The sequence below is a fragment of the Xanthomonas sp. NCPPB 3174 genome, from assembly GCF_056725205.1.
Window position 1 is genome coordinate 3,680,252 of the sequence record NZ_CM161517.1, and the last position, 113,743, is coordinate 3,793,994.

At 70.2% G+C, this 113,743-nt stretch carries 99 protein-coding genes and 1 other RNA gene (2 of these 100 cut by a window edge); 48 read left to right on the forward strand and 52 right to left on the reverse strand.

Annotation, left to right across the window (positions count from 1 at the left end; all coding sequences use genetic code 11):
- Window positions 1-3,051 carry the 3' portion of an MBG domain-containing protein gene (locus AC1PK7_RS15885; protein WP_481098765.1) on the forward strand. The gene continues 2,952 nt to the left of window position 1, outside the view, so the window shows 3,051 of its 6,003 coding nt (coding positions 2,953-6,003); its start codon lies beyond the left edge, outside the window; the stop codon is at window positions 3,049-3,051.
- A gap of 175 nt (window positions 3,052-3,226) precedes the next feature.
- Here AC1PK7_RS15885 and AC1PK7_RS15890 read toward each other — a convergent pair whose 3' ends face one another.
- Window positions 3,227-5,272, reverse strand: coding sequence for a sensor histidine kinase (locus AC1PK7_RS15890; protein ID WP_481098766.1), 2,046 nt, complete (start codon window positions 5,270-5,272; stop codon window positions 3,227-3,229).
- Between the two features lie 94 nt (window positions 5,273-5,366).
- Here AC1PK7_RS15890 and AC1PK7_RS15895 point away from each other — a divergent pair, with 94 nt between their 5' ends.
- Window positions 5,367-6,050, forward strand: a complete 684-nt coding sequence (locus AC1PK7_RS15895; protein WP_420007636.1) for a response regulator transcription factor — start codon at window positions 5,367-5,369, stop codon at window positions 6,048-6,050.
- Window positions 6,051-6,206: 156 nt separating this feature from the next.
- Here the strand turns inward: AC1PK7_RS15895 and AC1PK7_RS15900 are convergent, their stop codons facing one another.
- The 7 genes from AC1PK7_RS15900 to AC1PK7_RS15930 all read right to left on the reverse strand — a co-directional run bounded on the left by AC1PK7_RS15900 (window position 6,207) and on the right by AC1PK7_RS15930 (window position 16,680).
- A complete protein-coding gene (locus tag AC1PK7_RS15900) occupies window positions 6,207-7,211 on the reverse strand; it encodes a class I fructose-bisphosphate aldolase (protein ID WP_010341500.1) in 1,005 nt (334 codons plus the stop codon).
- A gap of 116 nt (window positions 7,212-7,327) precedes the next feature.
- Window positions 7,328-8,737: an HD-GYP domain-containing protein gene (locus AC1PK7_RS15905; RefSeq protein ID WP_481098767.1), complete on the reverse strand. Its 1,410-nt coding sequence runs from the start codon at window positions 8,735-8,737 to the stop codon at window positions 7,328-7,330.
- Between the two features lie 106 nt (window positions 8,738-8,843).
- Window positions 8,844-10,310, reverse strand: a complete 1,467-nt coding sequence (pyk, locus tag AC1PK7_RS15910) for a pyruvate kinase (RefSeq protein ID WP_010341498.1) — start codon at window positions 10,308-10,310, stop codon at window positions 8,844-8,846.
- 245 nt (window positions 10,311-10,555) lie between these two features.
- Window positions 10,556-11,206 carry an HAD-IA family hydrolase gene (locus tag AC1PK7_RS15915; RefSeq protein ID WP_481098768.1) on the reverse strand — a complete coding sequence of 217 codons (651 nt, stop codon included), beginning with the start codon at window positions 11,204-11,206 and terminating at the stop codon, window positions 10,556-10,558.
- Window positions 11,203-12,378, reverse strand: a complete 1,176-nt coding sequence (locus AC1PK7_RS15920; RefSeq protein WP_481098769.1) for a phosphoglycerate kinase — start codon at window positions 12,376-12,378, stop codon at window positions 11,203-11,205. Before AC1PK7_RS15920 ends, AC1PK7_RS15915 begins: the two co-directional genes overlap by 4 nt.
- A gap of 202 nt (window positions 12,379-12,580) precedes the next feature.
- Complete coding sequence (locus tag AC1PK7_RS15925) at window positions 12,581-13,945, reverse strand: DUF3999 domain-containing protein (protein ID WP_481098770.1); 1,365 nt, start codon at window positions 13,943-13,945, stop codon at window positions 12,581-12,583.
- Window positions 13,942-16,680: a DUF2339 domain-containing protein gene (locus tag AC1PK7_RS15930; RefSeq protein WP_481098771.1), complete on the reverse strand. Its 2,739-nt coding sequence runs from the start codon at window positions 16,678-16,680 to the stop codon at window positions 13,942-13,944. Before AC1PK7_RS15930 ends, AC1PK7_RS15925 begins: the two co-directional genes overlap by 4 nt.
- Window positions 16,681-16,936: 256 nt before the next feature.
- Between AC1PK7_RS15930 and AC1PK7_RS15935 the strand changes: the two genes are divergently transcribed.
- On the forward strand, window positions 16,937-18,013 hold the full coding sequence (locus tag AC1PK7_RS15935) for a methyl-accepting chemotaxis protein (protein ID WP_481098772.1): 1,077 nt from the start codon (window positions 16,937-16,939) through the stop codon (window positions 18,011-18,013).
- Window positions 18,014-18,308: 295 nt separating this feature from the next.
- On the forward strand, window positions 18,309-18,764 hold the full coding sequence (locus AC1PK7_RS15940) for a hypothetical protein (RefSeq protein WP_234006595.1): 456 nt from the start codon (window positions 18,309-18,311) through the stop codon (window positions 18,762-18,764).
- Between the two features lie 237 nt (window positions 18,765-19,001).
- Here the strand turns inward: AC1PK7_RS15940 and gap are convergent, their stop codons facing one another.
- Entirely contained in the window at window positions 19,002-20,003 is a 1,002-nt protein-coding gene (gene gap, locus AC1PK7_RS15945) for a type I glyceraldehyde-3-phosphate dehydrogenase (RefSeq protein WP_017911669.1), read from the reverse strand.
- Window positions 20,004-20,162: 159 nt separating this feature from the next.
- Between gap and AC1PK7_RS15950 the strand changes: the two genes are divergently transcribed.
- The 3 genes from AC1PK7_RS15950 to AC1PK7_RS15960 all read left to right on the forward strand — a co-directional run bounded on the left by AC1PK7_RS15950 (window position 20,163) and on the right by AC1PK7_RS15960 (window position 22,614).
- Entirely contained in the window at window positions 20,163-20,792 is a 630-nt protein-coding gene (locus AC1PK7_RS15950) for an OmpW/AlkL family protein (RefSeq protein WP_481098773.1), read from the forward strand.
- Window positions 20,793-21,037: 245 nt separating this feature from the next.
- Entirely contained in the window at window positions 21,038-21,658 is a 621-nt protein-coding gene (locus tag AC1PK7_RS15955) for an OmpW/AlkL family protein (RefSeq protein WP_420007644.1), read from the forward strand.
- 143 nt (window positions 21,659-21,801) lie between these two features.
- On the forward strand, window positions 21,802-22,614 hold the full coding sequence (locus AC1PK7_RS15960) for a S1/P1 nuclease (RefSeq protein ID WP_481098774.1): 813 nt from the start codon (window positions 21,802-21,804) through the stop codon (window positions 22,612-22,614).
- Window positions 22,615-22,705: 91 nt separating this feature from the next.
- On the opposite strand, the gene trxC is transcribed toward AC1PK7_RS15960, so the two are convergent.
- The 4 genes from trxC to AC1PK7_RS15980 form a co-directional block, all read right to left on the reverse strand.
- Complete coding sequence (gene trxC, locus AC1PK7_RS15965) at window positions 22,706-23,149, reverse strand: thioredoxin TrxC (protein ID WP_481098775.1); 444 nt, start codon at window positions 23,147-23,149, stop codon at window positions 22,706-22,708.
- Entirely contained in the window at window positions 23,146-23,625 is a 480-nt protein-coding gene (locus tag AC1PK7_RS15970) for an OsmC family protein (protein WP_481098776.1), read from the reverse strand. Before AC1PK7_RS15970 ends, trxC begins: the two co-directional genes overlap by 4 nt.
- A 78-nt stretch (window positions 23,626-23,703) precedes the next feature.
- Window positions 23,704-26,916, reverse strand: a complete 3,213-nt coding sequence (locus AC1PK7_RS15975) for an efflux RND transporter permease subunit (RefSeq protein WP_481098777.1) — start codon at window positions 26,914-26,916, stop codon at window positions 23,704-23,706.
- A 1-nt stretch (window position 26,917) separates the two neighbouring features.
- Window positions 26,918-28,093, reverse strand: a complete 1,176-nt coding sequence (locus AC1PK7_RS15980) for an efflux RND transporter periplasmic adaptor subunit (RefSeq protein WP_481098778.1) — start codon at window positions 28,091-28,093, stop codon at window positions 26,918-26,920.
- Window positions 28,094-28,253: 160 nt separating this feature from the next.
- Between AC1PK7_RS15980 and AC1PK7_RS15985 the strand changes: the two genes are divergently transcribed.
- From AC1PK7_RS15985 to AC1PK7_RS16015, 7 genes are all read left to right on the forward strand, one after another.
- Window positions 28,254-28,622 carry a rhodanese-like domain-containing protein gene (locus AC1PK7_RS15985; protein ID WP_019800082.1) on the forward strand — a complete coding sequence of 123 codons (369 nt, stop codon included), beginning with the start codon at window positions 28,254-28,256 and terminating at the stop codon, window positions 28,620-28,622.
- A gap of 4 nt (window positions 28,623-28,626) precedes the next feature.
- Window positions 28,627-28,977 carry an ArsR/SmtB family transcription factor gene (locus AC1PK7_RS15990; RefSeq protein WP_017917369.1) on the forward strand — a complete coding sequence of 117 codons (351 nt, stop codon included), beginning with the start codon at window positions 28,627-28,629 and terminating at the stop codon, window positions 28,975-28,977.
- Window positions 28,974-29,831 carry an MBL fold metallo-hydrolase gene (locus AC1PK7_RS15995; protein WP_481098779.1) on the forward strand — a complete coding sequence of 286 codons (858 nt, stop codon included), beginning with the start codon at window positions 28,974-28,976 and terminating at the stop codon, window positions 29,829-29,831. The genes AC1PK7_RS15990 and AC1PK7_RS15995 overlap by 4 nt, the downstream gene beginning before the upstream one ends.
- Before the next feature lie 79 nt (window positions 29,832-29,910).
- Complete coding sequence (gene modA / locus AC1PK7_RS16000; RefSeq protein WP_481098780.1) at window positions 29,911-30,690, forward strand: molybdate ABC transporter substrate-binding protein; 780 nt, start codon at window positions 29,911-29,913, stop codon at window positions 30,688-30,690.
- Between the two features lie 9 nt (window positions 30,691-30,699).
- Complete coding sequence (modB, locus tag AC1PK7_RS16005) at window positions 30,700-31,395, forward strand: molybdate ABC transporter permease subunit (protein ID WP_267105593.1); 696 nt, start codon at window positions 30,700-30,702, stop codon at window positions 31,393-31,395.
- A gap of 28 nt (window positions 31,396-31,423) precedes the next feature.
- Window positions 31,424-32,041: a molybdenum ABC transporter ATP-binding protein gene (locus AC1PK7_RS16010; RefSeq protein WP_481098781.1), complete on the forward strand. Its 618-nt coding sequence runs from the start codon at window positions 31,424-31,426 to the stop codon at window positions 32,039-32,041.
- Between the two features lie 60 nt (window positions 32,042-32,101).
- On the forward strand, window positions 32,102-32,659 hold the full coding sequence (locus AC1PK7_RS16015) for a flavin reductase family protein (protein WP_481098782.1): 558 nt from the start codon (window positions 32,102-32,104) through the stop codon (window positions 32,657-32,659).
- A 45-nt stretch (window positions 32,660-32,704) separates the two neighbouring features.
- Here AC1PK7_RS16015 and AC1PK7_RS16020 read toward each other — a convergent pair whose 3' ends face one another.
- From AC1PK7_RS16020 to AC1PK7_RS16030, 3 genes are read right to left on the reverse strand one after another with little or no spacing between them, the layout of a single operon-like run.
- Window positions 32,705-33,301, reverse strand: coding sequence for a hypothetical protein (locus tag AC1PK7_RS16020; protein ID WP_481098783.1), 597 nt, complete (start codon window positions 33,299-33,301; stop codon window positions 32,705-32,707).
- On the reverse strand, window positions 33,298-34,743 hold the full coding sequence (locus AC1PK7_RS16025; RefSeq protein ID WP_481098784.1) for a TonB family protein: 1,446 nt from the start codon (window positions 34,741-34,743) through the stop codon (window positions 33,298-33,300). The genes AC1PK7_RS16020 and AC1PK7_RS16025 overlap by 4 nt, the downstream gene beginning before the upstream one ends.
- A complete protein-coding gene (locus tag AC1PK7_RS16030) occupies window positions 34,733-35,101 on the reverse strand; it encodes a BlaI/MecI/CopY family transcriptional regulator (RefSeq protein ID WP_010340889.1) in 369 nt (122 codons plus the stop codon). The genes AC1PK7_RS16025 and AC1PK7_RS16030 overlap by 11 nt, the downstream gene beginning before the upstream one ends.
- 203 nt (window positions 35,102-35,304) lie before the next feature.
- On the opposite strand from AC1PK7_RS16030, the gene AC1PK7_RS16035 reads away from it, so the two are divergent.
- The 7 genes from AC1PK7_RS16035 (at window position 35,305) to AC1PK7_RS16065 (ending at window position 46,337) form a co-directional block, all read left to right on the forward strand.
- Complete coding sequence (locus AC1PK7_RS16035; protein WP_481098785.1) at window positions 35,305-37,260, forward strand: acetyl-CoA hydrolase/transferase C-terminal domain-containing protein; 1,956 nt, start codon at window positions 35,305-35,307, stop codon at window positions 37,258-37,260.
- A gap of 205 nt (window positions 37,261-37,465) precedes the next feature.
- Window positions 37,466-38,608, forward strand: coding sequence for a phosphatidylinositol-specific phospholipase C1-like protein (locus tag AC1PK7_RS16040; RefSeq protein WP_481098786.1), 1,143 nt, complete (start codon window positions 37,466-37,468; stop codon window positions 38,606-38,608).
- Between the two features lie 131 nt (window positions 38,609-38,739).
- The gene (locus AC1PK7_RS16045; RefSeq protein ID WP_481098787.1) at window positions 38,740-41,478 is read left to right on the forward strand and encodes a TonB-dependent receptor; all 2,739 of its coding nucleotides are present in this window, start codon (window positions 38,740-38,742) and stop codon (window positions 41,476-41,478) included.
- Window positions 41,479-41,752: 274 nt separating this feature from the next.
- Window positions 41,753-42,484: a DUF3348 domain-containing protein gene (locus AC1PK7_RS16050; protein WP_481098788.1), complete on the forward strand. Its 732-nt coding sequence runs from the start codon at window positions 41,753-41,755 to the stop codon at window positions 42,482-42,484.
- 10 nt (window positions 42,485-42,494) lie between these two features.
- Entirely contained in the window at window positions 42,495-44,951 is a 2,457-nt protein-coding gene (locus tag AC1PK7_RS16055) for a DUF802 domain-containing protein (RefSeq protein WP_481098789.1), read from the forward strand.
- Window positions 44,948-45,598 carry an OmpA family protein gene (locus tag AC1PK7_RS16060; RefSeq protein WP_481098790.1) on the forward strand — a complete coding sequence of 217 codons (651 nt, stop codon included), beginning with the start codon at window positions 44,948-44,950 and terminating at the stop codon, window positions 45,596-45,598. Before AC1PK7_RS16055 ends, AC1PK7_RS16060 begins: the two co-directional genes overlap by 4 nt.
- A complete protein-coding gene (locus AC1PK7_RS16065) occupies window positions 45,588-46,337 on the forward strand; it encodes a DUF2894 domain-containing protein (protein ID WP_481098791.1) in 750 nt (249 codons plus the stop codon). The genes AC1PK7_RS16060 and AC1PK7_RS16065 overlap by 11 nt, the downstream gene beginning before the upstream one ends.
- A 213-nt stretch (window positions 46,338-46,550) precedes the next feature.
- Here the strand turns inward: AC1PK7_RS16065 and tkt are convergent, their stop codons facing one another.
- The 13 genes from tkt to AC1PK7_RS16130 form a co-directional block, all read right to left on the reverse strand.
- The gene (gene tkt, locus AC1PK7_RS16070; RefSeq protein WP_420007663.1) at window positions 46,551-48,551 is read right to left on the reverse strand and encodes a transketolase; all 2,001 of its coding nucleotides are present in this window, start codon (window positions 48,549-48,551) and stop codon (window positions 46,551-46,553) included.
- Between the two features lie 237 nt (window positions 48,552-48,788).
- Window positions 48,789-50,078 (reverse strand): dicarboxylate/amino acid:cation symporter, encoded by a 1,290-nt coding sequence (locus AC1PK7_RS16075; protein ID WP_481098792.1) that lies wholly within the window; start codon window positions 50,076-50,078, stop codon window positions 48,789-48,791.
- A 203-nt stretch (window positions 50,079-50,281) separates the two neighbouring features.
- Window positions 50,282-52,042, reverse strand: a complete 1,761-nt coding sequence (locus AC1PK7_RS16080) for a BatD family protein (RefSeq protein WP_481098793.1) — start codon at window positions 52,040-52,042, stop codon at window positions 50,282-50,284.
- Window positions 52,039-53,871, reverse strand: a complete 1,833-nt coding sequence (locus AC1PK7_RS16085) for a VWA domain-containing protein (RefSeq protein ID WP_481098794.1) — start codon at window positions 53,869-53,871, stop codon at window positions 52,039-52,041. The genes AC1PK7_RS16080 and AC1PK7_RS16085 overlap by 4 nt, the downstream gene beginning before the upstream one ends.
- Window positions 53,868-54,890: a vWA domain-containing protein gene (locus AC1PK7_RS16090; RefSeq protein ID WP_209248813.1), complete on the reverse strand. Its 1,023-nt coding sequence runs from the start codon at window positions 54,888-54,890 to the stop codon at window positions 53,868-53,870. The genes AC1PK7_RS16085 and AC1PK7_RS16090 overlap by 4 nt, the downstream gene beginning before the upstream one ends.
- Window positions 54,887-55,357 (reverse strand): DUF4381 domain-containing protein, encoded by a 471-nt coding sequence (locus AC1PK7_RS16095; RefSeq protein WP_481098795.1) that lies wholly within the window; start codon window positions 55,355-55,357, stop codon window positions 54,887-54,889. The genes AC1PK7_RS16090 and AC1PK7_RS16095 overlap by 4 nt, the downstream gene beginning before the upstream one ends.
- Entirely contained in the window at window positions 55,354-56,292 is a 939-nt protein-coding gene (locus AC1PK7_RS16100) for a DUF58 domain-containing protein (RefSeq protein ID WP_481098796.1), read from the reverse strand. The genes AC1PK7_RS16095 and AC1PK7_RS16100 overlap by 4 nt, the downstream gene beginning before the upstream one ends.
- Window positions 56,293-56,350: 58 nt before the next feature.
- Window positions 56,351-57,370, reverse strand: a complete 1,020-nt coding sequence (locus AC1PK7_RS16105) for an AAA family ATPase (RefSeq protein ID WP_481098797.1) — start codon at window positions 57,368-57,370, stop codon at window positions 56,351-56,353.
- 154 nt (window positions 57,371-57,524) lie between these two features.
- The gene (locus tag AC1PK7_RS16110) at window positions 57,525-59,369 is read right to left on the reverse strand and encodes a type IV pilus secretin PilQ (protein ID WP_481100911.1); all 1,845 of its coding nucleotides are present in this window, start codon (window positions 59,367-59,369) and stop codon (window positions 57,525-57,527) included.
- 101 nt (window positions 59,370-59,470) lie between these two features.
- Window positions 59,471-59,992, reverse strand: a complete 522-nt coding sequence (locus AC1PK7_RS16115) for a pilus assembly protein PilP (RefSeq protein WP_414629224.1) — start codon at window positions 59,990-59,992, stop codon at window positions 59,471-59,473.
- A 14-nt stretch (window positions 59,993-60,006) separates the two neighbouring features.
- Complete coding sequence (locus tag AC1PK7_RS16120; RefSeq protein ID WP_010340866.1) at window positions 60,007-60,681, reverse strand: type IV pilus inner membrane component PilO; 675 nt, start codon at window positions 60,679-60,681, stop codon at window positions 60,007-60,009.
- Window positions 60,678-61,460, reverse strand: coding sequence for a PilN domain-containing protein (locus tag AC1PK7_RS16125; protein WP_481098798.1), 783 nt, complete (start codon window positions 61,458-61,460; stop codon window positions 60,678-60,680). Before AC1PK7_RS16125 ends, AC1PK7_RS16120 begins: the two co-directional genes overlap by 4 nt.
- Window positions 61,460-62,518, reverse strand: coding sequence for a pilus assembly protein PilM (locus tag AC1PK7_RS16130; protein WP_017908825.1), 1,059 nt, complete (start codon window positions 62,516-62,518; stop codon window positions 61,460-61,462). The genes AC1PK7_RS16125 and AC1PK7_RS16130 overlap by 1 nt, the downstream gene beginning before the upstream one ends.
- Before the next feature lie 218 nt (window positions 62,519-62,736).
- On the opposite strand from AC1PK7_RS16130, the gene AC1PK7_RS16135 reads away from it, so the two are divergent.
- Together AC1PK7_RS16135 and AC1PK7_RS16140 are read left to right on the forward strand one after the other, a co-directional pair.
- Window positions 62,737-65,163, forward strand: a complete 2,427-nt coding sequence (locus AC1PK7_RS16135; protein ID WP_481098799.1) for a penicillin-binding protein 1A — start codon at window positions 62,737-62,739, stop codon at window positions 65,161-65,163.
- Window positions 65,164-65,316: 153 nt separating this feature from the next.
- Window positions 65,317-65,961 (forward strand): hypothetical protein, encoded by a 645-nt coding sequence (locus AC1PK7_RS16140; protein WP_010341535.1) that lies wholly within the window; start codon window positions 65,317-65,319, stop codon window positions 65,959-65,961.
- A 151-nt stretch (window positions 65,962-66,112) separates the two neighbouring features.
- On the opposite strand, the gene AC1PK7_RS16145 is transcribed toward AC1PK7_RS16140, so the two are convergent.
- The 9 genes from AC1PK7_RS16145 to AC1PK7_RS16185 form a co-directional block, all read right to left on the reverse strand.
- Entirely contained in the window at window positions 66,113-67,402 is a 1,290-nt protein-coding gene (locus AC1PK7_RS16145) for a citrate synthase (RefSeq protein ID WP_152236123.1), read from the reverse strand.
- A 289-nt stretch (window positions 67,403-67,691) separates the two neighbouring features.
- The gene (locus tag AC1PK7_RS16150; protein WP_010341537.1) at window positions 67,692-67,934 is read right to left on the reverse strand and encodes a type B 50S ribosomal protein L31; all 243 of its coding nucleotides are present in this window, start codon (window positions 67,932-67,934) and stop codon (window positions 67,692-67,694) included.
- Between the two features lie 153 nt (window positions 67,935-68,087).
- Window positions 68,088-69,026: a nucleoside hydrolase gene (locus AC1PK7_RS16155; RefSeq protein WP_017914112.1), complete on the reverse strand. Its 939-nt coding sequence runs from the start codon at window positions 69,024-69,026 to the stop codon at window positions 68,088-68,090.
- Between the two features lie 280 nt (window positions 69,027-69,306).
- On the reverse strand, window positions 69,307-71,457 hold the full coding sequence (gene recG / locus AC1PK7_RS16160; RefSeq protein ID WP_481098800.1) for an ATP-dependent DNA helicase RecG: 2,151 nt from the start codon (window positions 71,455-71,457) through the stop codon (window positions 69,307-69,309).
- 9 nt (window positions 71,458-71,466) lie between these two features.
- On the reverse strand, window positions 71,467-71,850 hold the full coding sequence (locus tag AC1PK7_RS16165; RefSeq protein WP_010341827.1) for a RidA family protein: 384 nt from the start codon (window positions 71,848-71,850) through the stop codon (window positions 71,467-71,469).
- Between the two features lie 298 nt (window positions 71,851-72,148).
- A complete protein-coding gene (locus tag AC1PK7_RS16170) occupies window positions 72,149-74,320 on the reverse strand; it encodes a RelA/SpoT family protein (RefSeq protein WP_017909851.1) in 2,172 nt (723 codons plus the stop codon).
- A 100-nt stretch (window positions 74,321-74,420) separates the two neighbouring features.
- Window positions 74,421-74,720, reverse strand: a complete 300-nt coding sequence (gene rpoZ / locus AC1PK7_RS16175) for a DNA-directed RNA polymerase subunit omega (protein ID WP_010343101.1) — start codon at window positions 74,718-74,720, stop codon at window positions 74,421-74,423.
- 112 nt (window positions 74,721-74,832) lie between these two features.
- Window positions 74,833-75,459 (reverse strand): guanylate kinase, encoded by a 627-nt coding sequence (gene gmk, locus AC1PK7_RS16180; protein WP_010343100.1) that lies wholly within the window; start codon window positions 75,457-75,459, stop codon window positions 74,833-74,835.
- Between the two features lie 153 nt (window positions 75,460-75,612).
- The gene (locus AC1PK7_RS16185; protein ID WP_481098801.1) at window positions 75,613-76,473 is read right to left on the reverse strand and encodes a YicC/YloC family endoribonuclease; all 861 of its coding nucleotides are present in this window, start codon (window positions 76,471-76,473) and stop codon (window positions 75,613-75,615) included.
- A gap of 107 nt (window positions 76,474-76,580) precedes the next feature.
- Between AC1PK7_RS16185 and rph the strand changes: the two genes are divergently transcribed.
- The 7 genes from rph (at window position 76,581) to pepQ (ending at window position 84,040) form a co-directional block, all read left to right on the forward strand.
- Window positions 76,581-77,306, forward strand: coding sequence for a ribonuclease PH (gene rph / locus AC1PK7_RS16190; protein WP_481098802.1), 726 nt, complete (start codon window positions 76,581-76,583; stop codon window positions 77,304-77,306).
- Entirely contained in the window at window positions 77,303-77,692 is a 390-nt protein-coding gene (locus tag AC1PK7_RS16195; protein ID WP_481098803.1) for a VOC family protein, read from the forward strand. Before rph ends, AC1PK7_RS16195 begins: the two co-directional genes overlap by 4 nt.
- Window positions 77,689-78,300, forward strand: a complete 612-nt coding sequence (gene rdgB / locus AC1PK7_RS16200; protein ID WP_209248789.1) for an RdgB/HAM1 family non-canonical purine NTP pyrophosphatase — start codon at window positions 77,689-77,691, stop codon at window positions 78,298-78,300. The genes AC1PK7_RS16195 and rdgB overlap by 4 nt, the downstream gene beginning before the upstream one ends.
- Before the next feature lie 124 nt (window positions 78,301-78,424).
- The gene (gene hemW / locus AC1PK7_RS16205; protein ID WP_481098804.1) at window positions 78,425-79,654 is read left to right on the forward strand and encodes a radical SAM family heme chaperone HemW; all 1,230 of its coding nucleotides are present in this window, start codon (window positions 78,425-78,427) and stop codon (window positions 79,652-79,654) included.
- A gap of 75 nt (window positions 79,655-79,729) precedes the next feature.
- Window positions 79,730-82,114, forward strand: coding sequence for a DUF1631 domain-containing protein (locus AC1PK7_RS16210; protein ID WP_481098805.1), 2,385 nt, complete (start codon window positions 79,730-79,732; stop codon window positions 82,112-82,114).
- On the forward strand, window positions 82,111-82,452 hold the full coding sequence (locus AC1PK7_RS16215) for a PilZ domain-containing protein (protein ID WP_019800853.1): 342 nt from the start codon (window positions 82,111-82,113) through the stop codon (window positions 82,450-82,452). Before AC1PK7_RS16210 ends, AC1PK7_RS16215 begins: the two co-directional genes overlap by 4 nt.
- 262 nt (window positions 82,453-82,714) lie before the next feature.
- A complete protein-coding gene (gene pepQ / locus AC1PK7_RS16220; RefSeq protein WP_481098806.1) occupies window positions 82,715-84,040 on the forward strand; it encodes a Xaa-Pro dipeptidase in 1,326 nt (441 codons plus the stop codon).
- A gap of 112 nt (window positions 84,041-84,152) precedes the next feature.
- Here pepQ and AC1PK7_RS16225 read toward each other — a convergent pair whose 3' ends face one another.
- Window positions 84,153-85,484 (reverse strand): aminopeptidase P N-terminal domain-containing protein, encoded by a 1,332-nt coding sequence (locus tag AC1PK7_RS16225; protein WP_481098807.1) that lies wholly within the window; start codon window positions 85,482-85,484, stop codon window positions 84,153-84,155.
- The gene (locus AC1PK7_RS16230) at window positions 85,484-86,029 is read right to left on the reverse strand and encodes a YecA/YgfB family protein (RefSeq protein WP_010342809.1); all 546 of its coding nucleotides are present in this window, start codon (window positions 86,027-86,029) and stop codon (window positions 85,484-85,486) included. The genes AC1PK7_RS16225 and AC1PK7_RS16230 overlap by 1 nt, the downstream gene beginning before the upstream one ends.
- Window positions 86,030-86,239: 210 nt before the next feature.
- Between AC1PK7_RS16230 and AC1PK7_RS16235 the strand changes: the two genes are divergently transcribed.
- From AC1PK7_RS16235 to AC1PK7_RS16280, 10 genes are all read left to right on the forward strand, one after another.
- Window positions 86,240-88,423: a putative bifunctional diguanylate cyclase/phosphodiesterase gene (locus AC1PK7_RS16235; protein WP_481098808.1), complete on the forward strand. Its 2,184-nt coding sequence runs from the start codon at window positions 86,240-86,242 to the stop codon at window positions 88,421-88,423.
- Window positions 88,424-88,490: 67 nt separating this feature from the next.
- Complete coding sequence (locus tag AC1PK7_RS16240) at window positions 88,491-88,712, forward strand: TIGR02449 family protein (protein ID WP_019800452.1); 222 nt, start codon at window positions 88,491-88,493, stop codon at window positions 88,710-88,712.
- Window positions 88,709-89,002 (forward strand): cell division protein ZapA, encoded by a 294-nt coding sequence (locus AC1PK7_RS16245; protein WP_010342806.1) that lies wholly within the window; start codon window positions 88,709-88,711, stop codon window positions 89,000-89,002. Before AC1PK7_RS16240 ends, AC1PK7_RS16245 begins: the two co-directional genes overlap by 4 nt.
- A gap of 98 nt (window positions 89,003-89,100) precedes the next feature.
- A non-coding RNA gene (gene ssrS, locus AC1PK7_RS16250) (6S RNA) lies at window positions 89,101-89,285 on the forward strand.
- Window positions 89,286-89,445: 160 nt separating this feature from the next.
- Window positions 89,446-90,225 (forward strand): thioesterase family protein, encoded by a 780-nt coding sequence (locus tag AC1PK7_RS16255; RefSeq protein ID WP_481098809.1) that lies wholly within the window; start codon window positions 89,446-89,448, stop codon window positions 90,223-90,225.
- Between the two features lie 71 nt (window positions 90,226-90,296).
- Entirely contained in the window at window positions 90,297-90,890 is a 594-nt protein-coding gene (locus AC1PK7_RS16260; protein ID WP_152240004.1) for a 5-formyltetrahydrofolate cyclo-ligase, read from the forward strand.
- Entirely contained in the window at window positions 90,887-91,357 is a 471-nt protein-coding gene (locus AC1PK7_RS16265) for an EVE domain-containing protein (protein ID WP_017915860.1), read from the forward strand. The genes AC1PK7_RS16260 and AC1PK7_RS16265 overlap by 4 nt, the downstream gene beginning before the upstream one ends.
- Before the next feature lie 100 nt (window positions 91,358-91,457).
- Window positions 91,458-92,105: a ribose-5-phosphate isomerase RpiA gene (gene rpiA, locus AC1PK7_RS16270; RefSeq protein ID WP_420007684.1), complete on the forward strand. Its 648-nt coding sequence runs from the start codon at window positions 91,458-91,460 to the stop codon at window positions 92,103-92,105.
- Window positions 92,106-92,273: 168 nt separating this feature from the next.
- Window positions 92,274-92,726, forward strand: a complete 453-nt coding sequence (locus AC1PK7_RS16275; protein WP_019800669.1) for a DUF192 domain-containing protein — start codon at window positions 92,274-92,276, stop codon at window positions 92,724-92,726.
- Window positions 92,727-92,775: 49 nt separating this feature from the next.
- Window positions 92,776-93,690, forward strand: a complete 915-nt coding sequence (locus AC1PK7_RS16280) for a SirB1 family protein (RefSeq protein ID WP_371184883.1) — start codon at window positions 92,776-92,778, stop codon at window positions 93,688-93,690.
- 181 nt (window positions 93,691-93,871) lie between these two features.
- On the opposite strand, the gene AC1PK7_RS16285 is transcribed toward AC1PK7_RS16280, so the two are convergent.
- A complete protein-coding gene (locus AC1PK7_RS16285) occupies window positions 93,872-94,063 on the reverse strand; it encodes a rubredoxin (protein ID WP_048491769.1) in 192 nt (63 codons plus the stop codon).
- 72 nt (window positions 94,064-94,135) lie between these two features.
- On the opposite strand from AC1PK7_RS16285, the gene thiE reads away from it, so the two are divergent.
- Both thiE and hemL read left to right on the forward strand, forming a co-directional pair.
- Window positions 94,136-94,759 (forward strand): thiamine phosphate synthase, encoded by a 624-nt coding sequence (gene thiE, locus AC1PK7_RS16290; RefSeq protein ID WP_481098810.1) that lies wholly within the window; start codon window positions 94,136-94,138, stop codon window positions 94,757-94,759.
- 488 nt (window positions 94,760-95,247) lie between these two features.
- Window positions 95,248-96,540 (forward strand): glutamate-1-semialdehyde 2,1-aminomutase, encoded by a 1,293-nt coding sequence (gene hemL / locus AC1PK7_RS16295; protein WP_420007686.1) that lies wholly within the window; start codon window positions 95,248-95,250, stop codon window positions 96,538-96,540.
- Window positions 96,541-96,592: 52 nt separating this feature from the next.
- Here the strand turns inward: hemL and azu are convergent, their stop codons facing one another.
- Window positions 96,593-96,943: an azurin gene (gene azu, locus AC1PK7_RS16300; RefSeq protein ID WP_481100912.1), complete on the reverse strand. Its 351-nt coding sequence runs from the start codon at window positions 96,941-96,943 to the stop codon at window positions 96,593-96,595.
- 329 nt (window positions 96,944-97,272) lie between these two features.
- On the opposite strand from azu, the gene AC1PK7_RS16305 reads away from it, so the two are divergent.
- On the forward strand, window positions 97,273-97,890 hold the full coding sequence (locus tag AC1PK7_RS16305) for an HAD-IA family hydrolase (RefSeq protein WP_481100913.1): 618 nt from the start codon (window positions 97,273-97,275) through the stop codon (window positions 97,888-97,890).
- A 225-nt stretch (window positions 97,891-98,115) separates the two neighbouring features.
- On the opposite strand, the gene AC1PK7_RS16310 is transcribed toward AC1PK7_RS16305, so the two are convergent.
- The gene (locus tag AC1PK7_RS16310) at window positions 98,116-99,348 is read right to left on the reverse strand and encodes an acetylornithine transaminase (RefSeq protein WP_481098811.1); all 1,233 of its coding nucleotides are present in this window, start codon (window positions 99,346-99,348) and stop codon (window positions 98,116-98,118) included.
- 232 nt (window positions 99,349-99,580) lie between these two features.
- Between AC1PK7_RS16310 and AC1PK7_RS16315 the strand changes: the two genes are divergently transcribed.
- A complete protein-coding gene (locus tag AC1PK7_RS16315) occupies window positions 99,581-100,450 on the forward strand; it encodes an ion transporter (RefSeq protein WP_481098812.1) in 870 nt (289 codons plus the stop codon).
- A 4-nt stretch (window positions 100,451-100,454) separates the two neighbouring features.
- Here the strand turns inward: AC1PK7_RS16315 and AC1PK7_RS16320 are convergent, their stop codons facing one another.
- The 4 genes from AC1PK7_RS16320 to AC1PK7_RS16335 form a co-directional block, all read right to left on the reverse strand.
- Entirely contained in the window at window positions 100,455-100,877 is a 423-nt protein-coding gene (locus AC1PK7_RS16320; protein WP_010343362.1) for a VOC family protein, read from the reverse strand.
- Window positions 100,878-100,992: 115 nt separating this feature from the next.
- On the reverse strand, window positions 100,993-102,153 hold the full coding sequence (locus tag AC1PK7_RS16325; RefSeq protein WP_481098813.1) for an ROK family transcriptional regulator: 1,161 nt from the start codon (window positions 102,151-102,153) through the stop codon (window positions 100,993-100,995).
- A gap of 187 nt (window positions 102,154-102,340) precedes the next feature.
- Window positions 102,341-103,156, reverse strand: coding sequence for an SDR family oxidoreductase (locus AC1PK7_RS16330; RefSeq protein WP_481098814.1), 816 nt, complete (start codon window positions 103,154-103,156; stop codon window positions 102,341-102,343).
- A 125-nt stretch (window positions 103,157-103,281) separates the two neighbouring features.
- Entirely contained in the window at window positions 103,282-103,944 is a 663-nt protein-coding gene (locus tag AC1PK7_RS16335) for a serine/threonine-protein kinase (RefSeq protein WP_481098815.1), read from the reverse strand.
- A gap of 182 nt (window positions 103,945-104,126) precedes the next feature.
- Here AC1PK7_RS16335 and AC1PK7_RS16340 point away from each other — a divergent pair, with 182 nt between their 5' ends.
- Together AC1PK7_RS16340 and AC1PK7_RS16345 are read left to right on the forward strand one after the other, a co-directional pair.
- Window positions 104,127-105,518, forward strand: a complete 1,392-nt coding sequence (locus tag AC1PK7_RS16340; protein ID WP_481098816.1) for a GntP family permease — start codon at window positions 104,127-104,129, stop codon at window positions 105,516-105,518.
- Window positions 105,519-105,644: 126 nt separating this feature from the next.
- On the forward strand, window positions 105,645-107,657 hold the full coding sequence (locus AC1PK7_RS16345; RefSeq protein WP_481098817.1) for a bifunctional DedA family/phosphatase PAP2 family protein: 2,013 nt from the start codon (window positions 105,645-105,647) through the stop codon (window positions 107,655-107,657).
- A 72-nt stretch (window positions 107,658-107,729) separates the two neighbouring features.
- Here the strand turns inward: AC1PK7_RS16345 and AC1PK7_RS16350 are convergent, their stop codons facing one another.
- From AC1PK7_RS16350 to AC1PK7_RS16365, 4 genes are all read right to left on the reverse strand, one after another.
- Window positions 107,730-108,212: a protease inhibitor I42 family protein gene (locus tag AC1PK7_RS16350; RefSeq protein WP_481098818.1), complete on the reverse strand. Its 483-nt coding sequence runs from the start codon at window positions 108,210-108,212 to the stop codon at window positions 107,730-107,732.
- Window positions 108,213-108,487: 275 nt separating this feature from the next.
- Complete coding sequence (locus AC1PK7_RS16355; RefSeq protein ID WP_019802480.1) at window positions 108,488-109,069, reverse strand: LON peptidase substrate-binding domain-containing protein; 582 nt, start codon at window positions 109,067-109,069, stop codon at window positions 108,488-108,490.
- Window positions 109,070-109,097: 28 nt separating this feature from the next.
- Window positions 109,098-110,537, reverse strand: a complete 1,440-nt coding sequence (mpl, locus tag AC1PK7_RS16360) for a UDP-N-acetylmuramate:L-alanyl-gamma-D-glutamyl-meso-diaminopimelate ligase (RefSeq protein WP_481098819.1) — start codon at window positions 110,535-110,537, stop codon at window positions 109,098-109,100.
- Window positions 110,538-111,071: 534 nt separating this feature from the next.
- Complete coding sequence (locus AC1PK7_RS16365; RefSeq protein ID WP_209230549.1) at window positions 111,072-111,635, reverse strand: adenylate kinase; 564 nt, start codon at window positions 111,633-111,635, stop codon at window positions 111,072-111,074.
- Between the two features lie 145 nt (window positions 111,636-111,780).
- Between AC1PK7_RS16365 and AC1PK7_RS16370 the strand changes: the two genes are divergently transcribed.
- Window positions 111,781-113,037 (forward strand): 6-phosphofructokinase, encoded by a 1,257-nt coding sequence (locus tag AC1PK7_RS16370; RefSeq protein WP_481098820.1) that lies wholly within the window; start codon window positions 111,781-111,783, stop codon window positions 113,035-113,037.
- Between the two features lie 190 nt (window positions 113,038-113,227).
- A complete protein-coding gene (locus tag AC1PK7_RS16375; protein ID WP_481098821.1) occupies window positions 113,228-113,545 on the forward strand; it encodes a DUF6434 domain-containing protein in 318 nt (105 codons plus the stop codon).
- Window positions 113,546-113,708: 163 nt separating this feature from the next.
- On the opposite strand, the gene AC1PK7_RS16380 is transcribed toward AC1PK7_RS16375, so the two are convergent.
- Window positions 113,709-113,743, reverse strand: partial view of a hypothetical protein gene (locus AC1PK7_RS16380; protein WP_481098822.1) — the 3' portion only. 505 nt of this gene lie beyond the right edge of the window; 35 of the gene's 540 nt are visible here — the last part of the coding sequence; its start codon lies off the right edge, out of view; it ends in the stop codon at window positions 113,709-113,711.

A 113,743-nucleotide genomic window follows, 5' to 3' on the forward strand; every position in this document is an offset into this window, starting at 1 on the left:
ACCGCCGGCAGCAACGCCAGCGGCATGTGGAGCAGCGCCGGCTTCAGCCCGGTCGGCGACAGCAACGATGCCTTCACCGGCAGCCTCAACGGCGCAAACCACACCATCGCCGGGCTGACCATCGCACGCGGCGGCGCGTCCTACGTCGGCCTGTTCGGCAATACCGGCGCAGCCAGCCAGATCGGCAACCTGGCCCTGACCGGCGCCACCGTCGTGGGCACCGCCTACGTGGGCGGTGTCGCGGGCTTCAATGCCGGCAGCCTCAGCGGCATCCGCGTCAACGGCACCATGAGCGGTACCGGCAACTTTGTCGGTGGCCTCACCGGCTACAACGATGTCGGGACGATCGCCGGCGTGCAGACCAGCGGCACCGTGATCGGCAGCGGCGGCCCCTACAGCGGCAACTATGTCGGCGGGCTGATCGGCAGCAATGCCAACGGCACGATCAGCGCCTCGTCCTCGTCGAGCACGGTGTCCGGCGGCAGCAGCGTCGGCGGCCTGGTCGGCAACGACTACCAGGGCAGCTATACCAACGCCTTCGCCACCGGCAACGTCAGCAGCACCAGCACCACCACCGGCAACAACGTCGGCGGACTGATCGGCAACGCTATCCAGAGCACCCTGCAGAACGTCCACGCCACCGGCAATGTCACCGCGACCACCTCGAGCGCTGGCGGCCTGGTCGGCATGGCCGGCGCCGGCAGCATCCAGAACGCGTATGCCAGCGGCAACGTATCGGGAACCCAGAGCATCGGCGGCCTGGTCGGACGCAGTTCCGCCGCGATCGACACGGCCTATGCGACCGGCGGGGTGATCGGCACCTCGTCCGAGATCGGCGGCCTGGTGGGGACCATGGACCACGGCAGCCTCGCCTCGACCCATGCCACCGGCACCGTGTCCGGCGGCAGCTTCGTCGGCGGACTGGTCGGCTACAGCGACAGAGGCAACGTCGCCGCGTCCTATGCCACCGGCGCCGTGTACGGCAGCAACTACCTCGGCGGGCTGATGGGCTACAACGACGGCGGCAGCATCGGCAATGCCTACGCCACCGGCAACGTCTCCGGCAGCATGTATGTCGCCGGGCTGGCCGGCTACAACGACAACGGCACCATCGCCAACACCTACGCCAGTGGCGATGCCACCGGCACGGCGTATGTCGGCGGACTGGTCGGCGTCAACTACAACAACACCGTGCGCAACTCCTACGCCACCGGCAACGTTTCCGGCACTGGCGCGGTCGGCGGCCTGGTCGGCTCCAATTCCAACGGCAGCATCGTCGCCAGTTTCTTCGCCACCGACGTCGGCGGCAATCCGCGTAACGTGGGTCTGAACACGGCAGGCAACAGCGTCGGCACCATCGACGCGATCAGCGGAGGCAGGTCGTGGAGCGCGCTGAACACGCTCTCCACCTTCACCGATGCCGGCTGGGCGATCGACGATCGCGGCGGTACCGGCCTGACCTGGCGCCTGTACGAACACATGGGCACGCCGCTGCTGCGCAGCTTCCTGACCCCGCTGACGATCAGCGGCAGCGTCTCCGGCCTCGACAAGACCTACGACGGCAACGGCGTCAGCGGTACGCTCGCGTCCTACACGGTCGGCAGCGCCTTCGACCCCAGCCTGCTGTTCGGATCGTCGCTGCGCTACGCGACCGCCGGCAATGGCGTCGGCAGCTACACCGCCGGCAACGGCACGCTGCAGATCAGTGGCCTGGCGTCCTTGCAGCAGGGCTACGACATCGGCTATGTGATCTCCGGCGGCATCGCCATCACCCCGGCGACACTGACGGTGACGGCGACCTCCGGCTCCAAGACCTACGGCGACACCGCCACCCTCAGCGGCTACAGCGTCGCGGGCCTGTTCGGCAACGACACGGTGTCCGGCGTCGCGCTGGGCAGCGCAGGCGCGGGCAGCGGCGCGGCAGTGGGCAACTACGCCATCACCGCCTCCGGCGCGACCGGTGCAGGGCTGTCCAACTACGTCATCACCTATGTCGACGGCAGCCTGCGCGTCGATCCGGCGACCCTGCGCATCGTCGCCACCGACGCCAGCAAGACCTACGGCGGGACCGCTTCCCTCAGCGGCTACAGCGTCGCCGGCCTGCTCAACGGCGACACCGTCTCCGGCGTGGCGCTGGGCAGTGCGGGCGCCGGCGCCGGTGCCGCGGTGGGCAACTACGCCATCACCGCCTCCGGCGCGACCGGCGCAGGGCTGTCCAACTACGTCATCAGCTACGTCGATGGCAGCCTGCGCGTCGATCCGGCCACGCTGCGCATCGTCGCCAGCGACGCCAGCAAGACCTACGGCGGCACCGCCACCCTCAGCGGCTACAGCGTCGCCGGCCTGCTCAATGGCGACACCGTCTCCGGCGTGGCTCTGGGCAGTGCGGGCGCCGCTGCAGGCGCCGCGGTCGGCAACTACGCCATCACCGCCTCCGGCGCCAGCGGCGCAGGGCTGTCCAACTACGTCATCACCTACGTCGATGGCAGCCTGCGCGTCGATCCGGCCACCCTGCGCATCGTCGCCAGCGACGCCAGCAAGACCGTCGGCAGCACCGCCACCCTGACCGGCTACCGTGTCTCCGGCCTGCTCAACAGCGACACCGTGTCCGGCGTCGCCCTCAACAGCGACGGCGCCGGCAGCGGCGCGGCGGTCGGCAACTACGCCATCACCGCCTCCGGCGCCACCGGTGCAGGGCTGTCCAACTACGCCATCACCTATGTCGATGGCCTGTTGAACGTGGTCGCCGGCAGCGGCGATGGCGGCGGTAGCGGCATCCAGTTGCCCACCACGACCGTGCAGGCGATCAACACCTCGGTCGCCGCCGCCACCGTGACCAGCGATGCCGGCAGCACGCCGGAGGCGAGTCCGCAACAGGCCGACGAAACGGCGCGGGAGCTGGCCGCCGCGGCACGCACCGGCAGCAGCGGTACGGTGACGGCCGCCACCGACTCGATCCTGATCGTCGACGGCGGCATTCGCGCCCCGGCCGTCGCCTGCAGCCCGGGCGCGTCGGACGCCTCCGCGGACAGCTGCATCATCCGGCAGTAACCGGGAACCACCTGACGGCACCGCGCGGCGGTGTCGTCAGGTCACCGCGCTGCCTTCCTCGCCGGCCAAGGCGGCCGCGCCAGGCGCTCTACGATCGTGAGACCGGGCGCAGCCGCGCCCGGTCGTTTTTGCTGCGGGCGCAGGCCGCGCATCGAGAGACGCGCGTGCGCATAGATCAGCCATCGCTTGGCGGCGGCAACCGCGGCAACGCGCGCTGTCCATCCGACCGACGCGGCAGCAGCAACACGAAGCAGACCGATTCGTCCGGCGCCTGCGTGGCCAGCTGCACCGAGCCGCCAAGCCGCTCCGCGATCCGCCGGACCAGATACAGGCCGAGCCCCGCGCCCGGCGCATCCTGCGCGTTCTCGCCGCGGTAGTACTTCTGGAACAGCCGCGCCTGTTCGGCGGGCGCAATGCCTTCGCCGGGGTTGGCGACCTCCAGCCGCAGGCCTTCGCCAGTGCTGCGCACGCGCACGCGGATGGCCATGTCCTCTGGGCAATGGCGGTCGGCATTGGCGATCAGATTGCGCAATGCCACGCGCAACAGCCCGGCATCGGTGAGCAGGCCGTCGTCGTCGGTGAGGATCTCGCAGACCACGCGCTGCGGCGGAAAATCCCGGCACAACTCCTCCAGCAGCGTGCGCAGCGCACACGGCCGCAGCCGCAGTTCCGATGCCGCCTCGCCCATGCGGTCGTCGGCGAGATACTCGTCCACCAGCGCCAGCAGCCGTTGCGCGGCATCGCGGATGTTGCCGCACCGCGCGCGGTTGCGTTCCGGCGGCGCATCCAGCTTGCGCGCCAGCTGCTGCGCCGAGGTCATGATCACCGCCAGGGGCGTGCGGAACTCGTGCGACACCATCGCGACGAAATCGCGTTGGTCCTGCGCGACCTGGCGTTCGGTCTGCAGCAAGGCGCGCAAGTCGTCCTCCAGCGCCTGCCGCCGGTTGATCTCGTTGCGCAACTCGGCGGTGCGCAGCGTCACTTCGTGCTCCAGCGCCTGGCCGTGCCTGCGCGCCAGCTTCACCGCGGCATCGGCGTGCCGCCGTTCGCGCAGCCGGCGCTGCCGCTCGTAACGGCCGATGAGGGCCACGCTCAGCAGCGTCATGTGCAGCATGGTGCCGAACGTGGTGGCGTACTGGGTCCAGGCATTGACCGGGACGAAGCCGAGGTTGCGCAGGAACCCCAGCATCACCCCGAGGTAGAACGGAAAGAACGCGAGCACGAAGAACCGCGCCGGCCGATAGCGGCGCCACAGCAGGTGCAGCCCCAGCCCCGCCAGCAGCAGGATCTCCAGCAGGCCCAGCGCCTGCACCGGTTGCATGCCCCAGGCGTAGTGGCCGGCGAGCACGGCCACCGCGCCGGCAAGCGCGACCGACCACAGCGCGCGCGTGCCCCAGCGCACCAGTTGCGGATGAAAGGCGCGCAGGTTCAGTTGCCGGCAGGCGACCTGGAATCCCACCGGCAGGCTGCAGGCGATGCTGATGCCCAGCAGCGTGTCGCTCCACGCCATCGGCATGCCGGTGACCTGCTGTACCAGGCCGATCGACAATGCCTCGTTGAGCACGCAGCCGCCAAGGTAGGCCACGAACAGGCCACTCATGCGCGCGCGCGTGGCGAGCCAGAACAGCACGTGCAGGCATAGCAGCAGCAGGTAGAAGCCGAAATACAGGCCGAACTGCAGTCCTTCGCGCCGCGACTGGTTGTCGAACGGCAGCCGTTGCCACACGTCCAGACGGGTGACCATCGCGTTCTTGCTGCGCAACCGCAGCAGCACCTCGTAATCGCCCGCATGCGTTGGCGCAAACTGGAAGACCGGGCTGCGGTAATCCACCGGCCAGTCGCGTCGCGGCAGGCGCTCGCCGCTCTCCCCGAGCGCCTGCCAGGCGCCACCGGCGGGACGCACATAGGCCTGCACGTCATCGAGCAAAGCATTGCTCAATCGCAGCATCCAACCGCCCGGCGGTACACTTTCGACATGAACAGGCAGACGCAGCCACACGGCACCGTCGGCGAATCCCGCGTTGAGGCCGGCGGGCAGCCGCGTCCAGCCGCCCGCAGCGGCGGCCTGCGTGGCGTCGAGTCGGCCGTGCGGATCGTCCAGGCGCTGCAGGTATCCGCTCGCATCGTGGTGCGCGGAACTCAGCGGCAGCGCCGCGGCCGGGGATGGCGCCGGCTCGGCGGCCACGCACACGCCCATTGCCGCCACGAGCCATGCGCTCACCAGCCAGCGCCACCATTGCGCCATCATTCGCCATACCGCACCGTTGCCAGCCGATGACGTTACAGCAAACCGCCCTGCGCGAGGACGCGACTCCATGTCCGAAGTGATCCTGCTCGAGGACGAGCCGGTGCTGTGCGAGGAACTCGGCGAGTTCCTGCAGGATCTGGGCTATATCGCCGTCTGCGTGGACAGCATCGCCGGCTTCCGGCAACGATTCGATCCGGCGCGCCACACCATGGCCGTCATCGACGTGGGCCTTCCCGATGGCAGCGGCCTGGAGTTGATCCGCGAGCTGCGCCGCGCCGGTCATCGGCTGGGCATCGTGGTGTTCAGCGCGCGCAATACCGCCAGCGATCGCATCGCCGGGCTGGAGTTCGGCGCGGATCACTATCTGGGCAAGGGCATCGACCTGGACGAGCTGGCCGCGACCCTGGCCGCGCTCGGCCGCCGCCTGGCGCTGCCGCCACCGGCGGCGCGCTGGGTGCTGGAATTGGCCGCCGCCCGCCTGAACGTGCCCAACGCACCGCCGGTGCCGCTGTCGCGCCAGGATCTGCTGGTGCTGGCGTGCCTGATGCGCCATGCCGGCGAGAGCGTGGGCCACCGCGAGATCGCCGACGCGCTGGGGGTGAACTTCCTCGAGTACGACCGGCGCCGGCTGGACACGCAGATGTACCGCTTGCGACGCCGCGTGGAGGAGATCAGTGGGCGCCCGCTGCCGGTGAAGACCTTGCGCAACAGTGGCTATCGCTTCCACGCGCCGGCGGCGTTGGCACCCTGAGCACAATGCGGCGCGGCGCGTGGCCTATGTTTTATGCGCCCCCCGGAGACTGCATCCGCGATGCGGCAATGCCTATGCGGGCATCCGCAAGACGATGGACCCCAAAACGAAAAACGCCGGCAATGCCGGCGTTCTTCGTAAGCGGTGTCAGGGCACTCAGCCCTGCCACTTGCCCAGCGCGGCCAGGCCGTTTTCCTTGGCGCGCTCGTACACCACCTGCTGCGCCTTGGCGAAATTGCCCTTCATGTCCTGCGCCCACAGCTTCAGCGCGGCCTGCTGCATGGCGCGGCCGTAGGAGAAGCTCAGCGGCCACGGCAGGTTGCCGAGCTGGTTCATCGCGTTGAGGTGCGCGGTGGACTGCTCGTCGGTCTGGCCGCCGGACAGGAACACGATGCCCGGCAGGATCGCCGGCACGGTGCTCTTGAGGCACATCACGGTGGACTCGGCCACTTCCTCGACGCTGGCCTGCTCGTCGCAGTCCTTGCCGGCGATGACCATCGAGGCCTTGAGGATGGTGCCTTCCAAGACCACGTTCTGCTCGTACAGCGCGCCGAACAGCGAACGCAGGGTGGCTTCGGTCACTTCGTAGCAGGTCTCGATGTCGTGGTCGCCGTCCATCAGCACTTCCGGCTCGACCATCGGCACCAGGCCCTGCTCCTGGCACAGCGCGGCATAGCGGGCCAGCGCATGCGCGTTGGTCTCGATGCACACGCCGGACGGGATGTCCTCGCCGATGGTGATGACCGCACGCCACTTGGCGAAGCGTGCGCCGAGCTTGTAGTACTCCTCCAGGCGCGCGCGCAGGCCGTCCAGGCCTTCGGTGATCAGTTCGCCCGGCATGCCGGCCAGCGGATGCGTGCCCTTGTCGACCTTGATGCCGGGGATGATGCCGTGCTCGGCCATGTACTTGGCGAACGGCACGCCATCCTTGGTCTTCTGGCGGATGGTCTCGTCGTACAGGATCGCGCCGGAAATGTGGTCGCTCAGCTTCGGCGTGGTCAGCAGCAGCTCGCGGTAGGCACGGCGGTTCTCTTCGACATTCTCGATGCCCACGCCGGCGAAGCGCTTGGCGATCGTGCTGGTGGATTCGTCGATCGCGATGATGCCCTTGCCCGGGGCGACCATTGCCTGTGCGGTTTCGGCAAGCTGTTCGATGCTCATACGGTTCCTGATGGCTGCAACGGGGGAACCCCCAGTATACCGGGCCTGCCTGCATGCATTCCGTTACCGACGGCGCTGCAAGCGGTTACAGGCGTAGACCGCGCACCGCCGGCGCTTCAGCCAAGCGCATCGGTCATCGCGTCGCACTGCGCGTCTTCGTCGACCTGTGCGGTCTGCAGCGGCGCAGCGTCCGCGGCCGGCACCTGGGCATGCGCGCCTTGCGCCACCGGCAACGCGATGTCCAGCGCATCGAGCAGCGAACGCCAGTCGTCGGCACTGCGCGCACGCCGGTGCGCCAGCAATTCGGCATGGCGGCGCAGCCCGGGCAATTGCCAGCGCAACTCGCAGCAGATGCGATCGACCTCCTCGGCCGCTTCCGGCGCGGCGATCAACCACGGCAATTGCTCGACCATCTTGCCGGCGCCGGAATCGTGGATGGCCATGATGTAGCCGACGATCAACAGCAGCAGATGCTGCAGGGCCGCGCGCTCGTCCTCGCGCAGGTCGCCGCCGCGCTGCAGGCGCAATGCTTCGTCGCGCGCCCGCTCCAGGCCGTCGAGCATGGCCGCCACCCCTTCGCGCAGGTGCTGCGGATCGTGCGCCGACGCCGGCTCCGGCACGCAATCGCGCAACCGCGCGGTCAACAGATCGACCACGTCGCGCGGGAACTGCCCCGGCACCACGCGCAGCGCGATGCGCATCCGCGCCAGCGCGTGCGCATGGCCCTGCTCGCGCTCGAGCAAGGCATCCAGCGCTTCGGCGCAGGAGATCAGCCGGCCCAACGGCGACAGCACCGCCGCGCCGACCGGATAGCCGGAGCCGTCGATGCGCTCGTGATGCTCGCGCGCGGCGGCGGCCTGCTGCGCCGAGTACACGCCCGATTCGCCCAGCAACGCGGCGCTGATCACCGGATGCACGCAGTGCATGCGCCACTGCGCGAAGTCCTGCTGCGCTTCCGGCAGTTCCAGCACCGCCGGATCCACGTACATCTCGCCGAGATCGTGCAGCAGGCCGACTTCCGCGGCCTCGCGCATCGCCGCCTCCGAGCGCGACAGCAGCGCCGCCAGCCAGGCCACCAGCATCGCCACCCGCACCGCGTGCGAGAACGCGGCCGGCCGGGTCTGGCCGAGCGTGGTCAGCAAGGTGCCGGGCGCGCCCAGCGTGCGCGCGCGAGCCAGCGCGGTCATGACCGACTGCACCTCGTCGCCCAGCAGCAGGCGCAGGTGCGGGTGTTCGTCCAGCTCGCGCTGCGCGGCCAGTTGCACCTCGCTCGGGCGCAGTTCCTCGCAGAACGCCAGAGAGGATTCCAGCGGGCGCAGCAGGCGCCGCGCGATCAGGCGCTCGCGCAGGCCGGCATTGATGCGCTGGCCCTTGGCGACCAGCAGGATGCCGCGGCGGTCGCGGATGTCCTCGGTGACCACCAGCTCGCGCGTGGCCGAGGCCTGGATCAGGTGTTCAAGACAATGCGTGCCGGGGCGCTCGGGCAGTTCCAGCCCGAGCTCGGCATGCGCGCTCGTGGACGTCATAGGGATATCGCGCGATCAGGGAACGGTGGATGCCGCGCCGTTCCATGCGCGATCGAACTGGTGCTGCCGACGGTGCGGCGGCCTTGGCCGCCGCGCCGCGTGTCCTTCAGAGCTCGCCCAGGCCGCTGGCGCGGCCGTCCGGGCCGACCTCGAGCAGGCGCAGGGTGTTGGTCGCGCCATGGGTTTCCATGTGCTCGCCGCTGGTGAACACCACGCGGTCGCCCGGCGCCAGCAGGCCGGCCTCGACCAGCACGCGGATCGCGCCGCGCGCGGCCTCGCGCGGGGTCAGGCCGCGGCTGTCGAAGTTGATCGGGAACACGTCGCGCATCATCGCCATGTGCCGGCGCGCGCCGTCGTGGCGGGTCACCGCGAAGATCGGCGCCTTGGCGCGGAAACGCGACAGGTAGCGCGGGGTGCCGCCGGATTCGGTCATCGCCACGATCGCGCGCACGCCCACGTGCTGGGACAGGAACATCGTAGCCATGGCGATGGCCTGGTCGGCACGCTCGAGGTTGCGCGGGGCCATGCCGAAGTCGGTCTCGGTCTCGAACTGGCGCTCGGCGCCCAGGCAGATGCGCGCCATCGCCTCGACCGCGCGGATCGGATAGGCGCCGGCGGCGCTCTCGGCCGACAGCATCACCGCGTCGGTGCCGTCGATCACCGAGTTGGCCACGTCCAGCACTTCGGCGCGGGTCGGGATCGGGCTTTCCACCATCGACTGCAGCATCTGCGTGGCGGTGATCACCACTTTGTTCTGCGCCAGCGATTCCTTGATGATCTTCTTCTGCAGGCCCGGCAGCTCGGCGTCGCCGATCTCCACGCCCAGGTCGCCGCGCGCGACCATCACCACGTCCGAGGCCTCGACGATCTCGCTGAGGTTCTCGATCGCCTCGGTACGCTCGATCTTGGACACCAGCGCCGCGTCGCAGCCGTGCGCGCGGGCGATGCGCCGCGCCTCGTTCATGTCCTCGGCGTTGCGGCAGAACGACACCGCGATGAAGTCGACGCCGATCTTGGCGACGATGCCGATCAGTTCCTTGTCGCGCTCGGTCAGCGCGCCCAGCGACAGGCCGCCGCCCTGCTTGTTCAGCCCCTTGCGATCGGACAGCACGCCGTCGTTGAGCACGCTGGTGACGATGCGTTCGCCCTGCACTTCGACGACCTTCAGCTGCATCAAGCCGTCGTCCAGCAGCAGCACGTCGCCCGGGGCCACGTCCTGCGGCAGGCCCAGGTAGCTGACGCCGACCTGGCTGGCGTCGCCCGGCGCGGCGTTGGGGTCGGCGATCAGGTCGAAGCGGTCGCCGAGCTTGAGCGAGACCTTGCCCTGGGCGAAGCGTTCGATGCGGATCTTCGGGCCCGGCAGGTCGGCGAGGATGCCGATCTCGGCACCGACGCGGGCCGCGGCGGCGCGCACTTCGGCGGCGCGCTTGGCCTGGCCCGACGGATCGCCGTGGCTGAAGTTCAACCGCACCACGTTGACGCCGGCGCGGAACAGATCCTCTAGCACGCCCGGCGGGTCGGTGGCAGGACCGAGGGTGGCGAGAATCTTGGTGCGGCGCTGACGTTCGATCATGATGGCATCCTTGGAAAAAGCGCTCAAAGCTAGCACACGCGCCCATCACACAGCATGGCATTTCGGCATAGACGCACGCGCGGCCCGGCATAGCGAGCGGACAATGCGGGACAGTATGTGGTCATGCCGCGCCAACCGGCGCCACGCCGCGGGCCCACCTGGATGAGATGACATCAGGCCACGCGCCGTGCGCGGCCAAGGCCATGTGCGCCGGACGCATCGGCGCACGTGCCCATTCAGGCGACTCAGGCCGCAACCAGCGCCGGCAGCTGCGTCGGCGTCTGCGCCAGCACATCGGCGCCGGCCTGACGCAGTTCCTCGGCATCGCCGAAGCCCCACAGCACGCCGATGCTGCGCATGCCGTGGTGGCGCGCACCGTCGATGTCCATGCGCCGGTCGCCGATCATGCGGCATTGCGCCGGCAAGACCGCGAGCCGCCGCAGCGCCTCGGCGATCAGGTCCGGCTTGGCCCGGCGCGCGCCGTCGTCGCTGGCGCCGACGATCTCCTCGAAGCGAGCGCCGAACGGCAACTGCTCGACGATGCGTCGCGCGAAGCGCTCGTTCTTCGAGGTCACCACCGCCAGGCGGTGGCCGGCCGCGGCGATCGCCTCCACCGCTGCGCCGATGTCCGGGAACACCGTGTGCTCGCGCCAGCCGTGGCTGTCGTAGCGGCTGCGGTACAGCGTCAAGGCCTGCTCCACCAACGCCGCATCGCCGCCGAAGTGCTGCTGGAAGCTGTCGCGCAGCGGCGGGCCGATCCAGGCGCGCAACTGCGCCGGGGTCGGCAGCGGCTGCCCCAGTTCGGCGAAGGCATGGCGCAGGCTGCCGACGATGCCGGCCTCCGAATCGACCAGGGTGCCGTCCAGGTCGAAGAACAGGACGTCGGCGGCGCTCACGCGCCGCGCGCCTGCAGCGCGGCCACCGCCGGCAGGGTCTTGCCTTCCAGGAACTCCAGGAACGCGCCGCCGCCGGTGGAGATGTAGCTGACCTGCTCGGCGATGCCGTACTTGTCGACCGCGGCCAGGGTGTCGCCACCGCCGGCGATGGAGAACGCCGACGAGGCGGCGATCGCCCGCGCCAGGGTCTCGGTGCCCTTGCCGAAGGCGTCGAACTCGAACACGCCGACCGGGCCGTTCCAGACCACGGTGCCGGCCTTGGCGATCAGCTCGGCGTAGTGCGCGGCGGTCTGCGGGCCGATGTCCAGGATCAGGTCGTCGTCGGCGACGTCGGTGACCGCCTTCACCGTGGCCTCGGCGTCGGGCATGAACTGCTTGGCCACCACCACGTCGCTGGGCAGCGGGATCGCCGCGCCGCGCGCGTTGGCGTCGGCGACGATCTTGCGCGCGGTGTCCAGCAGGTCCGGCTCGCACAGCGACTTGCCCACCGCGTGCCCGGCGGCGGCAATGAAGGTGTTGGCGATGCCGCCGCCGACGATCAGCTGATCGACCTTGTCCACCAGGTTGGACAGCAGTTCCAGCTTGGTCGAGACCTTGCTGCCGGCGACGATCGCCAGCAGCGGCTTGGCCGGCTGTTCCAGCGCCTTGGCCAGCGCGTCCAGCTCCGCCATCAGCAGCGGGCCGCCGGCGGCGACCGGCGCGAACTTGATCACGCCATGGGTGGAGGCCTGCGCGCGGTGCGCGGTGCCGAAGGCGTCCATCACGAACACGTCGCACAGCGCCGCGTACTTCTTCGCCAGCGCCTCGTCGTCCTTGCCCTCGCCGACGTTCATGCGGCAGTTCTCCAGCAGCACGATCTGCCCCGGCTGCACCTCCACGCCATCGACCCAATCGCGCAGCAGCGGCACGTCAACGCCGAGCAGCGCGGCCAGGCGGATCGCCACCGGCTCCAGCGAATCCTCCTGGGTCCACACGCCTTCCTTGGGCCGGCCCAGGTGCGAGGTCACCATCACCGCCGCACCCTGTTCCAGCGCGTGCTTGAGCGTCGGCACCGAGGCCAGAATGCGCTGCTCGGAGGTGATCAGGCCATTGTCGATCGGCACATTCAGGTCTTGCCGGATCAGCACGCGCTTGCCGGACAGGTCGAGATCGGTCATTCGCAGGATGGACATGTAAGTGCTCGCTTTCGTGGGGTTGCAAAGGGAAAACCGCGCCATCGGTGCAGTGTCGGCGCCGGCATCGTAACGTCGGGTGCAGGAGCGCCGGCCGATCGCCGCAGCGGCGAAACCGCCATTGTCCGGCGTCGGCCGCACAGCGGCAATCGGTGCGCTGGCGCGCGCACGGCGCAGCGTGCGCGCGATCCCTCCCGGCGGGTCAGTCCGCGCCGTCGGCGGCGGCGGGTTTGCGCAGCAGGCTCAGCGCGAAGCCGACCACCAGCAGCGCGCCGCCGATCAGCAGCGCCCACAGCAGCCAGGTCTTCCAGTCGCGCGGCGGTGGCGGCGCCTGCAACGCCGCGGCCCCAGCCAGAGGTTGCGCCGCGCCGAGGCTGGCGGTGGCCGGCACCCATTGCGGCCCGCGCTGGGTATGCAGGGCCTGCAATGCGGCGGCCAGCGGCGCCGGCGCACGCTGGGTGCGCGCACTGCCGGCGGCCAGCGCATAGGGCGGCGCGCCCTGCGCCAGGAACACCAGCGTCTCCGGCTGGTAGCCCAGGCGCAGCGCCGGCCGCTGGCGGCCCGGATCCTGCGCCGCCAGCAGCCGCCAGTAGCGGTCGCGCACCGGCGCGGTCAGCGCCTGCGGCGGCGAGCGGCTGCCGCCACCGACCTGGTAGGCCAGCCACGGACCGGCGCGATCCTGCCACGGCGCCTCGGCGCTGTCGCGGCTCTGCACGCGCCATTCGATGGCGTTGTTGCCGGGCAAGGCGATGTCGATGCGCGTCACCGGATAGCGCCCCGGCGACACGAACGCATAGCTGTGCTGCGCGGGATCGCTGCTCGCCGCGTCCAGCTGCTGCCAATGCCAATCGGCGGCGACCGGTGCCGGCGCCAGTTCGGCCTCCACCCCGGTCAACGGCGGCGCGCTGGCGCCGGCCAACGGCAGCAGGCGCAGATAGCGCACTTCGCGGCCGATGGGGATGCGCAGCTGCTGCAGGCGGTGCCCCTGATTGCTGAGGTCGACCAGGGTCGCCTCGTCCACCACCACCTCCCAGTCGCGCAGATCGTCGCTGCCCTCGACGCGGTAGCGGGCCTGCTGCGGCTGCGCGGCGGCGGCCCATTGCAGCGACAGCGCACGCAACGGCGCGTGCAGTGCGCTGGCATCGACCAGCCAGCCGGCAGCCGCTGCGTCGCTGGCGCCGCCCGCCACGCGGGTCTGGATGCGGCGCACGCTGCCGTCGCGGTCACGCTCGGCGATCAGTTCCAGGTCCGCTGCGCGCCCGTCGCGCGCGGCCGGCAACGGAAACCACGGCAATGGCTGCCGGCGCGGCGCAGTCTCGGCCTGCTCGGCGGCGAACAGCGCGGACGGCAGCGGATCGCCCGCGGCATTGAACACCTCCACATCGCCCAGCGAGGCACGCTGCGCGCTGCGGTAGACCGCATCGTCGAGTTGCACGCGATAGGCGCCGGCATCGGCGTCCTGCAGGGTCAGCGGCCACTGCTGGGCGTAGTCGTCGCGCTGGCTGGCGGCGAACGCACACAGCGGCAACCCGGCCAGCAACAACGGAAACAGCGCACGTCGGATCATGGGATGGCCTCCTCGGCCGGTTCGGCGGCGCGCGGCGGTGCCGGCGCCAGATACCCGACCACCGTACACAACAGCCCGTACGCGATGAACGAGGCGATGCCGGCGACGTTGCCGAGATTGCCGCGATCCACCAGCAACAGCTTGCCCAGCACCACCGCCATCAACACCGCGCCGGCCAGCCACAGGCCGCGCTGGCCGCGGCGCGAGCCCAGCACCCAGCCGAGTACGCCCAGCACGCTCCAGACCACGGTCAGGCTGGTCTGCGCCACGCCATCGCCGAGCACGCCGGGCCACGGCACCGCCGCCCAGTAATGCACCGCATGCAGGGTGACGCTGGTGATCCACAGGAAGCCGGCAGCGGCCAGCAGATGGGTGCGCCACGGGCGCAGCAGCGCCGGCAGTTCGGGGCTGCGGGTCCAGCGTACGCCCAGGACCAGCAGCGCCAACTGGCTCAGTTCCAGCGGATTGAGCAACGGCACCCAGGGCAACGGCGCGCTGCTGCCGGTCAGGCCCAGGCTGTACAGCCAGGCCACCGTGAGCAGCCCGAAGTAGGTGCTCTGCAGCGCGCTGCGGCACGGCGCGAAGGCCGTGCCCAGCGGCGCCGCCAGCCAGTTCCAGCGCCACAGCGACAGCGCCGTCGCCAGCAACCAGGGCGCCAGCAACAGCATCCAGCGCCAGCCGGCGGCGAGGTCGCTGTGCAGCGCGATCCAGGTGCACAGCAGCCCGACCACGGTGGGCCACACCAACCACCACACGAACTGCGCCGCGCGCGCCACGCCGCCCCCGCTGTCGCGCAGGCACAGCAGGCTGCGCACGCCGAGCACCGCGAACAGCGCCCAGGCCCAGGCGCCATGTCCGGCGAACGGCTGCCCGTGCGCATCGGCCTGCCAGGCCGCCAGCGGCAACGCCAGCGCCAGGCCGCCCAGCGTGGTCGCGGCCAGCGCCGGCGCCGGCCAGCGCCGCTGCGCTTCGGCCGCGAGCCAGCCGCTGACCGCCGCCCAGGCCAGCAACACGTCCGGCCGCGCGTCGGCGGCGGCGAAGCGCAGGATCTCGGCGACGCCGATCCCGCACCACCAAGCCAGCCCCCACAGGTAGTAGCCCAGCGCCGGCATGGCGGCGCGCGCGCGGCGATAGCACCAGGCGCTGGCGAACCCGGCCAGGGCCAGCAGCAGCGCGCTCATGCAGGTGGCATTGGCCACGGCCTGGCTGTCCTGCACCGCCGCATCCAGGCCCAGGGTGAAGCCCAACGCGGCCGCCATCTGTAATCCGGCGCCGCTGAGCTGCGGCAGCCAGCGCCGCTGGCGCAGGCCCAGCCACACCAGCGCCGCCCCCTCCAGCGCGAACACGCTCGCGGTGGCCCGCGCCGACAGCGCCAGCGGCACCGCCAACGTGGCGAAGCCCACCGCCAGCACCGCATACGCCTGCCCCAGCAGGGCGAAGCGCGCGCGCCGGATCAGCGCCGCGGCCAGCAGCGCATAGAGCGCCGCCAGAGCCAACGCGCACAAGGCCAGCGGCAGGCGCTCGCCACGCAACAGGCCGGCCTGCAGCGAGAACGCGATCAGCGGCGTGCCGAACAGCAGGCTGCCGTCGATCAGCGCGCTGCGCGCGGCCTGCTGCCGCCGCGCGTACAGGATCGGGATCAGCAGGTAGAAGGCGAAGAACAGCAGCAGGAACGGCTCGGTGCTGACGAACTTTTCCGGCCGGTACTGCAGCACGCCCCACAGCGTGCCGATGCCGAAGGTAAAGCCGAACCCGAGCAGGTTCAGCACCCGCCACGGCCGGTACCAGGCGATCGCGAACACCGCCGCGTTGAGCAGCGCGTAGTAGGAGAACAGCGCCACATGGTTGCCGCTGCCGGTGGACAGCCACAGCGGCGCGAGGAAGCCGGCCAGCGTGCCCAGCACCGCCAGGGTGCGCGATTCCTGCGCCACCGCCAGCACGCACATGCCCGCGACCAGGGCGATGCTCAGCGCCAGCGCCGCCCCGGCCGGGATCAGCCCGGACAGCTTGAACGCGGCGAACACGGTCAGCAGCAACACGCCGATCGCCCCGCCCTGCAGGGCCAGCGCGAAGCTGCGCTTGCGCGTGCGCTGGCGCCAGCCGAACGCCAGGCCCGCCAGCGACGCGGCGGCGATGCCGGCGTAGCGCAGCTCGATCGGCATGCGCAGCCAACCCTGGTCGCCGGCGTACTTGAGCAGCGCGGCGACGCCGGCCAGCAGCACCAGCATGCCGATCTTCACCGGCACGTTGCCCTCGGTGAACCAGCGCTTGACCCCGCTCACCAACCGCTCGATCGGGTCAGGCCGGTGCGGGGCGGCGATCGCGGCCGCGGCGGCGGCGCGCGCTTGCGCCTGTTGTTGCTCGGCGCGCTCGACCGCGGCGGCCAGCGTCGCGAAATCGTTGGTGTGCTGCGGCGTCGGCAAGGGCGGCGGCAGTGGCGGCGGCGCGCTAGCCTCCTCCACGACAAGGGGCGGACGTGCAGGCTCGGACGACACTTCGTTCGGCGCATCCTCGGCCTGCGTCTCGGCATCGACGGCGGATTCCGTGTCCCCGTCCGCGGCCGCAGGACCGGCCCAGGCCGTCGCAGGCGCCACCGGGGCGGCCGCCATCCGCGCGACCTGTGCCTCCAGCGCGGCAAGCCGCTGGCGCAGGCGCGACTGCCCGACCAGGGCCACGATCAGCAGCACCGGCATCGCCAGCACCGCCAACACCACCAGCACGACCAACATCTCCATTCGACTCGCATCTCCACGGCGGTGGCGCGGCGCCTGTGACGCGCACCAGGTGTCCGGCGGCGCCGGACCTGGCGCAGATGGTAGACGAGTTCGGTACCGGCATCGGCCCACAGGCGCGGCCGCAGCCTAGGCAGGGCAAGCCTCGGCGTTCCGACGGACGGTCTTCACACCGCCCTCAAGTCGATGAATGGACGGCCGCTACACCCCTTACCGCGTCGTCCGTCTGCTGTTCCCTCCCACCCCACCGGCAGCATGAATGAACCTACCCGCCCACCCCGCCGAAACGGGGATCGATGACCATATCCGCGCCGTCGTCGGCCTCTCCGACCAATTGCTCGGCCAACTGCGCCGTTCCTTGCAGGGCATCGACGCGATCAACCGCACCACCCACATGATCTCGATGAACGCGCGCATCGAATCGGCGCGCATCGGTGCCGCCGGACGCGGCTTCAGCGTCATCGCGCAGGAAATGGACGGGCTGTCGCGACGCGTGGCCGAGGCCACCCAGGACCTGGACAAGGTCGCCGCGCGCACCAGCGCGGAGATGCGGCAGACGCTGAGCCGGCTGCAGGACGACGTGCGCCGCACGCGGCTCAGCGAACTGGCCCTGAGCAACATCGACCTGATCGACCGCAACCTCTACGAACGCAGTTGCGACGTGCGCTGGTGGGCCACCGACGCCGCGGTCGTGGCGGCAGCGCGCACCGACAGCGACGCCGAGGCGCTGGCCTACGCGTCGCGGCGCATGGGCCAGATCCTGGATTCGTACACGGTCTACTTCGATTTGATCCTGGCCGGCAGCGATGGCCGCATCCGCGCCAACGGCCGGCCGCGGCAGTACGCCTCGGTCGGCAGCGACGTCTCCGCGCAACCGTGGTTCGAGCAGGCCATGCGCACCCGCAGCGGCGAGGACTTCAGCTTCCAGGGCGTGCACGCCAGTGCACTGGCCGATGGCGAGCGGGTCCTGGTGTACGCGTGCACGGTCCGCGAGGGCGGCCGCATCGATGGCCGCGTGCTGGGCGTGCTGGGCATCGTGTTCCGCTGGGACGCGCTGGCGCAGACGATCGTGCAGCGCACCCCGCTGTCCGAATCCGAATGGGGCCGCAGCCGGGTCTGCATCGTCGACGCGCAGGGCCAGGTGCTGGCCGACTCGGCCGGGCGCATGCTGCAGGACCGGATCGACTTCGACGGCCGCGACGCCTTGTTCAAGCAGCCGCGCGGCGCCGTGCTGATCGACCTGGACGGCCGGCCGCACTGCATCGGGCATGCCGCCTCGCCCGGCTACGAAACCTACCGCACCGGCTGGCACTCGCTGATCCTGCAGGCCCTGTAGCCCGCCCACACCGCGACGGCGCCCTGCGCAAAAAGTGGCAGCGGATCACGGGGCAACGCCTGCCCCGTCGACCCGCTGCGCGCGCAGCGGCACGCCGCATCGCGCTCGCGATTCCGCCATCGGCCTTGCCGCCAGGGGCGTCGTCGTTGCCTGAATGTCGCTGCCTGCTGTATTGACGACGTCATTTCGCCATGCCTAAGCTCGTTGCGCCGCGCTGAAGCCGTACCGACGCACCTCGACGCGACCGGTACCCTCTGGATTGCAGACGCCACTTCCCAGGTAAACGGACATGACCATGAAACCCTTTCGCACCCTGCTGATCTCGGCCATGCTGGCCGCGTCCTTCGCTGCTCCCGCCCTGGCCGAAAAGGTCGACAATCCGGAGCTCTACACTCCCGATGCGGTGAAGAAGAACATCGTGATCGGCAAGACCACCAAGGAGCAGGTGCGCGCGATCTATGGCGAGCCCACCTACGTCTCCAGGACGTCCGGAAAGGAAGGCGGCTACGAGAAGTCGTGGAGCTATCGCCCCAGCGAATCCCACGGCGAGAAGGCGCGCAAGACCGCCACCGGCCTGCTGAAGCGGATGCTGCCCGGTTACTACACCGGCCCGGCGATCAACGAGGCGCAGGAGCACGGCGTCGGCGCGCGCAACGTCAAGTCCTACGACCTGGAAGTGGAATTCGACGCCAAGGGCGTGGTCACCGATTACCAGCAGAGCGAAAGCAACGTCTCCAAGGACGCGCTGTAACGGCGAGCGGATGGCGGCGGCGCGGATCGCGCCACTTCCATCTCGTTGCATCCACGCCGCCGTCGCGGCGAGCAAGTCCCTCGCAGCACATCTGCACAACAAAAAGGAGCGCCGAGGCGCTCCTTTTTGTTTGCATGCGTTCGCGATGGCGTGTGCAGCGTGCCAACGGCGGCGGGCTGCAGCGGTCGCTGCCGCACAAGGCCGCGTCGCCCGCCACGGCGGACGACGCGCGGCGGCTTACTTCGCCACCACCTTAACCATCTCCAGGCACTTGTTGGAGTAGCCCCACTCGTTGTCGTACCAGGACACCAGCTTGACGAAGGTGCCGTCCAGGGCGATGCCGGCATCGGCGTCGAAGATGGAGGTGCGCGCGTCGCCGCGGAAATCGGTGGCGACCACCTTGTCCTCGGTGTAGCCGAGGATGCCCTTCAGCGCGCCTTCGCTCTGCGCCTTCACCTCGGCACAGATCTCGGCGTAGGTGGCCGGCTTCTCCAGTTCCACGGTCAGGTCGACCACCGACACGTCCGAGGTCGGCACGCGGAAGCTCATGCCGGTGAGCTTCTTGTTCAACTCCGGGATCACCACGCCGACCGCCTTGGCCGCGCCGGTGCTGGACGGAATGATGTTCTCCAGGATGCCGCGGCCGCCGCGCCAATCCTTGTTGCTCGGGCCGTCCACGGTCTTCTGGGTGGCGGTGGCCGCGTGCACGGTGGTCATCAGGCCGCGCTTGATGCCCCACTTGTCGTTGATCACCTTGGCCAGCGGCGCCAGGCAGTTGGTGGTGCAGCTGGCGTTGGAGACGATGGCCTGGCCGGCGTAGGTGCTGTCGTTGACGCCGTACACGAACATCGGCGTGTCGTCCTTCGACGGCGCCGACAGGATCACCTTCTTGGCGCCGGCGTCCAGGTGCTTCTGCGCGGTTTCCTTGGTCAGGAACAGGCCGGTGGACTCGATCACCACGTCCACGCCGACCTCGCCCCACTTCAGCGCCGCCGGATCGCGTTCCTGAGTCAGGCGGATCTTCTTGCCGTTGACCAGCAGATGATTGCCGTCGACCGACACCTCCGCCTGGAAGCGGCCGTGCACGGAGTCGTACTGCAGCATGTAGGCCAGATAATCCGGCTCGAGCAGGTCGTTGATGGCGACGATCTCGATGTCGCTGCCGAAATTCTGCACCGCCGAGCGCAGCACGTTGCGCCCGATGCGACCGAAACCGTTGATGCCGACCTTGATTGCCATTTCAGTAGCTCCTGCGGCCGCGGCTGGCGCGGCGGATGGAAGGGGAACCGCATTCTAGCAGGCCGGCCGCGCCACGCCGGATACGCCGGTTTGATCAGGATCAAGGCGGCGTATGGCCGCGCGCCGGACACTGCGCCCACACCCAACCGAGACTCCACCATGCGCACCACCTCCCCCCTCCTGCTCACCGGCCTGGCCGCCGCCCTGACCCTGTGCGCCCTGCCGGCGCTGGCGCAGTCGCAAGGCGACTGGACCGTCGGCATCGGCGCCCACCAGGTCAATCCGAAGTCCGACAACGGCACGCTGGCCGGCGGCACCCTGCCGCTGCGCATCGACAGCAACATCCGCCCGACGGTGACCTTCGAGTACTTCGTGCACCAGGACCTGGGCGTGGAAGTGCTGGCCGCGCTGCCGTTCGAGCACGACATCAGCGTCAAGGGCGTGGGCAAGGTCGGCAGCACCAAGCACCTGCCGCCGGTGGTGTCGCTGCAGTACCACTTCAACAGCGCCGGCAAGGTCTCGCCGTTCGTCGGCGCCGGCATCAACTACACCACCTTCTTCAGCGAGAAGACCACCGGCGCGCTCGCCGGCAGCAAGCTCAAGCTGGACGACTCCTGGGGCCTGGCCGCGCACGCCGGCGTGGATTTCGCACTCACCGAGAAGTCGGCGCTGCGCGTGGACCTGCGCTGGATCGACATCGACAGCAAGGTCAAGGTCAACGGCAGCGACCTGGGCACCGCGCACATCGATCCGCTGGCGTACGGCCTGGCCTACGTGATGAAGTTCTGAAACGGGCGCCGGCGCCGCTGCCAACTGCGGCGCCGGTGGCCACACGGTCGGCGCCGCGCGTCGCAGCGGCGCCATCGCGCGCGGCGGCCCAGGCCGACGCGGCATGCCGTGCAAGCGGCAGCCCGGATGCGCAGCGCGTCCGCGGCGCTTCTCTGGCAGACTACGCGCCACACGGATGTGGATCGGCGCCCGCTGGGCCGACACGGGGTTCGCATCCGCCCACTCGTCGTCCACCGGGGTCCCCCATGCCGCCACGCCTGTTCCGTCGCCTCGCCGTCGCCGCCCTCGCCAGCATCGCCCTGCCCGCCGCGGCGCAATCGGCCGGCCATTTCACCACCAGCTACGGCCTGCACGGCATGGTGCCGGGGTCGTCCAACGGCACGCTGCGCGGCAGCGATCAGCGCTTCGACGCCGACGTCGCGCCGGCCGTGTCGTTCACGTACGAGTACTTCTTCCGCGGCAACCTGGGCCTGGAGATCCAGGGCCTGGTCGGCCAGCAGAAGATCGGCGTGGACCGCGGCGGCGATATCGGCAGCGCCTGGATGCTCTCGCCCACCATCTCGCTGCAGTATCACTTCAACGGCAACGGCGACATCTCCCCGTTCGTCGGCGCCGGCCTCAACTACACCGCCTTCCTCGGCAGCGACGGCAAGGGCGCGTTTTCGTCCAACGACGTGAAGTTCAAGGACACCATTGGTCCGGCGCTGCATGCCGGCGTGGATTTCGCGGTCGGCGAACGCAGCGCGATCCGCGTGGATGCGCGCTGGACCGGCATGCGCAGCGACGTGGAGGTGGACGGCAGCACGCTCGGCAAGGCCAAGCTCGATCCGGTCACCTACGGCGTCGCGTACCTGATGTATTTCTGAGCCTGCAGCCGGGTCGTGTCCTCGGACGCGGCGCGGCGCGGTCGGCGACGCCGTCTGGCACCGGCGTCCGCCGTGCTGAGCGGCAACGCAACAGACCTGACGCGCGTCATGGCCGCGTCGTCGGCGCCGGCTAGAATCGGCGCATGAAAATCTCTCGCTTCGTTTGCACCGCGCTCGCCGCGACCCTCGCCGCCGCACCGTCCGCCGCCTTCGCCTGGGGCCCGCTGGGTCACCGCCTGGTCGCCGATCTCGCCGACACCCAACTCACCCCGCAAGCCCGCGCGCAGGTCCGCACCCTGCTGCAGGGCGAACCCGACCCGACCCTGGCCGGCGTCGCCAACTGGGCCGACCAGCTCCGCGAACACGATCCCGACCTGGGCAAACGCAGCGCGCGCTGGCATTACGTCAACCTGGCCGAGAACGACTGCCACTACGAGCAGACCCGCGACTGCCCGGACGGCAACTGCGCGGTCGAGGCGCTGCGCCGCCAGGCCGCGATCCTCGCCGACCGCAGCCAGCCGCAGGCCGCGCGTGCGCAGGCGCTGAAGTTCGTCGTGCATTTCGCCGGCGACGTGCAACAGCCGCTGCATGCCGGCTACGCCCGCGACAAGGGCGCCAACACCGTGCAGATCCAGTTCGAGGGCAAGGGCAGCAATCTGCATTCGCTGTGGGACAGCGGCCTGCTGCGCAGCCGCGGGCTGGACGAACAGGCGTACCTGGCCGAGCTGGAAAAGCAGCCGTTGCCGGCGCCCTCGCCGGCGGGCAACGCGCTGCCGCCGCCGGCCGCGGCGTGGGCCGAGGCCTCCTGCAAGATCATGATGCGTCCGGGCTTCTATCCGCCCGGCGCCACGCTGCCGGCCGATTACGTGACGACCTGGCGCCCGGTCGCCGAGGCGCAGTTGCGCCAGGCCGGTGCCGACCTGGCGGCAACCTTGAACGCGGCGCTGGGCAAGTAAGTCTGTTTTGCAAATCGTAGGAGCGGCTTCAGCCGCGACGGGGCATTCCCAGGAAAGCCCATCGCGGCTGAAGCCGCTCCTACGAGAGCACCTACGCCACACCCAACTGCGCGCGCGTCCAGCGCACGATCTCGGCGGTGCCGATGGCGCCGCTGTGTCGGCCGAGTTCGCGGCCCTGGCGCAGCAGGAGCAGCGTCGGGATGCTGCGGATGCCGAAGCGCCCGGCCAGCGCCGGCTGCGCGTCGCTGTCGAGCTTGCCCAGGCGCAGCCGCGGCTCGAGCTGCGCGGCCGCGGCGGCGAAGTGCGGGGCCATGGTCCGACACGGGCCGCACCACGGCGCCCACACGTCCACCAGCAACGGCAGGTCGCTGCGCTCGGCGTGCGCGGCAAACGTCTCGGCGGTCAGCGTGACCGGTGTGGCGTCGAACAAGCCGCGATGGCAACGCCCGCATTGCGGCGCGTCCGCCAGTTTCGCCTCCGGCACCCGGTTGAGCGCGGCGCAGTGCGGGCAGGCGACATGAAGCGGCGTGTTCATGCGCCGGCCTCGATGCTCTTGTCGCCGAGCAGGACGGTGCCCTGCGCATCCTTGACCGTGACCTGCACGTCGATGCCCTGGCGCACGCTCTGGGTGACAACGCAGAACTGCTCGAACTGGGCCAGGATCCGCTCCAACTTCGCGTAGTCCTGGTTGGGGCCGGGCAGTTGCAGTTCCACCGACGCCTGCGGGATGCGCCAGAACCCTTCCGGATTGCGCATCGGCGTGGCGGTGATGTGCGCGACCACGCCGGCCGGATCGTTCTTGTACTTGCGCATCGCGAACAGCAGGCTGGCGGCCAGGCAATTGGCGATGCCGGCCAGCAGGATGCGCGTGGGATTGGGGCCGCGCTCCTGCCCCAGCGGCGCGGTTTCGTCGCTCAGCCAGGGCTCCAGCGCGGTTTCGTCGAAGCGAATGCGGAACGCGAAGTCCGTGTCCTGCTCCAGGGTGACGCGGATCGGATCGCCGATGGGCATGGTGGAAACTCCACTTCGCAGAAAGGGATTTCGACTCTACGCCGGCACCGGTAACGGCGTGTGGACGCAGCGTCGTGCTCACGCAGCCGCTTCGCGCCGTGCCAGCGGGTAGTACAGCAACGGGATGACCAGCAGGGTCAGCGCCGTGCTGACCAGGATGCCGAATAACAGCGCCACCGCCAGGCCATTGAAGATCGGATCGTCGAGGATGAACAGCGCACCCAGCATCGCCGCCAGGCCGGTCAGCACGATCGGCGGTGCGCGCACCGCGCAGGCCTCGATCACCGCCTGTTCGGCGCTGCGTCCCTGCGCCAGGGCATGACGGATGAAGTCCACCAGCAGGATCGAATTGCGCACGATGATGCCGGCCAGGGCGATCATGCCGATCATGCTGGTCGCGGTGAATTGCGCGCCGAGCAGGGCATGGCCCGGCATCACTCCGATCACCGTCAGCGGAATCGGCGCCATGATCACCAGCGGCAGCAAATAGCTGCGGAACTGCGCCACCACCAGCAGATAGATCAGCAACAGGCCCACCGCGTAGGCGATGCCCATGTCGCAGAAGGTCTCGTAGGTGATCTGCCATTCGCCGTCCCATTTCACTGCGAAGTCGGCGGTGTCGGTCGGCGGTGCGATGAAATGCTGCTGCAGCGCCTGCCCATCGAGCCGGTGGCTGCGCAGTTGCCCGACCAGGTCGAACATGCCGTACAGCGGGCTGTCCAGGCGCCCGGCTTCGTCGCCGGTGACGTACACCACCGGCCGCAGGTCCTTGTGCGCGATGCTGTCGTCCCAGGGCAGGCGTTGCACCGCGACCAGTTCCGACAACGGCACCAGTTGCCCATCGCCGCCGCGCACGCGCAGCGCCAGCAGGCGTGCGCTGGCGGCCTGCGCGGCGCCCGGCAGGCGCAGCCGCACCGGCTGTGCCACCTTGGACGTGCCATCGTGCAGCCAGGTGACGTCCAGACCCTGCACCGCCGTGGCCAGGGCATCGGCGATGGAGGCCTGGCTCACGCCCAGGCGCGCGGCGCGCACGCGGTCGACCACCAGCGTTTCGCGGGTGGCCGCACTCTCCACGCTGGTGTCGACATCGACCACGTTCGGCGTGCGCAGGAAGCGTCGCTCCAGCGCCAGGGCGAGCTGGCCGCTGCGCGGATAGTCCGGCCCGTACACCTCGGCCACCAACGGTGACAGCACCGGCGGCCCCGGCGGCACCTCCACCACCTTCAGCGACGCGCCATGCCGGCGTGCGATCGCCGCCAGCGGCGGCCGCAGCGCGCGGGCGATGGCATGGCTGTGGCGCGTGCGCTGGTGTTTGTCGACCAGGTTCACCTGCAGGTCGCCGACGTTGTTGCCGCTGCGCAGGAAGTACTGCCGCACCAGGCCATTGAAGTTGACCGGCGCCGAGGTCCCGGCATAGCCCTGGTAGTCGTGCACCTCGGGCGTGTCCAGCACGCCGGCCAACTCCACCAGCAACGCATCGGTGTCCTGCAGGGTGCTGCCTTCGGGTAGGTCGACCACGATCTGCAGCTCGGACTTGTCGTCGAACGGCAGCATCTTCAGCACCACCCATTGCAGCCCGACCAGGCCGACCGCGGCCAGCAGCAGCGCCGCGATGCCGGCGAACAGCCAGCCGCGCCGGCGCGCGCCGCGGCCCGGATCCAGGAACGGGTGCAGCAACCGCCCGAACAGGCGCTGCAGGCGCGGCGGAGCGTCGCGCTCCGCCCCTGCCTGCGCGGCATGCGCCGGCACATGCCGCTTCAGCAGCTTCAGCGCCAACCAGGGCGTCACCACCAGCGCGATCGCCAGCGACAGCAGCATGCCGACCGAGGCGTTGATCGGAATCGGCCGCATGTACGGCCCCATCAGGCCGCTGACGAAGGCCATCGGCATCAGCGCCGCGATCACGGTGAAGGTGGCGAGGATGGTCGGGCCGCCGACCTCGTCCACCGCCGGCGGAATCGCCTCGCGCAAGGTCTTGCCGCCGGCGCGCAGATGGCGGTGGATGTTCTCCACCACCACGATGGCGTCGTCGACCAGGATGCCGATGGAGAAGATCAGCGCGAACAGCGACACGCGATTGAGGGTGAAGCCCATCGCCCACGAGGCGAACAGCGTCAGCGCCAGGGTCAGTACCACCGCGCTGCCGACCACGATGGCCTCGCGCCAGCCCAGCGCAAACAGCACCAGCAGCACCACCGAGGCGGTGGCGAACACCAGCTTGTGGATCAGCTTGGCGGCCTTGGCCGCCGCGCTGGCGCCGTAGTCGCGGGTGACCTCGGCATGCACGCCCTGCGGCAGCAGTTCGCCGCGCAAGGCCTGCAGACGCGCGCTCACCGCGCTGGTGAGCGCCGAGGCGTCGCTGCCCGGCTTCTTGGCGATGGCCAGGGTCACCGCCGGCGCGCGCCCCTGCGCCGGGCCGCCGCGCGTGGGTGGCGTGCCGTACCACACGTAGGCCGTGGGCAGGTCGGCACCGGCCTGGATCTGTGCCACATCGCGCAACTGCAGCGGCCGGCCGTCGTGCACGCCGATCACCAGCTCGCGCACGGCATCGGCATCGGCCAGGAACCGCCCGGCACTGAGCGGCACCGCACGGCCGCCGCCGATGCGGTCGCCGAGCGGGCGCACCACGTTCGCCCCCTGCAGCGCCTGGCCGAGGTCGGCCACGGTGAGGTCGTAGGCGGCCAGCCGCGCCGGATCCAGCGTCACCGTGACCACCCGCGGCGGTGCGCCGATGCTGTAGATGTCGCGCGTGCCCGGCAGGCGCTTGAGGTCGGTCTCCAGGGTGCGCGCGATCGCGCCCAGGTCGGCGGCGCTGCGCTGAGAATCGTCGCTCCACAGGGTCACGCTCATCACCGGCACGTCGTCGATGCCCTTGGGCTTGACCAGCGGCGCGCTGGCGCCCATCTGCGTTGGCAGTACGTCCAGATTGGAATACACCTGGTTGTACAGGCGCACCAGCGCGGTCTGCCGCGGCACCCCGACCTGGAATTCGACGGTCAACACCGCCTGGCCGGGGCGGCTCACCGAGTACACGTGCTTGATCCCCTCGATCTCGTCGAGCTTCTGTTCCAGCGGCGTGCTCAGCAGTTGTTCGACCTCGCGCGCATCGGCGCCCGGCAGCGACACGAACACGTTGGCCATGGTCACGTCGATCTGCGGCTCTTCCTCGCGCGGTGTGATCGCCACCGCCGCCAGGCCGAGCAACAGGCCGAGCAGGGCCAGCACCGGCGTCAGCGGATTGGCCTGGAAGAATGCCGCCAGGCGGCCGGACATCCCGAAACCGGTGGCCATCTCAACGCTCCGCCAGCGCGCGCCGCTGCGCGGCCAGCGCCTGTCCCGCAGCGACCGGATCGCGCGCCACCCGCTCGCCTGCGCGCAGCCCCGCCAGCACTTCCACCCGCTGCGCATCGCGCTGCCCGATCCGCAGCTGCCGCAGGCTGAGCCCACCGTCGGCCAGCACATAGGCCGCACTGAGTTCGCCCCGCTGCAGCAGCGCCGACAGTGGAATGCGCAACGGCGCCGCCTCCGCAGCATCGCCGGCAGCCAGCGGAAAACCGACCTTGGCCGTGGTGCCGGGCGCCGGAGCCGGCTGCAGCGCCGGCAACGGTACCCGCACCGTCACGCTGTGGCTGCGCGGATCGGCGGTGGGGAACACCGTCACCTGCGGAATCTGCAGGATGCGTCCATCGTCCAATCGCACCTGCGCGCGCGGCGCGGCGCGAATTGCCTCCGCATCGGACTGCGGCACCTGCACCTCGATGCGCTGCGCGCCGGGCACGTACAGCGACAACAAGGCCTGCCCGGCCGCCACCGTCTCGCCCGGCTGCACCTGACGCGCGCTGATGACGCCCGCGAACGGCGCGCGCACCACGGTGTAGTCGGCCGGCTGCTGCGCCTGCGCCAGTTGCGCGTCGGCGGCAGCGCGTGCGGCATTGGCCGCATCGCGGGTGGCGCGGGCCTGCTCCAGTTGCGCGCGCGACACGTATTGCGCCCCGGCCAGGGACGCATAGCGGCGATAGCTGGCCTCGGCCTCGTCGGCGCTGGCCGTCGCGGCACGCACTTGCGCCTGCGCACCGGCCACGCCGGCGCGCTGTTCCACTGCGCTGAGTTGCAGCAGCACCTGGCCGGCGGCGACCCGGTCGCCCACGTCCACCGCGACGCTGCGCACGCGCCCGCCGGTCTGCGCGCTCAGATCGGCGTACTCCACCGGAGCCACGACGCCGTCCCAGGAGCGCACCGCCATCGCCGCGGGCTCCGCCGGCGCGGTCGCCAGCGCCGGCAACGGCGGCGGCGCGACCGTGGCGGCGTCATGCCGACAGCCTGCGAACGCCAGCACCGCCAGCGCCGCGAATGCGCCCGCCAGGGTCGCACGGCCGCTGTCGCGGGCCAGCGCAGCGGCAGGCGCAAGCGTCCTGCGCCGCCGTCCGGCACGCCAGACACCCCGGATCGGCCAACGAAGCACACGCATGCTCGAACTCCAGAAGAAAGGGCGCATCCGCGCCGTCGGTGGGTATTCCGCCGCGGCAGGCCGGGCGCGGCCGCCCGAGGCTGGCCGCGAGATAAATTAGAATTTTCTTATATTAGAGTCAACTGATATGATGGGCGCACTTTCCCGCCGAGCACCCCCAATGCCCGCCTCCTCCGCCCAAGCCCTGGTCGACCGCGCACGCGCGCAGATCCACGAAACCCCCGTCCACACCGATGCCGCCGCCACGCCACTGCCCGGCGAATGGATCATCGACGTGCGCGAACCCGGCGAGTTCGCCATGGGCCACCTGCCCAACGCGATCAACATCCCGCGCGGCATCCTCGAATTCCGCCTCGATGCCGATCCGGCGCTGGCCCGACGCGACCAGCCGATCCTGCTGTACTGCGCCAGCGGCGGCCGCTCCACCCTGGCGGCGCTGAGCCTGCAGCACCTGGGCTACACCGCGGTGCGCTCGCTGACCGGCGGCTTCCTGGGCTGGACCGCGGCCGGTGGCCCGGTCGATTTCTGAGCCCATGCCGCGCCGCGCCGCAACCGCCCTGGACCCTGCCGCGATGCGCGCGCACGCCAGCGAGGCGGCGCGCCTGCTGAAGGCGCTCGGCAACGAGAAGCGGCTGCTGCTGCTGTGCCTGCTGGTGGACCACGAGCAATCGGTCGGCGAGCTCAACGCGCGCGTGGAGCTGAGCCAGTCGGCGCTGTCGCAACACCTGGCGCTGCTGCGCGAGGATGGACTGGTGCAGACCCGCCGCGAGGGTCAGACCATCTATTATTCGCTGGTGCCCGGCCCGGTGCAGCGCATCCTCGAGGTGTTGCACGGCATCTACTGCAGCGCCGCGCCACCTGCCGCCACCCGGAGCGATCGATGAGCCAGCATCCGTACGTCCACGCCTTCCACCATGCTGGTTCCGGCACCTGGAGCTACGTGGTCGAGGATGGCCACGACGCCGCGGTGATCGACCCGGTGGTGGGCTACGACCCGCAGACCGGCGCACTGGACGACGCGCCGGCGCAGGCGCTTGCCGCGTGCCTGGACGCGCGCGGACTGCACCTGCGCTGGATCCTCGAGACCCACGCGCACGCCGATCATGTCTCCGCCGCGCAGTGGTTCAAGCAGCGATGGCCGCAGGCGACGCTGGCGATCGGCGACGGCATCCGCGAGGTGCGCGCCCGTTTCGCGCCGCAGTTCGGCCTGGACGCGGACCCGCAGGCGCGCTGCGGCTTCGATCACCTGTTCGCCGATGGCGAGCGTTTCGCGATCGGCAGTGTGCAGGCGCAGGTCATCGCCGTGCCCGGCCACACCGGCGACAGCGTCGCCTACCTGATCGGCGATGCGCTGTTCCCGGGCGATTCGCTGTTCATGCCCGACAGCGGCACCGCGCGCTGCGATTTCCCCGGCGGCGACGCGGCCACGCTGTACCGTTCGATCCAGCGGCTGTACGCGCTGCCGGAGGCGACGCGCGTGTTCGTGTGCCACGACTACGGCGCAGGCGGCCGCGCGGTGGCCTGCCAGACCAGCATCGGCGAACAGCGCCGCAGCAACATCCACGTGCGCGACGGCATCGATGAAGCGGCCTTCGTGGCCTTGCGCCAGGCGCGCGATGCGACGCTGGCCGAGCCGCGGCTGATGCAGCCGTCGGTGCGCGCCAACATCCAGGCCGGCCGCACCGACGACCTGGCGCCGCCGCCGGCGTCAGCAGGCAGCGCGCCGCCGGCGCGCTAGGATGCGGGTCTGCGGCAGCGCTGCGCGACTGCGGTCGCGCTCTGCCGCATCGCCTTCCCCGCCCCCGCTGGAGTGAGCCATGACCCGACCGCTGCGCCGCCTGCTGTGCCTGTGCACCTTGATCGTCGCCACCGCGATCGCGCCGGTCTCGGCGCAGACGCCGCTGACCGTGTTCGCCGCCGCCAGCCTCAAGGAATCGCTGGACGAGGCCGCCAGCGCCTACCAGCGCGCCAGCGGCACCACCATCCAGGTGTCCTACGCCGCCAGCTCCACGCTGGCCCGGCAGGTGGAACAGGGCGCGCCGGCGGACGTGTTCGTGTCCGCCGACCAGGAATGGATGGACTACCTGCAGCAGCGCAAGTTGATCGATCCGGCACTGCGCCGTGACCTGCTCGGCAACACGCTGGTACTGGTGGCGCCGGCCGCCAGCAAGGCGCAGGTCGACCTGCGCAAACCCGGCGCGCTGCTCGCCGCGCTCGGCGCGCAGGGGCGCCTGGCGGTCGGCCAGACCGCCAGCGTGCCGGCCGGCAAGTACGCGCGCGCCGCACTGCAGGCGCTGGGTCAGTGGGACGCGGTGCAGCCGCGCCTGGCCGAAAGCGAGAGCGTGCGCAGCGCGCTGATGCTGGTGGCGCGCGGCGAGACACCGCTGGGCATCGTCTATGGGTCCGACGCCCAGGCCGAACCGAAGGTGCGGGTGGTGGCGACCTTCCCCGCCGACAGCCACGCGCCGATCGTGTATCCGGTGGCGCCGCTGCGGGCGAGTGCGCACGCCAAGGCCGCCGCCGAGTTCGTGCGCTGGCTGGGCACACCACCGGCAGAGGCGATCTTCCGTCGCCATGGCTTCTCGCTCACCCGCTGAGGCCTGGCATTGTTCGACTTCACCGCGCAGGAACTGACCGCGATCGCGCTGAGCGTCAAGGTCGCGCTGGTCGCGGCGCTGGCCAGCCTGCCGTTCGCGGTGGCCTGCGGCTGGCTGCTGGCGCGGCGCCGCTTCTTCGGCAAATCGTTGCTGGACGCGCTGCTGCACCTGCCGCTGGTGATGCCGCCGATCGTCACCGGCTACGCGCTGCTGCAGCTGTTCGGCCTGCAGGGCCCCATCGGCGGCTGGCTGTTCGAGCATCTCGGCGTGCAGTTCGCGTTCCGCTGGACCGGCGCGGCGCTGGCCAGCGCGGTGATGGGCTTCCCGCTGATGGTGCGGGCGATCCGCCTGGCACTGGAGTCCACCGACCGTCGCCTGGAAGCGGCGGCCGCCACGCTGGGCGCCGGCCCATGGCGGGTGTTCTTCACTATCACCCTGCCGCTGGCATGGCCGGGCGTGGTCGCCGGCGGCGTGCTCGGCTTCGCCAAGGCGCTGGGCGAGTTCGGCGCCACCATCACCTTCGTCTCCAACATCCCCGGACAGACCCAGACCCTGGCCTCGGCGATCTACAGCCTGCTGCAGGTGCCCGGCGCCGAGGCCGGCATCTGGCGGCTGGCGGCGGTGGCGCTGGCGATCTCGCTGGGCGCCTTGCTGGCCTCCGAGTGGCTGGTGCGGCGCCAGCGCGGCGCGGAGGCGGACGCATGAGCCGCGCGTGCGCCCGGAGCCGGCGCCGATGCTGAGCATCGACCTGCACCTGCAGCGCGGGCGCTTCACCCGCCACGTGCGCATCGAGGAACAGGCGCGCGTGGTCGCCCTGGTCGGCCGCTCCGGCGCCGGCAAGACCAGCCTGCTCAACGCCATCGCCGGGGTGCTGGCGCCGCGCAGCGGGCGCATCGCCATCGACGGCCGGGTGCTGTACGACAGCGCGGCCCGCATCGACCTGCCGGCGCATCGCCGCGGCATCGGCTACGTATTCCAGGACGCGCGCCTGTTCCCGCATATGGACGTGCGCCGCAACCTCGGCTACGGCCGCCACGGCCGCGGCCAGCCGGCGCGCTTCGCACTCGATGCGGTGGTCGAGCTGCTCGGCATCGGCGCACTGCTGGAACGGCGCCCCGACACGCTCTCCGGCGGCGAAGCGCAGCGCGTGGCGATCGGCCGTGCGCTGCTGTCGCAACCGTCGCTGCTGCTGTTCGACGAACCACTGTCGGCGCTGGACGCGGACCGCCGCAGCGAACTGATCCCCTACCTGCAGCGCGTGCGCGACGAAGTGCGCCTGCCGATGCTCTACGTCAGCCACCAGGCCGAGGAAGTGGCGCGCATCGCCGACGCGGTGCATCGGTTGGACTGACGCCGACATCGCGTTCACCGGAGCCGGCGAGACTGAAGTCCCCGCCACGGCAGACTGCGCATGCGCCGCTATCGCAAGCTCGACTTCCCCACGCAGGACGTGCGCCGCTTCCTCGAGCCGGGCCCGGTGGTGCTGGTCAGTTCGGCCTGGAAGCAGCAGCGCGACGTCATGACGCTGGGCTGGCACATGGTGCTGGAGTTCTCGCCCTCGCTGCTGGCCTGCTGCATTTCCAGCGCCAACCACAGCTTCGCGCTGATCCGGCGCAGCAAGCAATGCGTGATCAACCTGCCCACCGCCGACCTGGTCGACACCGTGGTCGGCATCGGCAATACCAGCGGTGCGGACCTGGACAAGTTCGCGCACTTCGGCCTCACCGGGGTGCCCGCCACGCACGTGGCGGCGCCGCTGATCGCCGAGTGCTACGCCAGCTTCGAATGCCGCCTGCACGATGGCAGCCAGATCGGCAAACACGGCCTGTTCGTATGGGAGGTGGTCAAGGCGCATGTCGCCGCCTCGCCGAAGCGGCCGCGCACCCTGCACTACCGGGGCGACGGTCGCTTCATGCTGTCGGGCGCGGAGATCTCGCGGCGGAGCCTGTTCAAGCCGGAGATGCTGTAGTTCCCGGCAACGGGCGAGGCAGACCGCACACTGCGATCGCGGCGCTCAGCGCGCGCCGCTCACGCGCCCCGACTGCACGCTGGCCTTGCCCTGCCGGACCTCGAAGGTGAACGCGTAGGCCAGCGTCACCGGCACCTCCTGCACCGACTGCGCATCGTCGCAGCGCCCCTCCTGCGCCGGCCGCTGCGCCGGATCGGCATAGGTGCAGATCGCCGCCGGCACGAAGCGCCACTGCGCGACCGCGTCCTGCACCGCCTGCAGTAGATCGGCCATCTCCGGCTGCGCGCCCGCGCTGCAGTCCGGGCGATCGTTCAACAGGGCGCTGCGCTCCACCGTGCCTTGTGCGGAGAGGATCACCCGCACGCAGAGCGTGGTCGGGGCCAGCGTGCGGCGCGGCGACTCGGCGGGCAACTGCGGGGTCGGCGCCTGCAACGGTTGCGGCATGCGGAACACCTGCTGTGGCTGCATCTGATACGACTGCACTGCCGCCGCCCCCGGTGCCGCGCCGAACCCGGTTTCCAGCATCCGCTGATCCACCGAGTCGATGCGCTGGGTCGGTTGAGGCGCGTCTTTCGGCGCGTTGCTGGCGCAGCCGGAAAGGAGCAGCGCCAGCAGCATGCCGGCCCGCCCGTGCGCACTCATCGCACGGTCCGCGCCATGCCGCACAGCGGCGCAGCGCCGCCGGTGCCGGCGAACACCTTGTCGCACAAGCTCGCCAAGGTGTCGCCGGCATCCTCGCCCAGGCGATACCAGCGGTAGTTCGCAGCATCGGCGACGCCAGCCGGCGCCTCCTCTGGGTACATTTCCACATCGAACGCGACCGGAATCTTCAGGCGGCTGGCCACAGCGCGTCCGTGCGCAGTCGCCGGCAAGAAGCGCCACTTCCAGGCGGCGGTGACCGCGGCAGCGTCCAACACTGCGCTACCGCTGCCATGATCCAGCACGCGCACGCCGCTCGGCGTCCCGTGCGCATCCACGTCGACCAGCAGGACCAGCTTGCCGGAGACGCCCGCACGCACCGCTTCATCCGGGTATTTCGGGGGTGGCATGTCGATCACCTTGGCAGGCCGCGCTCCGGTCCGCGCGGCGACCACCGACGCCTGCTGCGTCGGTCGTGCCGACGTGCCATCTACCTCGCTCGCGACCAGATCGCGTGCCACGCCCGTGGCATCTGTTCCCGTTGGCAACGCCAGTGCCATTGCACTCCCGCTCAACGCGGCCAGCGTCACTGCCGCGATACCCAGACGACGCCGCCAACCGCGCACCGCCGGGCGGCGCAGCAAGGCAATGCGCTGGCACAGGATGCTGCCCGCCTGCCAATGGCAGCCCACCGGCAAGGCCAACGCGTCCAACTGGGTCTGCAGCATCGCCTCGGCGTAGTGCCGTCGCGTGCCGGGATGGCGGACCAGCACCGCGGCATCGCAGGCCAGTTCCTGATCCAGGCGGAAGCGCGTAGCGGCCCAGTACAGCAGCGGATTGAACCAGTACACGCAGCGCAGCACGGCGAGCAGCAGATTGCTGCGGGTGTCGCCGCGGGCGATGTGCATGCGTTCGTGCGCCAGCACCAGTTGCGCCTGCGGCGGCGGATAGCGCGCAACGAAGTCCATCGGCACCACCACCTGCGGCCGCCACGCACCCAGCACCAGCGGCCCATGAAGCGCATGCTCGGCGACCAGCACGCCGTCCTCGCCCGGGCGCAAGCGGCCCAGGCTGCGTCGGTAGCGGCGCTGCTGCCGCCACAGTACGGCCGCCGAGGCCAGCGCTCCGGCCAGCCACAACGACAGCAACCAGACCGTGGCATGCCCGCTCGCCGACACGCCGTCGCCTGCCGACATCTGCGTCCGTGGCACGCCGACCAGCACCGCCGGCATGTCCAGCACCAAGCCCGCCGGCAACGCTGGACGCCAGCCGCTGGGCAACAGTGCCGCCAGTAGCGCCAACGGCACCGCGATCCATAGCGCGTAGGCGATGCCGGCGCCGAACGCGCGCCGCATCGGCACGCGCAACGCCAGCACCGCCGCGATGGCCACGCTGACGACCAGCGCGGTACTCCCGAGGTCCCTCACGATCCCGTCAATGCTCATCGTCCAGCTCCTGGATCAGTCGTTTGAGTTCGGCGATATCGGCATCGCTGAGCTTGCCGCGCTCGCTGAAGTGCGCCACCAATGGCGCGATACGGCCGCCGAACAGGCGGTCGAGCAGGCCTTCGCTCTGTTGCTGCACCCACTGCGCGCGCTGCAGCAGGGGCGTATACAGATAGCGGCGGCCTTGTTTGTCGGCGCGGATCGCGCCCTTGTTGAGCAAGCGGTTGAGCAGGGTCTTGACCGTGGGTTCGGCCCAGCCGCCATGGCCGGACAAGGCGGCGAACACCTCCTCGGCGCTGAGCGGGTGCCGCTCCCACAGCACCTCCATGACCACGGCTTCCGCGTCGCTGATCGACATTTCGTTTACGTCCGTAAATTTTCAATGATTACGCGCGTAAACAAAACGCATGTCAAGCGTTTTTTTTTGCGCAGCGGCCGATGCCCTGGCGATGGGCATGCCCCCATGCCCGGAGGTCGTCGCCGGCCGTCGCGTGTGCCGCGGCACCGCGCGCATCGCTCGCGCACCACGATCGACGCAATCGCCGGCGCACCCTCTAAGCTATGCCGATGACCGATCACCTCGACGACCTCGACGCCGCTGCCGACCTGATCCTGCAGCGCATCGCCGGCCCGCTGCGCGTGGGCGCACCGCTGGGCCTGGGCAAACCGCATCGCCTGCTCAACGCGCTGTACGAGCGCATCGAACACGATCCGACGCGGCCGCTGCAGATCTACACCGCGCTGTCGCTCAATCCGCCGGCGCCCGGTGGCGGGATGCAGGGGCGTTTCGCGCGTCCGTTCGTGCAGCGCCATTTCGGCGAGGACTTCCCGCGCCTGCGCTACGTGCAGGCGATGCAGCGCGATGCGCTGCCGGCGCACATCCAGGTCGAAGAGTTCTACATGCAGTCCGGCGCGCTGCTGCGCTCGACCCAGGCGCAGCGCAGCTACACCAGCCTCAACTACACCCATGCCGCCGACGCGGTGGCGCAGCGCGCGCCGAACCTGATCGTGCAGAAGGTGGCGCGCGAACCCGACGGCACCCGGCTGTCGTTCTCGTGCAACAACGACATCACCCAGGACACCCTGGCCGCGGTGCAGCGGCGCGGCCTGCCGCGGCCGCTGCTGGTGGCCGAAGTCGATCCACAGTTGCCGTGGATCGGCGGCTGCGCGGCGGTGGAACCGAGCTTCTTCGACGTGGTGGTGACGCCGCCGGGGCCGTATCCGCGCCTGTTCGGGCTGCCGCGGCAGCCGGTCGCAGACGCCGATTACGCCATCGGCCTGTACGCCAGCACCCTGGTGCGCGACGGCGGCACCCTGCAGATCGGCATCGGCACCCTGGCCGATGCGCTATGCCATGCGCTGGTGCTGCGGCATACCGACAACGCGCGCTACCGGCAGGTGCTGGCGGCGCTGGATCCGGAACTGGAGCGGCATCCGGCGGTGCGCGAATGCGGCGGCCTGGAGCCGTTCGCGGTCGGCCTGTTCGGCTGCAGCGAGATGCTCAACGAAGGCTTTCGGCAACTGGTCCAGTGCGGGGTGATCCGGCGCAAGGTGCTCGACGACGCGCCGCTGCTGCAGCGCGTGGCCGACGGCACTGCCGATGCGCAGGACCTGCAGCGCCTGGAGCGCGAGGGCGAATACCTGCAGGGCGCGTTCTACCTGGGTTCGCCGGAGTTCTACGCCTGGCTGCGCGACATGGACCCGCAGGCGCGCGCGGCGATCGGCATGCGCCGCATCAGCGAGATCAACCAGCTCTATGGTGGGGAGACGCTGCGCCGGCTGCAGCGGCGCGAGGCGCGCTTCTTCAACTCCTGCATGATGGCCACCGCGCTCGGCGCGGCGGTGTCCGATGCGCTCGACGACGGCCGCGTGGTGTCCGGCGTCGGCGGCCAGTACAACTTCGTGTCCATGGCGCACGCGCTGGACGACGCGCGCAGCGTGCTGATGTTCCGTGCCGTGCGCAGCGACGGCGGCGCGACGCAGTCCAACGTGCGCTGGAACTACGGCCACACCACCATTCCGCGGCACCTGCGCGACCTCTACGTCAACGAGTACGGCATCGCCGACCTGCGCGGCCTCACCGACGAGGATTGCATCGCGGCGATGGCCGGCATTACCGATGCGCAGGCGCAGCCAGGGTTGCTGGAAACGGCGAAGACCAACGGCAAGCTGGCCACCGGCTTCGCCGCGCCAGCGCACTGGCAGCGCAACCACGCCGCGCGGGTGCGCGACGCGCTGGCGCCGTTCCGCCGCGACGGCACCCTGCCCGATTACCCGCTGGGCAGCGATTTCACCGAGGTCGAGCAGCGCCTGCTGCGCGCCCTGTCCTGGCTGCAGCGACACACCGCCAGTACCGGCGCCAAACTCAAGACGGTAGCCAGCGCGGTGCTGGCGCGTCCCGCAGCGGATGCCGCCTGCATGCAACGCATGGGGCTGGACGCACCGCGCAATGTCGGCGAACGCCTGGAAGCGATGTTGCTGGCGTTCGCCCTGCATCGCACGCGCACGCCGCAGTGACTCACCGCCGCGACTGACGCGGCAACGCGCAACGCGCGCCGATCACGACCGCGTGCGAGAAAGTGACCCCGGTCGCGCGCGAAGACGACGTGTCGCACGATCGCCGCACATCGATGGCGATGACACGATTCGGCAACATGCTGGCAGGAAACACGTCAACTTCGCTGGGGATGCTGTCGGGATATCGTTACCAAACGTGGCCGCGATGCATTCCCACCGTTATGCCCCGATGCCGTCGTCGCTCTCCCGTCGCACCGCACTGCGCGTGCTGCTGGCGATGCTGGCCCTGCTGCCGTCGATCCTGTTCGCCGACCCCCGACTCACCGACCTGCAGTACATCGGCAGCCACAACAGCTACCACGCCGGCTTCGCGCCCAGCGAAGCGGCGCTGTGGAAACGCCTGGATCCGGCGACGTTCGCGGCGCTGGATTACCGGCACCCGCCGCTGACGCAGCAACTGGACGACGGCGTGCGCCAGATCGAACTGGACATCTACGCCGACGCCAAGGGCGGGCGCTACGCGCACCCGGCGATGATCGAGCAACTCGCCAAGGCCGGGCTGCCGCCGGCCCCGCCGATCGCCGCGCCGGGGGTGATGCAGCGACCGGGCTTCAAGGTCATGCACATCCAGGACCTCGACCAGCGCAGCACCTGCCAACCGCTGCTGGCCTGCCTGCGCGAGGTGCGTGCCTGGTCGCAACGGCATCCCGGGCATCTGCCGATCTTCATCCTGCTGGAAACCAAGCAATCGGCCGTGCCGGCGCCGTTTCCCACGGTGCAGCCGGAACCGTTCGACGGCAAGGCGCTGGATGCACTGGATGCCGAACTGCGCTCGGTGTTCGCCGCCAACGACTACATCAGCCCCGACCAGGTGCGCGGCACTGCGCCGACGCTCAATGCCGCCGTGCTCGCGCAGGGCTGGCCTGCACTCTCCGCGGCGCGCGGCAAGGTGGTGTTCCTGCTCGACCAGCGTTCGGTCGGCCCGGCCTACCTGGCCGGCCATCCGTCCCTGCGCGGCCGCGTGTGCTTCACCAACGCCGATCCCGGCACCGACGATGCCGCCTTCGTCGAGCGCAACGACGGCAGCGCCGAGGACATCGCGCACTTGGTGAAGGCCGGCTACCTGGTGCGCACCCGCACCGATGCCGACCTGAAGGAAGCCAAGGGCAACGACACCGCGCGGCGCGACGCCATGTTCGCCAGCGGCGCGCAACTGCTCAGCACCGACTTCCCCGATCACGAACCGGCCACCTCCGGCTACGTGGTGCGCTTTCCCGGCGACGCCGTCGCCCGCTGCAATCCGCAACGTCCGCACGCTGACTGCCAAGGCGTCGACCTGCGCCACTGATCGCCCGCAGCCGCGCCGGGTCGCGGCACCCCCTGGACGCACGCAATGGAAGGCCTTGGCGATCCGCGCGCCGGCATCGGCGCGCCTGGACTTCGGATCGCAACCGCTGTTTCCCCCAACGAGCCACCCCCATGCTCCCGTTCCATCGCCCCCGCCCCTTGTGCTGTGCCATCGCCCTCGCGCTTGCGCTCTCGCCGGCCGCCCACGCCAGCGACGCCAACGACCCCGCTGATGCCAGCGCGCGCACCACCACCCTGGACTCGGTCAACGTGCAGGCCGCCCAAGCCACCGTGCCGGGTTCATTGGACGAACAGCGCCTGTCCAACGGCGTCAACAGCGTGATGAGCAAGCAGCAGATCGACGCGATTCCCTCCGCCGGCATCGCCGACGTGGTCGCGCACCTGCCCGGGCTGTCGGCCTACAGCGACATGCACCTGGGCCAGGCCACCACCGGCGAGAACGCCTACGTCAGCATCCGCGGCCTGGACGCCAGCTACAACAGCTACCGCCTCAACGGCTTCGGCATGCCCGAGACCGATTCGTCCACGCGTGCGATCTCGCTGAACATGCTGGCGCCGTTCGGCATCCAGTCGGTCAAGGTCTCCAAGTCGCCGACCCCGGACCTGCCGGGCGACGCGATCGGCGGCGCGATCGACATGCGCACGCCCAGCGCGTTCGACTTCGATGGCGACTTCTACGGCAAGACCACCGGGCAAGGCCAGTTCAACGCGCTCGCTTCCGACCTCGGCGGCAAGCACACCGGCGGCACGCTGCAACAGGAGCTGGCCTGGAAGTTCGGCGACGACCACGCGTTCGGCGTCTATGCCTCGGCCTACTACGGCAAGAACAACAACATGGCGCAGGCGCCGGCGCCCAACAGCGCGTATTTCCCGGCGGACCCGGCACAAGCCAAGGCGGTGGACCTGCGCGACGTCGGCCCGCTGCTCAGCGCCCGCTACAAGTACAGCGTCTACACCAGCCAGATCGAGCGCTACGGCGGCAACCTCGCCTTCGACTGGCAGGGCGACCACACCTCCCTCTTCGCCCGCGCCATCTACGGCAGCTACAACGTCACCGGCCAGCAGGACCAGTCCAGCGCACGCCTGGAAACCGTCAACAACCAGCCGACCGCGGTGCGTGGCGGCTACTTCAACACCCACGACATCAAGGAAACCCTGGCCACGCTGCAGCTGGGCGGGCAGACCACGCTGGATCGCCTGCGCTTCGACTACGGCGGATCGTTCGGCCGCGGCACCCGCAGCCGCCCGGACTACGTCGCCGCGAGCCTGTACGGCTTCACCCCGGGCAGCTTCGCGTTCGACCTGAGCGATCCCACCTATCCCAGCATCGGACCCAGTTCGCCGGCCCTGAAGAACTTTTTCTACAGCCTGGATTCGGCGCTGTTCTGGAAGACCCAGGGCCACGATGCCGGCAGCCACGACAACCGCGCCAGCGCGCATGCCGACATCAGCTACCGCGTGGACGGCGACGTGCTCGACGAGGTCAAGACCGGCCTGTCGCTCGACCACGCCGACCGCGGCTCCTACGACCATCCGTTCTTCCACAAGGACGGCAACTTCGTCTACAACGGCCCGTATTTCGGCGGCCCCAACTACGTGTTCCCCAACGCCGGCGGCCCGCCGCTGAGCGCCCTGCCCGGCCGTCTCACCTATGCGGCGTTCGATGGCCACTACGCCGGCCCGTTCAAGATCCTCGACCGCGACTGGGTGCGCGCGCAGGCGGTGCCCTACAAGTACGTCAACGATCCCAATGGCGCCGGCATCTATACCGCCAACGACTACAACGCCAACACCACCTCCAGCACCGAGGCGATCTACGCCGGCTACGCGATGGCCACGCTGCATGTCGGCGCGGTGACCATCCTGCCGGGCGTGCGCTACGAACTGACCCGTTACTCCGCCGACGCCTGGCAATCGAACGGCGACGGCATCAACGGCCGTTTCGTCGGCAGCGGCCGCACCTATGGCGAAGTGTTGCCGGGCATCAGCCTCAACTACCGCCCGGACGAGCTGACCGTCTACCGCGCCTCGCTGCGGCGCAGCTTCAGCCGCCCGGCGTTCGGGCTGATCTCCGGCGAGACCGTCTACACGGTCGACCCCACCCAGAAGGTCATCGGCATCTCCAAGCCCAATCCCGACCTGCAGCCGAGCAAGGCCGACAACGCCGACCTGTCCGCGGAGTTCTACGACCGCAACGGCGGCGTGCTCAGCGCCTCGACCTACTACAAGCGCATCACCGGCTTCATCTACACCTCGCAGTCGGCGACCAGCAACGACAACACGCTGGGTGGCCTGGTCCCGACCGGTACCACCTTCGAGGACGGCGTGCCGGTGACCATGCCGCAGAACGGCGGCACCGCGACGCTGTACGGCGTGGAGCTAGCCGGCAGCAAGCGCCTGCAGGATTTGCCCGGGTTCTGGGGCAACTTCGGCATCGCCGCCAACCTGACCCTGCAGCACAGTTCCGCCGACAGCAAGCGCGCCGACCAGCCCGAAAAGACCTGGCTGCCGCGTGCGCCCGAGCGCATCTACAACCTGGACCTGTTCTACGACGACAGCCGCCTGCGTGCCGACCTGAGCTACAACTACACCGGCCTGCAATTGCTCGGCCTGACCAGCGACCGGCTCAACTACTACCTGCAGCCGGTCAAGTCGCTGGACTTCACCGCCACCTACCACTTGCCGCACGGCATCGACGTCGGCATCGCCGCCAAGAACCTGCTCAATTCGGCCACGTTCTACGAGACCCAGGGCAAGTCCACCCGCTACATGGCCTACGACCCCGGTGCCGACGGCGCCTACGTGGAAACCGGGCGCGTGTACATGCTGACGCTGAGCTACACCTACTGACGCCCCCTGTGCCTCCGGCGCGCCGCGTCGGAGGCCTTGCGACGCATCGCCCCCATCGACGCGCCACTGGCGCTAGGCGAACGCTGGGGGCAGTGATCGATCCTGCGCACCGTTCCAGCGTCATCCCGCCCCCCCGGGGCCTCTGCGCCATCGATCCACCCGCACGCCGCCGACACCGGGCGGCGCCCGCCACGCAAGGGTTTCCGCCCTTCAGGGGCGGGTACCGGCGGGGGATGTCATTCGCGTGTAAAATTGCGGGTTTTTGACCCCTCACATGGCGAAAGCCCTTCCACGGGCGCCCGTCCCGGGCCCGGCCTTCATTCGCCTGCTGGCGCGCCTGAGCGATGCGCCGATGCCCGCGTCCAGCCCTGCGCTGGCCGACCGGCTCGGCCAATGGATCGACTGGAACCGCGCGGTGGCGGTGTCGCGGGCGCTGGACGGCAAACTGCCCGAGCCTGCCGAGGACGCGCCCGAGGCGCCGGAACCATCGGCGCTGGAGGCCGAATGCGGCCGCGTGCGCGCCGCGCTGGAAGAGAGCATCGCCCTGGACATCGCCAAGGAAACCGGCAAGCCCGTGGGCAAGCGCCAGCACGACCCCGACGCACCCATCGACTACGCGCCGTTCCGCCAGCGCTACCTGGCGCTGCAGCGGACGATGCTCACCGCCACCGGGCGCCTGCGCGGCCTGCTGCGCGATGCCCTGGTTCCGCTCTCGCCGGAGATGGCGCGGCTGGCCGAGGTCGATGCGGTGATGGAACTGACCCTCAGCCCGCGCGAGCAGACCCTGCTGGCGACGGTGCCCAACCTGCTGGAAGCGCATTTCCAGCGCCTGCGCGCCGCCGCGGCGCCCGCCCCCGATCCATCCCTCACCGACGTTCCGCCGGCGCCTGCCGACACGGCCTGGCTGGACCTGTTCCGCCAGGACCTGCACAGCGTGTTGCGCGCCGAACTGGACGTCCGCTTCCATCCCATCGAAGCGCTGCTCGCCGCGCTTCGCAGCCGTTGATTCGACCCTCATGCCCAAGACCCTGCTCCATTCCGTCCTGTTCCTTGCCGGCCTCGCCGTGGTCTGCTGGATCGGCGCCGGCTATCTCGGCTCCAACCCGCTGGGCGCCAGCTTCGCCGCGCTGATCGGCCTGTGCTACCTGACCGGCATCGCCGAGTTGTACCGCTACCGTCAGGCCACGGCGACATTGCAGACCGCGCTGAGCGAGGCCGAGTCCGCGCGCGACGACCTGGGCGGCTGGCTGCAACGGCTGCACCCGAGCCTGCGCAACGTGGTGCGCCTGCGCATCGAAGGCGAGCGCGCAGCCCTGCCGGTGCCGGCGCTGACCCCGTACCTGGTCGGCCTGCTGGTGCTGCTGGGCATGCTCGGCACCTTCCTGGGCATGATGGCGACGCTGCGCGGCACCGGCCTGGCGCTGGACAGCGCCACCGATCTGAATGCCATCCGCGCCTCGCTGGCGGCGCCACTGAAGGGCCTGGGCTTCGCCTTCGGCACCTCCATCGCCGGCGTGGCCGCCTCGGCGATGCTCGGCCTGCTCGCCGCGCTGTGCCGGCGCGAGCGCCTGCAGGCGGTGCAGCACCTGGACCTGCATGCGGCCACCGCGCTGCGCACGCATTCACTGGCCTACCAGCGCAACGAGGCGTTCAAGCTGCTGCAGGCGCAGGCCACGCTGATGCCCGGCCTGATCGAGCGCATGCAGACGATGATGGCGGCGTTGGAACAGCACAGCGCGGTCAGCGGCGAACGCCTGACCAGCAGCCAGGACGCCTTCCACAGCCGCACCGAGGCCGCCTACACGCGCCTGGCCGGCGCGGTCGAACACGCCCTGCAGGCCGGCGTGGCCGCGCATGCGCGTGCGTTCGGCGATGCGCTGGAGCCGGTGGTGCAACGCACGCTCGACGGCGTGGCACGCGAGACCGCCGCGCTGCAGGACAGCGTCGGCCAGGCGGTGCAGCGGCAACTGGACGGCCTGGCCAATGGCTTCGCCCAGGCCGCCGAACAGGCCACGCAGCGCTGGGACAGCGCGCTGGCCGAGCAGCAACGCGTCAACGGCGCGCTGCTGCAGGAACTCGGCAGCGCGCTGCAACGCGCCGGCGACGGCCTGGAGCAACGTGCCACCACGCTGGTGGAGGCGACCGCGGCACGCCTGCAGGGCGCCAGCGACGACGCCAGGCAGGCCTGGAACGAAGCCCTGACGCAACAACGCGAGGTCAATGACAGCCTCACCGCGCGCCATGCGCAGGCACTGGACACGGTGACGAGCCGCCTGGACGCCACCGCCGAAGCCGCACAGCAAGCCTGGAGCGCAGCGCTGGCGCAGCAGCGCGAGGTCAACGACGCGCTCGCCACGCGTCATGCGCAGGCACTGGACACCGTGGCGACGCGCCTGGACGCCACCGCCGAAGCCGCACAACAGGCCTGGGGCGCGGCGCTGACGCAGCAGCGCGACGTCAACGACACGCTCGCCACGCGCCATGCGCAGGCGCTGGAGACGGTGACCACCCGCCTGGATGCCACTGTCGAGGCCGCGCGGCAGGCCTGGAGCGCGGCGCTGGCGCAGCAGCGCGAGATCAACGCGGCGTTGGCTGCGCACAACGCGCAGGCACTGGACGCTGCCGCCGCCAGCCTGGAGCAACGCGCCGCCGCGCTGGCCGAGACGCTGCGGCAGGCGCACGCCGACCTGCAGGACGCGCTGGAAGCGCGCGATCAGGCGCGCCTGCGTGCCTGGACCGACAGCTTCTCCAGCATGGCCGCGACACTCGGCGCGCAATGGGAACAGCACGGCGAGCGCATCGCGCAGCGCCAGCAGGAGATCTGCAGCACCCTGCAGGAAACCGCGGCGGCGATGTCCGAGCAGAGCCAGGCACAGGCGCGCGACACCATTGCCGAGATCGAGCGGCTGGTGCAGGTCGCCTCGGAAGCGCCGAAGGCCGCGGCCGACGTGGTCGCGGAATTGCGCCAAAAGCTTTCCGACAGCATGGTCCGCGACACGGCCATGCTCGACGAGCGCAATCGCCTGCTGGCCACGCTGCAGACGCTGCTGGACGCGGTCAACCACGCGTCCACCGAACAGCGCAGTGCGGTGGACGCCCTGGTCGCGACCTCGGCCGATCTGCTGGAGCGCGTCGGCAGCCGCTTCACCGACCAGATCGACGCCCAGACCGGCAAGCTCGACGATGCTGCCGCGCAGGTCGTCGCCGGCGCCACCGAAGTGGCCAGCCTGGGCGATGCGTTCTCCGGCGCAGTACAGGCCTTCGGCGAGTCGAACATGGCCCTGCTGGAACGCCTGCAGGGCATCGAGCAGGCCCTGGACAAGTCGCTGGCGCGCAGCGACGAGCAACTGGCCTACTACGTGGCGCAGGCGCGTGAGGTGATCGACCTGAGCATGCTCTCGCAGCAGCAGATCACCGAGGAATTGCGCCAGCTCGCCGCGCGCCAGGCGCCCGACCAGGCCGACGCAGCATGAGCGACGAACTGGAACTCGACGCCGACAACGGCGCCCCGGTCTGGGCGGTGTTCGGCGACCTGATGTCGGTACTGCTCGGCGCCTTCGTGCTGATCCTGATCGGCGTGATCGGCGTGCAACTGCAGCTGTCGAACAAGCTGGATGCGGAGATGCGCCAGCGCCAGCTCGAAGCGCAGCAGCGCAAGACCCTGGAACAGGCGCTGGCGGCACCGCTGGCAGCCGGCCGGGTGACCTTGGTCGACGGCCGCATCGGCATCCGCGGCAACGTGCTGTTCGCACTGAACTCCGATCAGTTGCAGCCGGAGGGCCGCGACCTGCTGAAGAGCCTGGCCGCGCCGCTGGCCGGCTACCTCAAGGCGCGCGACGAGATCCTGATGGTCAGCGGCTTCACCGATGATCGCCAGGTGCGCGAGAGCAATCGCCAGTTCGCCGACAACTGGGAACTGTCGGCCGAACGCGCGTTGACCGTGACCCGTGCCCTGATCGAGGCAGGCGTCCCCGCCGATGCGGTCTTCGCCGCCGCCTTCGGCGCGCAGCAGCCAGTGGCGCCGAACGTGGACGAGGCCGGACGCGCCAGCAACCGCCGCGTGGAAATGGCACCGCTGCCGCGCATGCGCAAGCGTGCCGCGACACCGCATGCACCCTGATCGGATCCCGGCTGCCGACCGCCTCGCCGCCTTGCGTGCACAGCATGCCGAGCGGCTCGACCCGCTGCGCTTCCGTTTCCTCGAAGCGCTGGCGCGCCGCACCGAGGCGCAGCAGGGCAAGGCGCGGGAACTGCTGGAGCAGAAGCTGTCCGCGTTGCTCGACGCTTACGCCGCGACATTGGCCATGGCGCCGCAGAATGCCGCTGATGCCGCGATGCGAGCGCATCACCCAGGCCCGCTCGGCGCCTTGCTGGCGCAGTACCGGCCTGCGACTGCGGCGGCCACTGCCTGCAGCGGCCAGGACACCGACGTCGGCGCCCATGAGGATGCCGACACCGAGACGTCCAAGGCGACCGACGCAATCGACGCAGACGCCGCTGCGCCGTCGCACGCGCCGGTAGCAAGCGCCGCAGCGCGCCTCGCCGCACCACAGTTGCCCGCGGTCGAAGACGCACGCCGGCTGTGGACAGAATTGCGCAGCCGCAGCCAATTGCGGCAGTCGCTGCAACCGGCTCCCGCCGACGCCGGCCCGCTCAACTCCGGCGTGCTGGTGCATCGCGCATTGGCGTTGATGCGCACTCTTTCGCCCGGCTACCTGCAGCACTTCCTGTCCTACGTCGATGCGCTGTCCTGGTTGCAGCAACTGCAGGAGACGGGCGCACTGGCGACGCCGCAGAAATCCGGCAGCGCTGCCGGCAAGCCTTCGACGCCGCGCAGCAAGCCGCGCAAGCGCGGTTGACCGCATCGCTGGTGCACATCGCGCCGATTACGTCGCCGTAGGAGCGGCTCTTGTCCCTTTTCGGGGATCAGCTGCGACGGGCGTTACATAGAACTGCGGTCGCGGCTGAAGCCGCTCCTACGAGATCCTCTTTCTCCTCATACGCCACATCCGCACAGGCAAGAAAAAGGCCGGCATGCGCCGGCCATTTTCGTCACCATCGTGATTCTCGGCTTACAGCGCCTTCGCCGCCGCCACCACGTGTTCGGCGGTGATCTGGAAGTGCTTGTACAGCACGTTCGCCGGTGCCGAGGCGCCGAAGCTATCGATGCCGACCACGGCGCCGTCCAGGCCCACGTAGGCGCGCCAGAAGGCGGTGACACCGGCTTCCACCGCCACGCGCTTGCGCACCGCCGCCGGCAGCACCGACTCGCGGTAGGCGGCGTCCTGGCGATCGAACACGTCGGTGCACGGCATCGACACCACGCGGGTCTTCAGGCCCGCGGCATCCAGCGCCTGCTTGGCTTCCACCGCCAGGCCCACTTCCGAGCCGGTGCCGATCAGGATCACGTCGGGCGTGCCGCCTTCGGCATCGGCCAGCACGTAACCGCCGCGCTCGATCAGCTTGATCTGCTCGGCGCTGCGCGGCTGGTGCGGCAGGTTCTGGCGGCTGAACACCAGGCAGCTCGGGCCGTCCTTGCGGGTGATCGCGGCCTTCCAGCTCACCGCCGACTCCACCGTGTCGCAGGGGCGCCACACGTCGTTGTTGGGAATATAGCGCAGCGACGCCAGGTGCTCCACCGGCTGGTGGGTTGGGCCGTCCTCGCCCAGGCCGATCGAGTCGTGGGTATAGACGTGGATCGCGTGCGCCGGGATCAATGCGCTCATGCGCACGCCGTTGCGCGCGTAGTCGCTGAACACCAGGAAGGTGGCGTCGAACGGAATGAAGCCGCCGTGCAGCGCCAGGCCGTTGGCGATGGCGGTCATGCCGAACTCGCGCACGCCGTAGTACACGTAGTTGGCGTTCGGGTCGTCGCTGGCGACCGACTTGCTGGCTTTCCACAGGGTCAGGTTGGAATGCGCCAGGTCGGCCGAACCGCCGACCAGTTCCGGCAGCAGCGGCGCGAACGCCTCGATCGCCATCTGCGAGGCCTTGCGCGAGGCGATGGTCTGGCCTTCGGCGGCCTGCTTGGCGATGTAGGCGTCGGCCTGCGCGAGGAAGTCCTCCGGCAGTTCGCCGTGCGAGCGGCGGGTCAGTTCCGCGGCTTCGGCCGGGTACTGCTTGGCGTACTTGTCGAAGGCCTGCTCCCACTCGGCCTGGCGCAGCGTGCCGGCACCGCCGGCGCGCCAGCCGTCGTAGATCGCCTGCGGGATCTCGAACGGCGCATACGGCCAGTTCAGCGCCTTGCGCGCGCCTTCCAGCTCTTCCTTGCCCAACGCGGCGCCGTGCGAGGATTCCTTGCCGGCCTTGGTCGGCGCACCGAAGCCGATGGTGGTGCGGCAGCAGATCAGGGTCGGCTTCTCGCTCTCGGCGATCGCCGCCTCGATCGCGGCCTTGACCGCATCGGCATCCTGGCCGTCGACGTCGCGGATCACGTGCCAGTGATAGGCCTCGAACCGGGCTGGGGTGTTGTCGCTGAACCAGCCGGCGGTGTTGCCGTCGATGGAGATATGGTTGTTGTCCCAGAACGCCACCAGCTTGCCCAGGCCCCAGGTGCCGGCCAGCGAGGCGGCTTCATGGGAGACACCTTCCATCATGCAGCCGTCGCCCATGAACACCCAGGTACGGTGGTCGACGATCTGGTGCTCGGGGCGGTTGTAGCGCTGCGCCAGCAGCTTCTCGGCCAGCGCGAAACCGACCGCGTTGGCAAAGCCCTGGCCGAGCGGACCGGTGGTGGTCTCCACCCCCGGGGTCTCGCTGCGCTCGGGGTGGCCGGCGGTCTTGCTGTGCAGCTGGCGGAAGCGCTTGAGCTCCTCGATCGGCAGGTCGTAGCCGGACAGGTGCAGCAGCGCGTACTGCAGCATCGAGCCGTGGCCGTTGGACAGCACGAAGCGGTCGCGGTTGAACCAGTGCGGATTGTTCGGGTTGTGGCTGAGGAAGTCGTTCCACAGCACTTCGGCGATGTCGGCCATGCCCATCGGCATGCCGGGATGGCCGGAATTGGCGGCCTCGACCGCATCGGCGGCAAGGAAACGGATCGCGTTGGCGAGTTCGCGGCGGGTAGGCGTCGTCATGAGGGATCTGTCGGAAGCGGGCGCGTGGCGTCGGGCCCACTATTGTCCCACAGGCGGGGATTCGGGATTCGGGATTCGGGATTGGTAGCGTCACCGGCTGGACGCCCGAGATGACGTAGGAGCGGCTTCAGCCGCGACCGCAGCTCGCTGTAACGCCCATCGCGACCGAAGCCGCTCCCACGCGTGGCCGGTCAGGCGGCGACACTGCCGCCTTTACCAATCCCCAATCCCGACTCCCTAATCCCCGCCGTCCTCGCCCTTGGCCACCATCGTGGTCAGGGCCAGGTCGCCGGTCACGTTCAGCGCGGTGCGGCACATGTCCAGGAAATGGTTGACGCCCAGGATCATGCCGATGCCGACCGGGTCCACCCCGACCATCGCGCAGATCAGCGCCACCACCGGCAGCGAGCCGGATGGGACGCCGGCGGTGCCGATGCCGCCGAGGATGCACACCAGCATCACCATGCACTGCTGCGCGATGCTCAACTCCACGCCGAAGAACTGGGCCAGGAAGATCACCGTCACGCCCTCGAACAGCGCGGTGCCGTTCTGGTTGGCGGTGGCGCCGACGGTGAGCACGAAGCGCGAGACCTTGTGCGGCAGCCCCATCTGGTCGGCCACGCGCAGCGCGGTCGGCAGGGTGGCGTTGCTGGACGCGGTGGAAAACGCCATCACCGTCGCCTCGCGAGTGGCGCGGAAGAACCACAGCGGCGAGCGCCCGGCCAGGCGCACCGCCACGCCGTAACTCACCACCATGTGCAGGCCCAGCGCCAGCACCACCACGCCCACGTAGGCGCCCAGCCGCACCAGCAGCTCGAAGCCGAACAGCGCCGCCAGGTTGAACATGAAGCAGGCCACCGCATACGGCGCCAGGCGGATCACCAACCCGATCAGGGTCATCGAGATCTCGAACACGCCCTCGATGCCGCGGCGCAGCGTCGCCACCTTGGCGTCTTCACTGAGCACCATGCCCACGCCGAACATCACCGCGAAGAACATCAGCGACAGGATCGCGCCGTTGCTGGAGGCGGCTGCGACCACGTTGTCGGGCACGATCGACAGCAGCATATCCATGCCGTGCGGCTGGTGCTTGCTCTGGTCGACGATCTGCGCGGTGCGCTCCACGTTCTGCTGCAGCAACTGCTGCGCCAGTTCGCGATCCACGCCGATGCCGGGCTTGAGCACGTTGACCAGAACCAGGCCCAGCAGCACCGCCACACCGGACAGCACCACCGTGTAGCCCAGCGTCTTCCAGCCGATACGCCCAAGCGCACGGATGTCGCCCATCTCCGAAATGCCCATCACCAGCGCCGAGAACAGCAGCGGCACGATCAGCATGAAGATCAGGTTGAGGAACAGCTTGGAGAACGGCGTGGTGAGGTACTTGGTCAGCGCCTGCACCCAGGCCGCATCGCCGCCCACGCTCATGTGCACCGCCAGGCCCAGCACCAGCCCGAGGACGAAGCCGATCGCCATTTTCCAGTGCAACGGCATGCCGGTTTCGGCCTTCGCGGGGGTGTCGGTCATGAGTACGCCTTGCGAGGAGAGACGCTCAGCTTAACAAACCATGAGCAGACATCGACCAACACACGCTGACATAGGCTGCGCGGCGAGTGCCGGCTTGCCAAGGGGCGCCGACAACGCGACGTCAGGTCGCAGGCTTGCCGAGGCTGACGAACCGCACCACGCGCCATCGCGTCATCGGACGGCCGGCTGGAGCCCCCGCCGGCTCAGGCGTTGCGCCTCGGATACAGCGGCGGCAAATCGTCTGCGGCCGCGCCGCGCGTTGCGACGCGCCAGCGTGGACCGGACGCGAATGCCGCGCGCAACGCAGCACGTGCACCGGCCACATCACCGCCACCACCCCAGCGCGCGTGCTGCATGCGCAGGACGGCGTCGCGCTGCGCCGGATCGTCCAGACGCTGCACCACCGTATCCAGATCGGCGACGCCGGCCTGCGCGCACAGGATCGCCGCGACCTCGTCGAGTCCGCCGCTGTCCAGCGCCTTGCGCAATTCCGGCAGTGCGACGCGTGCACGCGCAGGCGCCGATGTCGCGCCAGGCGCCGCGTTGGCCGCCATGGCCGGCAGTGCCGCGACGGCGCGCGAGCGGCGCGCGCGGCGCCAGGCCCAGACCAGGGTCACCAGCCACAGCACCGCGAAGCCCACGGCCAATCCCATCCACAGCGGCAAGGAGGCAAGCCGTCCCTGCAGTGTGTGCGTCGGCGTCACCGCAGTGTCGGCAGGAACCACGCTCAGCGTCGGCGCCGCCGGGCTGACCGGAGCCGGGGCCGGCGCGGGCACGCCCTGTCCGGGCTGCACCTGCAGGGTCAGGTCCGGCAGGCTGGCCTCGCGCGCGGCGCCGGCGCCGACGTCCCACCAGGGCATGCGCAGGCCGCGCACCAGCAGCGGGCCCGCTGCCTGCGGCACGATCGAGTAACGGCGGGTGACGGTCACCTGCGGGCCGCCGTCGACGAAGCGTTCCTGTACCTGCGGCGGCTCCGCGAACACCTGCGCGCCATCAACGCTGGGCGTGGGCAGTTCGGGGAACTGCGCCTGCGTCGCGCCGCGTGCGGTGGCCTCGACCACGATGTCGGCGGCCTCGCCGGCCTTGGCGTGTTGCGGCGTGGCGGTGTAGCGCAGGCGCAGTTCGTGCAGCGGCAGCCAGGGCTGCGGCGCATTGGCCGGCTGCGCGCGTACCTGCAGGGTCTGCGCAGTGCCGCGCGCATTGAGTTCGCCGCCGCGGCCGAAGTAGTCGTCGAAGAAGCCGGTGGGGCCGCGGCCGTTGAAACGCGCCCCCGGCAACAGCAGCGCGCCGCTGCGTTCGGGGACCAGCAGGTAGTGCCGCTCGATCACCGTATACATGCGTCCGTCGATCTGGCGACGGTTCTGGATGTCGTCGCCGACGCGCTGCAGCGACGCGCCGGCCGGCGCGTCCAGGTCGAGCTCGCCCGAACTCAGCGGCACGCCGAGATACAACCGCACCACCACGCCCACGCTCTGCTGCACGTAAGGCTTTGCATCGTCGACGACGGTCTGCACGAACACATCGGCATTGGCCACCTGCGCCGGCACATCGGCATTGGTGGTGGCCGGCACCGCGGCACTGGCCGCGGCGACTTCCAGCCGCAATGGCGCGGTACGCTCGTTGCCGACCTGCAGCGACGGGATCTCCAGGGTGCCGGTGCTGCGCGGGGTCAGCATCACGCCGAACAAGGACTTCGCCGACACCGCGCCGTTGACGATCTGCATCTGCCGGCTCTTGACCTCGTTGCTGAGCGCGAAATCCGCGCGCAACGGCGTGTAGTCCGGTGTGGCCGCGGCCTGGTCGGTCTCGATGTTGAGGGTCACGCCTTCGCCGGCGCCGACGTTGTCGCGGTCCAGCCACGCGCGCGTGGCCGCACCCGCCGGCAACGCCAGCAGCAGCGCGGCCGCTGCCATCAGCACCACGCACAGCCGCGTCCCCTGGCCGAGTCGCCTGAAGTGGATCATGGTTCTTGTTCCCGCTGCCTGCGTTCGTGTTCCAGCCTGAATTTGGCGCGCAGCAGATTGCCCGGATCGTCCGGCACCCGCCGCAACCATGCCTCCACCGCCTGGCGCTGCTCGCGCTGCTGCGGCGTCTCGTTGGCGGCGGCAGCGGCGCGTTCGGCGGCCTGCTTGTCGGCACCGCCCTGCTGCGCCATCGCCTGCTGCATCTGCTGGCGTTGCGCCGCATCGGCCTGTTGTTGCGCCTGCGCATCGCCGGGCTTCGGCGGCGCCTGCTGCGCGTCCTTGGCGCCATTGCGTCCCTGCTGGCCGTCGCGCTGCTGGCCGTTCTGTTGCTGTCCGTCCTTCTGCTGCTGGTCCTTCTGCGCACCGTCCTGCTGTTGACCCGACTGCTGCTGGCCGTTTTGCTGCTGGCCGCTCTGTTGCTGACCGTTCTGCGACTGCCCGCCCTTCTGCTGCTGGCCGTCCTTGCCTTGCTGGCCGGACTTGGAGTTCTGCGACGACTGGCGCTTGCGCGCCGCCTCCACCGCCGCGCGGTTGGCGATCGCATCGGCCATCTGCGGATGCAACTGCAGCGCCTTGTCGTAGGCGTCGATCGCCTCGTCGTAGCGGCCCTGGCGCGCCAACGCATTGCCGAGGTTGTACCAGCCGGCGTCGCTGTCGATGCCTTCGAACTGCTGCTGCGCGGCGGCGAAATCGCCCTTGCGATAGGCCTGCACGCCCGCGTCCAGCCGTTGCTGACGGACCTGGTCGGCACGTTCCCACAATCCGCCTGCGACAGGACCGGGTGGCGGCGCCGGTGCCTGCGCATGCACCGGGAGCGGCGCCGCCAGCGGCACCAGCACCAGCAGCAGCACCGCGGCGCCACCGCGACGGCGGAACGCGAGCAACGCCAGCAGCATCAACGGCGGCAGCAGCCAGTAGCCCTGGTCCAGCCAGACCCGGCCATGGCTTTCGTCGGCGGCCGTCGCATCCTCTTCCTGCGGCCGCAGCACGCCAAGCGCGCGCAGATCCGTATCGTCGGGCGTCAGCCCGGCGTAGCGGCCGGCGCCGGCCGCCGCCAGCGCGCGCAACGCGCCCGCATCCAGTTGCGCGTGCGCGAGCCGGCCCTGGTCGTCGCGGTAGGCGGCGCCTTGCGCGGTCCCCAATCCCAACGCGGACACGTGATAGCCCTGCCCGGCCGCACGCGCCGCCGCCTGTTGCGCCTGCACGTCGGCCTGGTCGCTGAGCACCAGGATGTCGCCGCGGGAGAAGCCGGCCTGGCGCAGCAACTGCGCCGCCCAGTCGATCGCCAGATCGGTGCGCTGCCCCGCCACCGGCATCACCTGCGGCGACAACGCATCCAGGAACAGGCCCACGTTCGCCGCATCGTCGGTCAACGGCGCCACCGTGTAAGGCTCGCCAGCATAGGCCACCAGCGCCACTTCGCCACCGGCGCGCTCGTGCAGCAGCCGCGCCAGCTTGGCCCGTGCCTGCAGCAGCCGCGACGGCGGCAGGTCGCGCGCGTCGATCTGCGCGGACAGATCCAGTGCGATCACCAGGGGCGTGCGCGCCTGCCACAGCGGCTGTTGTTCCTGCCGCCAACTCGGCCCGGCCAGCGCCAACACGGCCAGCGCATACCCCAGCGCGCCCAGCAACAGGCCGGCGCTGCCCTTGGCATCGCCGCGCGCCAGCAGGTGCGGCAGCAGATGCGGGTCCACCGTGCGCCGCCAGATGTCGCGGCGCCGGCGCCGCCGCCACCAGCTCCACGCCAGCAGCGGCAGCAACAGCAGCGCCCACAACCACTCCGGGCGCAGCAGGTGCAGGGCCTGGAGGACTTCCGCCACGCGGGTCATTGCCGCCTCCAGGGCCAGATGAAGGACAGCAATGCCAGGACCAGCGCCGCTGCCAACGGCCAGGCGTAGCGTTCGATCCGCGGCCGCACCGCCGGACCGGCCGAACGCACCGGCTCGAGCCGGTCCAGTTCGGCATAGATCGAGGCCAGCTCGGCGGTATCGCGGGCGCGGAAGAAGCGCCCACCGGTGTCCTGCGCGATCTTGCGCAGCGTGTCCTCGTCAACCTGGTCGTCGCCGCCACTGCCGGGGATCGGCAAGCCGAACAGGGACATGCCGCCATCGCCGCCGAAGGCGATGGTGTACACGCGCACGTGTTCGGCCTTGGCCAGTTCGGCGGCCTTCAGCGGGTCGAGCACGCCGGCGGTGTTGACGCCGTCGGTGAGCACGATCAGCACGCGCTCGCCCTGCTTCTGCTCGCGCAGGCGCTTGACCGCCAGCGCGATCGCATCGCCCAACGCGGTCTCGCGCCCGGCCAGGCCGACCACGCTGTCGCGCAATTGGTCGCGCACCGTGGCCAGATCGGCGGTCAACGGGGTCAGCGCATACGCCTGCTGGCCGAACACCAGCAGGCCGATGCGGTCGCCGTCGCGGCGGTCGAGGAAGTCGGCCAGCACCGCCTTGGCCGCGGTGAGGCGATCGACCACGCGTCCGCCCAGGGTCATGTCCGGCTCGCTCATGCTGCCGGACAGATCCACCGCCAGCATCAACTGGCGTGCCTGCTGCGGCGGCATGATGGGTTCGCCCAGTTGCAGCGGACGCGCCGCCGCTGCGCACAGGCAGAACCAGGCCAGCCATGCCAGCCACACGCTGGCACGCCACAATCCGCCGCGCGCCGGCGCGGCGGCCACGGCCTGCAGGCGTTCGCCATAGGGCACGCGCAAGGCCGGCGCATTGCCGCGCCGCGCCGGCAGCAGCAGGTTGGCCAGCAACGGCAGCGGCATCGCCAGCCACATCCAGGGCCAGGCGAAACCGGCCAGCAGGTCGCTGAGGCTCTGCCACGACGACGGCAACAGGCTCATCGCCGTCCTCCGCGCCGCGTCGCCGCCATCAACGCCAGGAACCGGCGCCGCGCCAGCGGCAGCAATGCCTGAACCTGCGCCGGGTCCAGGCTGGGGCGATAGCCACCGTCGAGCAATACGCGGCCGGGGCCGGCGGAGAACGCCTGGTGTTTGTCGCCGCCATCCAGGAACCGCAACCACTCTTCGCCCTGCAGCGCCGCAGCGGCCGGATCGCGGCGTTGCGCCGCGCGCCGCAGCAGCTCCGAGACCGCGGCCACCTGCGCCGGCGGTTCGCCCGTACGCGTTGCCGCGTCGAACTGGCGCTGCCAGCGCTGCACGCGCCGACGCCCGCGCATCCACACGAACAGCGCCGCGCCGATCGCCAGCAGCAACACGGCCGCCAGCATCCACCAGCCCGGTGCGGGCGGCCACCAGGCCGGTGCCGGCGGCAGGTGCACATCGCGCAGGGGAAGTTGCTGCGGGCTCATGGCGTCGCGCCCCGCTGCACCGGCAGCAACCACGACTCGCTGGGCGCGTCGCTCAGCAGCACCCGCACCTGCACGCCGCGGCCCGGCAGTTCCGCGGCCAGGGTTTCCAGCGGCTGCACGAACTGCGCGCGCCAGCGCTGTTGCGCGGCGCTCGCCAGCAGATCGACTTCCACGCGGCGGCCGCTCGCCCAAAACGGCAGGGCCGCGCGCGGCGGCTGCACTTCCAGCGGGTCGGCGAGCAGCAGCAGCTCCACTTCGTTGTGCAGCGCCAACGCGGCCCAGCGCGCGGCGGGCACCGCCTGTGCGCTGGCCGGATCGGCCAGCACGGTCAGGCGCGATCCCGGTCGCAGCAGCTTGGCTGCGTGATCCAGCGCCATGCCCAGGCCCGCGTCTTCCTGCGGCGGCTGTGCGTACCAGCGTGCCAGCGCATCGAGCACACGCAGCACGCCGCGCGGCCCGGACGCGGGCGGCACCGGCGCTTCGCTGCGGCTGCCGCGCAAGGCGGCCAGCCGATCGCCCTGGCGCTGCGCCGCCCACGCCGCCACCGCGCCGGCGCGCGCGGCCTGCACCGACTTGAAGCGGACGCGGGTGCCGAAGTACAGCGACGGCGCGGTATCGGCGACGATCAGGCTGAGCCGTTCGCGCTCGGCCTGGAACAATTTGGTGTGGGTGCGGCCGCTGCGCGCAGTCAGCCGCCAATCGATGTGCCGCACGTCATCGCCCACCACGTACTCGCGCGATTCGGCGTATTCCATGCCGCGCCCGCGCATCGGCGACGGGGCGGCCCCACTGAGGCCATGACGGCCGCGGCGTGGCGGCGGGATGCGCGCGACCGCAGCGCGCAGGGCCACCAGCTCGGCCAGGCTGGGGCGGATCCCCGCCTCGGCCGGCGCGGCGGCGTGCGACATGCCCGGCGCGGTCGGCTGCGGTGCCATCGTCGTTACTCCGCGCGCAGGCGGGCGGCGGACAGCAGCCGAGCTTGGCGGCGTCCGCTCACGGCGGCGGCACCTTGTCCAGCAGGGCGGCGACCAGGCGATCACCGTCCCAGCCTTCGGCGGTGGCTTCGTAGCTGGGCAGTACGCGATGGCGCAGCACATCGGCGGCGACCGTGCGCACGTCGTCGGGCGTGACGAAGTCGCGTCCGGCCAGCCACGCCCGGGCGCGGGCGCAACGCTCCAGCGCGATAGAGCCGCGCGGGCTTGCCCCCCAGGCAATACGCCGCGCCAATGCGGCGTCGTAGCCGCTGGCATCGCGCGAGGCCAGCACCAGTTCGATCAGATAGCGCTCCAGCGGCGGTGCCATGTGCAACGCCAGCACCGCGCGGCGCGCCGCGAACACGTCTTCCAGCGGCATGCGCGGCGGCGGCGCCTCGCCTGCCTCCAGCGTCTCGCGAGCGCGCTCGCGCGCCAGGCGCAGGATCTCCGCTTCCGCGGCCGCCTCCGGATAGCCGATCCGCACATGCATCAGGAAGCGATCCAGCTGCGCCTCCGGCAGCGGGAAGGTGCCTTCCTGCTCGATCGGATTCTGCGTCGCCATCACCAGGAACAGCTTCGGCAGCGCATAGGTATGCCGGCCGACGGTGACCTGGCGCTCGCCCATCGCTTCGAGCAGCGCCGACTGCACCTTGGCCGGCGCGCGGTTGATCTCGTCGGCAAGCAGGATCGGATGGAAGATCGGCCCGGGCAGGAACTCGAAGCGGCTCTCCTGCGGACGCCACACCTCGGTGCCGGTAAGGTCGGCCGGGAGCAGGTCGGGCGTGAACTGCACGCGGGCGAAGTCCGCCTCCAGGCGCGAGGCCAGGGCGCGGATCGCCGTGGTCTTGGCCAGGCCGGGCGCGCCTTCGACCAGCAGATGGCCGTCGGCGAGCAGCGCGATCAGCAGGCGTTCCACCAGCGCCGACTGGCCGACGATGGTCTGGGACAGGCCGTCGCGCAGGGCGACGAACGCGGCGTGCAGGCGCTGCTGCTCGGGCGCGGCCGGCGGGGAATCGAGGGGTGAGGAGGACGTGTTCATTTGCGCAGTCTGACCGATCACCGGTGAAAATGGTTCCGCGCGCGGCCGACGCCGCGTGCGGCGAATTCAGGATTTCCTCATCCACGCAGCATAAACGCCGACGGGAGAGGCTTGCGCCTCTCCCGTCGGGAGTTACAGCTGTCTGCGCAGACGCTCAGCCGGCGGGCGAGCGCTTGGCCACGCGCATCAGCTTCGGGGTCACGAAGATCAGCAACTCCGCCTTGTCCTTGCTGCGACCACGCTTCTTGAACAGGTTGCCCAGGAACGGCACGTCGCCCAGGAACGGCACCTTGGAGATGCTGCTGCGATCGGTGAATTCGTAGACACCACCGATGACCACGGTCTGCCCATCATCGACCAGGACGGCTGTGTTGATCTCGCGCCGGTTGATGACAGGAACCTGGCCATAACCGCTGAGCGTAATGTAGCTATCAACCTCATCCTTCTTCACGTTCATGTTCAAGAAGATGCGGTTGTCGTCGGTGATGGTCGGCGTCACCTTCAGCTCAAGCAGCACTTCCTTGAACTGCACATTCGGCGTGGCGGCAGATCCGCTGGTACCGCCGGTGATGGTGACATAGCCGATTTCCTTGCCTTGCCGGATCACCGCCTCACGCTGGTTGGAAGTCACGATGCGCGGGTTGGAGATCACCTCGCCACGCCCTTCCTCCTGCAGTGCCGACAACTCCATGTCCAGCGAGAAATTGGCACCGAGCAAGGTATACGCGATCGCACCGGGCGTACCCGTGGTGAAGGTGCCGGCGGGCATATTGAAGTTCAGCCCGCTCGGAATGTTGTGCACGCTGCTGTTGAGGATGGACGTGTTGTTGGCCAGGTTGCCGCTGATCACGCCGGTGTTGTCGCCGTACTGCCGGCGGCCAGCGATACCGAAGCGCGCGCCCAGATCACGGGCGAAAGTATCGGTCGCAATGACGATGCGGCCTTCGATCAGCACCTGGTCGACCGGCCGGTCGATCACGTTGATCAGCTCGCGCATCTGCGCGACCTTCTTCGGGATGTCGCTGATCATCAGCGTGTTGGTGCGCTCGTCGGCGACGAGGCGTCCGCGCGGCGACAGGAAGCCGTTGTCGTTCTGGCTGCTTCCACCACCACCACCACCACCACCGCCACTTCCACCACCACCGCCACCACCGATACCCTTGGCCTCGGTCAGCGCCTTGAAGATCGCGCTAGCACTGTGATAGTTGATCTGCACGTAGTCGGTGATCAGGTCCTCGCGGTTCTCGATCGCAATGCGCGCGTCTTCCTTGTCCTGCTCGAACTTGGCCAGTTCCTGCTGCGGCGCGACCCAGATCACCTTGCCGTCGCGGCGCTTGTCCAGGCCCTTGGCGCGCAGCACGATGTCCAGCGCCTGGTCCCACGGCACGTTGACCAGGCGCAGGGTGACGCTGCCCTGCACGGTGTCGGAGGCGACGATGTTGAGATTGGACTCCTCGGCGATCAACTGCAGCACCGTGCGCACCGGCACGTCCTGGAAGTTGAAGGTCACCGGCTTGCCGCTGTAGCCGCGGGCAGCGACCTGCGCGGCGGCCTGGCTGACCGTGGTCGCGGTGACCGCGCCCACCGCCGGCGCGGCGGCACGCGGGGTGATCTCGACCACGTACTCGTTCCCGGATTGGTAGGCCAGGGATTCGAAGCCGCCATTGGTGTTCAGCACCAGCTCGGCACCGCCGGCATAGGGCTTGGCGTCGATGCGCTGCACCGGGGTCGCGAAGTCGGTGACGTTGAGCGGACGCTGCAGCTCCGGCGGCAGCACGGCGTTGCCGACGTCGACCACGACGTTGTTGCCCTGGGTGCGCAGGTCCGGGCTGGCGCCGCTGCCGTTGAACGACAGGATCAGCCGCCCCGCGCCGCCATCGCCGCGCTTGAAGTCGATCTTCGACACCGTGAGCTTGGCCGGCGCCGAAGCGGGCGCGACAGGTGCGGCAGCAGGCGCGGCCGGCGGTGCCGCACTGGCGACGACCGCGTTCCCGAGCATCGCCGCCAACCCCAAGGCGCATAGCCGCATCGTCGCGTGGCGCCGGATGGGGCGCAGGCTCAGGGCTTTGGAAAAAGTCATCGTGCTATCCCCATAATCAATCATTGATCGTCCAGCGCGACGGAGGCGGGACGTTCCAGCCAGCCGCCGGCGCCATCCGGCACCAGTTCAATCAAATCGATGCGATCCTCGTGCACCCCGGTCACGCGGCCATCGCTCTGCCCCATGTACACGCCCGGACGCACGCGGTAGGTCACCTTGTCCGGCGCCATCACCAGCGCCACCTGGCCCGCACCGCTGCCCAGCGTGCCGACCATGTTGAGGCTGTCCAGCGGGAACTGTTCCAGCGGCTCCTTGCGGCGGTTCGGATCCGGGCGCAGGCCGCTGCTGCCATCGGGGTTGGCCCAGGCATCGCTGAACGGATCGCGCAGGCCCTGCGCCGCATACTCGAAGGTCTCGAACTGCTGCATCACCGGCAACGGCTCCAGCGGCTGCGCCGGTCGCGCGCGCACTTCCTTCACCCAGTTCTCCAGGTTCGGCGCGTCGCCCGGCGTGCTGGTAATGGTGCGACCACAGGCGCCAAGCACCAGCGCCAGTGCGGCCGCGGCGAGAATCCTGACCATGCGTTGCTGCCGGCTCATGCGCCACCACCTTGCTTGCCGGCCTTCTTCGCAGCCGCCGCGGCCTGTTCCTGGTCGGCCATTTCCTTGTCGTCCAGATAGCGATAGGTCTTGACCGTGCCGGACAGCTCCAGTTCGCCGCGCGCGGTGATGCCGTTGCTCTTGTCGCGCGGTTTCAGGTTGATGTCGTGCATGGTCAGGATCACCACCCGCGGCAGCGAAGCCACACCGCTGACGAAGGCGCCGAACTGGTGGTAGCTGCCGACCATGCGCAGGGCGATCGGCTTCTCTGCGTAGAACTCCTTCGGCGACTCCGGCCCCGGCTGGAACAGCTCGTTGGTCAGGCCGCTGGACAGCGCGGTCTGCGAGATGTCGATGATCAGGTCGGGCATCTCGGTCTTGCTGGGCAGCTGCCGCAGCATCTGTTGCAGCACCTGCTCCATCTGCACCAGTTGCTGCTTCAGCGGCTGCAGGTTCACCGCCCGGCTCTGTTCCTTCTCGAAGGAGGCGCGCAGCTCGGTCTCCTTCTGCTCCAGCGTCTGCAACTCGTCGCTCTTGCTGCTGATCAGCAGGAACCAGGAAATGGCCAGGATGAACAGGGTCACCAGCACGCAGAACACGATCTTGGCCTGCTGCGGCCAATTGCCGAGATTGTTGAAATCCAGCTCTTTGATGTTGAATTTCTTGCTCATGACGCCGGTCCCTGTTGCACTGGCTTGGCGGCGGGAGCCGGCGCGGTGGCCGGCGCCGGTGCGGCAGGGCTACCCGCGGCAGGCGCGGGGGCCGCCGGTGCCTGCGCCGGCGCGCCTGGCGCGACGCCGGCAGGTGCTGCGCCCGGCGTGGCGGGCGTCGCCGCACCGCCGGGTGCCGTCGCGTCGGCCGCCGGATCGGTGCTCTCGCCGGGCACCGGCAGCTTGACCCGCAGCGTGAACACGTACGGCAACGCCTTGGTGTCGACGATCGGGCCCTTGGCTTCCTTCTCCTGCGCCTTGGCCTCGATCACCGTCAGCTCCGGGTTGGTCATCCAGCCCGAACCTTCCAGGTTGCGCATGTAGGTACTGACCCGCGCATTGGACTGCGAGCGGCCTTCCAGGGTCAGCATGTCGCCCTCCTGCTTCACCGAGGTCAGCACCACGCCGTCGGGAATGGTCCGCACCAGCGAGTCGAACAGGTGCACCATCTGCGAGCGCTTGGCCTGCAGTTCCTCGATGACCTGCTTGCGCGCCAGCAGCCGGCGCTTCTTCTCGTCGAGGGTGTCGATTTCCTTGTTCTGCGCCTGGACCTTCTCGATCTCGGTCTGCAGATACGCGTTGCGCTCGTTCTGGCCACTGATCTGCAGGTCGTAGTAGAACCAGATCAGCCCCGCCAGCAGCACCCCGGCGAACGCGGCCAGGCCAAGCATCGAATAGAACTCGCGTTCGCGCTGCTTGCGCCGTTCCGCCCGCCAGGGCAGCAGATTGATCTTCGCCATCAGTCGAAGCTCCTCAGCGCCAGGCCGGTGGCGATCATCAGCGCCGGCGCGTCCTGGGCCAGCGCATGCGCCTGCACCTTCGGCCCCAGGGTCATCTGCGCCAACGGGTTGGCGACCACCGTGGCCACGCCCAGTTGCTCCTCCACCATCTCCGGCAGCCCGGCCAGGGCGGCGCAGCCACCCGCCAGGACGATGTGGTCGACCCGGTTGAATTCGCTGCCGGCGTAGAAGAACTGCAGCAGGCGGCTGATCTGCTGCACCGTGGCTTCCTTGAACGGCTCCAGCACCTCGACCTCGTAGCTCTCCGGCAGCCCGCCCTGGCGCTTGGCCATGCCGGCTTCCTCGTAGGTCAGGCCGTAGCGGCGCATCACTTCGTCGGTCAGCTGCTTGCCGCCGAACACCTGTTCGCGGCTGTACAGGCTGCGCCCGCCGCGCAGGACGTTGAGGGTGGTCATGGTGGCGCCGATGTCGACCAGGGCAACGATGCCGTCGGCGGCCACCGGCAGCTCGCTGGCCACCAGCGCGAAGGCGTTCTCGACCGCGAAGGCCTCCACGTCCATCACCTTGGCCACCAGACCTCCCAGCTCCAGGGCCGACTGGCGCAGTTCCACGTTCTCCGAGCGCGAGGCCGCCAGCAGCACCTGCACCATCTCGGGGTTGTTGGGGATGACGCCCAACACCTCGAAATCCAGGTTCACTTCGTCGATCGGGTACGGGATGTAGTTCACCGCCTCCAGCTCGACCTGGGCTTCCAGTTCGCTCTCGTCCAGTTCGGCCGGCATCGGGATCACCTTGGTGATCACCGCCGAACCGGCCACGGCGGCCGCGGCATGCTTGGCACGGGTGCCGGAGCGGGTCACGGCGCGGCGGATCGCCTCGCCCACCGCCTCGACCTCGACGATGTTCTTTTCGACCACGGCATTGGGAGGCAAGGGTTCGACGGCGTAATGCTCGACGCGGAACCGGTTGCCGTTACGCGAAAGCTGCAGCAGCTTGACCGCGGTCGAGCTGATGTCGATGCCGATCAGCGGCTGCTGACTCTTTGGGATAAGCCCCACGGATTTTCCCCTGCCGGCGGGCACTTGGACGCCAATGTTGCGCCAGCGCATTAATAACAAATTTTTTGCAATTGGCAACCGCCCGGTTGCATACCGCGATCCGTGTCACGGCATGACCTGCGGCAGCAAACCCGTCGCATCCCCGGAACCGGCCCCAGCCGCTCCCCGGCGTACTCTATACTCTGCGCCCAAGAAATCTGCAATCGGAATCTCTCGCGATGCCCCGTTTTCGTCGTTGGCTGCGCTGGGCGCTGGTCTTGTTCGTCCTCCTCGGCCTGGTCGGCGCCGCCGTGGCAGGCGGGCTGTACTACGTCGTCTCCTCCAAGCTCCCTGACGTGCAGACCCTGCGCAAGGTCGAACTGCAGGAGCCCATGTACGTCTATTCCAGCGACGGCAAGCTGATGGCGCTGTTCGGCGAGACCCGACGCTACCCCATCACCATGAAGGACGTGCCGGAGCGGCTGAAGCAGGCCTTCCTGGCCACCGAGGACGCCCGCTTCTACGAGCATGGCGGGGTCGACTACAAGGGCATCGCCCGCGCGGTGTGGCTGCTGGCCACCACCAACGACAAGCGCGTGCCGGGCGGCTCCACCATCACCCAGCAGGTCGCCCGCCAGTTCTTCCTGAGCTCGGAATACAGCTACACGCGCAAGCTGGCGGAGATCCTGCTGGCGCGCAAGATCGAGTCCGAGCTGACCAAGGACGAGATCTTCGAGCTGTATCTGAACAAGAGCTTCTTCGGCAACCGCGCCTACGGCATCGCCGCCGCCGCCGAGTACTACTACGGCAAGAAGCTCAACGAGCTGAGCCTGGACGAGATGGCCTCGCTGGCCGGCATCCCCAAGTTCCCCTCCAGCGGCAACCCGATCAGCAACCCCGAGCGCGCCAAGCAGCGCCGCGACAACTACGTGCTCAGCCGCATGGCCGCGCTGGGCTTCATCACCCCGGCCGAGGCCGAGGCGGCCAAGGCGGTGCCGATGCACGCCGCCCCGCACGAGCGCCCGGTCGAGGTCGAGGCCCCGTACGTGGCCGAACTGGTGCGCCAGGAGATGATCGCGCGATTCGGCGGCGACGTGCTGGACAAGGGCTACCACGTCTACACCAGCATCGATTCGACCCTGCAGACCGCGGCCAACCATGCGGTGCGCGAGGGCCTGGTCGTCTACGATCGTCGCCATGGCTGGCATGGCGTCGAGAAGCACTTCGACGTCCCCGCCAACGCCGATGCCGCGGCGCTGGCCAGCCACCTGAGCGGCGTCTACGTGCAGGGCGGGATGCTGCCGAGCATCGTCGCCAGCACCGGCAGCGACGGCAGCGCCACCGTGGTGCTCGCCAACAAGACCGAGCTGGTGCTGCCGGTGGCCGCCAGCCGCTGGACCGGGCGCAGCCCGGCCACCCTGCTCAAGCGCGGCGACCTGGTGCGCATCCAGGCCGGCGACAAGCCGGGCGAGTGGGAGATCACCCAGATCCCGCGCGGCCAGGCCGCCCTGGTCTCGCTGGACGCCAACAACGGCGCGCTGCGCGCCATGGTCGGCGGCTTCAGCTACGCCGGCAACAAGTTCAACCGCGCCACCCAGGCGCGCCGCCAGCCCGGCTCCAGCTTCAAGCCGTTCCTGTACGCGGCCTCGTTCGAGAAGGGCTTCAACCCGGCGTCGATCGTGCTCGACGCGCCGGTGGTGTTCCGCGACCGCCGCGGCAAGACCTGGTCGCCGCAGAACGACGGCGGCGGCTTCCGCGGCCCGATGCGCCTGCGCGAGGCGCTGGTGCAGTCGCGCAACCTGGTCTCGGTGCGCCTGCTGGACGCCATCGGCGTCGACTTCGCGCGCAAGTACATCAGCCAGTTCGGCTTCCAGGAAGCCGAGCTGCCGCCGAACCTGTCGATGTCGCTGGGCACCGCCTCGCTGACCCCGCTATCGGTGGCGCGCGGCTATACCGTGTTCGCCAACGGCGGCTCGCTGGTCAATACCTGGATCATCGACAAGGTCACCGACCGCGACGGCAAGGTGCTGTTCCAGGAGCATCCGCTGACCGCCTGCCGCAGCTGCGGCAGCGTCGGCGGCAACGCCGCGCCGGTCAGCCAGGTGGTGGACGGCTTCAACTTCGGCGCGGCCACGCCGCCGCCGGCGGCCAAGCCGGCAGAGACCCCGGCCACGGCGGCTGCAGCGGAGAAGCCCGCCGACCCCGAGGCCAAGGTGGCGCCGCGCGCCATCGACGAGCGCACCGCCTATCAATTGGTGTCGATGATGCGCGACGTGGTCCAGCGCGGCACCGGCACCCCGGCCAAGGTGCTCGGCCGCGAGGACGTCGGCGGCAAGACCGGCTCCACCAACGACCACCGCGACGCCTGGTTCTCCGGCTTCGGCGGCCCGTACGTGACCACCGTCTGGGTCGGCCGCGACGACTACCGTTCGCTGGGCTACCGCGAGTACGGCGGCAAGGCGGCGCTGCCGATCTGGATCGACTACATGCGGGTCGCGCTGAAGGACCAGCCGATCGCCCGCAACGACCCGCCTGGCGGCATGGTCCAGGTCACTCTCAACGGCGCTACCGAATGGGTCAAGACCGAGGACATGGACCGCATCCAGCAGTTCGACGAAAGCCTGCAGGACCAGAAGACCGACGACGCGGCCTTCGACATCTTCTGATCGGGCTGCGCTTCCCCGCCCCGGCGCGCGCCGGGGCAGTTGCCGCCCAGCGCGCCTCGCCCGGCGGACGCCGCCTCAGGCAGCGGCGCCGGCTACACCCGAATTTCGCAAGGCTGCGGTACAGTCGGGGCAGGCTTTGAGGGGAGGCGCTCCATGCACCACGCTCGGCAACATGCCCGGACCCGCACGCACGAACGCCGCCGCCGTCTGGCGCACGAAGCCGCCCGGCTGATGGCCGAAGGCGGCATCCGCGATTTCCACCAGGCCAAGCTCAAGGCCGCCGACCGGCTCGGCATCCACGACGATGCCTCGCTGCCGCGCAACAGCGAGATCGAGGACGCCCTGCGCGAATACCAGCGGCTGTTCGCCGGCCCCGACCATGCCGGCGAACTGCGCCGGCGGCGCGAGGCGGCGCTGCGCGCGATGGACTTCCTGCACGCGTTCGCGCCGCGCCTGGCTGGGCCGGTGCACGACGGCACCGCCGACGCCAACAGCCCGGTGCAGTTGCATCTGCACAGCGACGATGCCGAGGCGGTGGCGCGCTTCCTCGAAGAACACCGCATCCCGGCCGAGCTGCGCAGCCGCCGCCTGCGCCTGGACCGCGAGCGCAGCGAGGACTTCCCGGTGTGGCTATTCACCGCCGAGGAGCTGACCTTCGACCTGACCGTGCTGCCTTACGACGCGCTGCGCCAGGCGCCGCTGTCGCAGGTGGACGAGAAGCCGATGCGCCGCGCCTCGATGCCGCAACTGCGGCAACTGCTGACCGAGCAGGACATCGCCGACTACCAGTACGGCTGAGCGCGTCAGCGCGCCACGCGTTGGCTGCGGCGGGCGCCCTGCCATGGCGCGTGCGCGCGCGGCGAGGCGGACGCCAGCTCTCCCCGCTTCGACCGCGCGAACAAAAACGCCCCGCGAGGCGGGGCGTTTCTGACAGCGATGCGGCGATCGATCAGCGCTTGTCGGCGCTGGTGTAGTCGCGCTTGTCGTAGCCGGTGTAGATCTGGCGCGGACGACCGATCTTCATTTCTGGGTCGACCTGCTGCTCCAGCCAGTGCGAGACCCAGCCGGCGGTACGGGCGATGGCGAACATCACGGTGAACATCTCCACCGGAATGTTCAGCGCCTTGTAGATGATGCCCGAGTAGAAGTCGACGTTCGGGTACAGCTTGCGCTGCACGAAGTAGTCGTCCTTCAGCGCGGCCTCTTCCAGCTTCAGCGCCACTTCCAGCAGCGGGTCGTTGACGCCCAGCTCGCCCAGCACCTTGTGGGTCATCTCGCGGATGATCTTCGCGCGCGGGTCGAAGTTCTTGTACACCCGGTGGCCGAAGCCCATCAGGCGGAAGCTCGAGTTCTTGTCCTTGGCCTTGGCCACGGCGCTCTCGACGTTGTCGGCGGTACCGATCTCTTCCAGCATCTTCAGCACGGCTTCGTTGGCGCCGCCATGTGCCGGACCCCACAGCGCGGTGATGCCGGCGGCGACCGAGGCGTACGGGTTGGCGCCGGTGGAACCGACCAGACGCACGGTCGAGGTCGAGGCGTTCTGCTCGTGGTCGGCGTGCAGGATGAACAGCAGGTCCAGGGCCTTGGCCACGACCGGGTTCATCTGCAGCTGCTCGCTCGGCACCTCGAACATCATGTGCAGGAAGCGCTCGACGTAGCCGAGGTTGTTGCGCGGGTAGCGGATCGGCCAGCCGATGGAGTAGCGGTAGGCGGCGGCGGCGATGGTCGGCACCTTGGCGATCAGGCGGATCGCGGCCAGGCGGCGCTGCTCCGGATCGTTGAGGTCGAGGGTGTCATGGTAGAACGCCGACAGCGAGGCCACGCTACCGGCCAGCATCGCCATCGGGTGCGCGTCGTGGCGGAAGCCGCCGAGGAAGTTCTTCAGCGACTCGTGCATCATCGTGTGATGCGTCACTTCGTGGTCGAACTTCTTGAATTCGTCGGCGGTGGGCAACTCGCCGTTCATCAGCAGGTAGGCCACTTCGAGGAAGTTGGACTTCTCGGCCAGCTGCTCGATCGGGTAGCCGCGGTACAGCAGCACGCCGTTGTCGCCGTCGATGTAGGTGATCGCCGACTTGCAGCTGGCGGTCGCGGTGAAGCCCGAGTCGTAGGTGAAGAGACCGGTCTCCTTGGTCAACTTGGAGATGTCGACGCAATCGTTGCCCAGGGTGGGCTTGAGTACCGGAAGAACGACCGACTTGTCGCCGGCGTTCAACGTGACCTGATCAAGATCGGACACAGTGTGCGCTCCTCGATGGAAGGCGCCTGTCCGATTACGTTGCGAACAGACGCGTGAAGGAAGTCCACGGCAATCGCCACGGATCGCGCCATTATCGCACAGCAGCATTTGCGTCGTCGCTCACCCCTCATGCTGCACGATAGCGGCGGGAAAGCGACACAGCGTTGCATCCTCGCCGCACTTTCACGGAAGGATGACACCGGCGCGTCAACGCCGGGAAGACAGGATGTGGCGGATAGCAAAACGGCCGCGCAAGCGGCCGTCGCTTTACATCCGTCGACGGTTCCGATCAGCGCGCGTAGCGCTTCTGGAACTTGTCGATGCGGCCGCTGGTGTCGATGACCTTGTGCTTGCCCGTGTAGAACGGGTGCGAAGCCGAGGAAATTTCGACCTTGATCAGCGGATACTCTTCGCCGTCCTCCCACTTGACCGTCTCTTTCGAGGACATGGTCGAACGGGTCAGGATCTTGAAATCGGAGGTGACATCGTGGAACACGACGTCGCGGTACTGGGGATGGATGTCGGCCTTCATGGGCTCGCACCGTAGGTGGCTGCTGGACAAGAGGGAAACTATAACAGCCCTGCCGCCCTCCACGCAACGTTTACGTAGCGGCTGCTGAGGTGACATCACTGGCGGCGCCCTGCTCCGCCAGATCCCGCCCGAATCTGGGCGGGATCGGCAGGCTCAGCCGGCGCCGACCGCCGCGCGGGCCAGGCCCAGGAAGCGGGCGTGGTCGTAGCGGATGAGCATGGTCGCATTGTCCGGCAGGCCCAGCTGGCGGTTCCAGTCGACCAGGGTGGCGCCGCGGGTATGCACCCCGGACAGTTCGATCTGCATCGGCCGCGACTGCACTTCCTCCGCGCCGTCGGGCTGCAGCGCCCAGGCCATCGCCAGTGCGTCGGCGGCGTACCAGTGCTCGCCGCGCGCGTCTTCCGACCACAGCCGGGTCTTGCGCGAGATCAGTTCGTAGAAGCGCGCCTTGGGCGCATCCACCGCCAGCCACTGCTCGACCTCGCGGTGGGGCAGGCCGTGCGCCACGGTCGCTTCCCAATCCGCCACTTCGATGTGCGGGAACGCCTTGAACACGATGTGCGCCGCCTCCGGATCGAAGGCGATGTTGAACTCGGCGGCTGGGGTGATGTTGCCGTGGCAGGTGATCGCCCCACCCATGACCAGGAAGCGGCCGACGCGCTGCGGCAGGGTCGGGTCCAGCTTCAGCGCCAGCGCGATGTTGGTCAGCGGCCCCAGCGCGACCAGCAGCAGGCGCCCGGCGTACTGGTGCGACAGGCGCAGGATCGCCAGCGCGGCATGCTCGGCCTCGGCGCCACGCGCGGCCGGCGGCAGGTCGACATCGCCGAAACCGTCCTGGCCATGCACGTGCCCGGCGTCCACCGACGGGTGCAGCAGCGGATCGGCGCAGCCGGCGAACACCGGCACATCCTCGCGCCCGGCCACTTCGCACAGCTTCAGCGCATTGCGCACGGTGTGGCGCAGCCCGACGTTGCCGGCGGCGATGGTCAGCCCGACCACCTCGTGACGCGGATCGGCGAACGCCATCAACAGCGCCAGCGCGTCGTCCACGCCGGGGTCGGTATCGATCAACAGGGGAATCTTGTCGCTCATGCGTCGTTTCGCTCGTCCATTCGGCCGCCGAGTCTGGCACTGCCGGGCAGGCATGGGAAGAAGACGGGATTGGGGAGTCGGGATTGGGGATTCGCAAAAGCGGCATCGCCACGTCTTCGTTCGTAGGAGCGGCTTCAGCCGCGACCGAGCTTTCCCGGTAACGCCCGATCGCGGCTGAAGCCGCTCCTACGAAGAAGACATGTCGGCGTTGCCTTTGCGAATCCCCAATCCCCAATCCCCAATCCCCAATCCCCAATCCCCAATGCCGAATCCCGGCCCCTCACGCCCCGGCGAACCGCACCGCGCCGCCGACCCAGCGCGCGACGATGCGGTCGGCCAGCACCGGCGCCTCGTCGAGCAGCCGGTCGGCCAGGGCGTGCACGCGCGGCAGCAGGCCGGCGTCGCGGGCCAGGTCGGCCACGCGGAAAGCGGCCAGGCCGGTCTGGCGGGTGCCGAGCAGTTCGCCGGGACCGCGCAGTTCCAGGTCCTTCTCGGCGATGACGAAACCGTCGTTGGTCTGGCGCATGGTTTCCAGGCGCTGCCGCGCCATCGCCGACAGCGGCGCCTGGTACATGAGCACGCAGTTCGACGCCGCCGCGCCGCGCCCGACGCGGCCGCGCAGCTGGTGCAGCTGCGCCAGACCCAGGCGCTCGGCGTTCTCGATGATCATCAGCGAGGCGTTGGGCACGTCCACGCCGACCTCGATGACCGTGGTGGCGACCAGCAGGTCGATCTCGCCCTGCTTGAACGCGCGCATCGCCGCCTGCTTCTCCGCCGGCTTCATGCGGCCATGGACCAGGCCCACGCGCAGTTCCGGCAACTGCGCCGAGAGCGCCTCGAAGGTGGCCTGCGCGGCGCTGGCTTCGAGCCGGTTGCCGGCGCCGCCGCCCTGCGCGGACTTCTCGTTGTCCTCGGCCTCTTCGATCAGGGTGCAGACCCAATAGGCCTGGCGGCCCTCGGCGCAGGCCACGCGGATGCGCTGCACCAGTTCCGGACGGCGCTCGGCATTGAGCACGATGGTCTGCACCGGCGTGCGCCCCGGCGGCAGTTCGTCGATCGAGGAAACGTCCAGGTCGGCATAGGCGGCCATCGCCAGCGTGCGCGGGATCGGCGTGGCGGTCATCACCAACTGGTGCGGCACGCCCGCGCCCGAGGCGCCCTTGTCGCGCAGCGCTAGGCGCTGGTGCACGCCGAAGCGATGCTGCTCGTCGACGATGGCCAGGGCCAGGTCGTGGAAGCGCACCGCCTCCTGCATCAGCGCATGCGTGCCGACCACCACCTGCGCCTCGCCGGAGGCGATCTGCGCCAGGGTCGCGCTGCGCGCCTTGCCGGTGACCTTGCCGGCCAGCCAGGCCACGCGCACGCCCAGCGGCTCCAGCCAGCCGCGCAGGTTGGCCAGGTGCTGTTCGGCGAGCAGTTCGGTCGGTGCCGCCAGCGCCGCCTGCTTGCGCTTGTCCACCGCCAGCATCGCCGCCAGCGCGGCGACCACGGTCTTGCCGCTGCCGACGTCGCCCTGCACTAGCCGCAGCATCGGCGCCGGCCGCTCCAGGTCGGCGCGGATCTGCGCGAACACGCGCTGCTGCGCGCCGGTCAATTGGAACGGCAGCGACTGCTGCAGGCGCTTGGCCAGCAGCCCGCGGCCGCGCAGCGATGGCGCCGGCTGGCACTGCATGGCGATGCGCTGGCGGCGCAGGCTCAGGTGATGCGCGAGCAGTTCCTCCAGCGCCAGGCGCTGCTGCGCCGGATGCAGCCCGGCGGCGAGCGCGGCCAGGTCGGCTTGCGGCGGCGGCCGGTGCGCGACCAGCAGCGCGCTGCGCAGCGACGGCAGGCCGAGTTCGGCCAGCAGCGACGCCGGCAGCAGCTCCAGCGCCGCTTCCTCGGGCAGCCGGTCCAGCGCCTGGCCGATCAGCCGACGCACGGTCGCCGGGCCGACGCCCTCCACTGCCGGGTATACCGGATCCAGGCGATCGCCCAGCGCCGCGTCGTCGTCCTCGCCGAGGATCTGATAGCTGGGATGCACGAACTCCAGCCCGTGCTGGCCCGGCTTGGGCGTACCGAAGGCGCGCAAGCGCGCGCCGACCGCGAACTGCGCCGCCTGCGCGGCGCGGAACTGGAAGAAACGCAACACCAGAGTGCCGCGAGACGCGTCGGCGAGCGCCACGCGCAGCATCGGCCGGTAGCGGAAGCCGCGGTCCACCGCCTGCACCCGCCCCTCGACCTGCGCCGGCACGCCCGGCTGCAACGCCGCGACCGTGGTCAGCCGGGTGCGGTCCTCATAGCGCAGCGGCAGGTGCAGCCACAGATCCTGCAGGGTGGACAGGCCGCGCGCGGCGAATTTCTCCGCCAGTTTGGGACCGACGCCGGGCAGCGTGGTCAGCGGCGCCTCGCCTGCCGCCGACAGCGCCGGCGCCGGAACCTGCACGCGCGGCACGGCGGGGGATCAGTCCAGCACCATCACCGCGTCCACTTCGAATCCCGCGCCCTTGGGCAGCGCCGAGACTTCGATGGTGGAACGCGCGGGGAACGGCGCCTGGAAGTAGTCCTGCATCACCGCATTGACCTGCGCGAACTGCGCCAAGTCGGTGAGGTACAGCCCCAGGCGCACGATGCGGTCCAGCGACCCGCCGGCTGCCTCGGCCACCGCCTGCAGGTTGTCGAAGGCGCGGCGCGCCTGCGCAGCGATGTCGCCGGCGACGATCTCGCCGGTGGCCGGATCCAGCGGGATCTGCCCGGAGAAGTACACGGTGTTGCCGGCGCGCACGGCCTGCGAATACGGGCCGATCGCGGCCGGTGCACGGTCGGTATGGATGATCTGGCGGGACATGGCGACTCCGTTGGAAGAATGTCCGCCTAGTTTAGCTGGCGTGCGCGGTTGGGGATTGGGGATTGGGGATTGGGGATTGGGGATTGGGGATTGGGGATTGGGGATTCGGGATTCGGGATTCGGGAATCGGGACAGCATGCCGGCAAGGCATGCCACGCGATCCGCACGCACGCTTTCGCAGGAGCGGCTTCCGCCGCGATGCTTCATCGGTAAGGCGTCGCGGCTGAAGCCGCTCCTACGACGCCAGGACCAGGCCCGCTCCGAATCCCCAATCCCGACTCCCCAATCCCGGCACCACCTACTGGCGGCGCACGCTCTGCACCGCATTCAAGCGCCGCAGCCGGCGCATCACCTCGGCCAGGTGGTTACGGTCGCGGACCTGGATGTTGAAGCGCAGCACCGCGGCGTTGAAGTCGCGGTCCAGGTAGTCGACGCGCTCGATGTTGGACTGGCTCTGCGCGATTGCCGCGGCCAGTTGCGCCAGCACGCCGGTGCGGTTCTCCACGTCCACCACCAGCGCGGTGTCGTAGTCGCCGATGACGCTGGTATCCCAGCCGATCGGCACCCAGCGCTCGGGCGACTTGCGCAGTTCGGCCAGGTTCGGACAGTCCAGGCGATGCACCACGATGCCCTTGCCGGCGGTGTGGTAGCCCATGATCTCGTCGCCGGGAATCGGCTGGCAGCAATTGGCGAAGCTGACCACGCCGCGCTCGGTGCCGTTGATCAGGATCTTTTCCTGCGAATGCTTGGAATGGCCGCCGCCGCGCAGTTCGGCGTACGCCATCAGCGCCTGCGCGGCCTGGTTGGGCATCCAGTTGCCCAGCGCCACGTCGGCCAGCAGTGCCTCCAGGCGCGGGTAGCGGTGCTCGCTGAGGAACGAATCCAGGCGTCCCTTGGGCAGCCGTTCCAGCGAACTGTCCATCGCCTCCAGCGCGCGGTCGAGCATGCGGTGGCCGAGCTGCACCGCGTCCTCGTGCTCGAGCTGCTTGAGCTGGTGGCGGATCGCGGTGCGCGCCTTGCTGCTGACCACGAACTCCAGCCACTGCGGCTTGGGCGTGGCCGAGCGCGCGGTGATCACTTCCACCGTCTGTCCGCTGACCAGCTTGGTGCGCAGCGGCACCAGCTTCTTGTCCACGCGCGAGGCCACCGCGCGGTTGCCGACGTCGGTGTGCACCGCATAGGCGAAGTCCAACGCCGTGGAGTTGCGCGGCAGCGCCAGGATCTTGCCCTTGGGCGTGAACAGGTAGACCTCGTCCGGAAACAGGTCGACCTTGACGTTGTCCAGGAACTCCAGCGACGAGCCGGCGGCGCGCTGCGATTCGATCAGCTCGACGATCCACGCATGCGCGCGGCTCTGCGCGCTGTTGGGCGAGTCGCCGCCGAACTTGTAGGTCCAGTGCGCGGCGACGCCGCGCTCGGCGATCAGGTCCATTTCCTCGGTGCGGATCTGCACCTCGATCGGCGAGCCGTAGGGCCCGAACAGCACCGTGTGCAGCGACTGGTAGCCGTTGGCCTTGGGAATGGCGATGAAGTCGCGGAAGCGCGCGTCCAGCGGCTTGAAGGTGGCATGCACCGCGCCGAGGGCGTGGTAGCAGTCGGGCACGCCGCGCACCACCAAGCGGAAGCCGAACACGTCCATCACCTGGTCGAAGGATTTGTTCTCGTCGCGCATCTTGTTGTAGATGCTCCACGGCGTCTTGATCCGGCTCACCAGACGGTGCTCCAGTCCTTCCTTGGCCAGACGCTGCGACAACTGCACTTCCACCTGCGCCATCGACTCGCGGCGCACCACCGGCTGGCTGCGGATGTGTTTTTCGATGATCGCGTGCCGCCACGGATGCAGCGCGCGGAAGCCGAGGTTCTGCAGCTCGGACTTCATCAGGCTCATGCCCAGGCGCTGGGCGATCGGCGCGTAGATCTCCAGGGTCTCGCGGGCGATGCGGCTGCGCGCCTCGGCGCTCTGCGCGCCCAGCGTGCGCATGTTGTGCAGGCGGTCGGCGAGCTTGATCATGATCACGCGCAGGTCGCGCGACATCGCCAGCAGCATCTTGCGGAAGCTCTCGGCGGCCGCTTCCTGGCGGTCGCGGAACTTGAGCTTGTCCAGCTTGGTGACGCCGTCGACCAGTTCCGCCACCGCCTCGCCGAACTCGGCGGCCAGCTCGGCGCGGGTCAGCGGGGTGTCCTCGATGGTGTCGTGCAGGATCGCCGCGATCAGCGCCTCCACGTCCAGGCCGAGCTCGGCCAGTACACCGGCCACCGCCACCGGGTGGGTGATGTAGGGCTCGCCGGACTTGCGGGTCTGCCCCGCGTGCGCGGCCGCACCGACCTCCCACGCACGCCGCAGCAGCGGGATCTGCTCGGGCGGCAGATAGCTGGCGCTGCGTTCGAGCTGCAGGACGTAGTCGGGGACCGCCTCGTCGGCCGACGACGGCGCGGCGTGGGCGACCTGGGCAGAAGGGCCTGGGTTCATGCGGAAAGACTATGCCAGCGGCGCGTGGACGGCAAACCCGCAAAACGAAACAGCCCGCGGATGCGGGCTGTTCGCAGGACGATCGCGACGCGGGACGCGATCAGTCGTCGTTCTTGGACATGTCCTCGTCGGCCACCACTTCGGCCGCGGCCCATTCCAGGGCTTCGCGCTCGGCGCGCTCGCGCTCGGCCTTCTCGACCTCGTCGATCAGCGCGTTGTCGATCTTGCGCGCGGCGATCTCGCGCAGCGCCAGCACGGTCGGCTTGTCGGCCGACTCGGTGTTGTCGAGGGTGGCCTGCACGCCGTTGGCGAGCTGGCGGGCGCGCTTGGACGCCATCATGACCAGTTCGAAACGGTTGTTAACGACTTCCAGGCAATCTTCTACGGTGATGCGGGCCATGCGGGCTCCCGGCGGGCCGGCGGCGGCCACGCGTTCGAATGAGGGAAAGGGCGGGGATTGTAGGGCGACAGCCGCCCAAGATCAACCCCACCCCATTCAGTTCCCTTTGGAATCAGCCAGTTGGCTGTTCCTGCAGGAGGGTGGCGATCAGCCCGGCGTGGCGCTGCTGCTGCGGCAGCCGGCGCAGGCGGCTGGCGACGAAGATCGCGCACATCTCGTCCACCGCGGTGTCGAAATGCTCGTTGACGATCACGTAGTCGAAGTCGGCGTAGTGCGACATCTCCTCGCGCGCGGCGGCCAGCCGCTGCGCGATCACCGCCTCGCTGTCCTGGCCGCGCTTGCGCATGCGCTGCTCCAGCGCCTCGCGCGACGGCGGCAGGATGAACACGCTGACCGCGTCCGGCACCTTGGCCCGGACCTGACGCGCGCCTTGCCAGTCGATCTCCAGCAGCACGTCGTGGCCGGCGGCCAGCTGCGGCTCGACCGACTGCCGCGCGGTGCCCTTCCAGTCGCCGTGCACGCGGGCATACTCGAAGAAGTCGCCGGCATCGATCATCCGCTGGAACTCGTCGGCGGAGACGAAATGGTAGTGCTCGGCGTGGCGTTCGCCCGGCCGCGGCGCGCGCGAGGTGAACGAGATCGACAGCGCGATTTGCGGGTCGCGCGCCAGGGTCGCGTTGACGATGCTGCTCTTGCCGGCGCCGGAGGGGGCCGCCACGATGTAGAGAGTGCCGCGCATAGGGTCAGGGATTCGGGATTGGGGAGTCGGGATTCGCGAACGGGGCCGCGGGCCGATACCCACGGGGTCGATATGCTACCCGGTATGGACGTGACCCGCCCGGCACTCGGAATCCGCCTTCCCAATCCCCAATCTCGACTCCCGCCATCCCGGCTATTCCAGGTTCTGCACCTGCTCGCGGATCTGGTCGATCAGCACCTTCAGTTCCACCGCGGCGTTGGAGGTGCGGCTGTCCACCGACTTCGAACCCAGTGTATTGGCCTCGCGGTTGAACTCCTGCAGCAGGAAATCCAGGCGCCGGCCCGCCGGTTCCGGCTGGCGCAGCACCCGGCGCAGTTCCTTGATGTGGCTGCCGAGCCGGTCCAGTTCCTCGTCCACGTCCAGCTTCTGCAGCCACAGCACCAGTTCCTGCTCGGCGCGGCCGGGGTCGACCGGATGCGGCAGGTCGGCCAGGCGCGCCGCGAGCTTGGCGCGCTGGCCGTCGCGGATGGCCGGGATCAGCGTGCGTACCTCGCCGGCGATGCGCTCCACCGCATCGACCCGCTCGATGATGGCCGCGGCCAGTTTGCCGCCCTCGCGCTCGCGCGCGGCGACGAACTCGGCCAGCACCTCGTCCAGCAGTTCCAGCGCCTGCGCCTGCAGCGCCGCCGGATCGGCGGCCTGCCCCTGCAGCACGCCCGGCAGCTGCAGCAGGTCGACGAACTGCACCTGTATCTGCGGGAAACGCACCCCCAGCCGCTGTGCGAGCACGCCCAACTGTTCGACCAGCGCCTCGTTCACCGCCAGCGTCTGCGCCGCCTCCGGCGCGCGCAGGCGCAGCATCAGGTCGAGCTTGCCGCGGCTGATCCGCGCGGCGACGCGTTCGCGCAGTTGCGGCTCCAGCGCGCGCAGTTCCTCCGGCAGGCGCACGCCCACCTCCAGGAAACGGTGGTTCACCGAGCGCAGCTCGCACCCCAGCGTGCCCCAGGGAGTGATGCGCTCGGCGCCGGCGTAGGCGGTCATGCTGCGGATCATGCGGTGTTCCAATGCGGGCAAGGGGCGGATGTTAACCTAGCGCCCTTTCCTGCCTTGCCGAACGCGGTCACATGCCGCGCACGCCCCGCCCTTCCCGGAACCCCTGCATGTCCTTCTCCCGTCCCAGCGGCCGCACGGCCGATCAGTTGCGCCCGGTCCGCATCGAACGCGCCTTCACCCGCCATGCCGAAGGCTCGGTCCTGGTCGGCTTCGGCGACACCCGCGTGCTGTGCAACGCCAGCGTCGAGAACCGCGTGCCGGGCTTCCTGCGCGGCAAGGGCGAAGGCTGGGTGACCGCCGAATACGGCATGCTGCCGCGCGCCACCCACTCGCGCTCCGATCGCGAGGCCGCACGCGGCAAGCAGGGCGGACGCACGCTGGAGATCCAGCGCCTGATCGGCCGCGCGCTGCGCGCCTGCGTCGACCGCACCGCCCTGGGGGAGCGCACCATCACCCTGGACTGCGACGTGCTGCAGGCCGACGGCGGCACCCGCACCGCCGCCATCACCGGCGCCTACGTGGCCCTGGTGGATGCGGTGAACTGGCTGCAGAAGCGCGGCGACCTGAAGAAGCCGGTGGTGCTGGGCGCGGTCGCGGCGGTCTCGGTGGGCGTGTACCGCGGCGTGCCGGTGCTGGACCTGGACTACGCCGAGGACAGCGACTGCGATACCGACATGAACGTGGTGATGAACGACGGCGGCGGCTTCATCGAGCTGCAGGGCACCGCCGAGGGCCACGCCTTCCGCCGCGACGAACTGGACGCGCTGCTCGGCCTGGCCGAGCGCGGCATCGGCGAGCTGCTGGCGGCGCAGCGCGCGGCCCTGGCGCAATGAAGCGGCGCCTGGCCCTGGTCACCCTGGTGGTGGCCGACTACGACGAGGCCATCGCCTGGTACACCGGCAAGCTGGGCTTCCAGTTGCTGGAAGACGTGGACCAGGGCCACAAGCGCTGGGTCGTGGTCGGACCTGGCGATGCACGCGGCGCGGCGCTGCTGCTGGCGCGCGCCAGCAACGACGCGCAGCGCAGCCGCATCGGCGACCAGACCGGCGGCCGCGTCGGCTTCTTCCTGCACACCGACGACTTCCAGCGCGACCATGCGGCGATGCGCGCCGCCGGCGTGGAATTCCTGGAAGCCCCGCGTCACGAACCCTATGCCACGGTCGCGGTGTTCCGCGATCTGTACGGCAACACCTGGGATCTGCTGGAGCCCACCGCATGAAACTGGTCCTGGCCAGCAGCAACGCCGGCAAACTCGAAGAACTGCATGCCCTGCTCGACGACGTCGGGGTCGAACTGATCGCGCAATCCACGCTCGGCGTCAGCGATGCCGACGAAACCGGCCTGACCTTCGTCGAGAACGCGCTGCTCAAGGCGCGCCACGCCGCCCGCGTCACCGGCCTGCCGGCGCTGGCCGACGACTCCGGCATCTGCGTGGATGCGCTGCACGGCGCGCCGGGCCTGTATTCGGCGCGCTATGCCGGCGAGCACGGCAATGCGCAGGCCAATATCGACAAGCTGCTTGACGCCCTGCGCGATGTCCCCGACGCGCAGCGCGGCGCGCACTTCTACTGCGTGCTGGTGCTGCTGCGGCATGCCGAGGATCCGCAACCGCTGCTGGTGGAAGGGCGCTGGCGCGGCCGCATCGCGCAAGCCCGTGCCGGCACCGGCGGGCACGGTTACGACCCGGTGTTCCTGGACCCGGAGCACGGCCAGACCGCGGCCGAGATGCCGCTGGCGCTGAAGAACCGCATCAGCCACCGCGCCCTCGCCCTGCAGCAGCTCAAGCAGCGCCTGGCCGAGCTGCTGGCGGCACGGCCGGCCGGGTGACCGCGCCGCGCGTAGGCATCGGGCCGATGCAGGCCACGTGGTGCGCGCAGGCTGCACTGCGCCGCGCCTGCGGCCCCTGACCCACCCCACCCATTCGCCGATCGCACTCCGCTTTCCCGCCGCCATGCCGCATGCCCACGACCATTGCCAGCATCCGCCCGGCGCCGCCTGCCCGGATCCGTCCGCGCACGCCGGCAGCCCGTCGCTGGTGCCGCCGCCGCTGTCGCTCTACGTGCACCTGCCCTGGTGCGTGCGCAAATGCCCGTACTGCGACTTCAACTCGCACGCGGCCAAGGGCGCGCTGCCGTTCGATGCCTACGTGGATGCGCTGATCCGCGACCTGGACCAGGACCTGCCGCTGGTCTGGGGGCGCGTGGTCAACAGCGTGTTCTTCGGCGGTGGCACGCCCAGCCTGTTCCCGCCCGAGGCGATCGACCGCTTCCTGCAGGCCGCCAGCGCCCGGCTGCGCTTCGCGCCAGGCCTGGAGATCACCCTGGAGACCAATCCCGGCACTGCCGAGCACGGCCGCTTCGACCGCTACCTGGCGGCCGGGGTGAATCGCCTCAGCTTCGGCATCCAGAGCTTCGACGACGCGGCCCTGCAGCGGCTGGGCCGCATCCACGACGGCGCCGAGGCCGAGCGCGCGGTGAAGTTGGCGCAGGACGCCGGCTACACCAATTTCAACCTGGACCTGATGTACGCGCTGCCGCAGCAGACCCTGGCCGAGGCCGAGCGCGACATCGCGCAGGCACTGGCGCTGCAGCCGACCCACCTCAGCCACTACCAGCTCACCCTGGAGCCGAACACCGTGTTCGCCGCGCGGCCGCCGCAGGGCATCCCCGAGGACGACGACGCCTGGGACATGCAGGAGCGCTGCCAGGCGCTGCTGGCCGAGGCCGGCTACGCGCAGTACGAGGTCAGCGCCTACGCGCGCGCCGGCTACCGCTGCGCGCACAACCTCAATTACTGGACCTTCGGCGACTATCTCGGCATCGGTGCCGGCGCGCACGGCAAGATCAGCTCCGGCGCCGAGCAGAACATCCTGCGGCGCTGGAAGCACAAGCATCCGCAGGCGTTCCTGGACGCAGCGGGGACGCCGGCGGCGATCGGCGGCGACGAGTGGATTGCGCCGGAGCGGCGCCCGTTCGAGTACATGCTCAACGCCCTGCGCCTCAACGACGGCTTCGCGCTGCGCGACTTCAGCGCCCGCACCGGCCTGCCGCTGCAGGCGATCGCCCCGGCCCTGGCCACCGCGCAGGCCCGCGACTGGCTGCGGGTGGACGCCGGGCACGCCGTCCCGACCGAGCTGGGACGGCGTTTCACCAACGACGTGATCGCCCTGTTCCTGCCCTGAGCCGCGTCGTCCGCCTTGGTTGCGGCGGCGGATCGTGCTACATACCGCGCAGAAAAGTACAACGGCGATCACAGGATGCCCGTGTCTGCGACCCTCCAGGCCCCGACGGCGACGCTTGCCAGCGCCGCCCTGCCGGCGCGCGTGCGCGACATCCTGCGAACCCTGAACAGCCTGCTGTGGCAGGCCCTGGACATGCCGCTGCAGGCGACCCTGGACGAACTGGAGCAGGACCTGCTCGAGCAGGCCGGGCGCGCCCGCAACGGCCAGGTGCAGCAGGACCTGTTCCAGGAAGCGCAGCGCCTGCGCGCGCAGCGCGGGCACTTTGCGCCGCACTACCAGGCGCACCTGGAAGCCGGGCTGGCCGGCATCCGCAGCCCGGCCGCCGCGGCCGCCACGCCGCGCACGGCCAGGCCGGTCGCGGCGGCGCAGATGCTGACCCTGGTCGCCGACGTGGATATCGACCGCGACATCGTGCTGCACGAGATCGCCCGCCGCGAGGCGACCCGCTGCAACATCCCGCTGCAGTTGCTCGGCCAGCGCTTCGGCGTGCTGGCGGCGCGGCCCGCCTTCGAGATCGAGCAGTTGCCGCTGGGGCCGCACGCGCTGTGCCGGCTGCTGCGCGCCGCCGGCGAAACGCTGGGCCTGGGGCTGGACACACAGTTGTCGCTGTACCGCGCCTTCGAACGCCAGGCACTGGCGCGCTATGGCGAGATCGTGGAACGGGCCAATGTGCTGCTGACCCACGCTGGGGTACTCCCGGGCCTGATCTACCTGCCCTACGTGGCGCGCAGCACCAACGTGGAGCCGGGCGCGCGCCGCACCGCGCGCATGGCCGCGGGCACCGCGCCGGCGCCTGCCGACAGCGCCACCCGCGGCGGCGGCGCTGCCCCCGTCCAGGCCGCACCCGCCATGGGCGTGCCGCCGGGGCCTGCCGCCACCACTCCGCTGCCACCAGCGGGTGCAGCGGCGGCCGCCGCGGAACCGGCCGCCAGCGGCCCCGACCTGGCCACCCTGCGCCAGTTGCTGACCGCAGCGCGCGCCAAGGCCGCACCGGCCGCGACGGCGCCCACGACCGCGACCGCCGGTGCCGCCACACTTCCGGCGCGGCCGGCGAGCGCCACCGGTGCGATCCCGGTCCCGACCGCCAGCCTGCTGCAGGCCCTGGGCGAACTGCAGGCGCAACCGCCGGCCCACAGCACCCTGGGCGGGCTGCGCGGACGCCGCCACCTGCGCGACGTGCAGACCGCCCTGCTGCAGGCGCTGCGCGCCAGCCACGGCGCGCAGGCGACCCTGGCCCCACAGCAGGCCGACACCTTCGACCTGCTCGGCCTGCTGTACGGCGAGATCGAGCGCGAGGTGCGCGCCGACGCGCCGGCCGCGGCACTGCTGGAACGCCTGCAGGTGCCGCTGGTGCGCGCCGCGCTGCAGGACCCGGCGTTCTTCGCGCGCAGCCGCCACCCGGCGCGGGAATTGCTCAACGCCGTCGCCGAATCGGGCGCGACCTGGCTCGGCGAAGACGACAGCGATCCGACGCTGCTGCTCAAGCTCAACCAGGCCGTGGACCGCGTGGTCGAGGAATACGAAGGCGACGAAACCGTCTTCGAGCAGGCCCACCAGGACATCCAGGCGCAGCAGCGCAGCCTGGCGCACAAGGCGGAGATCGCCGAACGCCGGCACGTGGAGGCCGCGCGCGGCAAGGAACGGCTGGAACTGGCCAAACAGACCGCCACCGCCACCCTGGAAGCGCTGTGCAACGCCCGGCAACCGCCCGGTTTCGTGCAGACCCTGTTGCAGCAGGCCTGGTCCGACGTGCTGGTGCTGACCCTGCTGCGCCAGGGCGAGGATTCGGAGACCTGGCGCGAACGCATCGGCCTGGCCGAGCGCATCGCCGAGGTCACCTGCCGCAGCGATGGCGCCTCCGATGCCGGCCTGGCCGAGCGCGTGGGCCAGGCGTTGCTGCAGGTGGGCTACCACCAACAGGAGGCCGAGGCCATCGCCCGCCGCCTGTCCACGCCCGGCGGCACCGACGCCACCACCTCGCGCACCGAGCTCAGCGTGCGGCTGAAGGCACGCACCCGTCTGGGCGAGCAGGGCGAGGACGGCGAGCGGCCCTCGCTGCCGCCGCGCAACGAGGCCGAACAGGCGGCGTATGCGCGGCTGCGCACGTTGCCGTTCGGCACCTGGTTCGAATTCGTGGTCAACCAGCAAGGCGACCTGAAGCGGCAACGCCTGTCCTGGTACAGCCCGATCACCGAGCGTGCGCTGTTCGTGAACCAGCGCGGACAGAAGACCGCCGAACACACGCTCGACGGATTGGCGCGGCTGCTGGCGCAGGGCCAGGCCCGCATCGTCAGCGAAGACCGCGCACGCCTGATCGACCGCGCCTGGCAGGCCGCGGTGCGCGCGTTGCGCACCCTGGCCGGCGTTCCCGCCGCCGACGACGCCTTGGAGGGTGCATGAGCAGCGACGCCCGCCGTTCGCCGCGCCGCCAGGTCCCGGACATGGTGCCGGTGCTGGACCTGATGGAAGACGCCGTGGTCGGCCGCCTCGGCAACGTCTCCGAACACGGCATGCTGCTGCTGGCCTCGGCGCCGCTGCACGAGGACGCGCTGTACCAATTGCGCTTCGCGATGCCGCAGGCCGACCGCGACGCGCAGATCGACGTCGGCGCGCATCTGCTGTGGAGCGAACCCTCGCACGCACCAGGCCAGGCCTGGGCCGGTTTCCGCTTCCTGACCATTTCTCCCGCGCATCGCGACCTGCTGCGGCAGTGGATCAACTCGGCCCCCGGCGGCTAGGGCCGCCAATCTTGTAGGAGCGGCTTCAGCCGCGACCGGCCTTCCCGAGGCGCCTCGGTCGCGGCTGAAGCCGCTCCTACGACAGCCATCCGAGTTTCGCGCTTCGAGTCAAAGAGGATCCGGCGGATCGGAAAAGCCCCGCGTCGCCGGCGCAGCTTCGGCAACGCACGCATGCGCACGCCGTCCACCCACGTCCGCACGCCCGCAACGTTTCCGGCACACTGGCGCCCCTGTTTCCGCATCGCCGAACGAGTCCGCCGCCATGCCCCAGCACGACCCAAGCGCCCTGTATCCCGACCACCTGCGCACGCTGACCCAACGCGCCGACGAGGCGCTGGCGCGCGGCGGCTTCGACCACCTGGTGGTCCCCAGCGGCACCCTGCACTACCAGGTGTTCGACGATCGCGACTATCCGTTTTCGGTGAATCCGCAGTTCAAGGCCTGGCTGCCGCTGACGCGGGTGCCGAACAGCTGGCTGGTGTACACGCCCGGGCGCCGCCCGCAGGTGATCTTCCACCAGCCGCGCGACTACTGGCACGTGGTGCCGGACGCGCCCAGTGGCTGGTGGGTGGAGCACTGCGACATCCACCTGATCCGCACCCCGGACGAGGCGCTGGCGCTGCTGCCGGATGCCGCGCGCAGCGCGATCCTCGGCGAGCCGCAGAGCGCGCTGGGCGCCTACGTGCCGAACAACCCGGCGGAGGTGCTGCACTACCTGGAATACCACCGCGCCTACAAGACGCCCTACGAGCTGGCGCTGATGCGCCAGGCGCAGCAGGCGGCAGTGCGCGGCCATCGCGCCGCCGAGGCCGCGTTCCGCGACGGCCGCAGCGAGTTCGAGATCCACATGGCCTACTGCGCCGCGGTCGGCCAGGACGCGAACGAACTGCCGTACGGCAACATCGTGGCATTGAACGAACATGGCGCCGTGCTGCACTACACCGAACTGCAGCGGCAGGCGCCGACGCCGCTGCGCAGCTTCCTGATCGACGCCGGCGCCTCCGCGCACGGCTATGCCAGCGACATCACCCGCACCTACGCCGCCGATCGCGGCAGCGACTTCCAGGCGCTGATCGACGCGGTGGACGCCGCGCAGCAGCGCATGGGCCAGCACGTGCGCGCCGGCGTCGACTACCGGCAACTGCACCTGGATGCGCATCTGGCGCTGATGGGCGTACTCCGGGATGCCGGGGTGCTGAAGGTGTCGCCGGAGACCGCGGTGGCCACCGGCGTCAGCGCCGCGTTCTTCCCGCACGGCCTGGGCCATCCGATCGGCCTGCAGGTGCACGACGTCGCCGGCTTCGCCGCCAGCGACCGCGGCGGCCGCATCGAACGCCCCGACGGCCACCCCTACCTGCGCATGACCCGCACCCTGGAGCCGGGCATGGTGGTGACGATCGAGCCGGGCCTGTACTTCATCGACATGCTGCTCGACGACCTCAAGCAGGCCGGCCACGGCGATAGCGTCGACTGGGCGCGGGTGGCGCAGTTCAAGCCCTACGGCGGCATCCGCATCGAGGACGAAGTGGTGTGCACTCAGGACGCACCCGAGAACCTGACGCGGCCGGTGTTTGCGGCGGCGGCCTGAAGGCCGCCGCCGGGATTGGGGATTCGGGATTGGGGATTCGCAACAGCAAAAGCGCCGGGCCTGCTAGCTGACCTTTCCGCGCGCGGGCGCTGCTTTTTCCATTCTCTAGTCCCTATTCCCCATTCCCAGCCATCAAGGCCTCGATCTCCTCGGCGCTGCGCGCCAAGGCATCGGTGAGCACGCGGTGGCCGTCGTCGGTGATCAGCACGTCGTCCTCGGTGCGGATGCCGATGCCGCGCCACTTCGGGTCCACGTCCTTGTCGTCCGGCGACACGTACAGGCCAGGTTCGATGGTGAACACCATGCCCGGTTCGAGCAGGCGCGATTCGCCGGCCAGCCGGTAGTCGCCGACGTCGTGCACGTCCAGGCCCAGCCAGTGCCCGGTCTTATGCCGATAGAAGCGCCGGTAATCGCCGCTGGCCAGGTTCTGCTCGACGCTGCCCTTGAGCAGGCCCAGCCGCAGCAGGCCTTCGGTCAGGGTCTGCACCGCGGCCAGGTGTCCGGCCTCGTAGGCCACGCCCGGGCGCGCCTGCGCCAGCGCGGCGGCGTGCGCGGCGCCGACCAGGTCGTGCAGCGCGCGCTGTTCGGCGCTGAAGCGGCCATTGGCGGGGAAGGTGCGGGTGATGTCGGCGGCATAACCGCGGTACTCGGCACCGGCATCGACCAGCACCAGATCGCCGTCGCGCAGGCGCGCGGTGTTGGCACGGTAGTGCAGCACGCAGGCGTTGTGGCCGCTGCCGACGATGCTGCCGTAGGCCGGCCAGGCGTCGCCGGCGCGGAATTCGCGCTCGATCTCGGCCTGCACCTGGTATTCGTGCATGCCGGGCTTCGCCAGCCGCATCGCCGCGCGGTGCCCGGCCACGCTCAGGTCGGCGGCCACCTGCATCAGCGCGATCTCGTCGCGCGACTTGAACAGGCGCTGCTCGTGCAGCAGATGGCCGAGCTCCAGGAATTCGTGCGGCGGCTGCGCGCCGTGCCGTACCTGCTCGCGCACGCGCTTGACCCAGCCGATCAGCTTCAGGTCGAAATCGACGTCGCGGCCGAAGTGGTAGTACACCCGCGAGCGGCCTTCCAGCAGCCCGGGCAGGATCTCGTCGAGGTCGTCGATCGGATAGGCATCGTCCATGCCGTAGCGTTCGACCGCGCCTTCCTGGCCCGCCCGCGGACCATCCCAGGCTTCGCGTTCGGGATCGCGTTCGCGGCAGAACAGCAGCGCTTCGCCGTGGCGGCGCCCAGGCACCAGCACCAGCACCGCGTCCGGCTCGGGAAAGCCGCACAGGTACCAGAAATCCGAATCCTGCCGGTACGGGTAATGGGTGTCGTGGCTGCGCACCCGCTCCGGCGCGCTGGGCAGCACCAGGATGGCCTGCTCGCCGGCCATGTCCATCAGTTGCCGACGGCGGCGCGCGTACTCGCCGGAGGAAATCCCGGTGAGCCGCTTCATCAGTTCAGGCGCTGTCGGTGGCGCGGGCCGAGCACGCAGTCGCTGTGCAGCAGCAGCACCGCCACGCGCACGAACTCCTCGATCTCGGCCAGCGCGTCCTCGTCCTCGTCGCCGCTGTCGAAATCGTCGGCGCTGGCCTGGGCCAGGCGCGCCAGGTCCTGCAGCGCCTCCTGCCCTTCCTCGGACAGCGGCGGTGCGGCGCCCGCGGCCAGGCCGAAGCCGCCGAGGAAGCCGCGGCACCAGTCGAACAGCGCGTCGGCGCGCTCGGGCAGCGACGCGCCGGCATCGGCCAGCACCAGGTCGAAACCGAAATCGCGGTCGTTCAGTTGCGCAGCGGTGGCCTCGCGCAGGCGGTCCAGGGCGTCGCCGCTGCGCGGCGCGGCGATGCTGGCGTCGGCCAGCACCGCAGCCGGCCAGGCCGGCAGATCGGCGCCGCCGCCGGCCAGCCAGCCGCACAGGGCGCCGTGCAGTTCGGCCGCCGACGCAGCCAGGCCAAGCGTCCGGCTGGCATCGGCGATCTGGTCGGCAGTGGGAAGTTCGGTCATGGAGCGAAGCCTGTCGGGCGCTGGCCACGGGCCTGTGGCGGCCTGCAGCGGAATCGGGACTGCGCAGTGTAGCAATCGCGTGTGCGCCGCCGCTTGTGGTGGCTTCCGGCACGCGCCTACACTCCACCACCCGTTCTTTGACAGAAGTCACTTTCCGCCATGCCATTGGAGCACGTCGCTGCAGGAGCTGCGGAAAGGACCGGCCTGGCTTTGTTCGGCCAGACCCTGCTGGCCGCGTGGCCGCTGGTGGCGCTCGCGGCGCTGGCCGCCGGCGGGCTGGCGGCGCTGTTCGCGCTGCGCTCGCGTCGGCGCCTGCGCGAGCAACTGCAACGGCATGCGCAGCTGCAGCAGCGCGACCAGCACCTGAAGCTGGCGCTGTGGGCCTCGGGCGAACACTTCTGGGATTACGACCTGCAGGCGCGCACGCTGCGGCTGATGCGCGCCGACGAGGCCACGCCGCACGCGCAGGACATCGGCCTGGTGATCCGCGAGAACGAGCCGCTGCGCATCCATCCCGACGACATGGCGCAGGCGCGGCAGGTGCTGCAGGAACACCTGCAGGGCCTCACCGCGATCTACACCGCCGAGTACCGGGTGGACCTGACCGGCGATGGGATCTGGCACTGGGCGCGGGTGCGCGGCCGCGTGGTCGACTACGACGCCAGTGGCGCACCGCGCCGGCTCGCCGGCACCGCCCGCGACATCACCTCGCACCGCCAGGCCGACCTGGAACGGCGCATCGCCGCCGAAGTGCTGCGCAGCATGGGCGAAGCGGTCGCCGTGCTCGACGAGGATCGCCGCTTCATCTCGGTCAACCCGGCCTTCACCCGCATCACCGGCTACAGCGAGCGCGAGGTGCTGGGCCAGCCGATGACGCTGATCGACCACACCCCGGAAACGCCGGCGGCGCCCGCGGCCGACCACGGCCGGCACTGGCGTGGCGAGGCCTGGAAGCGGCGCAAGGACGGCCAGGAGATCCTCTGCCACCTGCGCCGCAACACCGTGGTCGACGCCGACGGCCGCCAGAGCTTCCAGGTGGTGGTGCTGGAAGACATCACCGAACAGAAGCGCGCCGAGCAGGAACTGCGCTACCTGGCCAACTACGACACGCTGACCAGCCTGCCCAACCGCGCCCTGCTGTCCGAGCGCCTGGCGCGGGCGATCGTGCGGGCGCGGCGCCAGGCCGGCTCGGTCGCGGTGCTGTTCCTGGATCTGGACCGCTTCAAGGACATCAACGACTCGCTCGGCCACGCCGTCGGCGACCGCGTGCTGCGCGCGGTGGCCGAACGCCTGCAGCAGGCGGTGGGGCCACAGCACACGGTGGCGCGCCTGGCCGGCGACGAATTCACCGTGGTGGTCGAGGACATCGTCAGCCAGGGCGAGGCCGAGGCGGTGGCCGCCCGCGTGCTGGCCGCGTTCGAGGCGCCGCTGCGGCTGGACGAACGCCGCGAGGTCGCGGTGTCCACCTCCATCGGCATCTCCCTGTTCCCGCAGCACGCGCTGCTGCCGAGCGAACTGCTCAAGCACGCCGACACCGCGATGTACCAGGCCAAGGCCGCCGGGCGCCGCAACGCCCAGGTGTACTCGGCGCGCATGGACGAGGCCACCCGCCACCGCGCCACCCTGGCCAGCACGCTGCGCAAGATCCCGCTGGACCAGGAACTGAAGCTGGTCTACCAGCCGCGCTACTCGCTGCGCACGCAGCGGGTGGTGGGCGTGGAAGCGCTGCTGCGCTGGCACAGCGCCGACTTCGGCCCGGTCTCGCCCAGCCAGTTCATCCCGCTGGCCGAGGAGACCGGGTTGATCCTGGAGATCGGCGAGTGGGTGCTGCGCCAGGCCTGCAGTGCGTTGCGCGACTGGCGGCGGATGGGGCTGACCGATCTGTGCATGTCGGTGAACGTCTCGGCGATCCAGCTCGAGCGCGGCAACCTGCCGGAGCTGATGGCCGGGATCCTCGCCGAAACCGGCGTGCCGGCGGCCAACATCGAACTGGAACTGACCGAGAGCGTGGTGATGTCGCAGGTCGGCAAGAACGCCGCGCTGCTGCGCGCCTGCCGCGAGCTGGGGCTGACCCTGGCCATCGACGATTTCGGCACCGGCTATTCGTCGCTGGCCTACCTGAAGCGGCTGCCGATCAACACCCTGAAGATCGACCAGGAATTCATCGGCGACCTCACCCGCGACCCGGACGACGAAGCGATCACCAGCACCATCATCGCGATGGGCCACTCGCTGGCGCTGAAGGTGGTGGCCGAGGGGGTCGAGGACGCCGGGCAACTGGCGTTCCTGCGCGCGCACGGCTGCGACGAGATCCAGGGCCACCTGGTGGCGCCGGCGCTGGAACCGGACGCCTGCCTGCGCCTGTTGCAGCAACCGCTGCGGCTGCCTGCCTGAGCGCCGGCCATGGCGCCGCCGCGCGGCGTCTTGACCGCCCCTCCGGCGCATGCCTATCGTGAGCGCCATGGACAGCCTTGACGCCCTCGCCGAGCTTCGCGCCCTTGCCGCGCGCGTGGAAACGCTGGTCGAGCGCTGCCAGCGCCTGTCCGACGAGAACCGCAGCCTGCGCCAGCAGCAGGAACACCTGATCGGCGAGCGCTCGCAGTTGCTGACCAAGAACGAACAGGCGCGTTCGCGCGTGGAAGCGATGATCGCCCGACTGAAGTCCCTGGAGCAGCACACGTGAGCGAGCCGGTCAGCGTCCGCATCCTCGACCGCGAGTACACCGTCGGCGTCGAGGCCGAGGAGCGCGACGGCCTGCTCGCCGCCGCGCGCCTGCTCGATGCGAAGATGCGCGAAGTGCGCGGCAGCAACCGCATGGCCGCGGTGGATCGCGTCGCCGTGCTCGCGGCGTTGAACCTGGCGCACGAACTGCAGCAACTGCGCGACGAACAGGCGCAGCGCGAGCGCGAGATGGCGCGCACACTCGCCGATCTCAATCGGCGTCTGGACAGCGTGGTCGATACGACCCGCTGATCCGCTCGTGGCGCGGCGATCATCAACGTGAATTGCAACGCACCGAAGCACCGACGAACGGACTAGCCAAGCGCGACGACGGCGCTATACTCCACTTGCGTTCTCTGCTGTGAACGACAGCGTGTGCAAACATTCGCCTTGTCCCTTAATGACGACCACGGGGTGGCGACGGAATCGGGAGTGCAGGTCCGCCTCGTAGCGGGAAGCCCGATGATTCTCCAGCCATCCCACTTGAACCTCGGGTTCAAGGTCGTTTCGCACGCATCGTCACGGCGGAGAATGCAATTTTTCCAGGAAGCGGCGCCGCAAGGCGCCGTTTCCTTTTTGTGCGTCCGCAACCTGCGTGTCCACCACGCCGTCGTTGCCGGCGCAGCGCATGTGCACGCGTTCTCGCGCCGACCGAAACCCTGGATACTTTGTGCCCCCACCACGGAGATCCCGGATTGCCGACGCTCGCCCAGATCCTCGACCGCTTCGACCCCGCCGCGGGATTCGACGTCCCCGCCAGCTGGCGACAAGGCCGCACCGCCTTCGGCGGCCTGTCCGCGGCGCTCGCCCTGCAGGCGGCGCTACGCACCGCACCGTCCGCGTTGCCGCCGCTGAAGTCGGCGCACATCGGCTTCGTCGGCCCGGCCGACGGCAGCTTGCGCTTCGATGCGCAGGTGTTGCGCCAGGGCAAGTCCGCCATCTCCGTGGGCGTCGATTGCCTGGCCGACGGGCAGGTCGCACTGCGTGCGGCCTTGCTGTTCGCGCAACCGCGCGCCAGCCGCATCGCCCACGATTTTCTGCCTGCACGGCCGGCGGTGGTCGGCCCCGATGACGCGACGCCGATCGCCGACAGTCCGGTGACGCCGGCCTTCGTGGCCAATTTCGACATGCGCCTGGCCGGCGGCGCGCTGCCGGTGTCCGCCGCGACCGACCCGGAATTGCTGGTCTGGGCACGCCATCGCGACGCCGGCGGCGTGGACCCGGGCGTGGCCCTGGTGGCGTTGGGCGACTGCCTGCCGCCGGCGGCGATGACCTGCTTCACCGCACCCGCACCGGTCAGCTCGATGACCTGGACCCTGGACTTCCCGCAGCCGGCCAGCGCCGGCGACTGGTTCCTGCTGCGCTCGGCCAGCCTGCATGCCGAGGACGGCTACTCGCTGCAGGACATGCAGATCTGGGACAGCGCCGGGCGGCTGGTGCTGTGGGGCCGGCAGACGGTGGCGCTCTACGCGTGATCGGCGGCGGCGCCCTGGTCAGTGCACGCGCCGGCACCGACAATAGCGCCCTCCCTCGCCACGCCCGCCCGATGACCGCCGACGATCGCGACTCCCTGCGCCAGGACCTGCGCGCGCGCCGCCGCGCGCTCACCGCGCCCGTACGCCTGGCCGCCGCCGACGCGCTGGCGCAGCGACTGCTGGACCTGCCGTTCGCGCCACAGCACGGCCATGTCGGCGGCTACTGGGCGATGGACGGGGAGATCGCCCTGCACCGCTGGCAACTGTCGCTGCCGGAGGCGGTGCAGTACTGCCTGCCGGTGCTCAGCGGCGATACCCTGCGCTTTGCGCCGTGGCGCCCCGGGCAGCCGCTGCGCGCCAACCGCTATGGCATTCCCGAGCCCGACGTCGACCCGGCCACGACCCTGGCGCCGGCGCAGATGGCGCTGGTGGTGACGCCGCTGGTCGGCTTCGACACCGCCGGCGGCCGCCTGGGCATGGGAGGCGGCTGGTATGATCGCAGCTTCGCTTTCCGCCAGCGGCAGGCCCCGCCGCCCTGGCTGGTCGGGGCCGCCTTCGACGCGCAACAGGTCGCGGCCTTGCCGCTGGCGGCCTGGGACGTGGCGCTGGACGCGGTCTGCACCGAATCCCTCACTCTGTCGACCGCGCCCGATCTGCCCGCATGACCGCACGCACCCGCTATTGGCTGATGAAGTCCGAACCGGACGCCTTCTCGATCGACGACCTGCAGCGGGTCGGCACCGAACCCTGGAACGGCGTGCGCAACTACCAGGCGCGCAACTTCATGCGCGACGGCATGAAGGTCGGCGACGGCATCCTGTTCTACCACTCCAACTGCAAGGTGCCGGGCATCGTCGGCGTGGCGCGTGTGGCCAGCCAGGCCTACCCCGACGCCACCCAGTTCGACCCATCCTCCGACTACCACGACCCCAAGGCCACCCCGGAGCAGCCGCGCTGGTACCTGGTGGACGTGGCGTTCGAGCGCAAACTGGCGCGCACCATCGCCCTGGACGAGATCAAGCAGCACGCCGACGCGCTGGGCGAGGGCTTCCCGCTGGTCGCCCGCGGCAACCGCCTGTCGGTGTTCCCGGTCAGCGCCGCGCAGTGGAAGTTGCTGCTTTCGCTCGAGTAGCCGGGATTCGGGATTGGGGATTGGGGATTTGTCTCCGTTCCCACCCGTCTGCCGCTTCAACGAATCCCGAATCCCGAATCCCCACTCCCGAGCTCTCCAAATGTCAGAAGCCAAACGCCTTGCCGCCGAGAAAGCCATCGACTACGTCCAGGACGGGATGATCGTCGGCGTCGGCACTGGCTCCACCGTCGCCTATTTCATCGACGCGCTGGGCCGCATCGGCCACCGCATCAAGGGTGCGGTGTCCAGTTCCGAGCAGAGCACCGTGCGCCTGCGCCAGCACGGCATCGAGGTGCTGGACCTGAACCACACCGGCAACCTGTCGCTGTACGTGGACGGCGCCGACGAGTGCGATCCGAACAAGTGCCTGATCAAGGGCGGCGGCGCCGCGCTGACCCGCGAGAAGATCATCGCCGAGGCCAGCGAGCGCTTCATCTGCATCGTCGACCCGAGCAAGCAGGTGCAGACCCTGGGCAAGTTCCCGCTGCCGATCGAGGTGATCCCGATGGCGCGCAGCCTGGTCGCCCGCGAGATCCTGGCGCGCACCGGCGGCCAGCCGGTGTGGCGCGACGGCGTGGTCACCGACAACGGCAACGTGGTGCTGGACGTGCACCACCTGTCGATCACCGACCCGGTGGCGCTGGAGCGCGAACTGAACCAGATCCCGGGCGTGGTCTGCGTCGGCCTGTTCGCCCGCCGCCCCGCCGACGTGGTGATCGTCGGTGGCGAGCCGCCGCGCGTCTTTTGACGCGCGCTGGCGCGCGTGCGGGATTGGGGATTCGGGATTGGGGATTCGTGAAAGCCGAGATCCTTGCCTTTGCGAATCCCCAATCCCGAATCCCCAATCCCCGCTCTTGACGCCACACGCACCATGCAACAAGGTGCGCGCTGTCCTCCTCTTGCCCTGGCCCCGCCCATGTCCCTCTTCCGCGCGCTTGGCGTCCTTCTCCTGCTTGCCCTCAGCGGTTGCGCCAGCGCCGGCGGCGACCATTGGGTGGAATTGGGCGGACATCGCTACGACGTGGAACTGGCGCAGAACGATGCGACGCGCGCGCGCGGGCTGATGTTCCGCGACCAGATGGAGGCGGACCACGGCATGCTGTTCATCCACGACCGCGAGGAACCGCAGGCGTACTGGATGAAGAACACCAAGATCCCGCTGGACATCCTGTACTTCGACAACCAGCGCAAGCTGGTGGCGCAGCAGCGCGACGTGCCGCCGTGCTCGGCCGGCGACGCCTGCCCGCCCTATCCGAGCAACGCGCCGGCGCGCTACGTGCTCGAACTCAACGCCGGCCAGGCCGAACAGTTGAAGCTGCAGGACGGCACCGAACTGCGTTTCGGCCCGGGAATTCCGCAGGGCCACTGACCCGCCAACGGTGCCGGCGGCGTCGGGGAAAGGCCCCGCGACCACGGCGCTGAACCCGACACCGCTGTCGGGAACGGCCGGACTTGATCGGGCCCGGCTTTGCCGCCAGTCTTGGGCCATGGCCGCCCCATTGACATTGCCGAGCTGGAATACCCTGGCCGCTCTGGATGACGATGCCCTGCCGCTGCTGGCGACCGCACTGCTGATCGCCCGCGACGAGTATCCGGAGCTGGATGCCGCCCATTACGACACCCTGGCGCAGAGCCACGCCGACCACCTGCGGCACGAGGTGGCGACGATCGAGCAGTGGCCGCTGAAGATGGCGGCGATCAATCGCCACCTGTTCGAAGAGCTGGGCTATACCGGCAACCACGACGAGTATTACGACCCGCGCAACAGCTACATGAACCAGGTGTTCGAGCGGCGCCTGGGCAACCCGATCTCGCTGGCGCTGGTGCAGATGGAAGTGGCCCGGCGCCTGGACATCCCGCTCGACGGCGTGTCCTTCCCCGGGCATTTCCTGGTGCGCCTGCCGGTGGACGACGGTCTGCTGGTGATGGACCCGTTCAACGGCGGTCGCCCGCTGGCGGTGGAAGAACTGCGCGAGCGTGCGCGGCCGCACATGGGCGGCGAAAGCCCGGACGACCGCGCCCTGCTGCAGATCCTGGACCCGGCGCCGCACCGCGCGATCCTCGCTCGGGTCCTGCGCAACCTGCACGGCCTGTATGCCGAACGCGACGAGTGGGACCGCGCCGCACGCAGCGCCGACCGCGTGCTCAAGCTGATGCCGGACCAGCCCGAAGCCCTGCGCGACCGCGGCATGGCCTATCTGCAGATGGATTACGTGCCCGGCGCGCGCCGCGACCTGGGCCGCTACCTGCAGTTGAACCCAGAGGCCTCCGACGCCCTGCCGATCCGCGAGCGCCTGGTGGAACTGAGCGCGCGCGCGCAGCGGATGCATTGACGGCGGGGATTGGGGATTCGGGATTGGGGATTCGCAAGGGCGGCTGCGGCGTGATCTGACGCGTCGCTGAGCAACGCCACTTTTTCGTGAGGGCTTCCGGGCTGAAGGCGCTCAGGATGGCTTGCAGATTGCGGATCGCCGCTCTTGCGAATCCCCAATCCCGACTCCCCAATCCCAGCCCTCACTCCATCTCCACCATCTCGAAATCGTCCTTGGTCACGCCGCAGTCCGGGCAGGTCCAGGTGTCGGGCACGTCGTCCCAGCGGGTGCCGGGGGCGATGCCTTCTTCCGGCAGGCCGTCGGCCTCGTTGTAGATGAACCCGCAGACGACGCACATCCAGGTGCGATAGGTGGTGGCGGTGGCGTCGCTCATTGGATAATCGCAGGTCACAGTCGGACGGAACGGCATTGTCCCATCGCCGTCGACGCATCGGAAGGCTTGGCCATGAACGCATCCCCGGCGCCGCGCGGCGTGTACCTGATCACTCCCGACGAGGCCGACGGCGCGCGTCTGCTGGCGCGGGTGGCGCCGCTGCTGGGCCAGGGCGTGACCTGGCTGCAGTACCGCAACAAGCGCGCCGACGCGGCGCAGCGGCGCGACCAGGCCGCGGCGCTGCAGACGCTGTGCGCCCAGGCCGGCGTGCCGCTGATCGTCAACGACGACGTCGCCCTGGCGCAGGCGGTGGGCGCGGCCGGCGTGCATCTGGGCGAGGACGACGGCGACCTCGCTGCCGCGCGCGCCATGCTCGGACCGCAGGCGCTGATCGGCGCCTCCTGCTACGACGACCTGGCGCTAGCCCGCAACGCTGCGGCGGCCGGCGCCAGCTACGTCGCCTTCGGCGCGTTCTTCCCCACCCGCAGCAAGGTCACCACGCGCCGCGCCACACCCGGACTGTTGCACGAGGCTGCAGCGCTGGGCCTGCCGCGCGTGGCGATCGGCGGTCTCACCCCGGACAACGCACGCCCCCTGGTCGCGGCCGGCGCCGACCTGCTGGCGGTGATCAGCGGCGTGTTCGATGCGCCCGATCCATGCGCGGCGCTGGCTGCGTACTGCGCCTGTTTCGACTGAGGGGCGGGGAGGCGTCACGAGTCGCTACGCGCCGGACCCTCACCCCAACCCCTCTCCCGAGGGGAGAGGGGCTAGCCGCTCCCTTCTCCCATCGGGAGAAGGTGCCCCGCAGGGGCGGATGAGGGTACGGGCGAAGCCTCGCACACCCAAACATCGCGCGTCGCTGCGCGCCGGACCCTCACCCCAACCCCTCTCCCGAGGGGAGAGGGGCCAGCGCCTTCCCTTCTCCCACCGGGAGAAGGTGCCCCTAAGGGGCGGATGAGGGTACGAGCGAAGCCTCATGCACCCGAACATCCCGCGTCGCTTCGCGCCGGACCCTCACCCCAACCTCCTCCCGGTGGGAGAGGGGCTTGAAGCAAATCCACAGCGCAGCGCCGGCTGCGGCAAGATCGACGACATGGCGCACATCGGCGGCAGCCGCGACAATAGACGGCCTCGCTCCGCGCCCGGCCGGTCGGCCCGGCCAGCATCGCCAAGGATTTCCGCTCATGACCCATTCCCGCTCGCACGCCCTGTTCGCCCAAGCGCAATCGCTGATTCCCGGCGGCGTCAATTCGCCGGTGCGCGCCTTCAAGTCGGTGGGCGGCGAGCCGTTCTTCGTGCAGCGCGCCGATGGGCCGTACCTGTACGACGTCGACGGCAACCGCTACATCGACTACGTCGGCTCGTGGGGGCCGATGATCGCCGGGCACAACCACCCGGCGGTACGCGAGGCGGTGCAGCGCGCGATCGGCGATGGGCTGTCGTTCGGCGCGCCCTGCCCGGCCGAGGTGACGATGGCGCAGACCATCACCCGGCTGGTGCCGTCCTGCGAGATGGTGCGCATGGTCAACTCCGGCACCGAGGCCACGCTATCGGCGGTGCGATTGGCCCGCGGTGCCACCGGGCGCAACCGCATCGTCAAGTTCGAAGGCTGCTACCACGGCCACGGCGACTCGTTCCTGGTCAAGGCCGGCAGCGGCATGCTGACCCTGGGCGTGCCGACCTCGCCGGGCGTACCGGCAGGCCTGAGCGAACTCACCGCCACCCTGGCCTACAACGACGCCGAGGGCGCCACTGCGCTGTTCGAGGAGATCGGCCATGAGATCGCCGCGGTCATCATCGAGCCCGTGGTCGGCAACGCCAACTGCATCCCGCCGCGCCCGGGCTATCTGCAGCACCTGCGCGACCTGTGCACCCGGCACGGCGCGCTGCTGATCTTCGACGAGGTGATGACCGGCTTCCGCGTCGCCCTGGGCGGCGCGCAGGCGCACTACGGGGTGACCCCGGACCTGACCACCTTCGGCAAGATCATCGGCGGCGGCATGCCGGTGGGCGCCTATGGCGGGCGCGCCGAGCTGATGCGGCAGGTGGCGCCGTCCGGGCCGATCTATCAGGCCGGCACGCTCAGCGGCAATCCGGTGGCGATGGCCGCGGGGCTGGCGATGCTGGAGCTGATCCAGGCGCCGGGCTTCCACCAGCGCCTGGACGCGACCACCGCGCAGCTGTGCGCCGGCCTGGAAGCCGCTGCGGCGGCGGCCGGCGTGGCGGTCACCACCAACCAGGTCGGGGCGATGTTCGGGCTGTTCTTCACCACCGAGAAGGTGGAGACCTATGCGCAGGCCACCGCCTGCGACACCGCCGCGTTCAACCGCTTCTTCCACGCCATGCTCGACCGCGGTGTGTTCCTGGCGCCCTCGGCGTACGAGGCCGGTTTCGTGTCCAGCGCCCACGACGACGCCGTGCTGGAGACCACGCTGGCCGCGGCGCGCGAGGCGTTCGCCGTGGTCGCTGCCGGCTGAGATGCCAAGACAGCGACCATGGCGTCACGGCAGCGCGCCATGCTGCGCGGGATCAGCCGAACACGAACTTGCCCTTCATCACCGCCCAGTGACCCGGGAACGAACAGAAGAACGTGTAGTCGCCGCCCTTGCTCAGCTTGGCGGTAGAGAACTTGACCGTGTCCGACTGCCCCGCGCCGATCACCTTGGTGTGGGCGATGATCCGCGGATCGTTCTTGGGCAAATAGTTGTCGGCCAGGCTGGAACTGGTGCCGGCATTGGCCACCGCCTGGAAATCCGCGGTCTTGGTCAGCACCCAGTTGTGGCCCATCACCGCAGCGGCGAGCTTGCCGCTGTGCTTGAGCGTCACCGCCACCTCGGTGCAATCGGCCGCGACCTTGATCTGGGTCTGGTCGAAGGACATCTGGTCGGTGCCGGTGATGGTCACCGCGCAGGTCTTGGCCCAGGCCGCCGGCGCGAACGCGAGGCCGGCGAGCACAAGCAGGAGGGATGGAAACTTGGTGTTCAAGGCGGATTCCTCGGCAAGAGAGATGGCATAGCGCCACGGCAGATCGCGCGTGCGGCGCGCCCCGACTGTCCGCTCGCGCGCAACGGCTTGTCAACGACAAGCGATGGCGCATTGCATCATCGGCACGCATCGTGGCGCACGGCGGTGCCCTCGAAACCCGGTTTGATCGGCGCGGCTCCTGCGCTACACCAAGCGCGACCCACACAGGACCTCTCGTGTCCGCAATGATCCGCGCGCGGCCGGCGCTGCTGCTGCTCGACTTCGACGGCGTGCTGGCCAACTACACGCGCACCGTGCGCATCGCCGCGCTGGCCGCGCACTGCCGCTGCGAGGCCGCGCAGGTCCGCGAGGCCCTGTTCGGCTCCGGACTGGAAACCGCCTACGACGGCGGCGAACTGGATACCGACGCCTATCTGCAGCGGCTGAGCGCAGGCCTCGGCGCCCAGGTGGATGCGACTGCATGGATCGCCGCACGGGTGGCCGCCAGCCGCGCCGATGCCGGAGTGGTCGCGCAGGTGCTGGCTCTGGCCGACCGCGTCGACATCGGCGTGCTGACCAACAACGGCGCGCTGATGGCCCAGGCGATCGCGCAGATCGTGCCGACGCTGTTCCCGTTGCTGCAGGGCCGCGTGCTGTGCAGCGGCACGCTGGGCGGGCGCAAGCCGCAGGCCGAGGTCTATCGGCGTGCGCTCGACCACTTCGGCGTCGCCCCGCGGCACGCCCTGTTTCTCGACGACCTGTTTGTCAACGTGCGCGGCGCCCGTGCCATCGGCATGCGCGCGGAAACCGCCAGCGGCGCGCGCGCGGTGCGCCGCGCGCTGGCGCGACATGGCCTGGCGTAGGCATCGCGCCTACGCACGCGGCAGATGCGTCCTGCCGCAGCAACAAGATGGATTAAAGCGGCTTCAGCTGCGACGTGCGAGGCGATGACCTCGCGGACCCCGAGGCCATCGCTCCCCGCATTGCGGCGGTCACCGGTCATCGCGTCGGGAATGAAGTCCCTCCCACAGGCGCTTGCCTGCAGGTGACGTGACCACTGGCGCGATGCCCTCCTGTCGGGGTAACTGTCAACGCGTGCCGACGTACTCCCGCAGCGCCGTGCGCAACCGCTGCAGGCCCTCGGCCAGCTCCTGGTCGGTGATGTTCAGCGCAGGCACGAAGCGCAACACGTCCGGCCCGGCCTGCAAGGTCAGCACCCCGTGTGCGGCGGCGTGGTCGAGGATCGTCCCGGCCTGCCCGGCATGCGCCGGGTTCAACACCGCACCGAGCATCAAGCCGCGTCCGCGCACCTGCGAGAACAGCCTGAACTCCTCGTCGAGCGCCGCCAGGCCCTTGCGCAGCGCGGCCGACTGCCGCGACACGTTGGCGGCGATCGCCGTCGAGGCCAGCTTGCGCAGCGCCACCCGCGCCACTGCCGCGGCCAAGGGGTTGCCGCCGAAGGTGGTGCCGTGCGCACCGAACTGCATGGTCTCGGCGACCTTCGGCCCGGCCAGCAGCGCGCCGATCGGGAAGCCGCCGCCCAGCGCCTTGGCCAACGTCACGATGTCGGGGACGACCTGGTCCTGCCAATGCGCGAACAAGGTGCCGGTGCGGCCCATGCCGCACTGGATCTCGTCCAGCACCAGCAGCGCGCCGTGGTGGTCGCACAGCGCCCGCACCTGCGCCAGGAAGCCCGGCGCCGCCGGCATCACCCCGCCCTCGCCCTGCACCGGCTCCAGCATCACCGCGGCCACGTCGCCCGCGGCCATGGCTGTTTCCAACTGCACGATGTCGTTGAAGTCGACGTAGCGGAAACCGCCTGGCAGCGGCTCGTAGCCTTCCTGGTACTTCGGCTGCGCGGTGGCGGTCACCGCGGCCAGGGTGCGGCCGTGGAAACTGCCGCGGAAGGTGACGATCACCCGCCGCTGCGGCGGACGGCCCTGGGCGGTGGCCCACTTGCGTACCAGCTTGATCGCCGCCTCGTTGGCCTCGGCGCCGGAATTGCACAGGAACGCCTTGTGCGCGAAGCGCGAGGCCACCACCAGTTCCTCGACCAGCCGCAGCGGCGGCTCGCTGTAGAACACGTTGCTGGTGTGCCACAGCTTGCCGGCCTGTTCGAGCAGCGCCGCCTGCAGGTCCGGATCGTTGTGGCCGAGCCCGCACACGGCGATGCCGGCCGACAGGTCGATGTAGTCGCGTCCCTCGCTGTCCCAGACCCGGGCGCCCTGGCCGCGCTCCAGCACCAGTTGGCGCGGACGGTAGATCGGCAGGGCATAGCGTTGACCGAGGGCGATCAGGTCCGCGGCGGAGGAAGCGGTCATCGGGGGAACATCCTGCGGGAGAGCGCTCGATTATAAGACCGCCGATGGCACTTGCCCGGGACCGCGGCGGCCACCTGGAACGACAGGGGCCTCCGCGGCTCGTTGGCCCGGCGTCCGCCGCGCCAGCGCAAGCAGGCCCAAACGCCGCCGCGATGCCCGTTCCGCACGCCGCCGCCGGTCGCGCCGAACGTGTGCGCCCACGACTGCAACGCGGCTCGGGTAGCATGGACGGATGCGATTTTTCCTCGATTCCCCGCTCGCCCCGGCGACCGAGCACGGCTGGCGGCGCCGCTGGTTCGACATCATCTATCGGCACGACACCACGCCTTCGCGCAACTTCGACCTGTTGCTGGTCGCGGCGATCGTGGCCAGCGTCGCGGTGATCCTGGTCGACAGCGTGCCGGCGCTGCACAGCCGTCACGCCGGCACCCTGTACGTGCTGGAGTGGGGCTTCACCGTGCTGTTCACCGCCGAGTACGCCTTGCGCCTGGCCACGGTGCAGCGGCCGTTGCGCTACGCGCTGAGCTTCTGGGGCGTGATCGACCTGTTGTCGATCCTGCCCACCTACATCTCGTTTCTGCTGCCCGGCGCGCAGACGCTGCTGGTGGTGCGCGTGCTGCGGGTGCTGCGGCTGTTCCGCATCCTCAAGCTGACCCGCTACGTCGAGGAAAGCAGCCTGCTGATCGATGCGTTGTGGCGCAGCCGGCGCAAGGTGTTCGTGTTCCTGTTCACGGTGATCACCCTGGTGGTGATCTTCGGCGCGCTGATGTACGTGGTCGAAGGCCCGGCCAACGGCTTCACCAGCATTCCCACCGCGATGTATTGGGCGGTGGTGACGATGGCCACGGTCGGCTTCGGCGACATCGCCCCGCTCACCCCGCTGGGCCGCGCCATCACCTCGGTGCTGATCCTGATCGGCTACAGCATCATCGCCGTGCCCACCGGCATCTACACCGCCGAACTGGCCAACAGCCTGCGCGATGCCGACCGCCTTCGCGCGCCGGATCGCCGTACCTGCGCACGCTGCGGCCTGCACGGCCACGACCGCAGCGCCGGCTATTGCCGGGGCTGCGGCCAGGCGTTGCCCGAGGCTGCGCCCTGAGCACTCACCACACGCCGGTGTTGGGCATCGACGCCCACGGCTCGGCCGGGGCCAGCGCATCGCCCTTCTGCAGCAGTTCGATCGAGATCAGGTCGGGCGTGCGCACGAAGGCCATGCGCCCGTCGCGCGGCGGACGGTTGATGGTCACGCCGAGCGACTGCAGGTGCGCGCAGAGGGCGTAGATGTCGTCGACCTCGAAGGCCAGGTGGCCGAAGTTGCGGGCGCTGCCGTAGTCCTCGTCCGAGCCCCAGTTGTAGGTCAGCTCGACCTCGGCCTCCGGGTTCTCCGGCGCGCCGAAGTACACCAAGGTGAACTTGCCGGCTTCGTTCTCGATGCGGCGGGTTTCGTGCAGGCCCAGGCCTTCGGTGAAGAACTTGCTGGTCTTCTCCAGGTCGTGGACGCGGATCATGGCGTGCAGGTATTTCATCGTGACAGCTCCGAGGGTGGGGAATGGGGCGCACCGTACCGCGATGGCGCGCGGAAACGGCACATAGGGTAGCGCCGGCGGCGTGCAGGCATGGCGACGCCCTGGGGGAATGGGTTCAGCGGAAATAGCAGGCCTTCAGCGGCAGCGCCGCCGCGCCCACCGCGCTGGCGTCGGCGGTGGCGGCGGCCGGCAGCAGCAGCGGCAACGGCCGCGCCTGGCCGCGGCGCGGCTGGTTGTCGATGCGCACATGCGGAATCAGCCGCGTGGCCAGCTCGCGCGGCATGCGCCCGCCGAACACCACCGCCTGCGGATCGAAGATCGCCACGATCGCCGAGACGATCAGCGACAGGCCCGGCGCCACTCGCGCGATCCAGCGCTCGATCGCCGGCCACGCCGGATCGTAGGCCGCCAGCAGCGCGCGGATGTCGGGCAGCGCGATGCCGTCCTCGGCCAGCAACTGCCGCAACAGCTCCAGCGTGCCGCGCTCCAGCCCCTGCTGCGGCAGCATGCCGGCGAACTCGCCGGCATTGCCGTGCGCGCCGCGCAGGCAGGCGCCGTCGATCACCACGCCGCCGCCCAGGCCGTAGTTGAAGTGCAGATAGGCGAAATCGCGGTACTGGCGGCCGATGCCGAGCAGGCTCTCGCCCGCCGCCGCCACCGTGCCGTCGTTGTCCACCCACACCGGCAGGCCCAGCGCCTCGGCCAGCCAGTCGCCGATCGACAGCGCACCGAGCGCGCGCAGCGGCTCGGGCGGATTCATGTGCACGCCGTCCTCGACGAAGAAGCCGGTCATCGCCACCCCCGCGCCGAGGCGCGGGCCGAGCCCGGCGCCAGCGGCGGCGGTCAGCGCGGCATCGGCCTCGCGCAGTTGCGCCAGCAGCGCGGCCGGCTCGGTCGAGCGCAGCGCATGTTCGGCGGTGGCGCGGATCTGCCCGCTGAAATCCAGCAGCGCCAGCGACAGCGCATCGGTGGCGATCGCGTAGCCGACGGTGTGGCCGTAACCGGGATTGAGCGCGATGCCCGCGCCCGGCTTGCCGCGGCCCGCGTGCGCCAGCGAGGCGCCGATCGCGACCAGGCCGCGCTCGGCCAGCGCATCGACCAGGCGCACCGCCGACTGCACGGTCAGCCCGGTGCTGCGGCTGAGATCGGCGCGGGTGGCGGTGCCGGCCAGGCGCAGGCGATCGAGCATGTGCCGCTCGTTGTCGCTGAGATCGGCGTGGACGGCGTGGCGGGACTCGGGAAGGCGCGGCAGGGCGACGGCGACTGGAGCGGGCATGGGCGACGGTGGCATCAAGACCCCGGCAGCATAGCCGCGCCGGGTCGTTGCGGCACCGGCCGCGCTCGGATGGAACAGAGCGTTTGTGCAGCGCGCAGTCGCCCGCACGCCGTGCGCTGCGGTCGCGGCCTCCTGTTCCCCAAAACTCGGCGCCGCGTCGCTTCCTGTACGCGGGCGCCTCGGGGCCTCAGTCCAGGAACAGATCCGGCAGCAGCGGCTGCGACGGATCCAGCGCGTAGCCGGACAGGTCGTGCACCCCGGCCTCGGCCAGCACCGCGGCGTCGATCAGGAACTGGCCGTAGAAGCCGGCCGCCGGCCGGGTCAGCACGGCGTGCGCGGCGTCGGCCATGATCTCCGGGCGGCGGCCGTTGCCGGCCTCGACGCCAGGGATCATGTTCAGCGCCTCGGTGGCGATCAGCGTGCGCGGCCACAGCGCATTGACCGCCACGCCCTGCGGACCGAACTCGCCGGCCAGGCCCAGGGTGACGAAGCTCATGCCCATCTTCGCCAAGGTGTAGCCGGTATGCGGCGCCCACCACTTGGGATCCAGCGACGGCGGCGGCGCCAGGGTCAGGATGTGCGGGTTGGCGCTGCGCAGCAGATGCGGCAGGCAGGCCTGCGCGCACAGGAAACTGCCGCGCGCGTTGACCTGCTGCATCAGGTCGAAGCGCTTCATCGGCGTCTCCAGCGTCCCGCGCAGCCAGATCGCGCTGGCGTTGTTGACCAGGATGTCGATGCCGCCGAACGCCTCGACCGTCGCCGCCACCGCCGCACGCACCTGCGCCTCTTCGCGGATGTCGCACTTCAGCGCCAGCGCACGTCCACCGGCCGCCTCCACCGCCGCCGCCGCGCTGTGGATGGTGCCGGGCAACTTGGGATTGGGCACCGCCGACTTCGCCGCGATCGCCACATTGGCGCCATCGCGCGCGGCCCGCAGCGCGATCGCCAGCCCGATACCGCGCGAGGCGCCGGTGATGAGGAGCGTTTTACCTTGTAAGGTCACGGGATTGGGGAGTCGGGATTGGGGATTCGCCAAAGCTTAGCGCCTTGTCGTTCCCACCAGGGCAGCGTCAGACGCCGCCATGCGCCGTTGCCAATCCCCAATCCCGAATCCCCAATCCCAGCTCTTCAGGGCTTCGGCCCCTGCCCCTCGTTGTCTTCCCACTTGAGCAGGCGCCGAGTGACGAAGCGATAGACCGGCTTGCCGCTGGCGAACCACAGTTCGCGCACCCAGGAATGGCGCTTGAGCAGGCGCCGCTCGACCGGGGTGAGCGCGTGCGCGCAGTACATACGCTTGTGCTTGAGCAAGTGGCGCAAATCCTCGCGCGCCAGCAGGCGCATCCAGCGCGAGCGCGGCGCGCCGCGCACGGCGAGCTGGAAGTCGATCAGTGCCGGACTGCCGTCCGCCAGCACCAGCCAGTTCGCTTCCTTGGCCAGGTCGTTGTGCGCCACGCCGCGCCGGTGCACCTGCTGCAGCAGACGCCGCGCGGCGCGGAAATAGGCCAGGTCGCCGCGCGGCGGCCGCTGGTACATCGCCGCGCCGTCCAGGTAGCTGCGGTCCAGGAAGGTGCCGTCCCAGCCGCGCAATTGCGGCGTCGCCGCCATGCCGTCCAGTTGCCGCAGGGCGAGCGCCTCGCGGCGCGCCAGCCACCACGCCGGCAGCCGCAGCCACCACGGCGAGGCAGTGAGGTCGCGGCGGACGAAGCGCGTGTCGCCCTCGCCCAGCAGCAGGATGCGACCGAAGCTGTCGGCCTTGAGGATCTGGACGGTGCGGGGAGCGGCGGCAGGCATCCGGCCAGTGTAGAGCGTGCGCTGCCGTTTGCGAGGCGGGCCGGGCCCGTCGCCGCACCGCCGCGCCGAGGTCGCACCGTTCGGCGCGTTGCCGCACGGCCTTGCCGTGCCTGCCGGGAGCGTCCGGCACTCGGGCGGCGGCGCAGGCTAAGCTGGCGGCCGATTCACGCGACAGCGCTCCCATGAGTTCCAACGACCTGTCCCTGCTGTTCACCGCGCTCTTCAGCGTCATCGCCCTGGTCCTGCTGATCGTGGCGCGCCCGAAAGTGCATCCGCTGCTGGCGCTGCTGCTGGTGTCGCTGCTCACCGGCCTGGTCGTCGGCATGCCGATGGACGCGCTGCTGCACGCCGTCGCCACGGGCGCGGGCAAGACGCTGGGTGCGGTCGGCCTGGTGGTGGCGCTGGGCGCGATGCTCGGCAAGCTCCTGGCGCAAGCGGGGGTGACCGACACGCTGGCCAACGCGATCCTGCGCCGCGCCTCGCCACGTACGCTGCCCTGGGCCATGGCCGGCGTGGCCTTCATCGTCGGCATTCCCATGTTCTTCGAAGTCGGCCTGGTGATCCTGCTGCCGCTGATCTTCGGCGTGGCCCGCAAGCTGGAAGCGCAGCGCCAGGTCAACGGTTCGGCCTATGCCTACGTGGGCGTCCCGGTCATCGCCGCCCTCGCCGCCATGCACGGCATGGTGCCGCCGCACCCCGGCCCGCTCACGGCCATCGCCACGCTGGGAACCAGCGTGGGCGCCACCATGCTCTATGGCTTCATCGCGGCCATTCCCGCCATCGTCCTGGCCGGACCGCTGTATGGGCGCTACATCGCGCGGCACATCCAGGCCGAACCGGATGCGGCGCTGCTGGCGCAGTACGCGTCGGCCGCCGCCGCGGACGGTGGCGCGTCCGCACAACGCACGCCGCCCGCCTTCGGTCTGGGTGTGCTGGCGGCGTTGGCGCCGGCCCTGCTGATGCTGTGCCATGCCGTGGCCGAGATGCTGTTGCGCAAGGAGTCGGCCGTCCTGCATGCCACGGCCTTCGTCGGCCATCCCATCGTCGCGATGCTGCTCGGCGTGCTGTTCGCGCAGGTCGCGTTGCGGCCGGGCGCGCCGGCCGCGCTGCGCAAGACCCTGGGCGACAGCGTCAAGCCGGTGGCCGGCGTGCTGCTGATCATCGCCGGCGGCGGCGCCTTCCAGCAGGTGCTGACCGATGCGCACGTGGGCGATGCGATCGTGCACATGAGCCAGCAGCTGGCGCTGTCGCCGCTGCTGCTTGGCTGGCTGATCTCGATGCTGCTGTCGGTGTCCACCGGCTCGGCCACCGTCGGCGTGGTCGGCGCCGCCGGGCTGCTGGCGCCGCTCGGCAGCGCCGAGCCCACGCTCAACCTGCCGTTGCTGGCGCTGTCCATCGGCTGCGGCTCGCTGTTCTTCAACTACGCCAACCACGCCGGCTTCTGGCTGGTGAAGGAATCCTTCGGCATGAGCATGGGCGAAGCCACCAAGACGATCTCGGTGGTGCAATCCATCGTGGCGCTGGTGGGCCTGGGCATGGTGCTGCTGCTGAACCTGCTGCCGCCGTTGGCGTGACCCGCGGCGACGGTCTCGCCGCCTCGCCTCCGTCCGGCGGCAGCGCAGGCAGGCCCAGGGACCGGTCACGATCGGCCGCGCGGTCGCTTGCACGGACGGTCATCGTGCTCCCCCTATAATCGCCCCATGAATGCCTCATGGACCGATGCCACGCTGGAGTGGATCGCAGCACACCCCATCCTGGCCGGCGCGGTCATCTTCGCCATCGCGTTCTGCGATGCGGTGATCATCCTCGGCACCCTGGTGCCGGCGCTGCCGCTGCTGTTCGCGATCGGCGTGCTGATCGGCCTGGGCCAGATCTCCGGCCCGTACGCGGTGGTCAGCGCCGCGCTCGGCGCGCTGATCGGCGATGCGCTCAGCTACTGGGTCGGCTACCGCTGGGGCGACCGGTTGCGCACCTACTGGCCGTTCAAGCGCTACCCGCAGCTGCTCGACCGCGGCGAGGCGATGTTCCGCCGCAATGCCTTCAAGAGCATCCTGGTGGCGCGCTACGTCGGCGCCATCCGCCCGTTCGTGCCGGCGGTGGCGGGCATGATGAAGATGCCGCTGCGGCGCTACCTGCTGCCCAGCAGCGTGGCCGCGGTGACCTGGGCGCTGCTGTTCCTCGGACCGGGCTGGCTGCTCGGCCAGGCCTACGACGCAGTGGCCGCGGTCGCCGGGCGCCTGTTCCTGGTGGTGGGACTGCTGGCGCTGGCGCTGGGCCTGGTGTGGGCGATCGTGCTGTACGGCTACCGCTGGTCGGCCGGGCACATGGACGCGCTGCTGGCGCGCGGCCTGGACTGGTCGCGCCGGCACCCGGTGCTGGGCCGCTATTCGATCGCGGTATTCGATCCGCAGCGGCGCGAGTCGGTGCCGCTGGCGATGCTGGCGGTGATGCTGCTGGCGCTGGGCTGGGGCTGGTTCGCGCTGCTGATGGTGGTGGTGGCGCACGGCGAGCCGCTGCGCCTGGACCTGGCGGTGCACGACCTGATGCTGGCCTTGCGCAACCCGCTGGCCGACTACCCGATGACCGCGCTGGCCTCGCTGGGCGACTGGCAGGTGCTGCTGCCGCCGACCGCATTGGGCCTGCTGTACCTGGCCTGGCGCCGGCGCTGGATGGCCGCGGCGCACTGGCTGGCGGCACTGGCGTTCGGCCTGGCCCTGACCAAGCTGCTCGGCACCACGGTGCACGTGGTGCGGCCGCCTGCGGCCAGCAGCGGTTTCGGCTTTCCGTCGGTGGCGGTGACCATGGCCACGATCAGTTTCGGTTTCTTTGCGGTGCTGATCGCGCGTGAACTGCCGGGGCGCTCGCGGGTCTGGCCTTATCTGCTGTCCGGCGCGGTGGTGACCCTGATCGGCTTCGCCCGCCTGTACCTGGGCGCGCACTGGCTCAGCGACGTGGTCGGCGGCATGCTGTTCGGCATCTTCTGGCTGCTGGTGCTGGGCATCGCCTACCGCCGCCGCTTCAACCGCGGGTTCTGGATGAAGCCGCTGGCCTGGCTGTTCTATGGCGGCTTCGCGATCGCCGCGCTGTGGTATGCGCCGCGCCAGCTGGAACGCAAGCTGGCCAAGTTCGAACCGCCGCCGCCGCAGGTGACGCAACTGGCGGATGCGGCCTGGTGGCAGCGCGACTGGCGGCAATTGCCGTCACGGCGCAACGAGTTCGACGACGACCAGCGCTGGCCGCTGGACATCCAGGTGGCCGGACCGCTGGCGCCGCTGCAGCGCCAGCTCGAAGCGGCCGGCTGGCGCGTGCAGCCGCAGGCCGGCTGGCAGCAGGCGCTGCAGTTGCTCGACTACAAGGCCACGCCGGCGCAGGTGCCGGTGCTGCCGGCGACGCTGGACACGCGCGTCGAGTCGCTGCTGATGCTGCGCCCCGGCCCGAATCCGGACGAGCTGTACGCGCTGCGCCTGTGGCCGGCGCCGGCGCGCCTGCAGCCGGGCAACGTGCCGCTGTGGCTGGGCAGCGCGCAGAGCCTGCGCTACGAGCGCCACGTCAACCTGATCGGCCTGTGGCGCCCGCTGCGCGGTGCCGATCCGGCGCTCAACGCCGTGACCGAGGCGCTGCACGCGCTGCCCACGCGCAAGGACATGCACCGTCGCAGCCAGATCCCGGTGCTGCTGGTGCGCAGCGACGGCGAGGCGCCGCCGTCGCCCTGAGCGGCGTCGGCGCCCTTCGCGCTGCTGAACGATCAGCGCCGTCCTGCCTGCGACTGCAGGCAGTGGTGGCGGCTACTTCACCTCGACCCGGATCGAACGCGAGTCGGTGGCGCGATCTTCCCAGTGCCGGGAGTAGATGAGATCGATCGTGCCGCCACCGTGATCGGTGGCCTTGAAGGTGTAGGTGACAGTGCTGGGGCAGCCCATGCGGCCCGTGGCGCAGGCCGTGCCCGGCGCATGCTCGACGTCGAGCAGCGACAGCGGCGCGGGCAGGCTGCGCAAGGCCCAGGCGCTGCCGGTCGAGCCGTTCTCGGTGAGGGTGATGGCGAACAGTTGCCCGCGCTGCAGGGCGAACGGTTTCATCGACGGCGTCAGGCAGGTCTTGGGCGACACTTGATCGGCATTGCCGGTGACCAGGGCGATTGAGCCGCGCGGGCAGTCGGCCTGGCCGGCTGCGGCAGCCGGCGCGGGCGCGGGGGAAGTCTCGGCGGCGATGGCGGGCAGGTTCAGGCCGCCGCCAGCGGACAGCAACAACAGCAGGAAGGAACGCTTCATACGAAGTCCTCGATCGTGCGTGGACAGGACGTCAGGCCGCCAGGGCGGGATGCCGTTGCCGGCAGCCGGGCGCGGCCGCCGATCGCTGCCAAGCGTGGCCTGCGCCTGCTAGCGGTGCGCTGAATATCGCGTGCGGGGCGCAGGTCGGCGCCCTGGCCGCTGCGCGAGTGCAGCGTGCGGCGATCGTGGTTGCTGGGGCGCTCGGCCGCGCCGATGCCGCGCCGCCGTGTTCCGCATGCAGAGCGGGACGGCGCAGCCGCCCTCGCCTGCCTCGCTCACGGAATCCAGGCCAGCAACTGATCCAGCCGCGCGTGCGGGTCGTCTTCCTGCAGCAGCGACAGGCGCTGGCGTTCGTCCAGCGGCAGCAGTTCGGCCATGCGCCAGCCGACCCAGGCGGCCTGGTCGAGCTGGCGCGGACCGGCCAGTGGGTACACCGCGGCGGCCTGGTCGAGGATGCTGTCGAGTACCGTCGCCAACAGCGCGTGCTGCGGACGCAGTTCGTCGTCGCCATCGGCCTCGCGCCATTCCACGTCGCCGACCACCAGGCCGTTGTCGCGGACCCGGCTGCGCAGCACGTGGAAGCGCCGTGCGCCGCGCAGGCTCAGCACCAGCACGCCATCGGCGCCGACATCGAAATCGACGATGCGCGCCTCGGTGCCGAACGCCGCCGGCACCGCCGGGGCGCCGGTCTCGCTGCCGTCCAGGATCAGGCACACGCCGAAGCCGCTGTCGGTGCGCCCGCACTCGCGGACCAGGTCCAGGTAGCGGCGCTCGAACACCCGCAGCTTGATCGCGGCCCCGGGCAGCAGCACCGCGTGCAGCGGGAACAGCGGCAGCGTGGTCCGCTGCGGGCTCACGCGCCGGCTCCGCCGTGCCCGGCCGCGCTCATTGCAGCGCGGCCAGAAAGCGGCGCGGCGCGCCGTCGAAGCCGCCGTTGGACATGAACACCACGTGGTCGCCGGCGCGCGCCTGCGCCTGCAGCGCGGCCAGCAAGCCGTCCACGTCGGCCGCCGCGCAGGCCTCGCCGCGCACCGCGGCGATCACCTTGCCGGCGTCCCAGGCCAGCTCCGGCCGCTGCAGGAACACCACCGCGTCGGCGGCCTCCAGCGACGGCGCCAGCGCCTGCGCATGCGCGCCCAGCCGCATCGAATTGCTGCGCGGCTCCATCGCCACCACGATGCGCGCGGCGCCGACCTTGGCGCGCAGGCCTTCCAGGGTGGTGCGGATGGCGGTGGGATGATGGGCGAAGTCGTCGTACACGGTGATGCCCTGCGCCTGGCCGAGCACTTCCAGGCGCCGTTTGACGCTGCGGAAGCGCGCCAGCGCCGGCATCACCTGCGCCGGCGCCACGCCCACCGCATGGGCGGCGGCCAGCGCGGCCAGCGCGTTCATCACGTTGTGGCGGCCGAGCAGCGGCCAGTCCACCTCGCCCAGTTCGCGGCCCTGGTGCAGCACCGCGAAGCGGCTGCCGTCGGCGGCGATCAGGCGTGCGCTCCAGTCGAAGGCCGGATCGAAGCCGAAACGCTCCACCGGCGTCCAGCAGCCCATCGCCAGCACCTCGCGCAGATGCGCGTCCTCGCCATTGACGATCAGCCGCCCGCGGCGCGGCACGGTCCGCACCAGATGGTGGAACTGGCGCTGGATCGCGGCGACGTCGGGGAAGATGTCGGCGTGGTCGTATTCGAGATTGTTGAGGATCGCCACCAGCGGCCGGTAGTGCACGAACTTGCTGCGCTTGTCGAAGAACGCGGTGTCGTACTCGTCGGCCTCGACGACGAACAGCGGGCGGCCCGCTAGGGCCGGCCCCTGATGTCCTTCTCCCTCCGGGAGAAGGTGGCGCGCAGCGCCGGATGAGGGTTGGGCGACCGGCAACCCCAGCCGCGCGGACACGCCGAAGTCCTCGGCCACGCCGCCGATCAGAAAGCCCGGCTCGCGCCCGGCCGCCTGCAGCAGCCAGGTCAGGATGCTGGTGGTGGTGGTCTTGCCGTGGGTGCCGGCCACCGCCAGGGTGTCGCGCCCCGGCAGTACCTGCTCGCTCAACCATTGCGCGCCGGAGGTGTAGGCGCGCCCGGCGTCGAGCACCGCCTCCACCGCCGCGTTGCCGCGCGACAGCGCGTTGCCGACGATCACCTGGTCGCAATCCGCGGCGATGTGCTCGGGCAGGTAGCCCTGCTTCAGCGCGATGCCCAGGAGTTCCAGCTGCGTGGACATCGGCGGGTAGATCGCCTGGTCGCTGCCCTCGACCGCATGGCCGAGTTCGCGCGCCAGCGCGGCGACACCGCCCATGAACGTACCGGCGATGCCGAGAATATGGATCTTGCTCATGGTCCGATTGTCGCCGATCCCCCGACGCACGCAAACCGGCGCAGGCGCGGCCGTTGGCCGTGGCAGGCAGGCTGCGGGGCCGATCCGGGGCAACCGTGGCGCGACGCCGTCAAGTAGGGAATCCCCCACATCCGCTGAGGAAAGTCCCCGATAGGCAAGTCGGGAGCCGACGCCGAGAATGAACGGGCCAGCCTCGACACCCTGTGGTTCTACTCCCCAAGAGACCATCCCCAAGGGAGCTCATGTCGTGGGGCCCTGAGCAAGCCCGTTCGCTGGCACCTTATTTACTGAGCTCGCCGCCATGGCAAGCGGCATGCGCGCCCACGGCCGATCACTCGCTACGCCGCGGCGGGAGACAACCTTACCTTCGTAGGAGCGGCTTCAGCCGCGATGCGCATTTCCGGTAAAGCCCGTCGCGGCTGAAGCCGCTCCTACGGGTGCTGCGCGTCGTGACTGGGAGACGCGCAACTGTCCGGGATCCCGCGCCATCTGCACGTCCGGCGCCCGCTGCGAGCGCCGGCGTGCCGGGCCGCCTCAGCGGCCGATCGCCGCCAGGATGCGGGCGAGCACCTCGTCCAGCGAGCCGACGCCATCCACTCGCGCCAGCGTGCCGCGCTTGTCGTAGAAGCCGATCACTGGCGCGGTCGAATCGGTGTAGACCTGCAGGCGCTTGCGCACCGACTCGGGATTGTCGTCCTCGCGGCCTTCGGCCTTGGCGCGGCCGGCGATGCGCTCGACCAGCAGCTCGTTGGCCACGTCCAGTTGTACCACCGCGTCCAGCGGCTGGCCGATCTTGGCCAGCAGGTCGTCCAGCGCCGAGGCCTGGGCCAGGTTGCGCGGGTAGCCGTCGAGGATGAAACCGTTGGCGACGTCGTCGCGGCCCAGGCGCGATTCGAGCATGCCCAGCAGGATGTCGTCGGAGACCAGGTCGCCGCGCGCCATCACTTCCTTGGCCTGCACGCCCAGCGGGGTGCCGGCGGCGACTTCGGCGCGCAGCAGATCGCCGGTGGAAATGTGCGGGATCTGCAGCTTGTCCTTCAGGCGGGCCGCCTGCGTGCCCTTGCCCGATCCGGGCGGTCCCAACAGAACCAATCGCATCAACCTGACTCCTCGAGGAAAGTACCGTGCGCGGCCGGCGGCGTTAGACTCGGGGGCCACGCCTGCGCTGCACCGCTAGATCCCCAGCTTACCGCATCCGGGCAATGTCCCGGCAATGTCCCCACCCCAGGAGCGAACCCCGACCATGGCCCAAGGCACCCTGCTGTACGCCCAGTCCGGCGGCGTCACCGCCGTCATCAACGCCAGCGCCGCCGCCGTCATCGGCGAAGCGCGGGCGCGCAAGGTCAAGGTGCTGGCCGCGCGCAACGGCATCCTCGGCGCGCTGCGCGAGGACCTGATCGACACCTCCAAGGAGTCGGCGGCGGCCATCGCCGCGCTGGCCCACACCCCCGGCGGCGCGTTCGGCTCGTGCCGCTACAAGCTCAAGTCGCTGGAGGCCGATCGCGCCAAGTACGAGCGCCTGCTGCAGGTGCTGCAGGCGCACGACGTGCGCTACTTTCTCTACAACGGCGGCAACGATTCGGCCGACACCGCGTGGAAGGTGTCGCAGCTGGCGCAGGCGTTCGGCTACCCGCTGCACTGCATCGGCGTGCCCAAGACCATCGACAACGACCTGGCGGTCACCGACACCTGCCCGGGCTTCGGCTCGGCGGCCAAGTACACCGCGGTGTCGGTGCGCGAGGCGGCACTGGACGTGGCGGCGATGGCCGAGACCTCGACCAAGGTATTTGTCTACGAAGCCATGGGCCGCCATGCCGGCTGGCTGGCCGCCGCCGCCGGGCTGGCCGCGCAATCGCCGGACGACGCGCCGCAGATCATCCTGTTCCCCGAACGCGCCTACGACGAGGCCGCGTTCCTGGCGCAGGTGCGCAAGGTGGTGGACAGGGTCGGCTGGTGCGTGGTGGTGGCCAGCGAGGGCATCCAGACCGCCGACGGGCGCTTCGTCGCCGATGCCGGCGGCGGCACCGATGCGTTCGGGCACAGCCAGCTCGGCGGCGTGGCGTCCTACCTGGCCGGCAAGGTCAAGGCCGAACTGGGCTACAAGGTGCATTGGACCCTGCCCGACTACCTGCAGCGTTCGGCCCGCCACCTCGCCTCCCGTACCGACTGGGAGCAGGCTCAGGCCGTCGGCAACGCCGCGGTGCAGTTCGCGCTGAAGGGCATGAACGCGGTGATGCCGGCGATCGTGCGCAGCAGCGATGCACCGTACCGCTGGAAGATTGAGGCGGCCCCGCTGTACAAGGTCGCCAACCACGAGAAGAAGATGCCCGCCGGATTCCTGCGCAAGGACGGCTTCGGCATCACCGAGAAGGCGCGCCGTTACCTGCAGCCGCTGATCCGCGGCGAAGCGCCGTTGCCCTACGGCACGGATGGGTTGCCCAAGTACGTGGCGCTGAAGAACGTGGCGGTGAAGAAGAAGCTGCCGGCCTGGGAGGGGTGACAGCGCGGCGCAGGATCGTCATGGCGTCATCTCGGCGCATGCCGTCGCGCGCGGCATGGCGCCATTCGCGCCGGCGTCCGCAGGCGCTGCGCGTGACGATCGAGGGACGCGACAAGAGGGTGCACAGCGCCGGCGCCTCCGGCGCCGATGCCGGAGTTTCCGGAGCTTCCGAGAAGACGGGACAACCAGGATGCGCGACACGCACGAAGATCCGACCAGCGCGTCCAACCGCATGCACTTCGATTGGCACAGCGACACCATCACGCGCGCGACGCCGGTGGATGGGCGCTACCGCAACACGCAGAATGTGCGTCGTTTTCTCGTTGCGGCATGCGGCGACGGCTTCGCCTTCGATCGCGCGTTCATGGCGTGGATCCGCAATGGTGTCGCCAAGACCATGGGCGATGTCGCCGACGAATGGCGGCGGCGGCATACCGGCGCAGCTGCGCGCGATGTGGCGTCGCCCGTTGCGCACGCCGCAGGCGATGGGTCGGCGACGATCAAGTAGCGCGAGACAGCCGCGCGCATGTCCCTGGGTACCGGTTTACGCAGACGCCGATGGCGCGCATGTGCCATGTGCGTGACACGACAGGTCCGTCACCATCATGCAAACCTGCGGCCCGTGCCGCGCGGCAGGCGACACGGGCGAGGCTGTCATCCAAGCCGCACACTCAGCGGCAGGCCTTGCCCTCCACGGTCATCTGCG

Bases quoted from the DNA above. Each gene is read 5' to 3' on its own strand.
- AC1PK7_RS15895 (WP_420007636.1), top strand. From the start codon at position 5,367: ATGTCCGAAGTGATCCTGCTCGAGGACGAGCCGGTGCTGTGCGAGGAA.
- AC1PK7_RS15900 (WP_010341500.1), bottom strand. From the start codon at position 7,211: ATGAGCATCGAACAGCTTGCCGAAACCGCACAGGCAATGGTCGCCCCG.
- AC1PK7_RS15905 (WP_481098767.1), bottom strand. From the start codon at position 8,737: ATGACGTCCACGAGCGCGCATGCCGAGCTCGGGCTGGAACTGCCCGAG.
- pyk (WP_010341498.1), bottom strand. From the start codon at position 10,310: ATGATCGAACGTCAGCGCCGCACCAAGATTCTCGCCACCCTCGGTCCT.
- AC1PK7_RS15920 (WP_481098769.1), bottom strand. From the start codon at position 12,378: ATGTCCATCCTGCGAATGACCGATCTCGACCTGTCCGGCAAGCGCGTG.
- AC1PK7_RS15925 (WP_481098770.1), bottom strand. From the start codon at position 13,945: ATGATCCGACGTGCGCTGTTTCCGTTGTTGCTGGCCGGGTTGCCGCTG.
- AC1PK7_RS15930 (WP_481098771.1), bottom strand. From the start codon at position 16,680: ATGGAGATGTTGGTCGTGCTGGTGGTGTTGGCGGTGCTGGCGATGCCG.
- AC1PK7_RS15935 (WP_481098772.1), top strand. From the start codon at position 16,937: ATGAACCTACCCGCCCACCCCGCCGAAACGGGGATCGATGACCATATC.
- AC1PK7_RS15940 (WP_234006595.1), top strand. From the start codon at position 18,309: ATGAAACCCTTTCGCACCCTGCTGATCTCGGCCATGCTGGCCGCGTCC.
- gap (WP_017911669.1), bottom strand. From the start codon at position 20,003: ATGGCAATCAAGGTCGGCATCAACGGTTTCGGTCGCATCGGGCGCAAC.
- AC1PK7_RS15950 (WP_481098773.1), top strand. From the start codon at position 20,163: ATGCGCACCACCTCCCCCCTCCTGCTCACCGGCCTGGCCGCCGCCCTG.
- AC1PK7_RS15955 (WP_420007644.1), top strand. From the start codon at position 21,038: ATGCCGCCACGCCTGTTCCGTCGCCTCGCCGTCGCCGCCCTCGCCAGC.
- AC1PK7_RS15960 (WP_481098774.1), top strand. From the start codon at position 21,802: ATGAAAATCTCTCGCTTCGTTTGCACCGCGCTCGCCGCGACCCTCGCC.
- trxC (WP_481098775.1), bottom strand. From the start codon at position 23,149: ATGAACACGCCGCTTCATGTCGCCTGCCCGCACTGCGCCGCGCTCAAC.
- AC1PK7_RS15970 (WP_481098776.1), bottom strand. From the start codon at position 23,625: ATGCCCATCGGCGATCCGATCCGCGTCACCCTGGAGCAGGACACGGAC.
- AC1PK7_RS15975 (WP_481098777.1), bottom strand. From the start codon at position 26,916: ATGGCCACCGGTTTCGGGATGTCCGGCCGCCTGGCGGCATTCTTCCAG.
- AC1PK7_RS15980 (WP_481098778.1), bottom strand. From the start codon at position 28,093: ATGCGTGTGCTTCGTTGGCCGATCCGGGGTGTCTGGCGTGCCGGACGG.
- AC1PK7_RS15985 (WP_019800082.1), top strand. From the start codon at position 28,254: ATGCCCGCCTCCTCCGCCCAAGCCCTGGTCGACCGCGCACGCGCGCAG.
- AC1PK7_RS15990 (WP_017917369.1), top strand. From the start codon at position 28,627: ATGCCGCGCCGCGCCGCAACCGCCCTGGACCCTGCCGCGATGCGCGCG.
- AC1PK7_RS15995 (WP_481098779.1), top strand. From the start codon at position 28,974: ATGAGCCAGCATCCGTACGTCCACGCCTTCCACCATGCTGGTTCCGGC.
- modA (WP_481098780.1), top strand. From the start codon at position 29,911: ATGACCCGACCGCTGCGCCGCCTGCTGTGCCTGTGCACCTTGATCGTC.
- AC1PK7_RS16010 (WP_481098781.1), top strand. From the start codon at position 31,424: ATGCTGAGCATCGACCTGCACCTGCAGCGCGGGCGCTTCACCCGCCAC.
- AC1PK7_RS16015 (WP_481098782.1), top strand. From the start codon at position 32,102: ATGCGCCGCTATCGCAAGCTCGACTTCCCCACGCAGGACGTGCGCCGC.
- AC1PK7_RS16020 (WP_481098783.1), bottom strand. From the start codon at position 33,301: ATGAGTGCGCACGGGCGGGCCGGCATGCTGCTGGCGCTGCTCCTTTCC.
- AC1PK7_RS16025 (WP_481098784.1), bottom strand. From the start codon at position 34,743: ATGAGCATTGACGGGATCGTGAGGGACCTCGGGAGTACCGCGCTGGTC.
- AC1PK7_RS16030 (WP_010340889.1), bottom strand. From the start codon at position 35,101: ATGTCGATCAGCGACGCGGAAGCCGTGGTCATGGAGGTGCTGTGGGAG.
- AC1PK7_RS16035 (WP_481098785.1), top strand. From the start codon at position 35,305: ATGCCGATGACCGATCACCTCGACGACCTCGACGCCGCTGCCGACCTG.
- AC1PK7_RS16040 (WP_481098786.1), top strand. From the start codon at position 37,466: ATGCATTCCCACCGTTATGCCCCGATGCCGTCGTCGCTCTCCCGTCGC.
- AC1PK7_RS16045 (WP_481098787.1), top strand. From the start codon at position 38,740: ATGCTCCCGTTCCATCGCCCCCGCCCCTTGTGCTGTGCCATCGCCCTC.
- AC1PK7_RS16050 (WP_481098788.1), top strand. From the start codon at position 41,753: ATGGCGAAAGCCCTTCCACGGGCGCCCGTCCCGGGCCCGGCCTTCATT.
- AC1PK7_RS16055 (WP_481098789.1), top strand. From the start codon at position 42,495: ATGCCCAAGACCCTGCTCCATTCCGTCCTGTTCCTTGCCGGCCTCGCC.
- AC1PK7_RS16060 (WP_481098790.1), top strand. From the start codon at position 44,948: ATGAGCGACGAACTGGAACTCGACGCCGACAACGGCGCCCCGGTCTGG.
- AC1PK7_RS16065 (WP_481098791.1), top strand. From the start codon at position 45,588: ATGCACCCTGATCGGATCCCGGCTGCCGACCGCCTCGCCGCCTTGCGT.
- tkt (WP_420007663.1), bottom strand. From the start codon at position 48,551: ATGACGACGCCTACCCGCCGCGAACTCGCCAACGCGATCCGTTTCCTT.
- AC1PK7_RS16075 (WP_481098792.1), bottom strand. From the start codon at position 50,078: ATGACCGACACCCCCGCGAAGGCCGAAACCGGCATGCCGTTGCACTGG.
- AC1PK7_RS16080 (WP_481098793.1), bottom strand. From the start codon at position 52,042: ATGATCCACTTCAGGCGACTCGGCCAGGGGACGCGGCTGTGCGTGGTG.
- AC1PK7_RS16085 (WP_481098794.1), bottom strand. From the start codon at position 53,871: ATGACCCGCGTGGCGGAAGTCCTCCAGGCCCTGCACCTGCTGCGCCCG.
- AC1PK7_RS16090 (WP_209248813.1), bottom strand. From the start codon at position 54,890: ATGAGCCTGTTGCCGTCGTCGTGGCAGAGCCTCAGCGACCTGCTGGCC.
- AC1PK7_RS16095 (WP_481098795.1), bottom strand. From the start codon at position 55,357: ATGAGCCCGCAGCAACTTCCCCTGCGCGATGTGCACCTGCCGCCGGCA.
- AC1PK7_RS16100 (WP_481098796.1), bottom strand. From the start codon at position 56,292: ATGGCACCGCAGCCGACCGCGCCGGGCATGTCGCACGCCGCCGCGCCG.
- AC1PK7_RS16105 (WP_481098797.1), bottom strand. From the start codon at position 57,370: ATGAACACGTCCTCCTCACCCCTCGATTCCCCGCCGGCCGCGCCCGAG.
- AC1PK7_RS16110 (WP_481100911.1), bottom strand. From the start codon at position 59,369: ATGCTCGGGAACGCGGTCGTCGCCAGTGCGGCACCGCCGGCCGCGCCT.
- AC1PK7_RS16115 (WP_414629224.1), bottom strand. From the start codon at position 59,992: ATGGTCAGGATTCTCGCCGCGGCCGCACTGGCGCTGGTGCTTGGCGCC.
- AC1PK7_RS16120 (WP_010340866.1), bottom strand. From the start codon at position 60,681: ATGAGCAAGAAATTCAACATCAAAGAGCTGGATTTCAACAATCTCGGC.
- AC1PK7_RS16125 (WP_481098798.1), bottom strand. From the start codon at position 61,460: ATGGCGAAGATCAATCTGCTGCCCTGGCGGGCGGAACGGCGCAAGCAG.
- AC1PK7_RS16135 (WP_481098799.1), top strand. From the start codon at position 62,737: ATGCCCCGTTTTCGTCGTTGGCTGCGCTGGGCGCTGGTCTTGTTCGTC.
- AC1PK7_RS16140 (WP_010341535.1), top strand. From the start codon at position 65,317: ATGCACCACGCTCGGCAACATGCCCGGACCCGCACGCACGAACGCCGC.
- AC1PK7_RS16150 (WP_010341537.1), bottom strand. From the start codon at position 67,934: ATGAAGGCCGACATCCATCCCCAGTACCGCGACGTCGTGTTCCACGAT.
- AC1PK7_RS16155 (WP_017914112.1), bottom strand. From the start codon at position 69,026: ATGAGCGACAAGATTCCCCTGTTGATCGATACCGACCCCGGCGTGGAC.
- AC1PK7_RS16165 (WP_010341827.1), bottom strand. From the start codon at position 71,850: ATGTCCCGCCAGATCATCCATACCGACCGTGCACCGGCCGCGATCGGC.
- AC1PK7_RS16170 (WP_017909851.1), bottom strand. From the start codon at position 74,320: ATGAACCCAGGCCCTTCTGCCCAGGTCGCCCACGCCGCGCCGTCGTCG.
- rpoZ (WP_010343101.1), bottom strand. From the start codon at position 74,720: ATGGCCCGCATCACCGTAGAAGATTGCCTGGAAGTCGTTAACAACCGT.
- gmk (WP_010343100.1), bottom strand. From the start codon at position 75,459: ATGCGCGGCACTCTCTACATCGTGGCGGCCCCCTCCGGCGCCGGCAAG.
- AC1PK7_RS16185 (WP_481098801.1), bottom strand. From the start codon at position 76,473: ATGATCCGCAGCATGACCGCCTACGCCGGCGCCGAGCGCATCACTCCC.
- rph (WP_481098802.1), top strand. From the start codon at position 76,581: ATGTCCTTCTCCCGTCCCAGCGGCCGCACGGCCGATCAGTTGCGCCCG.
- AC1PK7_RS16195 (WP_481098803.1), top strand. From the start codon at position 77,303: ATGAAGCGGCGCCTGGCCCTGGTCACCCTGGTGGTGGCCGACTACGAC.
- rdgB (WP_209248789.1), top strand. From the start codon at position 77,689: ATGAAACTGGTCCTGGCCAGCAGCAACGCCGGCAAACTCGAAGAACTG.
- hemW (WP_481098804.1), top strand. From the start codon at position 78,425: ATGCCGCATGCCCACGACCATTGCCAGCATCCGCCCGGCGCCGCCTGC.
- AC1PK7_RS16210 (WP_481098805.1), top strand. From the start codon at position 79,730: ATGCCCGTGTCTGCGACCCTCCAGGCCCCGACGGCGACGCTTGCCAGC.
- AC1PK7_RS16215 (WP_019800853.1), top strand. From the start codon at position 82,111: ATGAGCAGCGACGCCCGCCGTTCGCCGCGCCGCCAGGTCCCGGACATG.
- pepQ (WP_481098806.1), top strand. From the start codon at position 82,715: ATGCCCCAGCACGACCCAAGCGCCCTGTATCCCGACCACCTGCGCACG.
- AC1PK7_RS16225 (WP_481098807.1), bottom strand. From the start codon at position 85,484: ATGAAGCGGCTCACCGGGATTTCCTCCGGCGAGTACGCGCGCCGCCGT.
- AC1PK7_RS16230 (WP_010342809.1), bottom strand. From the start codon at position 86,029: ATGACCGAACTTCCCACTGCCGACCAGATCGCCGATGCCAGCCGGACG.
- AC1PK7_RS16240 (WP_019800452.1), top strand. From the start codon at position 88,491: ATGGACAGCCTTGACGCCCTCGCCGAGCTTCGCGCCCTTGCCGCGCGC.
- AC1PK7_RS16260 (WP_152240004.1), top strand. From the start codon at position 90,297: ATGACCGCCGACGATCGCGACTCCCTGCGCCAGGACCTGCGCGCGCGC.
- AC1PK7_RS16265 (WP_017915860.1), top strand. From the start codon at position 90,887: ATGACCGCACGCACCCGCTATTGGCTGATGAAGTCCGAACCGGACGCC.
- rpiA (WP_420007684.1), top strand. From the start codon at position 91,458: ATGTCAGAAGCCAAACGCCTTGCCGCCGAGAAAGCCATCGACTACGTC.
- AC1PK7_RS16275 (WP_019800669.1), top strand. From the start codon at position 92,274: ATGTCCCTCTTCCGCGCGCTTGGCGTCCTTCTCCTGCTTGCCCTCAGC.
- AC1PK7_RS16285 (WP_048491769.1), bottom strand. From the start codon at position 94,063: ATGAGCGACGCCACCGCCACCACCTATCGCACCTGGATGTGCGTCGTC.
- thiE (WP_481098810.1), top strand. From the start codon at position 94,136: ATGAACGCATCCCCGGCGCCGCGCGGCGTGTACCTGATCACTCCCGAC.
- hemL (WP_420007686.1), top strand. From the start codon at position 95,248: ATGACCCATTCCCGCTCGCACGCCCTGTTCGCCCAAGCGCAATCGCTG.
- azu (WP_481100912.1), bottom strand. From the start codon at position 96,943: ATGTCCTTCGACCAGACCCAGATCAAGGTCGCGGCCGATTGCACCGAG.
- AC1PK7_RS16305 (WP_481100913.1), top strand. From the start codon at position 97,273: ATGATCCGCGCGCGGCCGGCGCTGCTGCTGCTCGACTTCGACGGCGTG.
- AC1PK7_RS16310 (WP_481098811.1), bottom strand. From the start codon at position 99,348: ATGACCGCTTCCTCCGCCGCGGACCTGATCGCCCTCGGTCAACGCTAT.
- AC1PK7_RS16315 (WP_481098812.1), top strand. From the start codon at position 99,581: ATGCGATTTTTCCTCGATTCCCCGCTCGCCCCGGCGACCGAGCACGGC.
- AC1PK7_RS16320 (WP_010343362.1), bottom strand. From the start codon at position 100,877: ATGAAATACCTGCACGCCATGATCCGCGTCCACGACCTGGAGAAGACC.
- AC1PK7_RS16325 (WP_481098813.1), bottom strand. From the start codon at position 102,153: ATGCCCGCTCCAGTCGCCGTCGCCCTGCCGCGCCTTCCCGAGTCCCGC.
- AC1PK7_RS16335 (WP_481098815.1), bottom strand. From the start codon at position 103,944: ATGCCTGCCGCCGCTCCCCGCACCGTCCAGATCCTCAAGGCCGACAGC.
- AC1PK7_RS16340 (WP_481098816.1), top strand. From the start codon at position 104,127: ATGAGTTCCAACGACCTGTCCCTGCTGTTCACCGCGCTCTTCAGCGTC.
- AC1PK7_RS16345 (WP_481098817.1), top strand. From the start codon at position 105,645: ATGAATGCCTCATGGACCGATGCCACGCTGGAGTGGATCGCAGCACAC.
- AC1PK7_RS16350 (WP_481098818.1), bottom strand. From the start codon at position 108,212: ATGAAGCGTTCCTTCCTGCTGTTGTTGCTGTCCGCTGGCGGCGGCCTG.
- mpl (WP_481098819.1), bottom strand. From the start codon at position 110,537: ATGAGCAAGATCCATATTCTCGGCATCGCCGGTACGTTCATGGGCGGT.
- AC1PK7_RS16365 (WP_209230549.1), bottom strand. From the start codon at position 111,635: ATGCGATTGGTTCTGTTGGGACCGCCCGGATCGGGCAAGGGCACGCAG.
- AC1PK7_RS16370 (WP_481098820.1), top strand. From the start codon at position 111,781: ATGGCCCAAGGCACCCTGCTGTACGCCCAGTCCGGCGGCGTCACCGCC.
- AC1PK7_RS16375 (WP_481098821.1), top strand. From the start codon at position 113,228: ATGCGCGACACGCACGAAGATCCGACCAGCGCGTCCAACCGCATGCAC.